This window comes from Desertivirga brevis (assembly GCF_017355835.1).
The window spans coordinates 57,672-173,014 of the sequence record NZ_JAFEWF010000011.1; the positions used below are offsets into that span (position 1 = coordinate 57,672).

Genomic DNA, 115,343 nt, shown 5'->3' on the forward strand with positions numbered 1-115,343 from the left:
CTCTGGGCTTTCACGTCCCTCTACGCTTTGACAAGATCCTTAATGTTGAGACTTGTTATCTTCAAAGTAACCCATCCAATGAAATAAGGAATAACATCCGCAACTTTGCACTTGAAAACAGTATTTCTTTTTACGATCTAAGAGCTCATGAAGGAGCCCTTAGAAACCTTATTATCAGAACAGCCACAACGGGGGAATTAATGGTAATTGTAGTGTTTGCCTATGCAAGCGAAGAGGAGGTTGAAAAAGTGATGGGCTTTGTAAAAGAACGTTTTCCTAAAATTACTTCCCTCCTATATATTCTGAATCAAAAGAAAAACGATACTATTTTTGATCAGGAGATCAATGTGTACTCGGGACGAGATTATATTTTTGAAGAGATGGAGGGTCTAACTTTTAAAATTGGTCCTAAATCTTTTTATCAAACCAATTCCCTTCAGGCATATGAGCTATATGCAATAACAAGGGCCTTTGCAGGCTTTAAAGGCGATGAGCTGGTATATGACTTATACACAGGAGCGGGAACAATAGCAAACTTTGTAGCCCGGGGGGTAAAAGAAGTGGTGGGAATTGAATACGTTCCAACGGCTATCGAAGATGCAAAGATTAATTCTGGAATTAATAACATCACAAATACAACCTTTTATGCCGGGGACATGAAAGACATCCTGACAGCAGAGTTCGTTGAAAAACACGGAAAACCGGATGTAATCATCACAGATCCGCCAAGAGCAGGAATGCATGCGGATGTTGTTTCACGCTTGCTAGAGATAGAATCTCCAAAGATTGTTTATGTAAGTTGCAATGCAGCTACCCAAGCTCGTGATATTGCATTACTTAAGGAAAAATATTCGGTCACAAAGATTAGACCTGTAGATATGTTCCCCCACACACAACATGTGGAGAACGTTGTTCTATTGGAGTTAAGCCATTAAGGGAATGTGTAAGGGTAGAAGTGTTTAGAAAGGATAAAGTTTTTATGGAACTAAATGAATTATTAAACCAGCCAGGAGACGGAGAAGCTCCAAAAAAGGAGAGCCCTTTAAAAAGTCTGGAAAAAGATTTGAAGCTATACAGTGAATCAATAAAGGAAGTTTCAACTGAAATTATGGTGGAAGGACTTTCAGCTTACCCTATTTTTATTGCGCATCAGCACGAGGTAAAGGTAGGAGAACCTATCCTGGACCATAAAGAGTTAAATACTATCTGGTCAATAAACGCCTCTTATCTTGAGGAATTTATTGAAAAAGGAATAATTCATCCAGAAAAAAAAGATCGTTTTATTAAACAATTCAAAAGCGCAGAAGACTTTATGTGCCTCTTTGTTATAGTACCGGAAGGTGCAAACTTCGTATTTTTCCCGTATCAATAAATGATTTTGTAATTCATTTCAATTATCTATTTTTCAGAAATTTTTAGAGGATGCCTGATAAGAAAATTTTAATTCTTGATAATACTCAAATTCAACAGAAGATCACCCGTATGGCCTATCAGATATGGGAAGACAATTTGGAAGAAACGTCAATAGTTATTTCGGGTATTGCTGATTATGGATATATTCTTGCTGAAAGATTAAAGAAATCCATTGAGGAGATATCAGGAATTGAGGTGATTCTTATGAGAATTGAACTAAATAAGTCAAGTTCTCACTTACAGGCAGAAACAGACATTTCAATAGAAGGTTGTGCAAATAAGGTAGTAGTTTTGGTGGACGACGTTTTGAATAGCGGTCGGACTTTGGCTTATGGCCTGGGTATCTTCCTTGATATTCCGTTAAAAAAGCTTCGCACAGCTGTTTTAGTAAATAGAAGCCACCGAATTTTTCCAGTGACTCCAGATTTTACTGGTCTTGAGTTGGCTACCGTTATCAAAGAGCACGTAGATGTCCTGCTTAACGGCAACCAGGAAGACGCGGTTTACCTGCGTTGATACTCCTCTAATTTAGGAATAAAATTTTCGGGACTAATGTTGATACCTTCCACAATTATTGAAGCTTTTTTATAGAAAACTTCTCTTTCTTCAAGCTTAGAGGCTATGAACCGTTCCAGTTCTTCTCCCTTTAATCCCTGTAGAACTGGCCTTTCATCTGTTGCACTTTCTAAGCGAGTAGCCAGCGCTTTGGGTGTGAGGCAAATATAAACGGTAGCCCCCTGTTCGTTCATCCACTCCATATTATCAAAGAAACATGGTGCTCCTCCTCCAGTAGCAATTACGGAATTATCAGGGACAGTAGTTTTTTGAAGAACCTCTCTTTCTTTTACTCGGAAAGCGGTCTCACCGTACTCCTTGAAATATTCAGGAATGGTTATGCCTGCACTTTGTTCAATAGATTTATCAAGATCAATAAATCTAAAGCCGAGCTTTGAAGCTAGTTTTTTTCCAAAGGTTGTCTTGCCGCAACCCATAAATCCAATTAAAAATATTTTCAAAACTTATCGTGTCTTTTTTAAATTAACTTATGTTACCTCAACCCAGTAAAACCAATAGCTTTTAGGTGAAACGCAGCTATATTGTGCCTCTGAGGGGAATAGCCTACCACGTGGAACAATATCATTAATCCTTTTGTCGGAAATACTTCTCTTCCAATTCCTGGTAGGTTGGCATTGTGTGATAGTGCCACTTGTTGACTACCACTCCATCTTTTAGAAGCAGTAATCCTGGATTAGCTCTCACCATACTTTTTAATGGAACAGCATCAGCATAAAAGATCTCCATCGCTAACTTATTCTCTTTTTTAAAGGCTTCTGCGGTTTCAACAGAATTGGAGGTTAGTAGAACTGTTCTTACATTATAGTTCTCCCCGGCATTCATTGCCAATGCATTGAGGTCCCCTATGGCCCTTTCATTTGCAGCACTCAAATTGTAAGCTACAATGACAAGATTATAATAAGGGTTCTCCATTAATTCACTCGTATAATCAGTACCCTGACTGTCGGATATTTTCAAGTCTTTTATTGGTGGTTCAAACCCCCTTTTGATCAACTTTCTTCCGGGCTCTCCTTTAATTTCCCAATTTGCGTCCTTCCAGACTTCAGTCTTCATATACTCCTTATCGGTCATTTGCTTAGCCTCCTTCGTTTTCTTGTTCACAAGACTGTAAGTAATCTCAAATTCATCTACCGGAGCTCCTTCAGGAATTTTCATTGATTCGGGAATATTAGCACCTATATGATAAGGAAGAAAGTCCTTTACCGGGAGGTAATTATAGGTGTATAACCCCATCACAAAGGCGATAACTGTTATTATCCAAAGCGCTATACTTTGAACTTTTTCTGATTTTAGGAGTGGCTGGATTTTATGCCGGTTCAGAAAGATAAAAAGAATAAGGACTAACAGAACTACATCCTTGCCAAAAGATTGCCAGGGGGTAAGCTTGATAGCATCTCCAAAGCAACCGCAGGTTCTTACAACGTCGAAAAAAGCAGCATAGAAAGTTAAAAAGGTAAAGAATATAATAGTAATTAACAGTCCCAATGCAACCTGAGCTCCTCTAATTCCTAGTAGTAGCGCCGCTCCGAGTATCACTTCAATAGAACATAAGGTGATTGAAATTGTAACGGCAAGCGGATTCAGGAAAGTGATATGGAATACTTCAAAAAATTCTTCAAGCTTATAACTAAAGCCGAGGGGATCATTTATTTTTATAAGGCCTGAAAAAATAAAGAGCAGTCCTACAAGAAGGCAAGCCACTCGAAGTAATATTGGAGCAGACTTTCGTTGCCCGGCAACATTTGGATAAGCCATTTTATTTTTAAGATTTTAAAGATCCAGGGTAATTCAGTTTGATTAATGCGAAAACAGAATAATTGAGCATGTCCTGGTAGTTCGCTTTTACTCCTTCTGACACAATAGTTTCTCCATGATTATCCTCAATCTGTTTAACTCTAAAGATTTTCATAAGAATAAGGTCAGTTAAGGAGCTTATGCGCATATCGCGCCACGCTTCCCCATAGTCATGATTTTTAGCAAACATCAGATCCCTTGTTTCTTTAGCCTTAAAATCGTAAAGCCTCTCAACCTCCTCAACTGGTATTTCCATTGGAGCAGCCACCTCTAATTCCAGTTGGATCATTGCAATGATAGAATAATTAACAATTCCCACGTACTCCGGAATAATTCCCTCCCCCACTTTCGATACTTTTTTTTCCTCGAGCGTACGAATACGTTGGGCCTTAATAAAGATCTGATCAGTTATTGAACTTGGTCTGAGAATACGCCAGGCTGTTCCGTAGTCCTGAGTCTTTCTTATAAAAAGATCTCTACATGCATTTATTACCGCGTCGTATTCCTCTGATGTGTTAGTAGCCAAAACGTGTTTATTATTTGATTAAACGAGGGATAAACCTCTATTTTGCATTTAATGAGCGATAAAAATACGATTATTCGGAAAAAGAAAACTATTAATGCAGGAGGAACTCTAATTGATTTTGCCAGTCCTAAAGTAATGGGTATTCTTAATATAACTCCTGATTCTTTTTACTCTGGCAGCAGGTTTACCTCAATTGATACAGCAGTACGAAGAACCGAAAAAATGCTCGAAGACGGAGCTGACATAATTGATATAGGAGGATATTCATCACGACCTGGCGCAACGGATATATCGGCAGAAGATGAAAAGAGCAGGCTCATTCCCGTTATTAGAGAAATTTCCAAACGTTTTCCGTCTGCAATTCTTTCGATAGATACATTCCGAGCTGAAGTGGCACGAGCAGCTATTAACGAAGGAGGTCATATTATAAACGATATATCCGGTGGTGAATTGGACAGTGAGATGTTTAGAACGATTTCCGAGTTAGAAACACCGTATGTACTTATGCATATGCGAGGTACGCCACAAGACATGAAACAGCACACAAATTATGAAGACATTGTTCGTGAGATACTTCAGTATTTTATGATCAAAGCTACGAAGCTTAAAGAAATGGGAGTAAAAGACATTATTCTGGATCCCGGATTTGGTTTCGCTAAAACCATTGAACAAAATTTCCGGTTAGTGAATAACTTCGAACATTTTTCTATTCTGGGCATCCCTGTACTTGCTGGAATTTCCAGAAAATCAATGATTTGGAAAACCTTGGGGATCAAAAGTGATGAAGCTTTAAATGGCACTACTGTACTTAATACAATTGCGTTGCAAAAAGGCGCTGATATTGTTCGTGTTCACGACGTAAAAGAAGCTATTGAAGCGGCGAAATTAATTGAAGCTTTAAAACACACCCAGTAAAACTATCTGCTGGTTCCGCACATGCATCATTTTTCATTTCAATAAAAAATCCTATTTTACGCTTATGGAGGGATTTGACTTTAGTTTCCTGCACCTACGTTTTTTAGATATTATTGATATCGTTGTAGTAGCATTTATCATTTATTATATCTATAATTTAATAAGGGGAACTATTGCCCTGAACATCCTTCTTGGTTTAATTATAATTTACCTTGTTTACCTTGTTACGATCCAACTGAAAATGCAACTTCTTAGTCACTTTCTGGGTGGCTTTGTAGGTGTGGGCGTCCTGGCTGTAGTAGTTGTTTTCCAGCAGGAAATACGCCGTTTTCTGCTTCTTATCGGCAAAAATGCTTTTATTCATCGAAACCGTCTTTGGAAGACATTTTTTGCTAGCAAACAAGAAGTAGCAAAAGACAATGTGATATCGCTGAAACCTATAGTTGATGCTTGTAAGTATATGCAGGCGACTCGAACAGGTGCTCTTATTGTATTCGCGAAATACTTCGATGAGCAGTATTACCAAAATAGTGGAGAGCAAATGGATGCAATTATTTCTAAACGTTTGCTGGAGAGTATTTTTCAAAAGAACAGCCCTTTACACGATGGAGCGGTAGTTATATCTGATGGAAAAATAAGATGTGCAAGTTGTATTTTGCCTCTTACTGACAATGAAAAACTACCCGCCCATTTTGGATTAAGACACAGGGCCGGGATTGGAATATCTGAGATGAGTGATGCTGTAGCTGTAATAGTATCTGAGGAGACTGGAACTATCTCCTATGCCAGGCAGGGAAGGGTAAAAATGAACCTCAACGCAGAAGATTTAGAGAAGCTTTTACTGGGAGACCTTTAAGCTAGGATTTCACCGATTAATTGTGATTACACCGATTGTTATAATCAAAGCTCGGTGTAATCACTAATTAAGTGGATTCTTATATTAACAATACTGCTCAAAAGCACCGATCAAATTATCGGCAATCATCTGAGCAGGACGACCTTCAATTTGATGACGCTCAATCATATGAACTAATTTTCCATCTTTAAACAAGGCCATAGATGGTGAAGACGGAGGATAAGGTAACATAAAACCACGTGCAGCGTGCACAGCATCCTTTTCCATGCCAGCAAAAACAGTAACAAACTTATCTGGATGCTTGTCATTTTGAACAGCAGCACGGGCAGCAGGACGAGCGTTTGCCGCCGCACAGCCACATACTGAATTCACGACTACAAACACGGTTCCTTGTGTGTTGATTGCCGCCTCAACATCTTCAGGAGTCTTTAATTCCTCGAAACCAACTTTAGTAAGTTCTTCCCGCATAGGGGCAACTAAATATTCTGGATACATATTCTTTTATTTACTACTATATTAAAATGCAAAATTAGTGCTATTGTGCTATTAGTGGAAGTATAAGGTATCAAGGCTCTGTCACATTATTGGGTGATATTAACACTGACTAGGGTGTCTTTCCCGTTTATCCTTGTACAATATATGTATTTTCGAGAACCTTCAAACTTAGTGGAATACTTGTCTTCCCACCCTTCAAGCTCTTCATCCGCCCCACACTCTTCCTCCTTGTTCGCTGGTGCGCCGATACCAAGGTTAAGATTCATATCCTCGATATAGTAGGCTATACACGACACGCAAACGCTATTAGAATTTTTTTTACATGACAGAAAAAGGAACATAATTATGAGAAGAACGAGGTTTTTATTCATATTCATAAATTTCAACAAAAGTATAAATATCAGGTAATTTAGAGGTTGTAATCTATCCCTTTTAATTACCTGGTATTGTTGCTTTTAAAAAACAATAAATCCTTATTTAATTGATAAATTTGTAGCTTCAAATAATCACAGACGGTATTGATTATTTGAGACATTAATAAAATAAACAACACAACTATGTCATCAGTAGAGACAACTTATGTTCCTTACAAAGTTAAGGATATCTCACTTGCAGAGTGGGGACGCAAAGAGATTGAATTGGCGGAAGCGGAAATGCCAGGATTAATGGCCCTACGTGCGGAATTCGGAGCGTCACAACCATTGAAGGGAGCTCGAATTGCAGGATGCCTGCACATGACCATTCAAACCGCGGTACTTATTGAAACATTAAAAGCCCTTGGTGCAGAAGTTACCTGGTCTTCATGTAACATCTTCTCCACGCAAGACCATGCTGCCGCTGCGATTGCTGCTGCAGGAATTCAGGTTTATGCATGGAAAGGCATGAATGCCGAGGAGTTTGACTGGTGCATTGAACAGACTCTATATTTCGGTGAAGGCCGCGAACCATTAAACATGATCCTTGATGATGGTGGGGATTTAACAAATATGGTATTTGATAAATACCCTGAACTGATTTCAGGAATTAAAGGTCTTTCCGAAGAAACCACTACAGGTGTTCACCGCCTGTACGAGCGTATGAAGAATGGCACTCTTCACCTTCCGGCCATTAATGTAAACGACTCTGTTACCAAGTCAAAATTTGACAATAAATACGGTTGTCGTGAATCATTGGTAGATGCAATTCGTCGCGCTACTGATGTGATGATGGCAGGTAAAGTTGCTGTGGTTGCTGGCTACGGAGATGTAGGTAAAGGTTCTGCTGATTCATTACGTAACGCAGGTGTTCGCGTTATTGTTACTGAAATCGATCCTATTTGCGCTCTTCAGGCTGCAATGGAAGGATATGAAGTAAAGAAATTTGCAAATGCAGTAAAGGAAGCAGACATCATCGTTACTGCTACAGGTAACTGTGATATCGTTCGTGCAGAACACTTCCATTCTATGAAAGATAAGGCAATTGTTTGTAACATCGGTCACTTTGACAATGAGATCGACATGGCCTGGTTAAATACAAACTACGGGAATTCTAAGATTGAGATCAAGCCTCAGGTTGATAAATATACTATTGAAGGCAAAGATATTATTGTCTTGGCTGAAGGCCGTTTAGTTAATCTTGGTTGTGCCACCGGACACCCTTCCTTTGTAATGTCAAATTCATTTACTAACCAAACTCTTGCGCAGTTAGAGCTTTGGATGAATACAGAAAAGTACGAAAATAAGGTTTACACTCTTCCAAAACATTTGGATGAGAAAGTTGCCCGTCTTCACCTTGCTAAGATCGGTGTAGAATTAGATGTTCTTGATCAGCATCAGGCCGAATACATTGGTGTTGAAGTTCAGGGACCATTTAAACCGGAGCACTACAGATATTAATATTAGTGTCAATAAAGAGAAAACCTCGACCAAAAGTCGGGGTTTTATTATTTTTATCCCATGACTAAGCTATCAGTAAACATAAATAAAATTGCTACCCTACGTAATTCCCGGGGCGGAAATAATCCTGATGTGGTAAAAGCTGCCCTTGCGTGCGAGAGATTCGGAGCGCAGGGGATTACAGTTCACCCTCGCCCGGATGAGCGACATATACGCTACCAGGATGTATATGACTTAAAAGCTGTGGTTACTACAGAATTTAACATTGAGGGAAATTGTCAGGAGCAGAAGTTTGTTGATCTTGTTTTAGCTAACAAACCAACTCAGGTAACCTTGGTTCCTGACGCCTTAAATCAAATTACTTCCAACCATGGCTGGGACACTATTTCCAATCAGGAATATTTGAAAGAAATGATTTCTCAGTTTAAGGAAGCGGGAATACGTGTATCTATCTTTGTTGATCCTGATCCAAAGATGGTGGAAGCAGCAGCAACAACAGGGACAGACCGGGTTGAGCTGTATACTGAAGCCTATGCTCATGGATACCTTGCAAATAAAGAACAAGCGATTGCCCCATATATTGAAGCCGCGAAAGTTGCTCAACAAGCGGGACTAGGACTAAACGCAGGGCACGACCTTGATTTACACAACTTAAAATATTTCGCTATTAATATCCCAGGATTACTTGAAGTCAGTATAGGTCATGCCTTAATAGCAGACGCCCTTTACCTTGGCCTTGAAAACGTTATTCCTATGTATCAAAGACGTTTGGGCAACTTATAAGCTCTGTTGAAAACTTTACAAGATATCAACTATTTAAAGCATTCTTGAAATTGATACTGGAGCCGCAAATTTGTATTTTTGCGGCTTCTTTTATACCTCATATTCATGAACTTAAACATTGATTTCCAGGAGAGATTTGAAGAACGACATATCGCTCCAAGTTCGAAAGAGTCAGCAGCGATGCTGAAAGTTGTAGGAGCAGAATCTCTGGATCAGCTGATAGATGAAACGGTGCCATCTAGAATAAGATTAAAGACGCCACTTAATCTTCCAGCACCTAAAAGTGAGTATGATTACCTGAAACATCTCAAACAAGTATCTCTAAAAAATAAAATTTTCAAATCCTTCATCGGTCAAGGCTACTACGATACTGTTACTCCGCCTGTAATACTTAGAAATATTTTCGAAAACCCAGGTTGGTATACCCAGTATACTCCATATCAGGCAGAAATTTCACAGGGAAGACTTCAGGCGCTTTTGAATTTTCAAACGATGGTTATTGATTTAACCGGAATGGAAATTGCCAATGCATCTTTATTGGATGAAGGTACTGCTGCCGCAGAAGCAATGTTCATGCAGTATAGTCTTCGAAAAAACAAGCAGGCTAATACCTTCTTCGTCTCAGAAGAACTTTTCCCTCAGACCATCGACATACTAAAAACCCGTTCTACCCCATACGGTATCAATCTAGTTATTGGTGATCATCAAACAGTTGATCTAACGGAGGATATGTTTGGTGCCATTGTTCAATATCCGGCCGGAAACGGAGCTGTTTACAACTATAAAGGATTCGCTGAAAAAGCACATGAAAAAGGCATTAAGCTAACTGTTGTTGCTGATATCCTTAGCCTAACTTTACTAACTCCTCCGGGAGAATGGGGAGCTGATATTGTTGTAGGAAATACTCAACGCTTTGGTGTTCCTATTGGCTTTGGAGGCCCGCATGCTGCTTATTTCGCTACAAAAGAAGAATACAAACGTTCTATGCCGGGAAGGATCATTGGTGTCACTATTGACTCCTCTGGCAATTACGCATTGAGGATGGCACTGCAAACCCGTGAGCAACACATTCGCCGGGATAAAGCCACTTCTAATATTTGTACAGCTCAGGCATTACTAGCCATTATGGCCGGAATGTATGCTGCTTATCACGGACAAGAAGGTTTAAAACTGATTGCTCAACGGGTACATGGATTATCCGTGCTTCTTTCTGATACGTTAGAAGAACTAGGTTATAAACAAAGCAATGAGAGTTTCTTTGATACACTTAGCTTCGATGTGGGTGATCTTGCTGGTGCTATTCATGCAGAAGCATTAAACAAGGAAATGAATTTTCATTACGCAAGTTCCGTTATTACGATATCTTTGGATGAAACTACGCGTTTTGAAGATATTCAGAATATCATTGGACTCTTTGCAAAAGTAAAAGGCAAGAACTTAAATAATGTTGAGCTCGACACAATAAAAAGATCCGTCGCAGCACGAATACCAGCTGATTTAATCCGCACCTCTGATTTTCTAACCCATCAGGTTTTCAACACTCATCATTCTGAGCATGAAATGCTTCGGTATATAAAATCATTGGAGGCTAAAGATCTATCCCTTTGCCACTCAATGATTCCTTTGGGTTCATGTACCATGAAGTTAAATGCAACTTCAGAAATGATCCCGGTAACCTGGACCCACTTTAGCAAAATCCATCCATTTGCTCCAATTGATCAGGTGGGAGGATACATCCAGGTGATCACAGAATTGAATGATTGGTTAAGCGAAATTACAGGTTTCGCCTCAATGAGTTTCCAACCCAATTCCGGAGCACAGGGAGAATATGCGGGACTAATGGTTATTCGTGCATACCATATAGATAGAGGTGAAGGACATCGTAACGTCGCTTTAATTCCTGCTTCGGCACACGGAACGAACCCAGCTTCAGCGGCAATGGCCGGAATGAAAATTGTGGTAGTGAAATGTGACGAAAACGGAAATATAGATATAGAAGATCTGAAAGCACGAGCAGAAGAGCATAAAGATCAACTATCTTGTTTAATGGTTACCTATCCCTCTACTCACGGAGTCTTCGAAGAGTCGATCATTGAAGTGTGTGAGATTATTCACCAGAATGGCGGACAGGTTTACATGGATGGTGCAAATATGAATGCTCAAGTAGGCTTAACAAGTCCGGCAACTATTGGTGCAGATGTTTGCCATTTGAACCTTCACAAAACTTTCTGTATACCTCATGGTGGTGGAGGTCCGGGTATGGGTCCTATCGGGGTAGCGAAACACCTTGTCCCTTATCTTCCAGGACATCCAGTGGTAGATATAGAGAGAGGAAAATCTATTCATGCAGTTTCTGCAGCACCTTGGGGTTCCGCTTCAATCCTTCTAATCTCTCATGCTTATATTGCCATGATGGGTTCCGAGGGCTTAACTAATGCTACGAGGTATGCAATCTTAAATGCAAATTACATCAAGTCCCGCCTGGAACAACATTATCCAGTTCTGTATACTGGTAGTAATGGACGTTGCGCACATGAGATGATCTTGGACTGCCGTACTTTTAAGACTGTAGGTATTGAAGTTGTTGATATTGCAAAAAGACTAATGGACTATGGCTTCCATGCGCCAACTGTATCTTTCCCAGTACCAGGAACGCTAATGGTCGAGCCCACCGAATCAGAACCAAAACATGAACTGGATAGATTCTGTGATGCTCTGATTGCAATTCGTAAAGAAATAAGTAAGATCGAAAGTGGAGAGGCAGATAAGGTTCAAAACCCGCTAAAAAATGCTCCCCATACCTTTGGGGTAGCTACTTCTGACAATTGGGACAAGCCTTATTCAAGACAACAAGCAGCTTTCCCTCTTCCTTACGTTAAGGATAACAAGTTCTGGCCATCAGTCGGAAGAGTCAATGACACTCATGGTGATCGCACCCTCATTTGTTCTTGCCCTCCATTGGAAGCCTACGCAGAAGAAGCCTTCGTTTAGAGACAAAAGATTAAATCAAAAAAACGCAGGTAGAATCCTCTATCTGCGTTTTTTGTTGCGCCCTAATTATATGAAGCTAAAACCAGACTAGCTTAGCATTAGATGTGTACCAATTTAACATTTTTATTTCCGCCAATGAACGGAGCAAAATTCGTGTAACTCGTATAAAGAAAAATCCCGTCAGGAAAACCTGACGGGATCTATTTCTGTGAATTTAAAATCTCCAGCTACTTAAACTTTGATCTCTACCTCAACTCCACTTGGCAATTCAAGTTTCATAAGCGCATCAACAGTCTTTGAGTTAGAACTGTAGATATCCAATAATCTCTTGTAAGAGCATAACTGGAACTGCTCACGAGCTTTCTTGTTTACGTGCGGAGAACGTAATACAGTAAAGATTTTTTTCTCAGTTGGAAGAGGAATAGGTCCGCTAACAACAGCACCTGTAGGTTTTACAGTCTTTACGATTTTATCAGCTGACTTATCAACCAAGTTGTAATCGTAAGATTTTAATTTGATTCTGATTCTTTGGCTCATTTTTATTTTAGTTAAACTGGAGGTAAGAGCTATTTATTACGACCAGCTATTTATTATTTTTATTAAAATTTCACCGATTTATTAAGACAATTACACTGATTATCATTCAACAATCAGTGTAATCAAATATCATCGGTGTAATCTTCACGCGAATCTGGGTAATCCTAGTTATGCGTTTACAGACTTACCTTTAGCTTTCGCTACAACTTCGTCCTGTACGTTTTTAGGAGCTGGTTCGTAGTGATCGAACTCCATCGTTGAAGTAGCACGACCTGAAGTGATAGTACGTAATTGAGTTACATAACCAAACATTTCAGAAAGTGGAACTAACGCTTTAATTACTTGTGCACCGTTACGAGTGTCCATACCTTGAAGCTGGCCACGACGACGGTTCAAGTCGCCCATTACATCCCCCATGTTTTCTTCTGGTGTAAGAACCTCAATTTTCATGATCGGCTCCATTAACACAGGTTTACATTTTGGTAATGCTTCGCGGAACGCAGAACGAGCTGCAATTTCAAAAGATAATGAGTCTGAATCGACAGCGTGGAATGAACCATCAATTAAACGAACTTTCATGTCGGTAACAGGGAATCCTGCTAACACACCATTCGCCATTGAAGAAGCAAAACCTTTTTCAACAGAAGGAATGTATTCACGTGGAATAGATCCACCCACGATTTCATTTACAAACTGAAGACCAGTTTTACCTTCGTCAACAGGAGATATAACAACCTGGATGTCGGCAAACTTACCACGACCACCTGTTTGTTTCTTATAAGTTTCACGGTGTTGAACTGTACCAGTGATAGCCTCTTTGTAAGCTACCTGAGGAGCACCTTGATTAACTTCAACTTTAAACTCACGTTTCAAACGGTCCATGATGATATCCAAGTGAAGCTCACCCATACCAGAGATAACTGTCTGACCAGTATCCTCGTCAGTTTTTACCTGGAATGTAGGATCCTCTTCAGCTAATTTACCAAGCGCAAGACCTAATTTATCCATATCTGCCTGAGTTTTTGGCTCAATCGCTAAACCGATAACTGGCTCAGGGAAATTCATCGACTCTAGTACAATAGGATTTTTTTCCTCACAAAGAGTATCTCCGGTTTTGATATCTTTAAATCCAACTACTGCAGCAATATCACCAGCACCAACATTAGGAATTGGGTTTTGCTTATTAGCATGCATTTGGAAGATACGAGAAATACGCTCCTTATTTTCAGAACGTGCATTGTATACATAAGAACCTGCTTCCAGATTTCCCGAGTAAACGCGAATAAAGCAAAGACGACCTACGAATGGGTCAGTTGCGATCTTAAACGCAAGAGCAGCAAAAGGCTCACTTGCATCAGGCTTACGAGATACTTCTTCTCCAGTGTTAGGGTTTGTTCCTGTAATTGCTTCCTGATCCAATGGTGAAGGAAGTAGTTCCATCACGTAATCAAGCATAGTTTGAACACCTTTATTTTTGAAAGATGAACCACAAGTCATTGGAACAATTTTACCGGCAAGAGTTGCCTGACGTAATGCATCTAAAACTTCACGCTCAGTAATTGTAGATGGATCATCAAAGAATTTCTCCATTAATGTCTCATCGTATTCAGCAACTGCTTCAAGAAGTTTCTCTCTCCACTCGTTTGCCTCATCGACCAAATCATCAGGAATTGGCACTTCTGTAAAGGTCATTCCTTTATCATGCTCATTCCAAACGATACCACGGAAGTTAATCAGGTCAACCACTCCTTTAAACTGATCTTCAGCACCGATAGGGATTTGAAGAGGCACAGCATGGCTACCTAACATTTCACGAACTTGTTTAACAACTTTTAAGAAGTCAGCACCTGAACGGTCCATCTTATTAACGAAACCGATACGAGGTACATTATAGTTGTTAGCAAGACGCCAGTTGGTCTCTGATTGAGGCTCAACTCCATCAACAGCAGAAAATAAAAACACCAAACCGTCCAATACTCGAAGAGAGCGGTTTACCTCTACGGTAAAATCCACGTGTCCAGGAGTATCGATAACGTTAACCTGATATTTATTATTTCTGTAGTTCCAGAATACAGTTGTTGCAGCAGAAGTAATTGTTATTCCACGCTCTGCTTCCTGAACCATCCAGTCCATTGTTGAAGCACCTTCGTGAACTTCACCAATTTTATGGTTTACACCTGCATAATATAAGATCCGCTCAGTAGTGGTAGTTTTACCAGCATCAATGTGAGCAGCGATACCTATATTTCTTGTATATTTTAAATCTCTTGCCATCTTTTTATGATTTCTCTGATTTTAAACGGTTACACCGATCATGCAAAACGTACAATCGGTGTAATCATTATTAATCTGTGTAATCTTCTTTTATTAGAAGCGGAAGTGTGAAAACGCCTTGTTGGCCTCAGCCATTTTGTGAGTATCCTCTTTTTTCTTCACTGCAGCACCTTCGCCTTTTGAAGCAGAGATAATTTCACCAGCTAATTTTTCTTTCATCGTTTTCTCACCACGACGACGAGCATAAAGGATCAACCATTTCATACCTAAAGCGATCTTACGCTCAGGACGAACCTCAGTTGGAACCTGGAAGTTAGCACCACCTACACGACGAGATTTAACCTCAACAGCAGGCATTACATTATTTAATGCTTTCTTCCATGCATCTAAACCACTTTCGTTAATTTTTTTCTCTACAAGTTCAACCGCATCGTAAAAAATAGCGTAAGCAGTAGACTTTTTCCCGTCGTACATCATGTTGTTCACGAAACGGGTTACCAGAACCTCGTTAAACTTCGGGTCAGGCAGGATAATGCGTTTTTTTGGTTTTGACTTTCTCATTTCTATTATCCTCCTTTATTATTTCTTTTTACCTTTTGCAGGTGCCGCTGCCGGTTGACCTGGTTTAGGGCGTTTAGTACCATATTTAGAACGACGCTGATTTCTTCCGTTTACACCAGAAGTATCTAAAGCACCACGAATGATGTGATAACGCACACCTGGTAAGTCTTTAACACGACCACCACGGATTAACACAATAGAGTGCTCCTGTAGGTTGTGTCCTTCTCCTGGGATATATGCGTTCACCTCTTTTCCGTTTGTTAAACGTACACGGGCAACTTTACGCATCGCTGAGTTTGGTTTCTTAGGGGTAGTGGTGTATACACGGGTACACACGCCTCTTCGCTGTGGACAGCTGTCCAACGCTGGGGATTTACTCTTATCCTCCAGAGCTACTCTACCTTTCCTAACTAATTGTTGAATAGTAGGCATTTACTGCTGTTGTTTTGTTTATAAATTTAACTAATCCTTTTATCCCAAAAATTGGGAACGCAAAAGTAGGGAACTTAAATTTGATTATCAAGCGGTTAATAGAAATTTAATGGAATGTTTTTATTATAGACAGGACCAGGCGCAAAGAAACAATCAAAAACTCTGCCTCAGCTTAATCAACAGAAGAAGCTATCCTTAATGAATTAGGGGTTATACCAAACCGTGTTTTAAGTAGCCTTCCGAAAGAACTTGGACAATCGAAACCAGACCGATAGGTTATTTCATTGAAAGTAAGATTGGTTGATAATAACTGCTCCCTGGCAAACTCGAGTCGTTTATTAATAATATACTGATGTACACTTATGCCAAAAACGGCTTTAAAATACCGCATCACAAGATTTTCTGAAAGAAAGCAAGCCCTTGATACGTCGCCAACAGATATATTTTCAGTATAAAAAGACTCAACAAAGTCTCTGGCAATATAAACTCTTCTTAGAATTTCAAGTTTTGTAGATCTTTTTATTGCATCCACTTTATGAAATTTACCAGTCAGCTCTGCCTGGTGCAACCAAACGATCCTATGAAAAACCTTCCTTAACGCTTCATCTATCAGCAATCTTTCGCGCCCCCCGGTTTCCTCCAAATAGTTCTTAAACGCGCCGACTTCATAAACAATCTTCTCATTTAGCGGAATTAAAGTTTGAAAAAAAATAAGCTGCCCACTATCCGAGAAAACATTGAAGGGATTATCCAGCAATTTTTCATCCTTCAGGATCACATCGTCGACAGTCGACGCTACAAAAGTCGGATTAAAATAAATAGCGAAAGAGTTCACCCAACCCTCCGACTCTATCCAGCTGGCGTGTTCCTGTCCTTCGTTGACAATTAAAAAATTAGACCTGCTTACAGCGAGTTGCCTTTTGTCCAACTCGTAAAACTCGTTGCCCGAAAACGCAAATTTTAGCGATAAGTTCTCAACATGGTAGGGGAAATAACATTGCTTAAAGCGGGTATTTAAAATAATGTTATCTTTTTTATTCTCTTCATGCAACCTGTCAATAATCTCAACAGAGGCATTATGAAACTGCTCGGCTATCGCTTGTATATACATATCAATTACCCAAAGGAATAGGCTTTTGATAAATATTGCAATGAGGTAAGTCAATTGGGATGTTGACGAAAATCAACTTACAACATCTTTAAATTTAGTGCTTTTCGCATATCCCAAAAATCCCTTCCTGCAGATCTTTGGAATATAAAACTAGCAATTATGAAACGGATAATCTATTTAATGACCTTATTATTTGTAATAGGCATTAGAGCCTTTGGACAATCAACTACAACTAAAGAAGACCCAAGTCTACACGAAAAAATCCAAAGCTTCGTGCGTGCATAGCTTAATAATGAAGTAGCTCAGTTACGAAAAATATTGGATAAAGATGCAGTGATATTTACCCCGGGGAAACTCGGAGAAATTCAAATTTCGAAAGGAGAATATGTGCATTTTTTGCAGCAAGTCGGCAATCTAGATCAGGATTGCTATCCTCAGTACGAGATTATAAGGTATACTGCAAATACTGCCGAGGTAAATGTTAACTTCGCTTATCCTGACTTTGTAGCGAAACATTTTTTGAGCATGGTGAAAAAAGGCGAGGATTGGAAAATAATACAATTAAAAAAGTATATTGAAACAGAACCCGCTCCCGTTACTGTTATGCAACAATAAGCGGCAATTATTTAGCATTGAGGGTATAATACTAGTAACCCCAATGCTAATACCTTTAACTTAGCAAATCTGATCCTTAACTTTAGATCCTTTGAAAATTTCCTTCTCTCAAAGCCTTACCTGTCTTATCCATACTTACTCCAAAAAAATTAAAGTAACTACCAGCTTCATCTCTAGAAATTGCTCTTTCAATAACATTTATAGTTTTAATAGACGCAGGAACACGTTCAAAATAAATTTTGAAGACAAACTTGCCCTCATCGCCCTTCAAAGTTTTCTTTTGAGGAGTCAAGGGAATACCCTCAGCTTTAATAAACTTATATATCTGGTCTCCCTCTGCATTTTGCAGATAAATTGACTTACTCAATGCTATCCAGCCTTCCGCTGTTTGCGCATGTTCGAATGTGATGATAGTAAATTTAGAGACCTGCTCTATCCGGGTAATTGTTGTTGTAGGATCGTCACTCGTTCTATAATATGGATTCTCAAAAACCTGAGAATAAACACTTCCCCAAATCAGAAAAACAGTAAAAACCGTTATAAATAATGCTTTCATGCGTTTTAATTGTAAAACAGCAAAATTATTTTTCCAAAGTATATCTCACAAGGCCTACATCTCGTAACTTTATCGCAGAGCCTTTTACCTTTTATCGAATATAGAAGCCAAGCCTTTTTATATCTCAGTATGGAAAAAAATCACCAACTCGAAATCGCCAGAAACTTCGTGCTTTACACTGATAAAAATATCTTTTTAACAGGCAAAGCAGGAACAGGAAAAACCACCTTCCTCCGCAACCTGAAAGAAGAATGCCCAAAACGCATGGCAATTGTGGCGCCAACTGGAGTGGCTGCAATCAATGCAGGCGGAGTTACCATACATTCCCTTTTTCAAATGCCTTTTGGACCTTACCTAGCTGAAGCTGTTTCTGGCAATAGAGATCCCTTAACCAAGAATAGAAAGTTCAACAAAGAAAAGATTAACCTTATTCAAAGTCTTGACCTTCTAGTGATAGATGAAATAAGTATGGTAAGGGCTGATCTTCTTGACGGAATAGACGAGGTTCTACGCAGATATAAAAACAAATTGAAACCCTTCGGTGGAGTACAATTATTGATGATAGGTGACCTCCACCAGCTGTCGCCGGTAATAAAGGAAGAGGACTGGAGAATATTAAAGCCCTACTATCCGAACCTCTATTTCTTCAGTAGTAAAGCCCTGCTTCAAAGTGCTCCTGCTTGTATTGAACTGAAGCACATATACAGGCAGTCAGACACTTATTTTATAGATATTCTCAATAAAGTAAGGGAAAACAAAATCGATCAGCAGCTTCTAATGCAGCTAAATCAGCGCCATATCACCGACTTCAAGCCAGACGAGGATGAAGGATACATCACCCTCACCACCCATAATAATTCAGCCCTTGATATCAATAACTCAAAGTTAAAAGAGCTCGATACCAAAACCTCAATATTTAAGGCTGTAGTTACAGGCGAGTTTCCTGAATTCAGCTATCCTACAGAATCAGAGCTTGAGCTTAAAGTTGGAGCACAAGTTATGTTTGTAAAAAATGATGTATCAAGAGACAAACTATTTTACAACGGAAAAATAGGAAAAATCACAAGGATCGAAAGTGAACGGATTTTTGTCCGCTGCCCTAAAGAATTTCATGACATCGAAGTAACAGCAACACAATGGGATAACCTTAATTATGAACTAAACCCAGAAACCAAGGAAGTTTCAGAAAAAATAATCGGAACGTTTACTCAGGTACCACTCAAACTTGCTTGGGCAATAACCATCCATAAAAGTCAGGGCTTGACATTTGACAAAGCTATTATTGACGCAGCTTCTTCCTTCGCCCACGGCCAGGTATACGTCGCACTTAGTCGCTGTAAAACTTTTGAGGGGATGGTGCTAAGTTCTCCTATAAAATTAAATAGTGTTAAAACAGATGGCACAATTGCAACTTACACTCGACAGGCAGAACAAAATGCACCAGGTGAGGAGCAACTAATTGCTGCTAAAGCTTCATTTCAGCGTAACATCCTTTCCGAGCTTTTCGACTTTAAAGCTCTGCAGTCGCGGTTATTTTACTGCCGGAAGCAAGCTCAGGAACACTACAACCTGTTACCTCAGACTTCTCTTGAAATTATTGACAGCATTAAGTCCCAAGCTGAAAAGGAAATATACACAGTTGCAGAAACATTCAAAAGAGAAATTGCAAGACTCGATTCAACAATTATCCCACCCGAAGAGAACGATGCTCTACAGCACCGGATTAAAAAAGCGTCGACCTATTTTTTTGAAAAGCTTCACCAAACTTTTTTTGAGCAATTAAAAGCATTATCGCTCGAAACGGACAATAGAGCGGTAAATAAAATACTTAGTGAAGCGAAAGACAATCTAAGGAAAGAGGTAATCGTAAAACTTGCTACCTTAAATATAGCTGTATCGGGACTAAACACCATAGCCTATTTAAGAGCAAAAGCTGACGCAGAAATAGACTTTCAGGCAACGGAAAAAACATCTGAAGCCCGGACTACGACAGCTCCTGCAAGTATTTCGAATGGGGAGCTTTATCAGCTTCTAAAGAAATGGCGAGACGACCTGGCAAAACAAAGAAACACTGCTGTCTATCTTATCCTTCCTTCGAAAGTATTACTAGAGCTTGTTTCCTCTTTGCCCTCATCTTTATATGAGTTGGAGAAGATCAAGGGAGTCGGAAAGCAAAAAGTAAAACAATACGGCCAACAAATCTTGCAGATCATTAATGACTACTGTGGTGAGAATGATATTAAAAGATCTTCATCCCGAAATTCGGTAGATAAAGAAAAAAGCAATCCTGATACAAAAAGACAAAGTCTGGAACTATTTAAAGCTGGAAAGCAGATTAGCGAAATAGCAAAAGAAAGAAATTTAACAGCAGGAACTGTAGAGGGACACCTAATCAGTTATATAGGGACCGCGGAATTAGACTTCTATGAATTAGTACCTAAAAAGAAAGCTCAACAGATAATAGAAACTATTGAAACGCAAAGACTAAGATCTTTGAACGAAATAAAATCAATATTGGGAGACGACTTCTCCTTCGGTGAAATAAAGGCTGTATTAAAGCATTTAGGAGCAATTGAAGCAGCAGAAACAAGCTCGGGGGAGTTATTTTAGAAAAGCATCTTCTTCATACAAGAAGTTTCTGCCCTCACTCTCCCATTCAAACTTCAATTTCCATTGTCCTACAGACAACCCAGAGAGGGGAATATTAACATCTTTGGACCTACCACTATTAATAGGATAGCTCCTATTCTGATTTGCATCTTCTATATTGACGAGGGTCAGTTTACCTTTTGCTGGCTGCACAAAATCCATACTAATACCGTCTGCATCAAATTTAACATTAGGCTCTGACTTATCTACATTGATGTGATTGGAAGTGAAATCCTGCTCGTACAAAAAAGGCCCGGAGCCGACGAAGTCAGCATCAGTTAAACCAGTGCTGTTAACAATAATAATGCGAGCGGTATAAGCTAAAACAACTGCCATACACAGCCCTGATAGTAATACCACCAAAGAAGCGCGTTTCATAAAATGAACATTGTCGCAACTCAATTACACAGGAACAGGGACACTGTTGCAGGCTGTTTTACGCAATAAAAGCAGTAAGGTTACGCAGGGATTTATTATTTGTTGACTTTATTTATCAATACGGGCAAACATTTCCCCCATACTTCCGTATCTCAAGAATGGATAGGATCAGGATAGAAGTTCAAAAAAGCACAGAGGTAATCAATTTCGAAATAGTAGATTATATTCATCATAGACATCATCACTGCAAGTTTGACGTATTTAAAGGCGAAGAACTTGTAGCTAGCTTTGAACCGGATCAATACGGATACCTTCACATTTGCAAAAATCCCGGCAAGTTAGACTCCGAGCTATTGCATCAATTGGCAGAAAAAATTGAATCATACAACCTTTCGGGGAATTAAAAATTTTAGTTCCAAAGGGGATTTGCTTCCGTTAATATCAATGGCTCGCCCTCTGTAACCAGAATAGTATGCTCATGCTGTGCCACAAAACTTCCGTCTCTAGTTTCCATTATCCATCCATCTGCATTTTCATGGGCATAAGTAGCCCTGGTAGAAATAAAAGTCTCAATAGCAACGACAGAATTTTTACGGAAACGAGTTTTATTTGAAGGATCAGAATAGCATAAAATATCATGAGGATCCTCGTGCAAGCTCCTCCCTATTACATGTCCTGCCAGGCTCTTAATAACAGTCAGGCCTTTTTTCTTGGCCTCTGTTTCAATTAATCTTCCAATATCCGAAATCTTCACACCTCCTTTGATTTGATGAATTGCTTTATACAAAATATCTTTTGAAGCATTCACTACCGGCGAAAGATAATTCACATCTTGCCCCAGAATGAAAGATGCGCCATTATCAGAAAAAAAACCATCAACTTCCGCCGACACATCAATATTAACAAGATCCTCATCTTTAAGTACCTTCGAGTCAGAAGGAATACCATGTGCTACCTCATTATTTATGCTAATACAGGTGTAACCTGGAAAACCGTAGGTAACGTTAGGAGCTGATTTCGCACCGTATTCTTCAAGTAGCTTGCTACCATACTACGTATCACCAGTGCTTCCTTCCTCGCCAATCCAGATTATTAATAGCAATATAACCTGCAAGCTAAAAACAGCATGACCCAAGGCTGATATTTTCGGTTAACTTATTTTTGTAGTTTTGCTGCCCAGCAAATTTAAGCAGCAGTTGATATTTTATGTGGGAGAAACTTTCAAAACTCGTTCTTTCAAATCGTTTAACAGTACTCGTCATCTTCCTTCTGATTTCTTTATTTATGGGATGGCAAGCGAGCAAAGTTCAACTATCTTTTTCCGGAAGTAAAGTTCTACCACTTACCGATAGTGCTTTTAGCACTTATAATCAATTTAAGAACAGATTTGGAGAGGATGGAAGTATTCTGGTGCTTGGTGTCCAGTCTCCAAAAATGGATGACTTCCAAACATTTAATGACTGGCGAGCCCTGACCAATGAGATTCAGAAACTACATGGAATTCAGCAAACCCTGTCTATTGGAAATTTATTTGAGTTAAAGAAAGATACTCTTGCGCAAAAATTCCGTTTTGAGCCTTTGGTAAAAGAACCATTGAGATCGCAGAACGAGTTGATCGCCTTTAAAAAGAAACTCTATAACCAAAGGTTCTATGATGGACTTATATTCAACAGCAGGAAAAACGCATCCTTAATGGCGATCACCTTCGACAGGAAGGTTCTAAATTCAAAGGAGCGCATTCCGGTGATAAACTCAATCCTGACCAAGAGTAAAGCTTTCAGTAAAAAACATAACATTAGCCTCCATTACTCGGGCCTTCCTTACATCAGGACGGTAATTAGTAAGAAAGTTTCGCAAGAGTTTGCATTATTCCTAGGTCTTTCCATACTGGTAGCAGCTCTGATCCTATTTGTATTCTTCAGGTCCTTTTACGCGGTCATATTTCCTGTGATAGTGGTAATTGCCGGAGTTGTATGGAGCTTGGGAATTTTAGTCCTATTTGAATACGAGATAACATTGCTTACGGGATTAATTCCACCACTTATTGTAATTATTGGTATTCCCAATAGCATCCTTTTGTTAAATAAATTTCACAATGAATATGGCAAACATAGGCATAAACAACAAGCACTTCAAACTGTAATTTCTCGTGTTGCAATCACAACATTTATTGCCAACCTTACAACCGCCATTGGTTTTGGCGTTCTATATATTACTCAAAGCGAACTACTCATGCAATTTGGTATTGTTGCTTCAATAAGCATCCTCGCTACTTGGTTAATGTGCTTATGTTTAATACCAATTATCTTCAGCTATCTCCCTGCTCCTGATCTTAAGCACATTAAACACCTGGAGACTCCGTTCCTGAGAAGACTGCTTGCTACAATCGATAATCTTGTTCATAACAAAAGGAATTGGGTATACATTACTACATTTTTCCTTTTGATTATATCCGGATACGGGATTACTAAGATTAATATTAACGGTTACATTGTTGATGATCTACCTAAAAATGACCCTGTATATCGTGACCTCAAGTTTTTCGACAGTAATTTTGAAGGAGTGATGCCATTCGAATTAAGCATCGACACGAGAAAAAAAAACGGGGTAATGAAAATGCCGGTAATAAACAAAATAGAGAGACTTCAGGAAATGATATCCTCTTATTCGGAGTTTTCGCGGCCTATATCTCTCATCGAAGTGCTCAAATTTTCATCCCAGGCTTTTTATGAGGGTAATACAGATTTCTACAGAGTTCCTTCAGATTTCGAAATGAACTTTATCCTCGCCTACGCTGCCCATTCGGGAGGCAATGGGAATCTTTTAAAAAGCTTTGTAGATAAAAACCGGCAAGTAACAAGGGTTAGCTTTCAGATGGCAGATGTGGGTTCTAAACGAATGAATCAGCTAATTGATGAAATTAAGCCACGAATAGATTCTATAATGAATCCAGAGCGATACACTGTAGATGTAACAGGAACAAGTATTATTTATGTTAAGGGCACAAATTATTTAGTAGAAAACCTGCGGGATAGTCTTTTAATTGCGGTAGCTTTAATTGCCTTACTAATGTGGATTTTATTCCGCGGTTTAAAAATGATCCTTATTTCTCTTATTCCAAACATCATCCCACTAATTATTACCGCTGGAATCATGGGCTTTACAGGAATTCCATTAAAACCTTCCACTATTCTCATTTACAGTATTGCTTTTGGAATAGCCTCCGATCAAACAATTTATTTCCTTACCCGATACCGCTATGAGATGAAAGTGACAAATCACAGTATCTCAAAACTTGTTTCAGATACAATTGCTGAAACTGGTATCAGTATGATCTATGTTGCACTAATCCTCTTTTTTGGTTTCGGCATTTTCATAGCCTCTACATTCGGAGGTACCGTTGCTCTGGGAATACTTCTATCAATAACACTATTGGTCGCTCTTGTTTCGAACCTTACGCTTCTACCGGCTTTACTGTTGAGCTTGGAAAGTGGGTTGTCTAAGAAGAAGGTCCAAGCTTTTATTGAGAAGGAATAGAATAAATAAGCGCAAAAGCAAGGAACATTAAGAGGCCGGAGAAACTTTCTTCGGCTTTTTTAATTCCAGTCGAAAACGTTTCTTTTTCTCTTTGTCCTCTGCGCGTTCTTCTCTAAGCCCCTGAGCCTCCACTTTTCTCATAAAGCTATACAGCACTAAAATAAATCCGAGCCCAAAAAGGATTACCCCCGGGACCATCAACCATCCATAATGGTTTTGATTGTCCTCCATCATTAGGTAGCCGCCAATATTGAGAGCAATTCCGACAAACAGCGAAATTAAGCCTCTTTTTAAAAATCTATTCATAAACGCATTTACAGTTAAGGAAATTTACAGCTATAAATTTATGTGCTAAAATCACGCCATCCATAACATTGCTTAATTAAGTATAAACACCTAAGGCTTTTGTACACTAAACCATACAAAAGGTATTTTTAATACTCCTGTTGACCCAAATACGGGAAACCGAAAAGGCAGCTAATTCTCAATTCAAATCCCTAAATTTGCAGCCTTAAAATTTGTTTAAAATCCTGATGTACAAAGAATATAAACAACTTAACTTATCTGAAACCGGAAAGGAAATCCTGGAGTATTGGAAGAATAATAGCATATTCGAAAAAAGTGTTACAAACCGTCCGGCTTCTAAACCATATACATTTTACGAAGGACCTCCCTCCGCTAATGGAATGCCTGGTATCCACCATGTTATGGCCAGAACTATCAAAGATATTTTTTGCCGTTATAAAACCTTAAAAGGGTTCCGTGTAGAACGTAAAGGAGGTTGGGATACCCATGGTCTACCGATCGAACTTGCCGTAGAAAAGACCCTAGGTATAGTTAAAGAAGACATCGGAAAGAAAATATCTGTTGAAGAATATAACGCTGCCTGCCGTAGGGAAGTAATGAAATTTACTGACGTCTGGAATGACCTGACGGAGAAAATGGGCTATTGGGTGGATTTAGAGAATCCATACATTACCTACGAAAACGAGTATATCGAGACATTGTGGTGGATATTAAAAGAGCTATATCAGAAAGGCTATTTATATAAAGGTTATACCATTCAGCCTTTTTCTCCGGCTGCCGGAACTGGCCTAAGTTCTCATGAGCTTAACCAGCCGGGAACTTACAGGAACGTAAAAGATACCACAATCGTTGCCCAGTTCCGGGTTAAGAAAGATCAGGTACACCCCTTAATGTCTGTTCTTTTTCAGAACGAATTGGAGGATACTTCTATATTGGCATGGACAACTACCCCATGGACTCTTCCTTCAAACAGCGCTCTAGCTGTAGGAAATAACATCCCGTACGTAAAAGTCAGAACTTTTAACCAATATACGTATTCGCCCGTGAGCGTCATACTCGCCAAAGATTTGATAGCTAAACATTTCAAAGCAGATGCACAAAATGCTTCTTTTCAGGAGTATAAAGCAGGTGACAAATTGATTCCTTGGGAAATTGCAGCTGAATTTACAGGTACGGAGCTTGTGGGACTTCGCTACCATCAGCTTCTGCCTTACGTGACTAATGAAGAACTTGAGGCAAATGGTTTCCGGGTAATACCTGGAGACTTTGTTACTACAGAAGATGGAACAGGGATCGTTCATATTGCTCCTACTTTCGGTGCTGACGACTTCAGAGCAGCGAAGGCTGCAGGAGTTCCAGCAGTGGTAGTAACTGATGCCGAGGGCAGGCAACATCCATTGGTTAATCGTCAGGGAAAGTTCGTAGATGAAGTTACGGATTTTGCAGGTCGTTACGTAAAAGAAGAATATTACGCCACTGACCATACAGGAGAAAAAGATTTCAAGCCTACAGATGTTCTGATCGCGATTAAGCTTAAAGAAGAAAATAAAGCATTCGACGTAAAGAAATACGAACACAGTTACCCTCATTGCTGGAGAACAGACAAGCCCGTCCTTTACTATCCGCTCGACAGCTGGTTCATCAAGACAACAGCAGTTAAAGACCGTCTGGTTGAATTAAACAAATCTATAAACTGGAAACCAGAGGCAACTGGCACAGGCCGCTTTGGTAATTGGCTGGAGAACCTGGTGGATTGGAACCTTTCGCGTTCGAGATATTGGGGAACACCCCTCCCTATCTGGAGGACAGAAGACAGTACTGAAGAGATCTGTATCGGGTCTATACAGGAATTAAAGGAAAAAATTATTGAAGCTGTAGACAGTGGGTTACTGGATCAGGAAGAATTAGATAAAGCACAAGCTCAAATACTTCAAATTACTGAAGGCAACTTTGATCTGCACAGACCGTATGTCGATGATGTTATTATCATATCTTCTACCGGAAAGAAGATGCTGCGTGAGCCAGACCTAATCGATGTTTGGTTCGATTCAGGCGCAATGCCTTACGCTCAATGGCACTTCCCTTTCGAAAATCAGGATAAATTCGAGAACGCCTATCCTGCAGACTTTATCGCAGAAGGTGTAGATCAAACCCGTGGATGGTTCTTCACGCTCCATGCCATTGCAGTAATGCTTAATGATTCGGTAGCATTTAAAAACGTGGTATCAAACGGACTTGTGCTAGATAAAAATGGCAATAAGATGTCAAAAAGGCTGGGCAATGCTGTTGATCCCTTTGAAACGATCGAAAAATACAGCGCAGATGCAACTCGCTGGTATATGATCAGTAATGCCTCGCCCTGGGATAACTTGAAGTTCAACATAGAAGGCCTGGATGAGGTTCGCCGCAAGTTCTTCGGCACCCTTTATAACACTTATGCTTTCTTCGCCCTCTACGCCAATATTGACAACTTTAAGTATAAAGAGGCAGAGATTCCACTTGCTGAAAGGCCAGAGATAGACCGTTGGATCATTTCATTGCTAAATACACTTTCACAGGAAGTAGACAGCTTTTACGCAGAATTTGAGCCAACTCGTGCTGCCCGTGCTATTCAGGACTTTGTGGATGAACATTTAAGTAACTGGTACGTCCGCCTTTGCCGCCGTCGCTTCTGGAAGGGTGACTATAGCAGTGATAAAATATCAGCTTACCAAACGCTTTATACCTGTCTGTCAACAATAGCTAAATTAATGTCGCCCGTCGCGCCTTTCTTTAGCGAGCGTTTATTCCTTGATTTAAATACAATTACTCAAAAAGATCAAGCTGAATCAATCCACCTGTCAGATTTCCCAACTTATCAGGAAGAATTAGTTGATAAAGATCTTGAAGAACGCATGTCATTAGCTCAGGATATTTCGTCCATGATCCTATCCCTGCGTAAAAAGGTTGGCATCAATGTTCGCCAACCATTAAACAAGATTTTAATGCCGGTTTTAGACAGCAGTTTCCAGGAAAAAGTTGAGAAAGTAAAGGACTTAATCCTTTCCGAAACCAATATTAAAAACATTGAGTATATTAACGATACTTCTGGTATCATCAAAAAGAAGGTTAAACCTAATTTTAAAGCATTAGGCGCGAAAGCTGGCAAAAACATGAAAGATGTTGCTGCTTTTATAAATAACCTATCACAGCAAGAGCTTGCCGACTTTGAGAAAGAAGGTACTGTAAGTTTCAGTAGAGATGAGTTTAGTTTAACGATTTCAGTTGATGACGTAGAGATTATTGCGGAAGATGTTCCTGGATGGCAGGTAACAAATATGGGAAAACTAACCGTTGCTTTAGATGTTACGGTAACTAACGAATTGAAGCAGGAAGGTATTTCCCGTGAGTTGATCAATCGCATTCAGAATCTTAGAAAAGATAAAGGCTTTGAAGTAACAGATAAGATCAATGTGAGGATAATTGAGCATCCCTATATAACTGAAGCTGTACAAGCGAATTTATCATATATTAGCGCCGAAATTCTGGCAGCTTCATTCAATTTAGATAAAAATCTATCAGAAGGTGATAGTATAGAAATCGACGAGCAGGAATTTTTAGTAACTCTTACAAAAGCTTAATATGGAAAATAACGAGAAAACAAGGTACTCAGACGTAGAACTACAAGAATTTAAGGAACTTATTTTAGAGAAAATTCGCATAGCTAAGGAAGAGTTAAATGCATTAACCCAATCATTGAGTAATCCTAATTTAAACGGCACTGATGATACAGCAGGAACATATAAAACACTCGAGGATGGATCGGCAACACTCGAAAAGGAGCAGACTAATCAATTAGCTGCACGCCAGAAAAAGTTTATCGAGAACCTAGAAGCAGCCTTAGTACGTATTGAGAACAAAACTTACGGACTGTGCCGGGAAACAGGCAAGCTGATCCCGAAAGAACGTCTAAGGGCCGTACCTCATACTACCTTGAGTATGGAAGCAAAATTGAAGCAATCTTAAATGAAAGCATATACCAAGCCTGTATTGGCTATTATTTTAATACTACTTGCAGACCAGGTTCTGAAAATCTGGATAAAGCTAAACATGACCCTTGGCCAGGAATTTAGATTTCTTGGAGATAGGGGTATGATACATTTCACAGAAAACAACGGCATGGCATTCGGTATGGAGTTTGGAGGTGTAGCTGGAAAGCTTGCCCTAACGCTATTTCGCATTGTAGCTGTTTCCCTTATAGGATATGGAGTTGTATACCTTATTAAGAAAAAGTACCATCGCGGCCTCATCTTAAATGTCGCATTAATTTTTGCCGGCGCGTTGGGAAATATTATCGATTCCACTTTCTATGGAATGCTTTTTAGTGAGAGCACATACTTCCAGCCAGCGCAGTTCCTTCCTGGAAATGGGGGATATGCAGGGATTTTTCAAGGTAAAGTGGTAGACATGTTCTATTTTCCATTAATACAAGGTACTTTCCCTTCTTGGTTCCCTATATGGCAGAATGAAGAATTCGTTTTCTTTAGACCAGTTTTCAACATTGCAGATGCTGCAATCTCCATAGGTGTAATTGCCATTCTTATATGGCAGAAACGATATTTTAAAGAAGAAAAAATAGAGGAAAGCTATCCACATAGCGAGATCATTGAAGAATAAATAATAAAGCCCCGTCCCGGGCTTTATTATTTTAACGGCCTTCCTTCTTTAACTCAACACACCTGCAAATCCTCAAATCTTATTTTAATGTTAACTTAACATTTAGTTTACAATAAATATTAAGTTTTCACCCTTTTGAAACTCCTTCATTTTTTTTACGTTTAATTTATATTAAGTTTATGTAAATTCCGATTGCCATGAGGAGGCTTGTAAAACTGATTTGCTTTGCTTTCCTGATATTTGAAATGGTGCAACTGAAAGCCCAGGAACAGTATCGGGGGTATAGCTTTGAGTTTTACGAAGGCACGGTGAATTTTCAAGTGCCTCAAGCTGCTATTATCAATACAGACAGTATTCCGCATCAGAATGAAGTCCATAAATTCTATGATCAGATAAACAAAACTGATTATAAAATTATTCTAGCCTCCCTGTTGCATTATAAAGAATCACATAAATTGAACGACTGGCTATACTACCAGTTAGTTAGAAAAACAGCCCAGCAACTGGCACCCAAAAAAGAAAACTATTTCAGATATACTCTTTATAAGTGGTTCCTTCTTTCCCAATCTGGTTTTGATGCGCGACTGGCAATTGCTAATCGTAAGATAATTTTTTACGTTAGGAACGAGGAAGACATTATGGACATACCTTTTTTCAAAGTGGAGGGAAACAAGTACATGTGTTTGAATTATCATGACTATGGGAAGATCGATTTTGCGAGGGAAGTTGCAATTCCAGTAGAAATAAATATCCCAGGCGCAACGAAGGAGTTCTCCTATAAAGTCACCAGGATGCCTGAATTTAAACCAGAGAATTACTCAGAAAAGGATCTTAAGTTCAGCTATAAACAAAGGGTGTATCACTTTAAAGTTAAAGTGAATTCTGAGGTTCAGAACATTTTCGCTAATTATCCAGTTGTAGACTTTGCCACCTACTTTAATATTCCTTTAAGTCATGAAACTTATGGATCTTTAATTCCTGTTTTAAAAAAAGCAGTAGAGGGCAAAAGTCAGAAAAGAGGTATTGAATATCTTATGAATTTCACCCGTTATGCCTTCCTCTACCAGGATGATAGCCAGCTTTTTGGAAAGGAAAAACGGTTTGCACCCGAACAGACCCTATTCGCGGAGTATAGTGATTGTGATGACCGCGCAGCTCTATTCTTCTACCTGGTAAAGGAAATATATAATCTTCCAATGATTGCGCTTCTATATCCAACTCACATAACTGTAGCTGTAGCATTTGATAAACCTATTGGAAACCCCATCATTTACCAGGGAAAACATTATTCTATCTGTGAGCCAACTCCTCAAGGTAATAACCTTAAGATCGGTCAAGTTGCGTTAAAACAGCAGCATACTGCTTATACTGTTGTTTACCACTACGACCCCAAAAACAGCAATTAAATACTGCTGCGTTTCTTGCCCTGTATGTTACGTTTGCTACGTTTTTGTCGTCCTTATTATAAAGCAATTCTATTTTAAAGATGTTTATGGAATTAAGTTTCCACAAGCATCATAAGTACACACACAGTAGACAAATTTATGAAAAGAATATTCTTCATCGCGTTAATTAGTGGTATCACGATTACCACATCAGCTCAGACAGTTGATCTTCGTAGAAAAATTGAAGTTTCAGGATCAGCAGAAACCGAAGTAACCCCTGATATCATTCATGTTGGTATTTCCCTCAAAGAACACTATCGGGACAATGCCAACAAGAAAAAAGTTGATATTGAGGACCTGGAAAAGCAACTTTACTCTGCTGTAATAAGTGCTGGAATACCTAAGGAAAACTTCACTATCAATAACATTTCCAGTTATAACTACTCTTGGGAAAAGAAGAAAAACCCGGATTTCCTGGCAAGGAAACAATACCGGATCAAAGTAACCGATCTGAATAAGTTTAATCAGATACTAAATGGAATTGACTCCAAGGCCATCGAGTACACGAACATTGAATCTTATGATTATTCTAAAATAGAATCGTTGAAAAGAGACCTAAAAATAAAAGCACTTCAAGCCGCAAAGGACAAAGCAAGTTTTTTGGCAGAAGCCGTTAATGACAAAGTGGGAGATGCGATAGAAATACAGGAGATCAACAATGAAGTTTACCCACAGCCATATTATCGGGCAAATGTAATGATGATGGATAAGGCGTCAGTGGCAGAATCCGCACCAGTGCCAGATATCGATTTTAAAAAGATTAAGCTAAACTACCAGATGAGAGCAATTTTTGAGCTTAAATAAAATAGTTAAGGGATTAGACCAAAGGTACGATTAATACTGAAGGTCCAATCCCTTCTATAAATCTTAAGAAAGCGCAAATTGATTGACGATCTTCTCCAATTCGTCTAAATCAAAAGGCTTAGCAATATAAGCGTCAGCACCAGCCTTCTGTGAAAGAATTTCAACATCATTATTAGCAGAAAAGTAAATAACCGGGATATTGGAAAGCTCCGGATCTGCTTTTAGCAATTGAGTAGCCTTTATTCCTCCTGTGTCTGGAATCCAGTTGTCCATCAAGATAACATCGGGCCTTTTTTCAGAAATAATTTGTAAAATATTATTACAAGTTGTTCGCGTATGGACTTCCCACCCCTTCTCCGTCAGTAAATATGTGAGAATTTCTAAAATATCCACATCGTCATCAAAAATTACTATACGCTTCATTCAAGCATAAAGCTATAACAAATAAATGAACCTGCAAAAATTTAATTATTAATATATTTTGAAAGCAGAAATCTATTCTGTCAATTTGCAATAGGTAAATCAAACCAAAATGTAGATCCCTTACCTTCTTCACTATAAACTCCTACATCGCCTTCATGGCGTTTAACAATTTCGGCGGAAATGAATAACCCTAAACCTAGTCCGGAAAACTTCTGTGAAGACTCCTGAACCCTGAAGAATCTGTCGAAGACAAAATTTATCTTATCTTCCGGAATACCAATCCCAAAATCGGTAACATAAACTCTCACTTTATCCTCTTCTTTCCTGATATTTACCAGTACCTTCTCTGAATCGGGCGAGTACTTGATAGCGTTTGATAAGAAGTTAACAATAACTTGTTCCAGGCGATGCATGTCTCCCCAAACCGGAATCTCTTTTTCCCCCTCTACAAGAATTGTATGCCTGATTGAGTCGTTCTGCATTTGATCAACTGAGCTTTGTACAACCTCATCGATGTAGAACCTGTCTTTCTCAAACTGTAATTTCCCAGCTTGGATCTTTGTTACATCCAATAAGTCCTCAACTAAGGCAGTAAGGCGATTTACTTGCTTGTTCGCTTTCTCAATGAAAGACTGGATCTTTTCCACCTCTACTTTCCGCGTACTTAAGCGTTCAGCAATTTGCAAAGATGCTTTCATACTGGTAATAGGTGTTTTAAGCTCATGACTTGCAATACTCATAAACTCGTCCTTCTTCTGCATCAACAGCTTGGTAGCCTGCTGGGCAAGTTCTTGTTCCGTTATGTCCGTTAAACTGCCTATATATCCTTCAAATGAGCCTCCAAACACAGGATTTGCCTGTGCAAGAACCCAGTGATACTCCCCTTTTATACTTCTAAGACGGAACTTGGAATAGAATATTTCTCTCGCCTCAAAGGCCTTCAAAAACTTATTATACTCCTTGTCTGCATCATCCTGATGAAAAGCTTTGCTCCACCCTAAACCCATACTGTCGTTAAAGCTAAGACCAGTGAATGAAATCCACTTTTTATTGACGTAGTTACAATCCCCTTTTTCATCAACTTTCCAGATCATGAAAGGAGATTGGTCTGCCAGTTGACGAAAATAGTCCTCACTTTCCTTCAAGGCTTCAGAAGCGGTCTTCTGATCATGAATGTCGGTACTCGTACCCACCCATATTACAATTTCCCCGTTATCATCCCTCTGGGGTATGCTTCTACTTAAATGCCAGCGATACTCTCCATCAGCGCCTAAGATCCTTCTCTCCATCTCGAAATCCAGTCCAGATTTGACAGACTGGAGCCATAGCTCTCTATTCTTTTCGCGATCTTCAGGATGTATAACATTAAGCCATTGCCAGCCTTCAAGCTCATGCATATCCTTGCCTGTATAATCCAGCCAAACCTTGTTGAAATACTCCCCCAGTCCGTCGGGCTTTGCAGTCCATACCTTTTGTGGTACTGATTCGGCGAGGAACCTAAACCTGCCTTCATTTTTCTTAATCTCCTGATTAGCCCTGATCATATCAGATACATCAAAAGCAAAGGTGGCAACTCCATCTACTATCCCCTCATTACTATACACGGGCTGATAGACGAAATCAAACCAGGCATCTTCTAAAATACCTGTTCTGTTCTTATCAAATCGGATATGGAATGCTTTTCCAAAGAATGGAATTCCGGTTTTGTATACTTGTTGAATCAACTCGTGTGACTCAGTACTCGCAGGCTTGTACTCTCCTATCAGATCTCTATTATTTTTACCAACAAGGTCAGACCTTTCGAAATAATCCATTGCCGTTTGATTTACGAATTCAACCCTTAGGTCCTCTCCTCGGCGAATGGAAATAAGCGCAGGGGCATTCATAAAAATACCTTTAAACTCATCCTGCTGTTTCTGAATAATTCTTTGAAGTTCCTGTTCTTTTTTCTCCGCTTCCTTTTTTGCTGTAATATCGATGATATAGGTAACGGCAACAGCATCATCTTCGCTTACTGAGGCAGCCCCTAATAACACGCAAATCCGCGAACCGTCTTTGCGAAGATATTCTCCCTCGAAGGGTGGACATACACCACTAGTCCAAATTTGCTCTGCGGCGAGCCTGTTTTTTTCCAGGAATTCAGGCGGAGTAATTCTGCTCCAGGCAATGAGGCCATTCTTCAAATCTTCCTTGCTGTAGCCGATCATCTGCAAAAAAGCATCATTTGCATTTATAATTACAGAATCTTTATTGGTAAAAAGCATCCCTATCATGTTTGATTCGAATACTTTACGGAATCGGCTTTCACTTTTGATAATTTGATACTGGGCCTCTTTTAGTTCAGAAATATCTAACCTTGAACCGAGCATTCTATACGGCGTACCGTATTCATCCTGCAATAAATAACCCCTGTCTAGAATACAAGCATAAGACCCATCGTTCTTTTCGAATCGATACTCCTCCGTCCATTGATCACTACCTTTGTTAATAACCGAATTAATACTTTTCCTTACACGATCCCTGTCTTCAGGATGGATTTTACTAATCCAAAAGTTACTACTATGGACCTCTTCAGAATCATCGTACCCGAATAGTTTAAAGAAGCTATCACTCCACCATAAACTATTATTAACCAAATCCCAATCCCAAATAGCGTCGTTTGTTGCCTTGGAAACAAGTCTGAACCTTTCTTCAGAAATGCTAAGTTCCCGAGTTCTTTCAATTACTTTGTCTTCAAGTTCAAGATTCAGCTGCTTGAGGTTTTCCCGCACCGAGATCAGTTCATTATAATTCTGTCTTAATTTCTGCTCTCCATCCCGCTTGTCAGTAATGTCAGTGAAGGTTGCCACAAAGCCGTCCATCATTTTAACTGCCACAACCTCGTACCAGCGATCACCGATACTAAGCTCTGTGTGAAGAGGGTTGCCTTTATCAACCACCTCCACACAACTCTTCGAAAAATCTGTGCCCGACAAGCTGGCTATCTCATTCAAGTGCTTACCTGCCTGATTTATACTTCCCCCTAATATGGTGTCAGAAGCATAATTACAAGTAAGGATAACAAAGTCCTCTATCTGGCTATTATAGTTCCTTACCGCTTTAAATGCGATAATAGAACTTAAACTAGAGTTAAAGACCCCATTTATAATATTATTAAGATTTGCAATGGCCGAAATATCTACGAAGGTGATAATTGCACCGTCTGTCCGTTTATCCTGCCGGACATACGGCATGATCCTCATCAGATAGCGTCTATCATTTGTAAGGATAATTTCCTTCTCTACGATTTCATCTGTGTCTATTACGTGAGCAATATCTCTTAGTAGATTTTCGTATCGGATATTCGTTGATATATGACTGATGGGCCGTCCAATGTCACTCTCTATCAGATTAACCAGTCTTAAAGCCGAGGCGTTAAACTTCCTTATATTCTGATTTCTATCGATAAATATCTGGCCTATATCAGTGCTTCTGAAATAGTTATTCAGATCATCATTCAGCTCGATCAGCTCTTTGATTTTAAGCTGATGCTCTGTGTTTAAAGTATGTAATTCCTCATTAAGCGACTGCAACTCCTCATTACTCGACTGCAATTCCTCATTGGCTGAAAGCAACTCTTCGTTGCTTGACTGCAATTCTTCGTTTGTGGTTTCCAGCCCCTCGACTGCCATCTGCAAATTGGAGCGGGTTTCATTTAACTCAGCCTCCAATTCAGCGATATATTCGTTATGCTCGGCGCTAGGTATCGGATGACTTTCTTCTCTTACATGTATCTGGCTCAAGCTGTTTTCTCCCAGAACAACAAGAGTGTATGGCTTTCCCCGTAAAGGCTCTGCTGGCCTAACAGAGATACTCAAGAACAGGTCCGCTTGATCCTGCTTTACACGTACACTTTTAAGAAAAACTTTAGTCTCCTCTTTCCAACTTTTACGAATTGCGGTATTAAGAGCTACAGACAGTTCCTGAGGAACCATCTTGAGAATATTCAGGTTCAGCTTTTTCTCGGGAAGAGATAAGAATCGGCTGAAATTGCCTACTGATTCTTTAATTTCGTAATTCTTATCTATATAAAAACATACATAGCCAAAGTCATCTATAATAGCTTCGGTGAGATCTTCAGCCAACGGATTACTCTTTTTTTGTATACTCTTTGTTAAAGTTTGAGAAATTCTTGGTTGCTCGCCCTTATTATCCAGCTGCCTGTAAACTTCATATGGGGAGATCCGGTTTTTTCCGATCTTACGGTAAATCTTCCACTTACTATTAACCTCATCCACCGAATCTTTAATGGATGAAGCTGTTTCACTTGTACCCAGGAAAAGATAGCCGCCGGTATTAATAGAAAAATGAAGGGTATTCATAACTTTCTGCTGCAGCACGCTATTCATATAAATGAGCATATTCCTACAACTTACCAGATCATTTTTAATAAAGGGAGGATCTTTAATTACATTATGTCTTGCGAAAACTATTTGTTTGCGAATACGCGGGATGATGGAATAGGATTTACCCTCCTTAACAAAATATTTTTTAAGTGTATCCTCATCTATGTCTTTCTCAATAGACTGAGGATATAGATTTTTAGCTGCAAAGCCAATACTGCTTTCGTCAATATCTGTTGCAAAAATTTTAACTTCCAGCAAACGGCGGAAACGTTGAATGTACTGGTCTATAAGAATAGCCAAAGAATAAGCCTCTTCTCCTGTACTACAGGCACAGATCCAAACTTTTAGAATCTCTCCATCCTGCTTATCATTCACAATATCGGGCAGAACTTGCTGGAATAAGGCTTCAAAAGCTTGCTTATCGCGAAAAAATCGTGTTACACCAATTAAAAAGTCTTTGCTAAGACTCTTGACCTCTTCAGGACTTTGTCTCAGCACTGCAACATAATCATCCAGCTTTTTGATGTTATGTTGACCCATTCTCTTTCCTATCCTCCTAATAATCGTAGGGGTTTTATAGTAATGGAAATCGTACCCGTGCGCCTTATGTATGAGGTTAAAAATATCATCCAGTAAACGATCGTCTATCTTGCCCTTATTTAAAACAAGGATAGGACTCTCATTTACATGATTATAGATTTCTTCAGGGATCATCTCCGGAGGCAAAATCAAATCCGCATTGCCAGATGCTATTGCACTATTTGGCATACCATCAAATTTGGCGGTAACGGGATCCTGAACAATAACCATCCCTCCACAACTTTTGATCACTTCAATCCCTCGGGTTCCGTCAGAGCCTGTTCCTGATAAGATAATCGCGATAGCTTTATCCTTCTTCTCCTGAGCTAATGAATAAAGAAAACGGTCAATTGCTGTGTTAGGCTGCTTGTCAGGAACTTTCTCTACCAGATGTAACTTCCCGTTATAAATAGTCATTAACTTATTATTGGGAATTACATAGATACATTCCTTTTGTACCGTCATTTTATCTTCCGCTTCGAAGACCTTCATGTGGGTGTGTTTCGACACCAGCTCTACAAGCAGGCTTTTATAATCCGGTGAAAGGTGCTGTATAACTATGAAAGAAAAGTTGGCATTGGTGGGCATATTGTCGAAGAATTCGTGAATAGCTTCCAGGCCACCGGCAGACGCACCAATAGCAACTACATAATGATCTAGCTTCGTAGAATTCCTTTTTATTAAACCTTCATTCACCGTCTTTTCCATAGATGTAAAGCCGCCCTAACTATATATGTATTTAGTAGAATATTCAAATATAAAGCTTCTAAGGCTTTCTGCAACCCTTACTTCTTCTCCTGACCATGGCAACGAGGTCCCTTTAACTGTTTCCTGCCATATTGAAAACGAATTTCTAGGGTGATACTTTTTTCCATCTGGCTCAAACCTAATGGCTTCGCTTGGATTTCCACCCCAGCTGACCGTTGTTTGTACTTCCGGCCGAAAAAGCAAAAGAAAATCTTCATTTCGGCCACCGATTGGGATGGCAAGCAATCCACTGACCTCTTCTATAAAATTTTGCGCGGGCTCGAAAGTGCTGGAAAGATTGCTTTCCACAAAGGCCTCTGAAATCATTTTATGCTGGAGCCAAAACACGAGATGCTTTACATCTTCAACTTGTGGCGTTTTTCCCTGCAAATGAACTTTCCCCTTATAAACCAGAGCGAGACCACCTGCACTAAATAATTCTAGGAGTTCGTTATCTTTTTTAACCAGCCCCGAAAATAGCTCATTCACACTGTAAATACCATCTAGAACCAACCTCTTTTTCTCCCATAGCGTACTCTTATACTCAAACTGCTCCTGATATAACATAGAGGTAATCTTAGATGAGATCAACTCAGACAAAAGTTCAAAGACAGAACAGACCTCGTAATTGAGATACTTTGCTTCCCTGTGATGGCAGGATATTAATGCCCACAACTGGCCGTTGCGAATTATACGGATGGACATAGATGCTTTTATTCCCATGTTCTCCATATATTCCAAATGTACCCCTGCAACACTCCGAAGATTACAATCGGTAAGATCAATAAAAGAATTGGTGAGCGGATTAATCACCGGATATACCTTCACGGGCTTGTCCTCTCGATTTGGTATTAAGCGATAAGTATTCTTATGGTATAATGCACGAGCTTGCTTTGGGATATCAGATGCAGGGAACTTAAGCCCAATGTAAGGTTCCATATCCAACTCCCTTTCCTCGGCAATCACTGTTCCGTTCCAATCTGAATCGAATTGATACATCAAAACACGGTCAAAACCAGCGAGTTTCCTTAGGGCAGAAACAGAAATCTGGCAAATGGTTTCAATTGAGCTTGCTGAATTAACTTCCGCCATTACATATTTCATCTCCTGATAAACCTCAAGAAACGACTTTCGGGTATCCGCCTTTTCCAATTCAGCCACCAGCAAGGTTTCCTTCATGTGAACAAGAGCAATATACTCAACCTCAATGTCTCCTATGCTGATATTCAAATTAAGAGGTATCTTGTCAGAAATGCCTTTAGCAAAGCTTGCCTCAAGCATTTTTATTTGCTCCTTACTTACAAAATCAGAAAGATTTGAATCAACAACATCGGCTACATCCTTTCCGAACACTTCCGAGACGTTTTCGCTTGCCTGAACAATCTTTAAATCTTCCTTACTTAACACAACTAAGTATCCATAAGGTTGAATTTGATTAATGTGATGAAGCGGCAAACTACCACAAAACTCCGAGTCATAATTTTTTTTGCTCATGCTAGCCAATCTTTAAATTTTATAAAGGTCTCATCCGCACTCTCTATTACGATTTTCCAGACTTCTTCTGGTAAAGCATCCAACACACCTTTAAATTTGTCCCACATCTCTCTCGTTCTGTCTCCATAGGAATAGAAAAAAGAAACACCTTCGGATGCAGGTATTCCTAGTCTCTCTGTTACCATTTTAGTAATGATTGTTCCACCAAGCGTAGAACCTTCAAGTACATATAACGCCCCAAGTGCCTCGTACGTGTTCTTTATCTCAGGTAAGTCTTCACACAAAACAACCCTGGGATCTGCCCTAAATTGCCGTAAATCTACCATCAGGTCGTCAGATTTACGTCTTTCAGCATAATCAGGTACAATGTTTATATCAAGATTTTTACTTATTTTCTCTTCAAGCGGCTTAATGTAGCCATAAAACTTCCTTAAAATCTCAACGTAGTCGCCTTCAACAGATAGTGACTTTAACTTGCCAATGAGCAGCTTTTCCAGTTGTTGATGTGATTCAATAGTTTTATCTTTAAGGACTAAACTCAATTTCATTAGAGGACAAAATGTAAAAAGCGGCAATGATAAGCATTAGTAATTTCTAATACTCATCTTTGCTAAAGTTTCGTAATTAATTAATCTCAAAATAAGATTGGAGTGAAATTCACTCATCATCACTAATAATAAAAACAGGATGGGTATGAAAACCTTATATTCTATATCTTAAAGATAAGGAGTTACCAATGGCCCGAACTAACTCATCTACTATAGGTAAAGTGTTCTCTTTCTGCTTCCACCCCCGATCATCCTTATAAAGCGTAACTGTATTACCTTGTAGTAAAATTTCAGACTCCACAACTCTGTTGTTCTGATTTAATTTTAATAACTGATAATGAAATTTAGCGCCCTCCAGGCTTATAGTAAAAACCTGCCCCATATTTTATTTTCCTTTTTAATTCATAAACAACAACTTACGCTAAGTTGTTTGTAGCTCCCGCAAGTATTGTTTCTGAACTAATTGAGTTTAAAATTGGTTAAAAATCCATGCAGTAATTTGCCATAAAAGATAGATCATTAAAATAAAGATTACAAGAAGGACTAATCCTACCCCAATAAGCACTCCCTTTCCACTACCCTGATGCTTGCCTTCCACGTAGTGCTCATTAAGCAACCTAATATTACGCTTATTAGCCTTGAAGAAGAAATCGAAAACATGGCCAATGATAGGTATTGCACCAATGGTAGCGTCGAGAACAATATTTAGCACCATTAATGTGACAATTTTACTACTGGCACCGTTCTTAGCTAAAGTTAGAACCAGAGCTGCAGAGATTAAAAGCCCGCTCATATCTCCAGCAAAAGGAATAAGATTTAAAATGGGATCCAAGCCAAAGCGAAACTTTGTTCCAGGCAATCTAAACTGCTCATCTAAAAGATATGACAACTTTTCTACCCAACGTAACTTGTTATTCTCACTTGGATAATTGCGGCGATCGTTAAATTCCATATTTCTGTAAAGCAAATTCAGTTCCGAAAGTTTTGCGTCACCATCAAACCATAAATTCCTCCGTCAAGTACTCCTATCCCCACCCTTCCAAAGGATCTATTAAGAATATTTGCACGATGTCCAGGAGAGTTCATAAGACCTTCGTGGGCGATATTTAAAGTCTGAGCCAAAGCCAGATTTTCTCCCGCTGTTAAAAATCTCACCCTCGCAGCACGCATACGATCAAAAGGAGTTTTGTCTTCGGGAGTATAGTGCGAAAAATATCCCCTTGCAAACATATCAGCCGAATGCGCTCTTGCCACCACTGCGATCTCACGATCTTCCTTAAGTGGCCGAAGATTAGCTTTAGCCCTCTCCGCATTTATCAATACCAACATCCTGGCTTCCAAATCCCGACGCACCCTCGAACGCTCTACCGTAAAATTTAATTTAATGAATTTATCGTCTTTCTTGTTAAGTGTTAGCAGGGGCCCGGCTTCCTTCTCTAACTCTTCAATATAAGGAGAGATCGAAAGGTGAATCTTTTCAAGTCCCGGTGTTAGTTGAGACATCATCCAGCTTTTTTCAGCAGCAGACTTTAGCGAGGGACTAAAAGGAAACAAGATCAATAAAGACGTTATCAATAGCAAATAAACTAATCCCGTAAAACCTCCAGGAACACTTCCGAGTATCTTATTAAATTTTGATGTATGATAAATTGAAGGAACTTTTGAAAGGCCGAAGTTAGCGATTGCTGAAAGGGCTAGGCGGGCAATGACAATGGCAAGAATAAAAGAAACAGGTAAAACCCAAAAACCTGAGGCGATAAACTTCTGGATAAAACTTGATATATAAGGATAGCAAAGGAAAGCAATTACCAGGCCCGCACCCCACATGAACACTTCAACTATCCCAATCAAAAAGCCTTTTAAAATCCCTTGCCAAACAGAAAAGACAAGTATCAGCACTAAAATGAGATCCAAATAATTCATAGCAATATCCTTTCCTTATAAGGCTCAAGTAAGAATACTGTTTTAAGCAAACCATCCTTTAATTTTTTGCTAAAGCCACTTCCTTTCCGCTAGCAAAAGTTTAAGGCCATCTTCAACACTAACTTGTGGATTATTTGAAAGCATAGAACTAGCCTTAGAAATGTCAGCCAAACTATTTCGTACATCTCCTTTTCTTTCTGCATTATATACCGCGGGAATGTTACTGCCATTATGCCTATTTAGAACAGTCCAAAGCCCGTTTAGGGAAATACTTTCACCAACCGCAATATTATAAACCTGATTTAGAGCACTTTCTTTTTCTGAAAAGAAGGCCTTTACATTTGCCTGAACCGCGTTTTCAACAAAGGTAAAATCTCTCGTTTGTTCACCATCTCCATTTATTACAGCGGGCTCCCCTGCTCTTAAAGCTTTAATAAACTTAGGGATAACTGCTGCATACTCTCCTTCAGGATTCTGTCTTGGTCCAAAAACATTAAAATATCTCAAACCAATTAAATTCATACCGTAGGTATTTGCAAATACGTTTGCATATAGCTCGTTTACATACTTAGTTACAGCATAAGGAGACAAGGGCCTACCGATTCTCTCTTCAACCTTCGGCAGCTCTGCACTATCGCCGTAGGTTGAAGATGAAGCTGCGTAAACAAACCGCTTTACCCTCGCATTGGCTTTTGTAGCCCAAAGCATATTAACGAAGCCGGATACATTGACTTCATTGGTAGTTACCGGGTCATTAATAGATCTTGGAACTGAACCAAGGGCTGCTTGGTGACTTAAATAATCTATTCCTTCAACCGCGTTGCTGCAGGTTTCAATATCCCTGATATCTCCCTCTATTAATTCAAAAGCAGGATGAGAGAGGAACGGAGTAATATTATCATGGGATCCGGTGGAAAAATTATCTAATACCCGAACCTTACCTGCCCCATATTTCAACAGATATTCTACCAAGTTAGAACCTATAAATCCGGCCCCTCCTGTTATCAGGAAGCTAAACCGGCTTAAGTTGACTGAGTGATATTCAATTTCATACATAGCTGGATAGATAGATTATAACCTGGCGTCTACGAGATCGATGTCTAGCACTCCCTTTACATCATACAATACCGCAGACTTTTTAAGCAGGGCACCGTATTCCAGGTCGCAAAACTCACTGTGGCAAACCGCAAGGATTACCGCGTCGTATTGCTTATCCTTGGGCAATTCATCAATACACTTTATACCATACTCTTCCTCTACCTGCATACAACTTGCCAAGGGGTCATATACAGTAATATTAGCTTTATATAAGCTAAGCTCCTTAATAATATCTACCACCTTCGTATTTCGTACATCAGGACAATTCTCCTTAAAAGTGATTCCTAAAATCAATATATCTGCCCCCCAAACCACAATTTCCTTTTTAACCATTAGCTTAACTACCGCATCCGCTATATATGGCCCCATGCTATCATTAATCCGCCTTCCTGACAAAATGATTTCTGGATAATAACCTGCAGAAGTAGCTTTTTGAGCCAAATAATAAGGATCTACTCCAATACAATGCCCTCCAACCAAACCTGGTTTAAAATCAAGGAAATTCCATTTGGTGGCTGCTGCTTCAAGAACATGTTGAGTATTGATATGCAGGAGAGAGAATATTTTCGACAACTCATTTACGAAGGCTATATTGATATCCCTTTGCGCGTTTTCGATAACCTTTGCAGCCTCGGCCACCTTTATAGATTGAGCAAGATGCGTCCCTGCAGGAATAATAGAAGCATATAACGAATTCACAATGTGTGCAACCTCGGGTGTAGACCCTGAAGTTACCTTTTTAATGTTAGGCAATTTTCTGGCATTGTCTCCCGGATTAATTCTCTCGGGCGAATATCCACAGAAGAAATCAACATTGAACTTTAGTCCGGAAAACATTTCAAGTACAGGGACACATTCTTCTTCAGTGCAGCCTGGGAATACCGTCGACTCATAAACTACAATATCGCCCTTCTTCAATGCCCCTGCCACCATCTCAGTAGCCTTTTTTAAAGGAGTAAGGTCGGGGTTATTGTATCTATCTACCGGCGTTGGAACCGTTACTATATAAACATTACAATCCTTCAAACTTTCCTTGTCGCCGGAAAAAAATATACCCTTATCTGAATCAATATCACGTATTACTGCTTGCAAATCTGACGGATCTACTTCCAGCGTATGATCTCTTCCATGATTAAGCTCGTCTATCCGGCCCCGGCTAATATCGAATCCAGTTACTTTATATTTCTTTCCAAATTCAACAGCCAGAGGAAGACCTACATAGCCAAGTCCGATCACTGCAATTGAGTAAGAAGACGGATTATATAATGTACTTATCATTTTTTCTTTAGGAGCTGAGCCACTATTATGAATGCAACAATATCAATTCCTGAAACATACTGATTAGGGAAGCTAAGATAAAGATTCAGATTACTCTGTGACTAAAAATCACACAGGTTGTTCTTCTTATGTGCATAACCCGCCCACTACCGCTAAATAAAGAAAAATGAGCTTCAAAAAGAAATCCCCACCTTTTGGGTGGGGATTTGCTCCTGAGGCTGGGCTCGAACCAGCGACCCTCTGATTAACAGTCAGATGCTCTAACCGGCTGAGCTACTCAGGAGTATTTACCGGTTTTACAGCGTTTGTTTTTTTAAACCCTCGCTGTGTTTTGGGACTGCAATATTCGGGATTTAAATTTATTTCTGCAATATTTGCGGAAACTTTTTTTTGAAAAAAACATGAGCTTAGTCATTATAGGAACCGTAGCGTTTGATGCAATAGAAACTCCTTTCGGAAAAACAGACAAAATTGTGGGTGGAGCAGCCACATATGCCAGTCTCGCCGCATCGTACTTCTACGATAAAACAAAGATAATTGCCGTGGTGGGCGATGACTTTCATCAGGAAGATATTAACGACTTTCAAAAACACGGTATTGACGTGGAGGGCCTGCAAGTCAAGGAAGGCGAGAAATCCTTCTTCTGGGCAGGCAAATACCATAACGACATGAACTCAAGGGATACGCTAATAACAGAATTAAATGTTCTGGCAGATTTCGATCCTGTAGTTCCAACTTCATACCAGGGTTGCGAATACTTGCTATTAGGAAATCTCACTCCGCAAATTCAGAGAACAACTATCGAAAGATTGGAAAAACGCCCCAAGTTGATTGTTCTAGATACTATGAACTTTTGGATGGACGTAGCATTAAACGATCTGTTGGAAACACTAAAACTTGTTGATGTACTTACCATTAATGACGCTGAAGCACGCCAGCTTTCCGGCGAGTACTCCTTGGTTAAAGCAGCCAGAAAGATCCTTCAAATGGGTCCTAAATATCTTATCATCAAAAAGGGCGAGCATGGTGCTCTGCTCTTCCATGAAGATAAGGTATTTTCTGCACCGGCACTTCCTTTAGCCGAAGTTTTCGATCCAACCGGTGCTGGCGACTCATTTGCAGGAGGTTTCGTCGGGTATCTGGCGAAAGTGGGCACCATCAACTTTAACAACATGAAGAATGCAATCATCTTCGGATCAGCACTTGCTTCTTTCTGTGTGGAGAAATTTGGGACAGAAAGAATTAAAGATCTCTCTCAGGAAGAGATAGCAGATCGCGTTAAGCAATTTGTGAATCTGAGTAGTTTCGAGATAGCTTAAATTTGCCTATACAGATTGAAGTTATGTGCTTCAATCTGTACTATACTTTTATTTTACCAATAACCTTGAATTTAGAGAACACCGATTCTGTATGGGGTGCATCTCTAAGTTCTTCAGTCAGATCCTGTCCAGCCCAGTGTTCATAATGCTTCCCATTCTTCCACAACCGGCTCTCGGTTACATCGTAAATAAGACCATTAAAACAAACCCAGATCTCAGGTTTATCCTGACCGTTTCTTAAAGCTAACTGATTTTTTGTATATGTAGGAGTATTACTCATTCCTCGATTTTTTATCCCGGAAATATTCAAAGAACAACATATTCATCAGCAACATTGCCAGTGAATAAAAATGATCTTCAAAAGGAATTGTCCCTACCCTAACCCCCATGTTTTCAGCGTTATTGTAAAGAACAACGGGTATTGAGGTAAGCAAGCCGTTTACCACATAAAAAGGAATAAGCGAAATAAAATAGGCCAGATAAAAGCGTCCTGCCTTCTTCTCGCCCTTTACTATAATATAAACCGACATAAGGGCCAGAAGTCCAAAGGTTATTAAAGTATAGACGCGATCGAAAAAGAAGACTAAAAACACCAGGGACAGAGCCAGAAACCCAACAGTAATTGCCCTGGCATACCTTGCAAGAATATCTTTTTTTATATAGGCATTAAGACACTCGTAAATAAATAAGCAGGCAAACGGAACCGTAATAAAAAAAAGGATCTCCTCAAGTGGCAGGTTCAGGAACCACACACCGATCACGTAATCGCCATTGAACGACCATACGTCGTAAAGGGTAAAAATATAATCCCAGATAAGGAATACGATCCCTGAGATGAACAACCCTGGAAAAATGTGCTTCCATTTCGTATAAAACCTGACCTTTTTGTCGAATGATAAAATCAGTGGAAAAAAAATGGTAAGGAAATTTATAAGCAAGTAGGTATAATGCTTATCCATTCTATAACGCCTTGTTTAAAACCGTTAACTCTGAAGAAGAGCATCGTTTCGTTTCCTTCATAAACGCAATGATATTTTTTAGCAGCGCTTTATCTACAGAGCCAAATTTTTCAGCTCCAATTAATTTTACTATTTGTTTTCTATCTTCATCCAGATGCTTTGACGCCCCTAAAAAAGCTGGCAGATAATGTTCCAGGCTGAATCTCAGAAATCTGATCTCAAGGCTAGCTGGCTCTTCTCCCACAGCCTGTTCCAGTTTTTTCGATCCGGATTTTAACAAAGATAACTTATTGTATGGATTGAAGGCGTGTTTCGCTTTCACTGCTTCGGTCGACCCCAGATAGGCCAGCAAAAGAGCGTCCTTCTTCTCAATCCCCTTTAACTTTTTATAAAGGGAATTGGCTGTGCTGGCATCGTTCACCGCCTTATAAAATTCAACTCGAATTCCCTGAAGGTCATATGCGCCTGCAGATCCAGCAAAAATTAGAGATAGTAAAAGCAAGACTACTCGCATTTTGGGAAATATTAATGTCAAATTACAAAACTACAAAACCCTTAACTTGTTTTCTCTGCCTTAAGTGGTACAGGTTTACTAGATTTACTCCCATGACAAAGCCCAAAGTTGCCGTAATAGGTTCAGGTTTTGCCGGACTCACTGCTGCGTCCCTACTGGCAAAACAAGGTTACGAAGTATCTATTTTTGAAAAAAATGACCAGTTAGGTGGAAGGGCCAGAACCTGGCAGAAAGATGGGTTTACCTTCGACATGGGACCAAGCTGGTATTGGATGCCAGAGGTCTTCGAAAATTATTATAAACTCTTCGGGAAGAAATCCTCCGATTTCTATCAACTGGACCGGCTGAACCCTTCCTACCGTGTGTATTGGGGACCCGGTGATTTTACAGATATCCCCGCAGATATTGGCCAGTTAAAAGAACTGTTTGAATCCATGGAAGAAGGAGCTGGTGAGAAATTAGACAAATTTCTTAAACAGGCAGAATACAAATATTCTAAAGGAATGAACGAATATGTATTTCGCCCCTCCCATTCTGTAGTAGAATATATGGACCTGAAGCTTTTGATAGAAAGCTTTAAAATTCAAATGTTCACCTCTGTCGGTTCTCATATACGCCAATATTTCTCTCATCCGAAAATTATTAAGATCCTTGAATTCCCGGTATTGTTTCTGGGGGGTACTGCACAAAACACACCCGCTCTTTATAGTATGATGAACTATGCTGACTTAAGCCTTGGTACCTGGTACCCAAAAGGAGGTATGAATCAGATTGTTAAAGCTATGGTGAGCATTGCAGAAGAGCAAGGAGTCAAGTTTTACCTCAATCAGGAGGTTAAGAAGATTGTGATCGAAAACAAGAATGCAAAAGGTATTGAAACAACATCAGGATTCTTCGGTGCAGATATCATTATCTCCAGTGCTGATTACCAGCATACAGATCAATCATTGACCGACAAAAAATATCAGAACTACAATCAGCAATATTGGGATAAACGAACTCTTTCGCCGTCCTCTCTTCTGTTCTATATAGGTCTCAACAAAACAGTTCCGGGAATAAAACATCACAATTTGTTTTTTGACGAAGATTTTAATGCTCACGCAGACGAAATTTACAAAACTCCAAAATGGCCAAGCAAACCCCTGTTTTATGTTTCATGCACTTCCAAGTCAGATACAAGCGTTGCTCCAGCCCATTCCGAGAACCTTTTCTTCCTTGTTCCTATTGCTCCGGGACTTGAAGATTCAGAAAGCACGAGGGAAAAGTATTTCGATCTTCTGATGCAAAGATTCGCTGATATCACAGGAATAGATATAAGAGATTCCATCGTAGTGAAAAGAAGCTATGCAGTAGAAGATTTCAAGAAAGACTACCATTCTTTTAAAGGAAACGCGTACGGTCTGGCCAATACCTTGCTTCAAACTGCATTCTTAAAACCAAAAATGAAATCTAAAAAAGTTGAAAATCTACTATTTGCCGGGCAGCTTACCGTTCCAGGACCTGGAGTTCCTCCAGCTATAATATCGGGACAGATAGCTGCGATTGAAGCCGATAAAATTTTGCAGGGCAATAAGTAAAAATCCTTTTCAAATTTTTACCGTTTTTCATTTTCTCTTCATGTTGCCAAAATAATTTCGTTTCGTCAAGATAACAGTAATTGAAAGGATATTTAAATTATAGCATCATGAAAAGAAACACACTTATTAAAAGATTATTTTTAGCGGTAACAGCCCTTACATTCACTTTTGCTTCCTGCGAAAAGGAAACACAAGATTCCTCGGATGACGTTGCTTCAACTCAGGCCATCCTTGTTGAGAGCGCAAGCGTTTCCGGAGAAGCGGTATACATCATTAACACAACCCCTGAAGGAGCTAGTCGTGATTCTATCACTGCGACAGAATTACCAGCTTCTGTAGCTACCTACTTAATTGCAAACTATAATGGTTATACGCTTAAAAAAACCTTTAAAGTTTCTATAAGCAGTGCAGTTGACAGCTATATTGTTGTTATTCTTTATAATGGCAAACCAGTAGGGTTGAAATTTGATTCGACAGGCGCTTTTGTAAAAGCTTTTGAACAACGCGAACGAGGTGATCTTAAAGGAAAAGGTTGGAAACGTGGAGGACGCTTCGACGGAAGAGAAGGACGTCATCATGACACTATTGCGGTGACCTCACTTTCTACTGTCATTAAAGCTTATTTCCTGGTTAACCATCCAACAGATACTCTGGTTTCAGCATTTAGAGGTAAAGACAGTAGCACTGTCGTAATCAGTTCAAATAACGGATTATATGCAACAGCATTTAACTCTGCTAACTTGTTCCAAAAACGCGCTCAGATTATTGCTCACAAAGGTAAAAAAACCGCAGTTGCACAAACAGAATTACCAGCAAAGACACTTTCATACTTGACTACTACTTATCCGGGTTACGTATTTGACAAGGCATTCGCGGTAAAAATCAACAGCAATGTACAAGCCTACGTTGTCATCATTAACTCCAACAATACCCGTCATGGACTTCACTTTAACGCAGCCGGGGACTTTGTTAAAACAGTTGTAATCCGATAAATTTTTTCTGCTCATATTTTAAAAACAGTATGCCTGGTTTGGTATACTGTTTTTTTATACCTTTAATTTTGATTGGAATAGTATTTGACACTATCAGGTATGGCAACATTTAATGAGATTATCAATTCCGACAAACCTGTACTAGTGGACTTTTCGGCAGAATGGTGCGGCCCTTGTAAAATGATGGCACCTATTCTTGATCAGACGAAAAACATGCTGGGAGATAAAGCTGTAATCCTCAAAGTTGACGTTGATAAAAACCCTGCTGCTGCTAAGGCATACAACATTCAAGGCGTTCCTACACTGATCTTGTTTAAGAACGGACAGACAAAATGGCGACAGTCTGGAGTAATACAGGCAGGTCAGCTAAAACAAGTGATTGAACAATTCGTGTAAAGCCTTTCTACCTCCTCGAAGAACAACACGCATTTGCCCAAATAGTGATTTAATAAATCCCTTCTGTAAACCTTCTGGTCATAGTCCCCGCAAGAGAGACTTAGGATCCGTCTATGCCTATGTTGGAGTCAACTTGTCCACAACACGGACTTATTTAACTATCAGTTTAGATTCAGGCACCATTAAAATACCTTTAAATAACGGGATTTACACGTACTTGAATCGTATTTGAATCGTACCTAAATCGTTTCTGTTCATAAGCATGTATTAACCATGGGTTAAATACAATTGGTTATATCAAGATCATTATGAGAAATTAAAAAGGGCTTTTTATGAAGAATTTGAGAGGGCCTTGGCTATTGACTTATTCAAAAAAGAAAAGTCTGCAATCTTCTATCAGATCACAGACTTTTCGTCAATATTATTAAAAGCAGAGAGAGCGGGATTCGAACCTACCCTTAAAAACCTGCTTTTTATCAATATTTCAACGGTTTTCATTCTGGTAGTCCCGAATTAGTCACCTGTTTTTTCTAGCTGCAAATGCTTGTATAAAAATAGGAAAATTCCCTTGACCGAACAAGGCAAAAATCTAATTTGGCTCAGATTTACATGAAGTCATTCTCTTACCACTAATTCATCAGCGATTTTACTCCTAGTTAAATACCAAGTTTTCTTATCTGTGGGGGCCGCTTACTTTCTGTTAGTGAGTCTCCTTCCCGCGTTCAAATTTCGGAGCGACAAATTCCCATTCCTTCACGTGAGCAGGCTGATGTTCCTTTTTAACAATCTCAGATAATTTGGCTACGATGCCTGGATGCTGAACAGCTACATCACTGGTTTCATTTCTATCCGTTTTCAGATTGAAGAGCAGCTAGGGGCTGTTTGGTCGTTTGCCATCGTTATTGTCAACCAAGAAGCGGATGAACTTGAGCTTATTGTTCCAGGATCTAATGGTTATTGTAAACCAAGAATCAGATGTACGCCGACCTACTGTTCCAGAATGTAATCGTTTTTTGAGATTAGTTCTCTCTCTACAACTTCTTTATACTCGACCAATTGGTAGATAAGGCGTAAGATGATGAAAATAGATATGCTGGTCCCAGGGGAATAACTCTTGGGAAAGTCTTTCGTCTTCCAAAAGTTCTTCCAGGGATATGGAATCGTTATAACCATAATTTCCATTCATATCAATTACATGGTCTATATCACCTTCTTCATTATAAAAGAAAACTAAACGATCATCAGGTTCATCATCATTAGAATCACCATAAAACTGTTTCTTGCCGCCTGCTTTAAGCTTTCCGGTTAAAAGATCAAATTGGCAGTCACAGATTAGTTGATGATTTTCATCATAGACATCAATCCCTTTGTATTTTAATCCTATCTTCGATTTGTAATCTTCTCTATCCCATTGATTAAAGGATCCAGAGGATATTTTATTAAAGAAAAGCGAGCAGAATGTTTTTTCAGGATATCTATCAAAGTGGGAATTTAGTATCACCTGCTTATCGTCTTCTAGAGAAAGAAAGTAATGTACGCTTCCTATGCGGTGCTGAGACAGAACAAGCTCGACTTTCATTACCGCCGTATTTTCAACTGTTATCTTTCTGTAGAAGTCAGAGGCCAAAGCTTGATCTGGAGAAATTTCCTTCCCAAAACTATTTATAAACTTGATGTGTGTTGTCATAGGTTCTGATTTCTAAGCAGCATATGAAGATATGGTTATTGTAAACCAAGAATCTGATGTACGCCGACCTACTGTTCCAGAATGTAATCGTTTTCTGAGATAACCTTAATTTGTTTAAGCGCTTTAATTTAATCATATAAGTAAAACACCCGATTCCCATTCAAGATAGCAGAGTTACAAATGTCTTTTATAACGTTATATGCATTTAAAGCAACAGAGGGGATAGCCGCTTCTACCTCTACTAGCTGGTCGTAAAATTCTTGTAATCGTGGACACTCCTTTATTGTATCCTCAAAAGGAGTAGTATGATATTTATAGATAAAGCTATCTGGGTGGGATGTCGGATTGAAAGGAATTAATTCCATTATCGAGTCAAAGTACCCGTTCCACATCTCCACCTCACAAATTACCTCATCAGTCACTGTTTTCTCCCACCAAAAAACTTCTCTTTCCCCCTCAAAACCACTGTATAAATCTATTCTTTTCATCGTTGATTCCTATCGTTTTTTGAGTCATTGAGTGAGGTTCTAATGGTTGTCCAATATGTGTAATAAGTCCTGTTTATAATCATAGCTTCTAATGGCTATTTACCCAGTAGTAGTAATCAAACGAAGTTCGCTCAATATCTTCTTTAAGTCGCTCAATAAAGTGGGGAGAAATTATATTCAATTCAAAAACTTGTCGTTCATCGAAATACCCGGTGTCAAAATACTCTTTAGCTTTTGATAAAAGTGGATGATTCATTTGTTTTGCTTTTGAAACTTGAGCATCCTTATCTTCGTCGAAAAAATAACTAACTAACAAAATCCAATTCACTACATCTAGCAACTCAGATCGCGTAAAAATATAGCTCTCTCCATCCTCTGAAATTGGAATTTTAGGTTCATTATCATAGTCAAAATTGCGATTTAAATCATCGGCCAGTAGACCAACTACCTGTCCCAAGTACCTATGACTGAAATGAAAGACTTCAGCATCAGTAAATTCTAAGGTAAATTTCTCCCAGTCGTATACATAATTATTGTCGATAAGATAACTTGCCAGGTTTTCCAGATCACCAATAGAGATTCCTTTTTTGAACCGTCGACAAAGAGTTGAATGTTTTGCATGATCTACCCATAACTTAATAAGTTGATTTCTCAGCTTAGTTTTAAAACTTGAATGGTCTATACCATAAATAGTGAAATGATGTGACATGCTGGGGGGGAAGTGCTATTAGCGTTTTACGAAGAAAAGATCAGTGGCGTTATTTTCTTCCATCCCCCTCAAAATCTTTAAGTTTTATCTTACACATTTCGCCTGTATGCACATGGTGCCAGACTATTCCTTCAATGCCAGTGCCATTTCCAAACTTAGTCTTCTGTTCTGGTAACCACTTTTTTAAAGCTTCAAATTCAGTTGGTACGTTCTCATATTTGACCTTTTCGCGCCATTCTGGTAAAGAGAAAATAAATAAAGTATGCCCGATAAGATTCAACGAATTCCCTTGAATTTTTTCTCCTAGTGCTTCTGCGCTCCATTCCCCATCGGGAACACCAGAAAAATCTGTGTTTTTTACAGCTTCAAAAATATAAGCATCTGCTCTGTCTCTCTCATCAGCATCAACGTACCAAGGATCTACAATTCCTTTTGCCTTTTGGATCTTGTCAGGATTTCTACGTTTCTCAACTCGGACAACAGTATGATTCCTAACGGTGACACGTACGTTCGTTCCATCCAGTTTTTCGGTGGCTATAGCATTGTTAAAATCGAAATGTTCAACAACTAATTTTTCATTTACCTTTCGGTCTGTCTCCCAATTCCTATCGAAGATTGTAGGTATTTTTTCCATCTTAAAATAATGTGATATCGTTCCGGTTACTTCTCTTTATCAAATCAAATATAGTTTAAGTACTGTATTCGAGGAACTTCTAATAAAGTTTTAAATTTTAGATTCTCTTTTTGCAAGCGCACCTTTTCATTTATCTTTCCTATCACCTGCACCATTCTTCACCCAACCATTTACCTCCACGCCAGCATACCTTAAGTATCGGTACAAGGTTGTCTTACTTCCAATATTCAACATCTTACAGATTTCGGCAGTAGAAAGGTTTGTGGTGTTATAAAGAGTGGCAGCTGTGCCAGCTAATTTCTTTGCATCTTCTGTCAGACCTTTAGGTCGGCCACCAACTCTGCCTCTGGCTTTTGCAGAAGCCAGGCCTGCCTTCGTCCGTTCCCTAATAATCTCTCTTTCGTTTTCGGCAAAAATGGAACTTAACATATACCAGATTCTGCCCATAGAGGTGGAAGTATCAATACCTTCAACGATACTTTTAAATTCTATACCCTTTTCCCGGAACTCCACCATCAATTTTATCAATTCCAGAGTAGTTCTTCCTAGCCGGTCAATTCTCCAAACGGTAACAGTATCACCTTTGCGTAGACCCTCAATCATTTTTAAATATTGAGGTCGCTCTTTTTCAGCTCCGGAAATCTTCTCTTTAAAGATCTGTTCGCATCCTGCTTTCTTCAAAGCTTCCACCTGGAGATCTAAATTCTGCTCGTTCTTCGATACCCTTACATATCCTATTTGCATTGTACACTTTAACGTTTCTATTGCAATATAATGGAATTTGTTTTTGTATACGATATTAATGAACTAGTAATAAAATTAAAAGAGACGGAAAAGGACGGCAGTCAAAGAGTCCATTTTATCGTTCGTTTTGGTGGACAGGCTACTTTCCAATTCGATATTAGGGGAAAGCATCTAAGCACTTAGAAAAGTAACTTATTATAGACCACTTATTATTCTGTAAATTCTAGGATATCACCGGGTTGGCAATCCAATGCCTTACATATACCTGCTAACGTATCAAATCGTACACCCTTTGCTTTGCCTGTTTTTAAAATTGAAAGATTGACGGTTGTTACACCTACTTTTTTAGACAGGTCATTTAATGACATTTTTTTTTTAGCCATTATAACATCTAAATTAACTACAATCCCCATCTTAAATAATTGAGTCGTTTTCTATTTTCAACTCCAACGCTTCGATGACAAACTGTTTAACCGCCCATATAACTACTGCCAAAAGTATTAACAGTGATTGTGGTTCCTGAAAGACAAGTAATTTGGTAACAGTGCGAAACGCGAGATTAAGAGCTCCCTCCATGGTATTCCAGTGATTTAGGTGTACTTCCTTAAAATTGCTGCTTACGGAAAGGATAGATTGTAGAACTGCAAATAAAATACATGCACCAATTATCAAGTTAAAAACCCTCAAAGCTGAAGTGTCAAAAAATCTCACCTTTTGATAACGAATAAAAAGACCAATCAAATTATACCCAACAACAAGGAATATTATGTTTGATGCAATTTGAACAGGGAACCAGATGACGGGTAATTGATGATCGGGAACTGTACCTACTGATCCCGACATTATAAATGGCACAAACCATCTAATATGAAAAATTAAAGCTAAAAGTGAGTAGCCAATAATACTAGCAAGGCTTAGTTTTACAAGCAACAATGTAGATGACTTTTTCATGTTTTCTGCGATTTTGATATACAATACTCTGAATAAATTTAAAATAAAACAAGTAAAATTTATCGTTTTATTTTAAATAATAGCAGTCTACGTTCGTTTCTTCATTGCATTTGTTTACTAGCCGTTAGGTTCACTTTCAAAAAGATGTCTTATTAATCCTCACTTAAAGTCCATTTTAACGGTCATTTTTCGGTACCACCTCCTCCTTCCTGTACCTTTTGATTCAAAATGAACCATACGATCGTTTTAATTCTCTGGTTTATTTGCTTCAAAGGGATTCGTATTTGTCTCGTAGGTCTTGTTTGATCATTTTAGCTATAGCAGATGGTCTTTCTGCCTGTATGCGTAATTAGTACTCTTTGTAACATCTGCGATTAAAATTGGTTGAACAAGCGGAGTTAGTTCTGCTCAATGAGTTTTATATCGTTGAATGATCTTCTGAAACCAATACATCATTAGAACGTATGCTAATTTGAGGAATTAGCAAGCTCACAGATCTTCATGCCAGTAGTTGAAATATGTAATGGCCAAAATATAATTGATATCATTTTTGATGATTTTGCAAGTTGCCTTGTAGTTAAGAGGGCACTCGTTGTAAACTGGCCCGATTGCCGGGGAAGCATTGGAGAATATTATGCGATTTCTTCTTTTAGTACCCAAGAGCGGAATAATTTTACAGGAACGCTTAACGAAGCATTGATTGAGGGTACTGATCAGGAGCAGATCGAAGCCGTGAAAAGCTTTTTAGAACTCTTTGCTAATGGGAAGTATTCGGTGGATAAGCTTACTCTTCAAATTGATAAGACGAGCTTTCTGGCAAACAACTCTACTACTTACGCGGAAGGCACACCACGGAACGAAAGGTTCTCCAATGCCTTTTTTCCTTGTCATTGGATCGATAACTCAAAGCATTATATATTCAGCATCACCAATGAAAAAATTGACAGGAATCGGGTGAATTTTTATTGTGATCTTATTGCCAAAGGAAAAAAACCCTCTATCCTTACATCTATGGTATATAATGAGTTGACAGGGAATTATAGTTGTTCTTACGTCTTGGATGGTCACCATAAAATAGAAGCATACCTTCGAATGAAGGAGAATATTCCTGCGATCTCTATTATAAAGTCGGAGGAGTGCACCAAGAAAACGGGCACTCTGTTACAACTTGTAAAGCCGATTTTACAAGACTTTGAATATAAGCATCTTTTTGAAAATAGCGATGAGAACTTGATGGACGTCGACTTCGTCAATAATTTAGAGTTAACTATATACCTGGACGAGCTACTCCTAAGGTCTGAAAAGATCGATCTAGCTGTCATTGGAATATTGAAGAAGTTTTCTGATTCGAAAAACAACAATGACCTTGAGTGGCTAGATGCCAGAATAGGTACATTAAAGGAAAACGACCATTTAAATACATTTGAAGGCTTAGGGATTTATGAACAATCTAAGGATATGAAGCGTGGCAACTTTTGGCTTGGAAAAAGACTTAAATCAAAATTTGAATTGGATCTTTGGATTAAAAAAACGCTATATGGGCATTGAAGCCGGAAGAATCCTGATTTATGACTATCCCCAAAATTGAAGAAAAATTATTGTGAAGATCTTAGGGTAGTACCTTATTTAATATAAATGATTTTGATTTTTTATAAGCTAAAGTATTATTAAAATACTTAAAAAAAAATTGAAACTGAAGGAATCTATGGAGATCTTTGAAGTTTAGATGCGCTTATATAGAATCGTATTCAGAGTTGTCGAGTCCATTTTAACGGTCGTTATTTAATAAGGATTTTGATACGGATGATATCAGTGCCTAGTTTCATCTGAGGTACTGGTTTTATTACACTAAGAAGCACACTTGGCAACTTTTTTTCGACTACGCCGTACACTAATCCATGCATTTAGAAAGGGTAAAGGAGCATCCAAAATATAAAAGCATTCCTGAAAAGTATAAAAATTTGTTTGTAGAGATCCTTGAGGATTATAACGATTTCTACGTCCAGAGTTCAGGATTAGCAGATCCGGATGTTATAGAGAGAAGGCTTGCAGCAATTCTAGGTAGTCTTAGACCTGACATTATAAAACCTAATGATTCCGGTACAGAAAATTTGAATAACGCTCCGGAACTCTTAACGCTGTTAGAACGAGAGGTCAATTCCATTAAACTTCAATTGAATGAGCTTGAAAAAGAGGCGAAGCACCGGGATGCGATGCTTTCTATCGCCAAGGCTGGAAGTTGGGAAGTAATGTTATCAGGCGACGTTTATAGCAATCAAAATTATTGGTCCGAGGAGCTTTTTCGAATATTAGGAATAGAACCAGGAAGCGTCGACCTAAATTATGATACTTATCTTAGTTTCATTCACCCCGAAGATATTTTATATTTTGAAACGGAAGTTCACCGCGCAATAGAGCTAAGAGGCCGTTATGATATTGAGTATCGGATTGTCTTGAAAAATGGATCACTGAAGTATGTAAGAGATATTGGAGAGGTAGTTGTAGATAGCGTTTCCGGCAGGGCTCCCAAGTTTGTTGGAATAACTTTCGATATTACTGAATTTAAGACAGCTCAATTTGAGGTTAAGAGAAGTGAGATCAAGTATAAATCTCTATTCGAAAACAACCCTGATATGGTTTACTATCAAAACAGGGATGGATATATCACTGATATCAACAATTCTGTCAAAACTCTATATGGTCTTCCCCCGGAAGCTGTTATTAATAAGCATTATTCATTCTTTGTTGAACCAGATAAAGTAGAAGCGTCTGAAAAACAATTACAAATTACCCTAAGGGGGCAACCGGTAACTTTTGAACAAGAACTCTTTATTCCTTCTTTAAGTAAAAGATGCTTCATTCATGTATCTAAAATTCCTGTTATTGTTGATGGAGAGGTCATTGGGATCCATAACATATCTAAAGACATTACAGATCTAAAATTAAGTTTGGAAAGGGTACAGGTGCAAACAGAAGAGCTTCAGGCAATTAATGAGGAACTGCAGGCACAATCCGAGGAGTTGACTGTTCAAACAGAGAATTTAAACGAACTAAACAGAGCCCTTTACGAAGAAAGGGCAAAGGCAGATAAAGCAAATCAGGCAAAAAGCTCGTTCCTGGCAACGATGAGTCATGAAATTCGTACGCCAATGAATGGGGTAATTGGTATGGCTAAGCTTTTAACCTCAACGTCTTTAAATAGCGAGCAGGAGGAATATGTAGATATAATAAGCAAAAGCGGAGATGCATTACTATCATTAATTAACGATATTCTGGATTATTCTAAGATAGAAGCTGGTCATCTCGAGTTAGAGCACCACGATTTTAATCTGACTGAATGCATTGAATCAGTAATGGATGTCTTTGCTGTCAAAGCTGCAGATAAAGGTCTAGACTTGATTTATACCACTGATCCCGCAATCAATTCCAATATCATGGGAGACAGTCATCGTTTGCGCCAGGTCTTGATTAATTTAATAAATAACGCAATTAAGTTTACTGTTTCGGGAGAGGTGTTGGTGAAAGTAGGCCTGGAACAATCTAAAGGGAAAGGGCTTTTTCTTAATTTCAACGTGATTGATACAGGGATTGGAATCCCCGAAAATAAAATTTCCCGTCTTTTCAAAGCATTTTCCCAGGTAGATTCATCAACAACCAGAAAATATGGAGGGACAGGTCTTGGCCTAGTTATATCAGAACGGCTTGTTAATCTAATGGGAGGAAAAATAGAAGTAAACAGCATTGTGGGTGCTGGAAGTACTTTTTCATTCGATATTCCATATCAGCCGTCAGAAAGCATAAAAAGTAATATGCGGATCCTTTCAGAGGATATTAAGAACAAAAGAATACTTATTGTTAATGATAATCGGAACTATCTTGATATTTTAAAAGCCCAGCTAGAGCATTGGGGATTGGTTGCAATATGCAAAGAAACACCTAAAGAAGCGCTTGAAATCGTCTCGCAAAACACCCGTTTCGACCTTATTTTTACAGATAAAGTGCTTCCGGAAATGGATGGAGTGGAACTGGCAGAAGCGATTAAGAAGATCCAGCCGTATGTTCCTATCGTTCTTTTTAGCACCGTAGGAGATGTGACCCGAACGAAGTTTTCGCATTTATTTTCCTCCGTACTAACGAAGCCGGTCAAGGAAAATTTGCTGTACAATACTATTCAGACTGAACTTAATAAAAGCAAAACTGGTTTAAAGGGACCAGATATACCAAATATTTCAAATGTTCCTACCCCTTTCTCCGAAGATTTTGCTGAAATCTATCCTCAGAGAATATTGGTAGCAGAGGATAACCTGATTAATCAGAAGCTAATATCAAGAGTTCTAAATAAGTTAGGCTATTCCCTTGATATGGCAAATAACGGAGTCGAAGCAGTTAACATTCTTAAGCTAAAAGAATATGATCTAGTTTTGATGGATGTATTGATGCCTGATATGGACGGATTGGAGGCAACTAAAGTGATCCGGTCAATGAAACTTGAACAACCACGGATTGTAGCTATGACTGCTAATGCCTCGGCTGAGGACCGGGAAGAATGTTTAAATGCTGGAATGGACGATTTTGCAACAAAACCTTTAAAACTCGAAGACCTTAAAGCGATATTGAAGCAGACCTTACTGCATAAAGTCTAATAAGAAATTTTTATCCTAAAAAACAAGTCATTGATCAAGCTTTTTTTTCGATTATTATTCTGCCCCCTGGGCTTCCATAAATGGAAATACCGATACGATGGCGAGAGAAAAAAATGTAGCTTCTGTAGAAAACGGATCGATATAATTCCTCTGAAACAAATTAACAAGAGTTCTGGTGCTATCGATTGAAGAAAGTAAAACTATCTTATTATATGAATAATGGTATTTATAAGCCTGTTTTTGGTTATTTGCTATTTGGAATACTCTGGATTATTCTAAGCGACCGGATAGTACATGTTTTTAATGAGAAGATAGATGAAGCGTTTTTTCAAACGGCTAAGGGAGCTTTGTTCGTTTTGACGAGTAGCGCACTGCTTTTTGTATTGCTAGCCATTCACAAGAAGAAGCTTTGCATTTCAGAGGAACAGTATAGGTACTTATTTTTCTCCAATCCAAATCCTATGTGGATTTATGACCTTGGTACTCTTAATTTTTTAGAATGCAACGATGCCGCAGTTCGGCAGTATGGATATAGTCAGGAGGAATTTAAAAAGATGACCATTTTAGACATCCGACCAGCCGAAGACTGGGAAAAAGTGCGTGAAACAACTAAGAGGATGCCCGAAACTTTCCATGTCTCAGGAGATTGGTGTCACATAAAGAAAAATGGGAAAAGAATTATTGTTTCTATTAAGTCACATAAAATTAAGTTTAATGGAATTGAAGCTGTTATGGTTATGGCACAAGATATTACTGTTCGGGCTAAGTATGAAGAAACAATAAAAGAAGCATATCAAATAGAAAAAAAGCTAAAAGAGGAACTCCAGCAACATATCTTACTGATTAAACAGGCTGGTTTAGAGAATCAGAAATTAGCAGAAATAGTAGATAGGATAAATAATATTGTCATAATAACGGACCCCTATGGGGTTGTTACTTGGGTAAACAAAGCGTTTGTGAAAATCACAGGTTACACCTATGAAGAGGCCATTGGCAATACACTTCATTTTCTACAAGGACCGAAAACGGAACTTGGAATCCAAAAAAAAATAATGGAATCGCTTGAAAAGAACCGCTTTGAAGATTTTGAGGTCCTGAATTACACTAAAGATGGACACGAATATTGGGTTAGCCTCAACATCTCCCCGGTACTTGACGAGCACAGCAGGTTGGAAAGGTACATTTCTGTTCAAAGTGTTATCACTGAAAGAAAAAAGCGAGAAGAACAAATAAGAGATTATAATGAAGCGATAAAAAAATTAGCTTGGACGAATTCTCATGAAGTTAGACGGCCTGTAGCTTCTATACTAAGCCTGGTAGATATTGCTAATTCAACGGATGAACTACAGGAGATAAAGGAATTACAATCCCTCATTGGAAAATGCACTGCTGATTTGGACGAACTAATAAAGGAAATGGCTTTAGAAATTTCAAGATATGAAGTTCGCTTGTCTGAATCTACTATAACAGACCCTTAATACTTCTGCTGAATTAGTAGAAGTTATCGATACTATTACATATTAGAACAGCTTTAATAGTAAAGTAGCATGTATTTTCTTCCCCATATTGGGTAAAAGGCAAAATAGGAGTTCTCAACTCTAAAGATGGATGAGTTGTAGCTGCTAATAGAGAAGCTTTCATTTTGCGAGTTGTTATACCAAGCAAGTTAGATTTATGGAAAAGCTGATTCCTTTTGGTATAATTTTGGCATTCGTATATACATTCTACATTTTACCTATGAAAAAGAAGGAACTGGTCTTAATCGGTTCCTTTTAATTTTCCATTTAAATCATCTGCACACTTCAAATACTAAGACCACTTATTCTAGTCCTGTTATCATTACCGAAAAGGATCATTTAAATAGCGGAGAGCTTACAGCTTCTAATCCCGACAGACAATTAAGGTAAAGTCAGAAGAATGAAAGAGTCTGATACATTAGGCATACCTGCATTATTGAACTTATCATTAGTTTAAAAATGGGCTGGAATACTCCAGCCCTACATCTACCTAAAAACAATATTGCCTGGAAAGCAATGCTGCTAGTACTTCAAATCAACTTTTAAGGTTACATTTTTCCTGCTTATTTGTAAGAAAAGAATTGATTCTGCATAATTCTGGAAATCAAATAGTAAGGATGTACAATAACGATTGTATCAGGGGAGAATATCAAAATGGATATATTTCCTAAAGCCCGGTCTTTAAGTAGCTTCTGAACTTGGACCTACTCCAAATTTTTGGCAATTAAAAACTTTCTTAATAAAACCATAACACCAAACTTATCTATTCCTGGAAATCATATTTATAAAATTAGGGAATTATTAAAAACAATATAAAACACCACCGCTTTAATAATCAATTTTCTAAGGGTAAAGTAAATAGAAAAAGGGAGTTGTTCCCATAACACTCCCTTTTTGATATAACCAGCAAGGGAGGTTTGGGATTTTATATTCCTTTTGCTATTCTCAATTATCCTTACAGCACTTAATCAAATCTCCTTTTCTCTTAATGCATTATTCAGTTATACGAGGTTCAAACAAGTTTTGGCTTAAATGATGATTTCTAAACTAACAAAGCTACTTTTACCCCTACTGGATAAGGATTGAGTACAATAGAAATGGATTCGAGGTTAAATAGGATAAGACAATTGGAAGACGAGCACGGATTTGGACTAGTTGGGACATACCTACTGGACTATAAGAAAAAAATAGTATATGCGGATAAAACACTAAGTACGATGTACGGATTGGCGTTTGATGAAGCAGGTATTCCACTAGCCGACTTCTTAAAAAACATCGATGAAGAGGACCTTCAACGTGCCAATCAGTTAAGAGAGGCTCAAATAAATAAAAGTGAGCCCTACCAAATTGAATACAGGGTTAGAATTTCACCTGAGAAAACGAAGTGGGTTTTAGCAAGAGCAAAGGCGAAGATGGTGGATGGTGAACTTTTTTATGAGGGTATAGTAGTTGACGTAACTTCAGGCAAAGAGGCTGACATTGCACTTCAAACGCAAAATAAACTGATTAAGACAATCACCGACAATGCGACCTCTGCTTTGTTTATGATGAACGACAAAGGATATTGTACTTTTATGAATCCAGCTGCCGAAACTATGTTTGGGTATTCCTTAACGGAGATTAAAAGTAAACCTCTGCACTATTTAATTCACCATCATTATCCGGATGGCCGGGAGTTTCCAATGGAAGAATGCCCCCTTGATAGGGCTTTACCTCAAAACTTTGAAATGCGTGCGCACGAAGATCTTTTTTTTCGTAAAGACGGAACTTCTCTCCCTGTGCTCTGCGCTGCCAGCCCGATCTTCGAAGATGGAATTCCAGTAGCAACAGTGATCGAAGTCCGGGATATTTCAGAGCAGAAGAAAGCAAATATGCTCCTTCAGGCTCATGCAGAACGCCTTGAAATCTTAAACTCGATAGGTTTATCAATTTCAGGTAGTTTAGAATTGCAGGAAATACTACAAAAGGTTACCGATGCAGTAACTAAGCTGACAGGTGCCAATTTTGGGGCTTTCTTCTATAATACGATTAATGCATCTGGCGAGGCTTTTTTGCTATATACATTGTCGGGAGCCCCGAGAGAGGCCTTTGAAAAGTTTGGCACACCGCGCAATACTGCTGTTTTTCATCCCACTTTTGCCGGCGACGGCGTAGTCAGGGTAGCTGATATCACTAAGGATCCACGCTATGGCAAAAATGCGCCGAATAATGGAATGCCTAAAGGGCATCTTCCGGTTGTTAGCTATCTGGCTGTACCGGTAATTTCTAAGTCCGGTAAAGTTATTGGAGGACTATTTTTGGGCCATAAGGATGCAGATGTATTTACCGCAGAACACGAGAATTTAGTCCTGGGGCTTGCTTCGCAAGCGGCAATAGCCCTGGATAATGCAAAATTATACGAAGAGGTAAAAGAACTTAGTTTAAAAAAAGATGAGTTTTTGTCTATCGCCAGTCATGAACTTAAAACTCCCCTTACGAGTATAAAAGCCTTCAACCAGTTGATGCAGCGCACGAAAGACTCCACAAAGTTGCCGGATTTTGTTCAAAAGTCTGCCGAGCATATTTGCAGATTGGAGAAGCTTATTAATGACCTTTTGGATGTTAGTAAGATCAATGCCGGAAAGATGCAATATAGTATGGAGCAATTCAACTTTAGGCAGATTATTACAGATTGTGTGGAGAGTGTTCAGCACCTTGCTCCCTCTCATAAAATTTCTGTTGAAAATGTTGTTGACGTTCTATATACGGGCGATCGTTTGAGGCTGGAACAGGTATTAAATAACTTTTTGACCAATGCGATTAAATACTCTCCTGGTGGGGAAAGGGTATTAGTTAACAGCACATTACAAGGTAATAATCTCATAGTTTCGGTACAGGATTTTGGTATCGGAATTCCTCAGGACCATCTGGATAAATTATTTGACAGATACTACAGGGTAGATAACACCTCAATGCGGTTTGAAGGCTTGGGATTAGGTTTATTTATATCATCTGAAATATTGAAGCGCCATGGTGGCGACTTTTGGATTGAAAGTGAACAGGGGAAAGGCTCAACCTTCTTTTTCAGGCTGCCACTTGAAAGGCAGGGGGAAGCGGAGGTAACAGAGACAGAGATCTCTTATAAAGATTCTTCTATTACCATTCTATATAACCAGCAGGACGATCGAATTGAAGTGGATTGGAAAGGCTTTCAAAATTTTTCTTCGGTCCAGAACGGCTGTATGAAAATGTTGGAAATATTAAAAAAGAATAAGTGTTATAAAGTAATTAATGATAACAGAAATGTTCAGGGAACCTGGTCAGAAGCAGCAGAATGGGTAGGTCGGGAATGGTTTCCTATGATGGAAGAGGCTGGTCTCCGTTACTTTGCATGGATCTTCTCTCCCAGCACTTTCAGCCAATTATCCGCTAAAAAGAGCGTAGATATAAAAGAGGGTAGGGTGATCACCGAATTTTTTACAGATATCAGTTTGGCTGAGAAATGGTTGGACGGGAAATGAGCATATTCCACTTTGACCTAAAAGAGAAAAACCTTTGTTTTTCTCTTTTAGTAAACATACAAATTTTAGATGCGAGCTAGTCGGTTAGAGGGAAATATGTCCCTGGCTATATTTGTGCTTTTTCGTATGATTCAATTTCCTCTATTCGTCGTTCAAGCTCTCTTGTAACATTACTGGCAAGCCATTCCAATCTCTTATACTCGTCACCCCGAAACTTACGAGGCCTTGTATCGATTACACAAAATGCTCCAATCTTATATCCTTCTTTTGACAATATAGGTGCAGCAGCATAAAACCGCAGTCCGAATGCCCCGGTTACGAAAGGGTGAGCAAGCAAGCACTGGGCCTGACTCGCATCTTCAAAAATTGTAGTATCATCGTTTAATATGGCAAGGGAGCAAACACTCAACTCGCGTGGGACTTCCGCTCCAGCCTGGCCTCTCTTATCTGCTTTGGTCCATACCCGGTTGCTATCAACAAAATTTATCAGGGCAATGGGAGTATTGAATATGGTTGCTGCAAGAGCAGCCATATTACCAAATACCTGATCGTGCCCGGTATCAAGGATTTTATACTTATAAAGGCTTTCAAGACGCTTGCTTTCATTAGGCGGGATAATATCCAAGTCAAAAAACTTCATCATTACTTATGTGTGTGTAGGTGGTTTATAAAATGGTCCTTTACTACTTAAAAACGTTAATTGTTGGCAAATTGTTCTACTAAATACGCTCTGGAAAATATCATGACGATTAACCATAAGAATATCAGAGATCTTTACCCATGTAGCAAAATCCTCAATAGCTTCGTAAGGGTATCTAACATTCGGTAAGAGAAAAAAGTACTATTAAGAATAAAACATCATAATATGGAAAGGGGGATTTCAAAGTTTTTGAAACCAGCACTAATTTTAATTGATATTCAAAAAGCGTTTGACAATTTAAACTATTGGGGAGGACAAAGAAACAACCCCAATGCCGAAAATAATGCTAGTAAACTTTTGAAGTTCTGGAGGGACAGCAATCTTCCAATTTTTCACATCAAGCACTGTTCTTCAAATCCAGTGTCATTGCTTCATGAGTCTAACGAAGGAAATGAATTTAAAGAAATTGTCGAGCCAATTAAAGGCGAAAGAATAATTAAAAAAAGTGTTAATAGTGCTTTTATTAATACGGACTTAAAAGAACTACTGGACTGGGAGAAAATCACTCAGCTTGTAATCGTAGGACTAACCACAGACCATTGTGTATCCACAACTGTTAGAATGGCGGGCAATTACGGCTATGAAACGTACTTAGTTTCGGATGCAACTGCAACATTTAACAAAAAAGGCTTGGGTGGTCAGAACTTTTCTGCAGAATTGATACATGAAACAGCCCTGGCCAGTTTAAAGGATGAATTTGCGACTGTTATTTCCACTGACTTAATAACCAGCCAATATACTAAGGGTGAGGGCACTCTGAATTCTATATATCTAAAATGAAAGTCACGCATTAACATTATTTATTTGAAAAACAGGGAATGAATCAAACCAAACATCAATAATTAAATAACAATATATCTTTAATGATGATAGCAAACACACCACAACCTCCTTACTGTGCTGTAATATTTAGCTCAATTAGAACAGAAGTAAATGATGGTTATTCTGAAATGGCTGATTTAATGGTAGAATTAGCCCGTGAGCAAGAAGGGTTTATCGGGGTTGAAAGCGCAAGAAATGAACTTGAATTACTGTTTCTTACTGGAAAGATTTGGATTCGATTAGAAAATGGAAACAGAATTCGGGCCATCTGATTGCGCAAAATAAAGGAAGATCTGATTGGTATAAACATTATAAAACGAGAATAGCCAAAGTTGAAAGGGACTATGGTTTTGATAAATAAATCAGAAATGCATGGTATGTAAGATGAATGTTAATAGAGCATCCCCTTTTGAAGTCTTGTGTACTAATTCAATTACCTGAAATTAAGGTAGTTTTGTAGCTGTTAGCTGACTTGCAGGTATTTTCTCTGTAAGCTTTCTTATTTTTGCGAGTGACCCATTCAAACACCGATTCATTTTATACCAGTAAAGAATTTCATACTTTTTTTGAAAATTCACCGCGTTCGTTGGTACTCAAAGGCCGATGCGCCTCGTTTTACCATTTTGGCGGTCAGTGATACTTACTTAAACCTCGTACACAATCAACGCCGAGAAATATTGGGTAAAGGCCTTTTTGAGGCGTTCCCTGGAAGCGAGGGTGATCCGTCGGAGCAGAATAGCGTTCAAAGTTCATTTATGCGAGTCATCACAACAAGGGAGCCCGACGAGCTACCCATATTCAAATATGAAATAGTTGTCGACAATACCGGTAAGAAAGAAACACACTACTGGACAAACTTAAATGAACCGATTTTAGATGAGGAAGGTAACGTGGCCTACCTCATTAACACCACTACAAACATCACGGGCCGTATCAGGTTGGAGCAGGCTGTGGAAGAGAGCGAAGCCCGCTTTCGTATCATGGCCGAAGGAACCAATATCTTTATAGCCATGGTCGACCAGGAAAGCAATGCTATTTATTTCAACCGGGCATGGAGCAGATTAACCGGCCGGTCCGTTGAAGATTTGATGGCTTACGGTTGGGTAGACCTGCTACACCCTGAAGATAAAGAGCGGTACCTTAAAATTTACCTGGATGCATTCAAGGTAAAAGGTCCGTTTCATGGCGACTTTCGCATATTGAATAAAGATGGAGAGTACCGGTGTTTATTAGCTGATGGTTCAGCACGCTGGCATACCGACGGTTCATTTGCGGGATACGTCGGTGCATCTATTGATATTACCGAGCAAAAGCAAAGCGAGCAGCGCAAAAATGACTTTATCTCGATGGTTAGCCATGAGCTGAAAACGCCACTAACTTCCATGAAGAGCTTTGTTCAGGTATTACAGAGAAAAGCTCAAAAAGACGGGGATGAGCTAACGGTATCGATGCTGGATAAAGCTGACAAACAAGTTAGCCGAATGACCAGGCTAATCAACGGCTTCCTAAACCTATCACGACTGGAATCAGCCGGGATCTTTATTGATTGCAAACATGTGGATCTGGCTGAATTGATTAAAGAAGCGAAGGAAGATGCCTTAGCTCATATCAGTAGCCACCAGGTAGTTTTTGCGCCTGTTGAACCCACTATAGTAAATGCTGACCCAGATAAGATCGCCCAGGTGATACAAAACTTAATTAGTAATGCGGCCAAATACTCTACACCGGGTAGCACTATACAGGTTGCATGTGTAGCGCAGGACGGAAAGGCGGTTATCAGTGTGAAGGATGAAGGTCAGGGTATCTGCAAAGAGGACTTACCTAAACTGTTTGAGCGCTATTACCGGGTTGAAAATAACGAAAACAGGCACATTGCAGGCTTCGGTATAGGCCTTTACTTATGTTGTGAAATTATCAAGCGACACGAAGGGAATATATGGGCGGAAAGTGAGTTAGGCAATGGAAGCACATTTTATTTTTCCATTCCTATAGTGTATTAATGGGTAGGCTGGGACTGCATTTAAGTGGATTCATACTTTTTCTTTCATAAAAACTGCAGCCACTTTAATAATTATAAATTCTGCTAAAAATTTAAAAGTCCATTTTAACGGTCGTTAAAGAGTAATGCATTAGCGAAATGGACGCAAAAATGGTTTAGTTCCTTAGGCGCGACAAAAAAATAAAGCCCTGTAGCTATGAGAGCAGCAGGGCAACCTAAACCTTATCACAATTATTTGTGGAGACTAATATCAGAAAATATTAATTGAAAAGGAAGTGCTTCACCTCTATTTATCTAAACGAAACCTTTCTCTAATCAAACTAAAACTTCTTTCACTTCAACTCGTACAACTAACCTTAACTACCAATAGCAGTTGGGTGGTCGTCTACTACCTCCAATTAAAGCGTGGAAAATTTTACTTACATTTATCACTTCAAGAATGGCAGAACTAATCCTTATAGATGATGATCCTACTCATCATTATTTAGCAGAAGTATTGATAAAACATCATAAGACATTTAGAAAATTTAAGAGCTATATCGATCCTAAGACAGCTCTACTTGATTTAGTGGATGCTTACTACGAAGCTAAGAATCTGCCTGATATAATTTTACTGGATTTGAATATGCCAGGGGTAAGTGGATGGGATTTTTTAGAGATGTTTGAAAACCTAAGAGCATTAGTTAATAAAGACATCAGAGTTTTTATCATTACCTCCTCTATTGACCCAAACGATCAGGCTAAATCACAACGTTATTCGGCAGTAAAAGGATTTTATTCGAAACCTCTATCTAACGAAATATTAAAGGCTGTTGTAAACAAGACATGATTCATTACATTAGTTCTGTCTAATTAAATAACTCTACCAATAGGTTTCTGGGAATCAACTACTTGGAAGAGAAATTCTATTGAGAAGTTCTTCCTCATAAAGTAATACAGCTTTTTCTAAAAAGTTAAGGGTCATTTCCAGATAATTGAAGTCAAAGGTGAATACATGTTTATGCGGAAATGCATTAAACCACCCTATTAAAAACTCTCGGTTAGACTCAAAGAAGTTGATGGCATAAGGTAACTTAAAGACAGACTTTTCATATTTTGCTAGCATAAATGGCTCTTTGTCATCATACTCGCCACGCTCAGAACGAGCTATAAGTATTATTAGTTTTAAATACACAAAAGCGAGTTCCTCGTAATAAAATAAATATGTACTTGTGCCAATATCATCAATAAGTAGATGATGGGAAACTTGCAATCGCGTAGTAAGGCTAATCCCTTTCCGGCATTGGTTCAAGTACTGATGATAGATTTCATTGCTCTGCATTACTCTTTTTATTATTTGCCGTCTCAGACATCTTACGAGAACAACAAGGAAAAGTTAGTTAATTGCAGTAAACATACTTATGGTATGATTACACCAGGTCGTCTATAAGCGTTATATTATACTTTTCATTTAATTGTACTCCTCACAAGAAAAAGTAATACTGTCTCCTCAATATCATTTACTTCGTACCTTAGAGGCGATCGATTTATGGATACTATTCTTGCCGACCCGCTTTTTCAAGCTCTTTTTAATTCACCAGTTCCGCGTATTATCGTCGAAGCTAATGCCCCAGCTTTTACCATAGTTACTAATAATAATGCCCATGCTATAGCAACTAACCTGGTTGGAAAGAATATCAGGGGAAAATCTGTATGGGAAATATTTGATCCGGCCGAAGCTGGCGGAGACGGAGGGGACCTATTACTAAATGCTTTACAAGAGGCTCAAAAAAGTAATAAAACGGTCTTAATGCCCCCTTTTAGGTACGACATGTTGGCCCTGGGAGAGGAAGGAATGGAGGAGAAATGGTGGCAACTTGAAATAATGCCGGTAGGGGGAGATAAAAATAAACCGCGCTTTCTGCTAACAACAACGCATGAGATTACCACTCAGGTTCTAAAAGAGCGTGAAATTGAAAATGGACGCATTAGGGAGCGGGAGTTATTCGAGCAACTTGCCTTGCAGAATGAGGAGTTAGTAAAATCCCGGGCAGATCTGCAGCAACTTTACTATAAGCTTGAGGAGTATGTAAATGAACGCACAGAAGAATTAGCTGCAAGTGAAGCGAAGTTTCGTGCAGTTATAGAGCAAGCGCCAGTAGCGATCACACTTTTAGAAGGAGAGGATTTGATGGTAGAGGCTGCCAATTCAGAAATTCTCCGAATATGGGGTAAAGGCGAAGAGGTGGTAGGATTACCTATTATTTATGCGCTTCCTGAAATGGAAGGCCAGCCTTATCCTGAGATCCTCCGTGATGTTTTCAAGTCGGGTGTTCCCTTTTATGGAAATGAACAAGAAGTACAGCTGTTTAGAAATGGTCAAATGGAGACCGGTTACTTCAATTTTATCAATTATCCCTTCAAAGATAAAAACGGCTCTACCCAGGCAATCATAGTAGTTGCCAGTGAAGTGACGGAGTTGGTTCAGGCAAGAAAACGCCTCCACTCACTTATCATGAATGCTCATTATCCCTTAATGATACTTCAAGGAAGGGAGTACCTGGTAGAAGTAGCAAATCAGGAAATTGCTAATTTATGGGACAAACCATTATCAAAAATTATAGGGCGAGAACTATTGGACATCCTTCCCGAAATCAAGGACCAACCCTTTCCAGCTTTATTAAATAAGGTCTTTGATACAGGTACAACCTATAGCCAGGAAGAAGAGCTCTTTTATTTAAATACTCCAGAGGGAAGGGTGTTAAAATATGTGAGCTTTTTCTACGACCCTGTTTTCGATGAAAATAATAAGGTTACGGCAATCATTGTTTCAGCAAATGATATTACAGCAAATGTAGTTGCTCGCAGGGAACTTGAAAGTGCTTATGCACAGTTACGTCTCTCGAAAAACGCTGCCGAATTAGGGACATTTGATATGGACCTGGTAAAAGGTACCATGGAATGGGATTTCCGTTGTAGGGAATTATTTGGTATTAGTCATACGAGTGAAGTAAGCTATGAAAAAGATTTCTTAGCGGGCTTACATCCAGACGATAAGGACATGATTAGAACGCTAATATCAGACTTATTAAACAAAAGGATCAATGACGGGAACTACGATGCTGAGTACCGTACCATTGGTTTTGAAGATCAAAAGATAAGGTGGGTTCGTGCGAAGGGAAAGGTGTTTTTTGATCATCATAATACCCCAATCAGGCTTATCGGATCGGTTCTTGAAATAACTGACAAGAAACAGGATGAGCAACGCAAAAGCGATTTTATAGCAATGGTCAGCCATGAGTTAAAAACCCCGTTAACCTCTTTAAAAGCTAATATTCAGCTGTTAAGTCGCCAGGCCGAACAAATTCAGAATACATTTTTTTCGAAGTCACTTAGCAATTCAGAAAAGCAAATCAACAAGATGTCAGAATTGATCTCGGGATTTCTTAACCTATCGCGTCTTGAATCCGGGAAGTTGTCGCTGGAGCTTCAGGATATTGAACTTAATGACCTTATTTATCAAGAAATGGAAGAGTGGAACACGAACTACTCTACTAGAAGGATATTTTTTAAACGTACTAAGCCTATTTGTTGCAAGGCTGATGCAAACAAAATTGGTATGGTTATTACCAATCTATTAAGTAATGCTATAAAGTATTCTCCTGATCAGACTGCTATATCCATTGAACTTAAAACTAATAACGGCTTTGCCATTATTAGTATACAAGACAAGGGGATTGGAATTGCTGAAAGTGAATTACAAAAATTATTCAATCGCTATTTCCGATCTGCCCGTGCCGATACGAAATATATATCAGGCTTTGGAATTGGGCTTTATTTATGCTATGAGATTGTCCAGTTACATGAAGGAAAAATCTGGGCTGAGAGTGAACTAGGAAAAGGATCCACTTTTTTCTTTAGTTTACCCTTAGGCCAGGTTTAGGAAAGGCCTGATCTCTCGTAAAGCGTTTGGAACTCGTAGCTGCCACTTCAAGTCCTTTCGAATATTCCTCCTATCCGTCTAAAAACCTTATTTTTTTAGATCTTTGTTCCTAACTATTTGCATTAAGAATATAATTGATATTAACATCTGAGAACCTCTTCCTCCATTTATAAAAAAAGCGAGACCAGCCCGCTTTTTTAGCAAATACTCAAGAGATACTAGTGTGCATGGCTTATATTGCCATCAATATGGTGTTTATGGGAATATTCTGAAGTTCTCTCTGTAAATAGACCTGCTCCAATTTCTAAAATACCAACAATTAAATGAGGCAAGTAAACATATTCATCAAAGTTGAAAAGCCATGGAGAAGCAGCAAGGAAGATACCCAAAATAACGTCCATTGTAAGGTGTCCGCTCATAAAAATTGCTTTTTTTCCACCCCCTTCGTAATCGGTCATAAAGGAAAGTACCAATAAGATAATACCTGATGCAATGGCTACCCGCGTCCATAAATCCTTCATTGTTGCGCTAAAAGCCATCAAACTTGTTGAAGGAAATCAGATTTTCTTAGCACAAAAAGTAATTCCGATTGGAAGATTTTATCGTGAAGCATTGCTCAAAAAACTTTTGTAGGAAGAAGGTGCTGGAACTTATAGTAGAAACATCGTAGCATTTTCTATAAGCCGTGTGCTTTCTGAGCAGCAATAAGTGAGTGGCTTAAAATATATAGCATTGTAATATGGTTCGTATAAAAATACAAAGTTTTTGAACCTACTTTTCAGTCTCTAATTCTAATGTTTTTTGTTATAGCCCAGAAAGCCGTGACTTTTTGGACTTACTCTTTCTGTCATAAAAACTGCAGCGAATTCAATAAATGATAAAATCCTGTTAAAATTTGAAAGTCCACTTTAACGGTGGTTTGTATGAACTGTTACTCAAAGATACTTAGATAGCTAAAGTGATTGTTTTTGATAGGAAACATTGTTTTATTTTGAATAAAATTATGATTAGGTAAGCTTTGGTCGTGTAGTGTTCATAATGGAAATGAAAAAAGGAACATTTAGCATCTTAAATCTCAGCATTAATCCTATTTCTCCCAATCAAATTCCTGAGGTACTCTTTTTAAAAGCTCGTCGATCTTATAGTGGACCCCATTTTTAAAAACATTCTCGATATTCCAAACCTCATCAAGGTTACTTAATGGATCGCCATTTACAACCACCAGATCAGCAACCTTTCCTTCCTCAAGACTTCCGAGATCATCCTCAATTCCTAAAGCCTGTGCTGACCACCATGTGGCAGAACGGAGAACTTCAAAAGGGGAAAACCCCGCCTCTTCCAAACTCTTCAATTCCGACTTATAGCTTATCCCATAAGGGATTATTGGAGAGTCTGTTCCCGGAGTAATTCTAACACCGGCATTGGCCAACACTCTGATAAGTTTAAGTGTATTAGTATGCAGTGAACGGATCTCCGGATTTGATTTTAGTCTTGCCTCGTTTGCTTTACGAACGTCCTTGATGAAATCCTTGCTAAATAATGTGTTAAGCACCCTGTCGTTTGCCAGAAGGCTGTCTTTCTCGAACTGCAGATAAAACCCTCCAAATAAAGCTGCTGTAGGCGTTAAGTTTATTCCCGATTTTGACAGCAGTCGAACAACATCATCATATGCCTTGTTCAGGTTAGACTGTTTAGTGGAAAAACCTCTGCGACTTGTAGCTTTGATGTGTTCTACCCCATCCACCCCGTAAGATGTTGCCGGATAAATTTCATGAGAAGTTACAGGGATTCCCTCACGATGAGCAATTTCTGTAATGTGCTTTTGAAGATCGTCTGGTAGCCGGACATAAGTTTTCACCAGATCGTATTCTAATTTCCCAACTCTTTGCAGCTCCAGTTCCAGGTGCTGATCAGTAGAGATGCTATTAGCCATACCATAGAAAACACGCTTCCCGTCAAGCATTGCACCTGTGAAAAACTCTCTTGGCCCTGGTCGCTTTCCACTAGCCCAGGCCTCTTTGCGCTCGAGCGCGTCGTAGGGGTCCGTACCTGTTTCCCGCACAGAAGTAATTCCGTAAGCAAGCCAGTTCCTTCCATGAACCTCTCCTACTCCTGCAGTTTGATGCGTGTGCATTTCTATTAATCCCGGAATCACTGTCTTCTTTGATGCATCAATTACCTTCCCCGATGGATGAGCCGAATGGGGCTTAATACTTTCTATCCTGTTGCCATTTAAAGTAATATCGACATCCTTAAGGTAAATGGAAGATTTCCCGTCAAACACCTTTCCTGCATGGATCACAACTCTAGCTTCAGGCTTTTGATTGGTATAGGAAAGATTCAAAGGGATATCTTCAATATGACCGCTTTCGACATTCACCTTTTTCAACACCCCGGTGGCTAGGAAAACGATTGTTTTTGAATCTCCCGTCCAGCTTGGTGAATCGGCAAGAACGGAGGTTAACCGCCTAGGTTTTCCCGTAACTCTGAAAGGATCTTCAATCTCTGCTAGCTGTAATACTCCATCCTGGATAAAGGCTAGTTTCTTTCCATTAGGAGAGCATACGGGTCCGTCTTTTCCTCTTACGGCAAGAGCCCTACTTTCAAGCGGAGAAATGTATCTATCAGCACTTCCGTCCAGAGGGATCAACAACATCTTATTTATACCCTCCCTGAACCTTCCGGAAAAACTTTCGAGGGCAGACAGGACTATGTACTTCCCGTCCGCGGACCAGCTTGGCTTACCTGGTCCAAACAGAGAACGGTGTACCTGTCTTATTTTTCCAGCTTCCAGATTAACAACCTGTACGGTAGCGGTAGCAATCCCATTAAAATTATCATTCAGCAAAAAGGCAAGTTCTTTACTATCGGGCGACCAGGACGGGGAGAGCGCATCTTTATAATAAAATGTGACTTGCCGCGAGGAGGCATCCTTTAGATTGTACACCCAAATGTTCATACTACCTGAGCGGTCTGTTACAAACGCTAAGCTATTTCCGTCAGGAGACCAGCTTACATCAATATCAGCTGCCGGGTCATCTGTAATTTTAATAGGTTTTGAACTACCCGCTCTAAGCAACCAAAGGTCACCAAGAGCTCCAAAAGCAACTGTTTGCCCATCCGGAGAAACAGCGGGACTCAAAATCCCCTTAACCTTCAAGGCTGTATTGCTATCGAAATCGCGTTTTTTTTTCACATAGCTAGTGTGTGTTTTCACTAACAGATCTGCCTTAAAGGGAATAAGGGCTGCTGGTGAAGCTTCGAGTGATCTTCTTTTGATCTTTCCATCAGAAGTATATAGATAGGCGCTTGAATCAAAAAACGACGCCCTGAAAGGAAAAACATCTTCGCTCTCCTCACTTAGCGTTTGTAATTCCCCGCTCTGTAAGTCGACTTTCTTTAGTAAGCTTTGACTGATACTGAGGAGATTAAACAGAACAGAGCTGCCGTCCGGAGAAAAAACAGGTGCAGCGTAAAATCCCTTCGACGCCGTGAGCGGCCGCTCTTCTCCATCCTCCCAAATATAAAGCCCCTTTTCCTTTCGGTCTGATACAAATACGAAATGGCAACCATTTGGAGATAAAGCGGGACTGTAATCGTCTGCCTTATCACTGGTTAACTGCTTCAACTTCGACCCTGATACTTCCAGCTCCCAGATGTCATAATTTCCAGCTCTGTCTGAAGAGAAAATAATTCGTTCTCCGTTTGCCGACCATTGGGGTTCTCGATCATCGAAATCTCCAAAAGTTAGTTGTTTAAGCCCCGAACCATCAGCGTTTATCGTCCATAAATGGTAAGTGCCATCCCGGTAAGACTGAAAAACTATTTGTTTTCCGTTAGGCGCCCATGATGGTTGCCGGTCGTCTCCTAATCCATCTGTTATAGCCTTTGCCTCCCCTCCAATTGCCGGTAAAATAAATAAGGTTCCCTGGAGGTCAATAACCATTTGTTTTTTATCAGGTGAGAGATCGAGAGAAAAGTTCGTGCCTTGGGTAACACTTACTGTGCTAAAGTTGGTTTTTCGTGTTTGAGCGGATACAAGATTAAAGGCCAGCGAAAAAACCAGGGTATAAAGTGTTTTCAATATCCAACTATAGTTGTTACCTCCGCGCTGCTGCATATTCTCCTTTCGTTTTAAGTTCCCCCTCGTAAATTTTTTCCAGAACGGAAACCAAATAGTCGATTTCTACTACAGTGTTGTATTTCGAGAACGAAATTCTAAAGGTTTTTCCTGAACTGACTCCTAGTTCGGCAAGGACATAGGACGTTGCCGAACCGCTTGTACAGGCACTTCCTGCAGAAATAAAAATGCCACGATTGTCAAGGGCAGCTAGTATGTCGAATGAGGAATGTGGTAAACTGAAATTCAGGATGGAGTCTAAACTTGACTGTTCATCTGCAGAGTTGCCGTTGAATCTCACCTTTGGAAATGCTCTGCTTAATTCTTTGATTGTATAATCCTTTAATATCCGAAAATGAGCTGCACTTTTTCCTCTTTCACGATAAGAGATCTCCAGTGCTTTTGCCAAACCAACAATGCCTGCTGTGTTTTCAGTACCCGCCCGTTGCCTGCTTTCCTGCGCTCCTCCATATACAAAAGGATCAATACCTAAGCGCTTATTTTTGTAAAGGAAGCCTGCCCCTTTCGGCCCATGAAATTTGTGTGCCGAGGCGACCAGAAAATTGCAGTTGAGTTCTTTCACATCAAGTATTTTATGGCCGATCGTTTGTACCGTATCAGAATGAAAAATGGCATCGAAATCATGGCAAAGAGATGCTATTTCCTGTATAGGATTAAGATTCCCGATCTCATTATTGCCATGCATAATTGAAACGAATGCTGGCTCTGACCCCATCAGCAAACTTTGCAGGTGCTCCAGACTTATACTTCCTTGTTTATCATGATCAACGAAGTCGAGCTTTATTCTCCCTTGCTGCTCCAACGCCTTTAGTGGGTTCAAAACGGCATGGTGTTCAAGACGACTTGTGATGGCGTGCCGGATCTTATGACTTCGGATTGAAGAAAAGATAGCAGTATTATCGCCCTCCGTTCCTCCCGAAGTAAAAACAATTTCTGAAGGTTCAGCATTGATCAGTTCGGCAATTTTTCTGCGCGATTCTTCTACCGCCCTCCGGGCTTCCCTTCCCAAGTGGTGTGAAGAGGAAGCGTTACCGTAATTATTACGAAAATATGGAAGCATTGCATCCAGCACTTCCTGATCTATTATTGTAGTTGCAGCATTATCCAGGTAAATTCTCATATGTGTTTATTTTTCTTCTATACTCAGCTCAGCAATCTCTTTACTGCGAAAAGCTCCAATTTCTCCTTTTCGCCCAGCAAATTTTCGGCAGCTAATTCCCCTAAAGCTGCTCCATGCTTATAACCATGTCCGGACCCACCTCCTAAAAGCCATAGATTGGCGGCTTCGGGATGAGTATCAAGAATGAAGTTCTTATCAGGAGTTTCGGTATACTGGCAAATGCGTTGTTCGATAAGGGGTCGGTGAGCGAGTTTGGGGAAGCGCTTCAGCAGAATTTTTTGTGCATGCAAAAGCTCCTCTGGCTTAAGAAAGCGGTTATAAGTGTCAAACTTCGAAGTAATATCGTCATTTATCGTTATTGCAACCTTAAAACCCCGGTTGGCATTGCCTGGGATCCCATAGCTCAGATCGTTATCCAGGGGCAAGTCCACCCAGTTGGGAAAGCAGTTTTCCCACAGATCCGATGCCTCCGGAGGAGTGGCAAAATAGAAGTAGCCTTGCCGGGTTATTTTTACAAGTCTGGTAATATCCGGGAAAAGCCTGGTTAGCCAGGGCCCTCCGGCAAATACAAATGCATCTGCTTCTAATATAGTTCCATTCGATAAAGTGACACTGTTAAGCCGGCCACCCTTTAACAAAGGCCTCAGTACCTGCTGATGCAGGTACTTACCTCCTTCTTCCTGGAATCGTTCAGCTACGACGCTGCAACCTTCCCGTGCCTCAAGATATCCGGAATTCGGATCGTATATGACATGATCAAGATCGTTAGTATTGATCTGTGGCCAGCGCTTTGCTGCCTCTGCTGGACTTATTCTTTGGATTTCAAGGCCTGCTTTCCTATACATGTTCAAAGCGGTTTCCTCGTGCGGCACATTAGTATTCTGATGCAGCAAAAGCAGACCGTTTTGGTGCAATACTTTCTTTCGGAAAAGAGGTTCATTATCTTTCCATAGCTGAATAGACCTGAGCACGAGGTCAAAATAGACCTGCTGATTATCGTAGTAGGGTCTTATCAAACGAGTTTCACCTCCGGAACTCGATTGGTTATTGCCTGCCCCAAACTGGTCTACCAAAGTCACCTCGTAGCCTTTTCGTTGTAGGTGTAAAGCTGTCCATCCGCCAAAGGCGCCAGCACCAACCACTACAATTTTACCATTCTTAGCTGTTTGTCTAATAAAAGCAGGAGCCTGTGCTTTCCCATCCGCCGGTATTAAGCTTTCTAAGGCGGTCATTGCAGAAGCACCAAGCCCAAACTTTAAAAGCTTACGGCGAGTAATTTTTGAGTTCATCTAAGTACTGTATTTTAATGGATTGTACTTGAGTTCCTGATCCTTCCTTAAAAGAGACCGGGTTTTCGATCCCGATCCATTCGATTAAAATATTCCTGAAACCTGCCGGAGAATTACACTCCTGCTTCGGATGCAGGTAAGGGAAGCTTTTCCCATATATCATCAGCAGGACGATCTTTTGGCAGGGTATTTAATTTGTCGTACCGGCGAACATCTATCCAGCGGTGACCTTCAAAGAACAAGGAGTAGCGGCGCTGCTTCAGCAATTCATTAGTTAAGGCATCTTTAGTTAATGCTCCTGCGTAAGGCTGCAGGTTGTGGCTGCTGCGAATCTTGTCTAGCGCCTTTACTGCTTCTGAAAAATCAGAGCTCTGGATCTTTGCTTCGGCATATAGAAGGATCAATTCTTCGTTACGGATAATTGGTAAAGGAGCTGTGCTGGAAGTATATACCCAAACGTCACGATTTCCAGTAAGGCCATTTATTGAAATAGCAGAGGTGCGTATAGGAGCCTTAGCAATTCTATCATCATTGGCCTCGATGTCTGCAGCATATGACGGATGAGCTGTTCTTGTTTCTGAAGCTTTATTCTGAGCAGCATAAGCGCTGTTCAGCTGATCGCCCGCACCGGTGCAGAAAACATGATAAACGCCGGTAGAAAAATTGCCGTTCAAATCAAGAAAGGATTCATTTAAGGCATTAATTGCATCGCTCCAGTTCTTCTGGTAAACTGCAACCCGTGCAGCGAGTGCCCGGTTGAATTTTATTAAACCTGCTGCATTACTGAAACCCGTAAAACCAGTAGATAGAGGAAATACCACACTTGAGCCTGAAAGATCTGTTCTAGCTTCATCAAGAAGTTTAGAGATTTCAGCCAGCCCTGCGTTATAATCTACAATCGGCCCAAGTTTATCAGGATCCAATACGTCAACTCTGATTCCGTTAGTATAAGTAAGGTTCAAATTCAAGAGCAACTGATAAGCCTTTATTGTCTTGGCAAATCCCAGGTAAGCTTTACGTTGTTCCTCGCTTACAGAACCTGACCGTTGCGCTGATTCTATCAACACATTTGTATTTTTTACCACCCTGTACCGCGCCGCCCAGTTGTCGGTGATATAGAAGTTACTATTCAGAAGCGTATTCGTTTTATCACCAAGCAGTTCAAGATCATAACGCGGGTCTCCAAATCGATAAATCTCCCGGCCGATCACCCCTACCACATCGAGATAGCGATCAGTTGAATTGCGCAAGCCTGATTCTGTTCCTGTTACCAGGCTGTTCAGTTGGCTTAAGGTTGCGTTTTCTATATAGCTGTCAACCGTGGGACTGTTCAAGTCGCCATAATTCTGCTCGCAGGAAGCAATGGTCAATAGCGCTAATAAAAGGAGATAATTTATTTTAGATTTCATATTTGTTCATGTATAAATAGCCGGGAAAGCAGATTAAAAATTAACTGATAGATGAGCTTGCGCACGTTTAGAAGCAGGATAGGGAACCATGTCAGCATTGCTGGAGAACCCGTTTCCAAAGTTTGAAACTTCGGGATCGTAAGACCGGTAATTTGTTTTGGTGAAATAATTATTGAGAGAGATCCCAAATTTGACATTCCTGGCAATGCTACGCGGAAGCTTATTGAAGGAATAATACACCCCTAGCTCTCTTACCCGGAAGTAGCTGGAATTTTCAACGAATGCAGCAGAGGTAGAGCCTATCTTTGAGCCCCTGGTTGGGCCATTAGGTAAAGTGTGTCCCTCTTCGATCACGTCATAATCTGCGGAAGTACCGAAACGGTCAAAAGAAATGTTTGTAAGGTTAATGTTCTGGCCCCCGTTTTTCCAGTGCAGCAATACCAGGAAGCTTAGGTTTTTACCTATCTGTACCTCGTTGTTGGAGCTTAACTGAAATCGTGGTTCTATATCACCAAAATAGCCCAATCCAGTTGGACTTGTAGCATCAACCCCGACAATCTGAGTTGGCGATCTTCCTTCCTCTAATTTGAACGAGCCGGCCAGATAGCCGAAAACGCCTTGAGGCACCGGTGGTGTAGTTAAGCGCGTTACTTTAGCCCTGTTTAACCAGTAATTAAAAGAGGTATTCCATTTTATAAGCTTAGCATCAACAGGCCTTGCCGTTAAACCTAACTCCAGACCGTGGTTTTTCAAATCGCCTGCATTAACCCATGATGTTGCAAAACCTGATGAAGCCGGAGGATTACTTAATAGAAGGAAGTCTTCTATAGTTTTTTTGTAGTAAGTAGCTTGTAAGCCTACACGACCTTTAAGCACTGAAAAGTCAAGGCCCGTTTCAAACTCGGTCTGTCTTTCAGGTTTGATTTTAGCTTGGCCTTGCTGTGTGTTCACCAATGAACCCAGGAAACCAATAATGTTTGAGATACCGAGGGATGTGAACTTACTTCCGTACGCCGGAGTATTGGTAGCTTGCCCGTAAGCTGCACGAACTTTAAGGTCTTCAACAAAGCCCTGCCTGATAAGGCCGCTCTGGGTAAAGTTGAAAGAGGCTCCGCCTTTAGGATAGATGTAGAATTTACCAGGATCTCCGTTATTAGTAGAACGGTCAAAACGGATACCCGCTGTTAAACTTAACGCGTTAGCAATCAAAGCTTCTTCCTGAACGAAAACTCCGTCGTTCTGAAACTTACGCCTGTCCTGGTAAGCACTTAGGGCACCTGCCTGATTGATATTAGACTGGCCGGTAGTAAGCTGGGTAGCTACGTTTATGGCGTTATTGAATTCCCCGCGTTCCTGTGTAATCCCAGCAGAGCTGGTTAAGGTAAATGCGCTTCCTGGGGCATATGTGTTCACCAGTGAAATTATGTAGTTAGTATTAAGGTTACGGGTAAAGCCCTGAACCGAAGAGCCCTTAGCTACATCCTGGGTTTGAAGCGTAGCTGGAAAAAGAACATCAGTAGACAGGTTATAGAAATCAATACCTCCCCTGGTTACCAGTTTTGTATTACTTTTATTAGTTCTTAGGAGTCCTGCTTCAATATTCAACCCAGTTATAAAACGGTTCACTCCTTCATTGTTGCGAACCTGAGCGATGGTTTGCAGGAAGTTGGAACCGCCCACAGTATTTGCCGGATACACACCGTACTGGTTGGCATGCAGCTCAACAAAGCCTGGGGTTTGAGCCAATGCCCAACCCAGTGAATTACCTGAATTATCGTTATTAGTGATCCCTCTGTCGGCCGATGAGTTAATATAATTTGTATTAATACTCACCTTAATATTTTCGTTTACCTTGTGGTTAACATTCAGGCGAAGGCTGTTATTACGGTAACCGGTATTCTTAATTATTCCATCTTCATCTTTAGTACCGGCAGAAAAGTACAATCCTGTTCTTTCGTTACCTCCACTGATGCTCAATACAGAATTCCTTGTTACTCCGGTATTGCCATAAATTTCCTTCTCATAATCATAAATCCTGCCCTTAGCCTGTGCATCCAAAAACTGCTGACGCAGCTCAGCACTTTTTACAGGATCATTTGAAAGACTTGCAGCTGTTTCGGCAGTGAAATTACGAACACCTAATAGCTTCCTCACTTTCACATTACCGTAATCCTGAGAGAAAGAAACCTGAGTTTTACCGGCCCTCCCTTTTTTGGTAGTGATCAAGATAACTCCAGCGGCAGCTCTTGACCCGTAAATAGCAGCAGCTGAAGCCCCTTTAAGGATCTCAATGTTTTCTACATCTTCTGGTCGTATATCTGCAATCCTGCTGGACGGATTATCCTGGTTAGAAACAACAGAACCATCCCTGACTGCCTTTGTTACCGCCGTTAGGCCTGATGATACAGAAGAATTGTCAACAATAACTCCGTCTAAAACAAATAAGGGTTGAGAGTTACCGTAAATAGAGGTCAAACCACGTAAACGGATAGACAGACCTCCACCTGGTGCCCCCGAATTTGCGTTGATATAAGCTCCCGGAACCTTTCCATTTAATGCAGCGTCGAAGGTTTGAGCAGGAGCCACACCTGAAAGTTCTTTTGAAGATATACTTACTACAGTATTGGCAAGGTTTCGTCGCTGAACATTAGTTGCCAAGCCGGTGACTACAACTTCGTCCAGCTTTGCGATATCATCTTCAAGTTTAAGTTCGAGCGTCTCGCCAATACTTTGGATAGCCCTGGTCTGGGTTTTAAAACCGGTAAAACTGATTACCAGTTGTCCGTTGCCTGGAAGGGCTAACCTGAACCGACCCTCGGCATCTGTACTTGTACCGATAGTAGTATTTAGTACCTGGACGTTCGCCCCCGGTAAGGGTTGATTGTCTGCATCCCGGACAATACCAGTAATAAATTTGCTTTGTGCAAAAAGACAATTTCCTAATGCTAGCAGGCATAATAGAACAGTAATTAAGTAGCGTTTGTGCATTGATATTTAATTAAGATTTGTATTTAGATATGATATTGAAGGTGAGAATGAAATATGTGATGACTGATTTGACCAAAGCAGTAGCAGGGATACGATATTTTCGCATCCGGAAGGGTACTCTAAGAGATCGCAGCAGCTAAGTGATAAGTCCTATTTTTTTGTCAGCAGCTCTTCTACTTCCTTATTAAACTCTGTTTTGAATTCTTCGTAGTATTTGCCGGTAGCAGGACCGTTATATCCTGTGTGGATCTTTGCAACGTTTCCATTCCTATCTATAAAAATGGTTGTAGGAAAAGCGAGGAACTTTTCCAAAGCAGGCAGTGACTCTGCTACAAACTTCTTGTCGGCCAATCCTCCAACCAGTTGTTCATACTCAATCCCATACTTCTCCTTTACCCGGCCAAGAACTTTCTTTACGTATTCAGGATCGTCTTTTCGCTCATAATAGATAGAGACAACTTCGATGCCCCGATCTTTATTCTGCTTGTACCAGGGAGCAAGGAAGGCTGCTTCGTCCATACAATTAGGGCACCAGGTACCTGTGATGGTCAGGATAATCGGTTTATTTTTAAACCTCTCATCCCTAATAGAAACCTTTTTCCCATCAGCATCCGGAAGGTTGAAGCTAAATTCCTTATACCCTTGTTTCAATTGAGTTAAGGAATAGGCATCAGGTAATTTTGCATTGGGATTTCGCGTCCCCCGAATCTTAAACTTGCCAGAGGGTGCCTTTGATTCACCTTCGAATGTATTTTCATCTACAAAACATCCGGTAATCAGATTAGGACCAGTGCCAATAAAAGATGATAAGCTAAATTCTTTTCCTGAAACATCTCCCTGAAGAAAACGTGCGTCGCCGGTAGTCTTGAGAAAAGTTCCTGTTAACCGGCTTCCCTCCTGCTTAAAAAGTCCTACTGTTTTGGTTTCTGCTCCGTCATCATTGATATAAGTAACATCCCACTTACCATTTAGGTCAGCCTGGGGTTTGGCCGGTGAAGAGGTAAAGCGATAAGTTTTTCCGAACTCGGCCACGGCTTTTAATGGAAGACCCGTACGATCTACAGAGATAGGTAGACCTTTAGTGTCTACAGGCGGTGGCGTTCTTTCATCTTGTCTCCTCAATACGCCAGACAACTTTTTTTCACCCTCAACCCTGAAAGCCAGCTCATTGTCAAACTGGTCTATAGGGATGATAATAGAGTCCTTTTCGAAAACCACCCTATCGGCAGGAAGCCGTTCCGCACCGTTCAGCAGGTAAACTTTTGGATTAGAGAGACTGCCACTCACTTCAAAATTGAAAGGCACCTCTGATCCATCTCTGTAAAAGAAAACACCTCGCCACTTTCCCAATGGCAAAGAAGTTTGAGCATAAGAGATCCTTGCTGTCAGGGCCAGAGAAAAACAGATGATATATTTAAGTGTTGATTTCATAATAAGTTTAATTCCTTTAATATCTGCAATCTTAGTGCTTGTCATTGATCAATAATTCCCGCAGAAGTAGATCCTGGGCGACCAAACCATTTGCAACTTCCAGGGCCGGGGTTAACACTTCTTCTTTATTTCCGGCAAATAATTCAGTAGAAAGATATCTGTCCCCCCGATCGCATACTATAAATACGATTCTTCCCTCATCAATTTCCTCTGCCAGCCTGGTAACCGCAGCTAATGCGCCCCCGGTGCTCGGGCCTGAAAAAAGAGCCTCCTTACGAACTAATTCCCTGGTCCAGAAGATGGCTTCCTCCTGGCTTACATCCATAAGCCGGTCAACACTCTGCGGGTTGTATATTCGGGGAACATATTCTCCCTCCCAACGCCTTATCCCTGGAATTTGCGATTCTGCATCCGGTTGTACTCCAATTATCTGAACTCCCGGATTTTTTTCTTTGAGGTAATTTGAGACACCCACAAGGGTTCCGGTAGTACCCATAGCCGAAACGAAATGAGTAATTGTACCACTCGTTGCATCCCATATCTCCGGACCTGTGGTTTTATAATGGGCAGAAACATTATCGGGATTAGAAAATTGATCCAGCATATAAAGCCCTTTCTTTCTTGCCTTCTCCCGGGCATATTCAATTACTGCCTCAAGAGGTTGTTCCTTCGGGATAAGTGTTACCCTTGCACCAAAAGCCTGCATAGTCCAAATACGTTCTTTCGATGCCATTTCTGGCATTACCAGCTCTATTTCATATCCATATAGTGAGGCTATCAGTGCCAGAGCAATTCCTGTATTCCCGCTCGTAGGTTCTATCAGCTTCATTCCCGGCTTAAGTTCTCCCCGCTCAATCGCCCCCTCAATCATCGCTACTGCTGCCCGGTCCTTTACGCTACCTCCAGGATTTTGCCCTTCCAATTTTGCATAAATTTTCACCCCGGGTTTAGGAAATATTTTGCTTAACTCAGCCAGTGGTGTATTGCCAACAAGGTTTAAAATAGAAGCCATCGTTAAAATACAATTAATTGTGCTGAGGGAGATTTATGTTCCGCAAGTTTCAAACCTTTTATCGAATGCACGAAGTCATGAATATCTTTATCATAATTCTTTGATTGCTCAAGCAGTCTTATAAAGGCAGTTCCGATAATGGCGCCTGGAGCATACCGTAGAGCGTCACGATAGGAGGCCTTATCCTTTATGTTAAAACCGATAAGTCTTGGATTATTTAATGGAGCCTGTTTTATGTTCTCAAGGAACTGATCATTCTGTTTTCCAGCCTTTTCGGAGTTTCCGGTTGTGCTATTGGTAGAAACAACATAAATAAATCCATTGCTGATGCTATCAATCTTGAAAAGTCGTTCGGGTGTAGTTTGTGGGGTGACCAGAAAAACATTTGAAAGATTATACTTCTCAAATAAATGCCTGTATTTGGTTTCGTATTCTTTCAAAGGAAGATCAGGGATAATAATCCCATCAATGCCGAGCTCTGAGGCCTTTCTAATAAAAGCTTCAACTCCGTACTGAATAACCGGATTATAATAGCCCATCAACAAAACCGGAATGTTAATTTCTTTCCGGAAGCCTTCCAACTGCTGGAACAATAGTTCGATAGACATTCCATTGTTTATTGCTACCATATTGCTTTCCTGGATCACTGGTCCGTCTGCCAGGGGATCAGAATACGGCATTCCGATCTCAACAAGGTCTACCCCTGCATTCTCCAGATGCTTTAACACCGTTCGTGTATCATTTAAATGAGGAAATCCTGCGGTAAAAAAGATATTGAGGATATCGCTTTTCTTATCCTTAAATAGTTGATTTATTCTGTTCATTTTAATACCCTCCTCTTTCAATATATGTCTGTAAGTCCTTATCACCTCTTCCAGAGAGCGTTACCACAATAACGTCGTCCGCCCGGAACTTCAGAAGATCAAGCGCAGCAAGTGCGTGAGAAGATTCCAGGGCGGGAATAATACCTTCCAGGCGGCTTAACTGAACACCCGCCAGGTAAGCTTGCTCATCAGTAGCGCTGTGATAGAGGCCTCTTCCTGAATCGAACAAATAGGCATGAATAGGTCCGATACCAGGGTAATCCAAACCTGCAGAGATAGAGTGTGGCTCCACAATTTGCCCGTCACGAGTCTGCATCAGGATAGTTTTACTTCCGTGAATGATTCCCCTGGTTCCAACCTGTGTAGTCGCTGCTGTTTTTCCACTGTCTACTCCTAAACCTGCCGCTTCCACAGCGATTAGTTTCACATCTTCGTTATCCAGATAATGATAAAATGTACCGGCTGCATTACTTCCGCCGCCAACGCAGGCAATTAGATAATCTGGATTTTCACTGCCTGTCTCCGTCTTCAGTTGCTTCTTAATCTCTTCACTTATTACTGACTGAAAACGCGCCACCATATCAGGGTAAGGATGGGGGCCAACCACTGAGCCAATGATATAATAAGTATCAACTGGATTGTTTATCCAGTCCCGGATGGCTTCATTAGTGGCGTCTTTCAGGGTCCTGCTGCCACTTAAAGCCGGCCGCACCTCCGCACCCAGCAGCTTCATTCGCTCTACGTTGGGCTTTTGTCGATGTATATCCACCTCGCCCATGTACACCACACATTGCATACCCATTAGGGCGCACATCGTAGCTGTAGCAACACCATGCTGACCAGCTCCCGTTTCGGCAATGATCCTTGTTTTGCCAAGACGGCGTGCCAGCAGGATCTGCCCAAGGGTATTATTCACCTTATGAGCTCCCGTGTGGTTCAGGTCTTCACGCTTCAGGTAAATCGTTGTATTATACTTCTTTGATAAACGGGTGGCGAGATATAGTGGGGTAGGCCTTCCGACATAAGTGTGCAGCAAGCGCTGAAACTCTGCCTGGAAACTTTCCTCCTGAATGATCTTCAGGTAATTTTCACGAAGTTCTTCCACATTCGGATACAGCATTTCAGGAATGTAAGCGCCGCCGAATTCACCATAAAAGCCCTCCTGGTCTATTTGATGTTTACCCATAAGTTTCCATTGATTTTTAAATCCCTTAAGATGCCAGAAGGGCATTCAGTCTTTCCTTGCGTGATATCTGTTGAATATAGGTCTCCAGCGCTGCAGCCGGGTCTGCATGTTTCATAAATGATTCCCCTATAAGGAAACCCTCGTAACCGGCGGATTTCAGTTCTGAAATGACCAGGGGATCGCTTAAACCGCTTTCGGAAACTTTCACAAAATCCATGGGAATGTGAGGAGCGAGATCAAGAGAGCGACCTATAGAAACATCAAAAGTTTTAAGGTTACGGTTATTGACGCCAACAAGATCAATGTAAGGATTCAAACTGCGTTTCAACTCTCGCAGATCATGCACTTCCAGCAACACGCTTAAGCCGAGACTTTTTGCAAAACGCGCCAGGTTTTCTATTTCATTCGGAGCTAGAACAGATGCAATAAGCAGCACTATATCTGCCCCAATAGCTTTGGCTTCCACCACCTGATATTCGTCTATTATAAAGTCTTTCCGCAATACCGGAATGTTAACCGCACATTTTACAGCTATCAGATCCTCTATCTGTCCTCCGAAATATTTGTTCTCAGTAAGCACTGATATGGCCGAAGCTCCCGCACGCTCATATCCTTTCGCTACTTCAACAACATTTACGCTATTGTTAATTACCCCTTTTGAAGGACTCTGTTTTTTGATTTCAGAGATAATTCCATGGCGCTTTCTGTCGAAGATAAAATCTATTGCAGGCAGGGGATTTCTATCGTATAAAGGATAAAATTCAAGGGCTTTATATGGTGTTTGAGCTTTCCTCCTTGCCAGCTCTATTCTGGTGTTCGTTACAATTACACTTAAGATATTCATTGCTTTTACTGTTTATGATTAATAATTATTACTGCTAATAAACTTATTGAGTGATTGATAGGCTCTTCCTGATTCTACAGACTCTTTTGCTTCAGAAAGAGAATCCTCAAGACTGAAAGAGGGATTAAGGGTCTTTATAGCCAGGGCAGCATTAGCTAACACGGCATTTGTTTGTGCTTCTGTAGACTCACCTTTCAAAACCGCTACTAAAATGGAAGCAGCCTCGCTCACTGTTTTACCTCCGTCAAGCTCATGCTGACCTATACGCTTAAATCCAAAGTTGCGGGGGTGCAAAAGAATCTCGCCCTGGTTGCTTATCACTTTAACAGGAGAAGTAAGAGACACCTCATCATAAGCATCGATAGAATGAACAATGCTGTAAGTAAGGGTCGATTGCTGATATAGGTGCCCGTAAAGTCTGGCAAGTTCCAGGTTATACACCCCCAGAAGCTGTTTCTTCGGCTGGGCAGGGTTGATTAACGGTCCCAGAATATTAAAAAAAGTACGCACCCCTAATTCCCGTCGTACAGGGGCTACGTATTTCATTGCTGGATGAAAAAGTGGTGCATGAAGAATTGTAAAACCCGACTTTTCCAATTGGCGCTTCAACTGATTTGCGTTACGGGTAAAGCTTACCCCCAGATATTCCAGCACATTGCTTGATCCGCTGGTGGAAGAGACCCCATAATTACCGTGCTTGGCTATTTTGTACCCTGCTCCCGCTACAACAAAAGATGCCGTGGTTGAAATATTAAAAGTGTTCTTGCCATCTCCTCCTGTGCCTACAATATCTACTGCGTCAAACTCCCCAAGGTCAATCTTTACCGCCAGGTCGAGCATGGCGTCCCTGAAACCCCTTAGCTCTTCAGTAGTAAGACTTCGCATATTGAAGACGGTAAGGAAAGAGGCAATCTGCAGATAATTGTGCTTTCCTTCACCGATCTCCAACAGGATATTCTTTGCCTCCTGGTAAGGTAGTGTCTGAAGTTTGTATAAACGGGTTAATAAATCTTTCATATCTCTGTTTCAGCTATACCCTTTAAACCAGTTCCAATTCCTCCTCAAGAAGAAGGGGATCCTTCTCCTGTCGCACTGCTGCTTCGACCCAGTTAAGGATAAGCTGCTTGCCGTGCTGTGTAAGGATGGATTCAGGGTGAAACTGCACTCCCCTTACGTCAAAAACTTTATGCTTTACCGCCATTACATAGTCGTCCTCACTAAGGGCAATAACTTCCAGGGGAGCTGCTATGGTAGAAACATCAGCCACCCAGCTATGATATCTTCCGGTTATGAATTTTTCAGGGAGCTTTTTGAAGAGATAATCAGTGTTGTCTGTCACTTGAGTTTGTAATCCAACGCCGTGTAGCACTTCTTTCATGTTGGTTAAGGAAGCTCCGAACACCTCGCATATCCCCTGGTGCCCTAAGCAAATGCCTAAAATGCTTTTGCTTTCGGCATACGTCCGGATAATATCTAACATTATTCCTGCCTCCTCAGGAATACCTGGTCCTGGTGATAAAAGGATCTTGTCGTACTGGTTAACTTCGGCGAGACTAATCTTGTCATTTCTTATTACCGTTGTTTGCCCACCGTACCCAAACTCACGCAGTATATGAACCAGATTATAGGTGAACGAGTCGTAATTGTCTAATACTAAAATCTTCATAAGTTTCTGATTTAAATAGTTTCTGCCAACTGAATAGCCCTTTTAAGAGCAGCCAGTTTGTTATTTACCTCTTGTAATTCGTTTTCAATTTTAGATTTGGCTACAACTCCTGCGCCTGCCTGGTAAAAGAGTTTATTACCTTTACTGAGGATGGTACGGATCATAATAGCATGATCAATCCGGCCGTCGAAGCCGATATAGCCAATTGCTCCACCGTAGTAACCTCTGCACTGTTTCTCATATCTGTTGATCAGTTGCAAAGCTTTATGCTTCGGCGCCCCCGATAAAGTACCTGCGGGAAATGTCCTTGCTAGGATATGAAGGGCATTTTCCCGGTCGTCTAATCTGCCTGTAACTTTAGATACAAGATGGATCACGTGCGAATAGTACTGCACTTCCTTGTAGGTCTCTACTTCAACGTCAGTACCGTAACTGCTGAGGTCGTTCCGTGCCAGGTCCACCAGCATCACATGTTCGGCGTTTTCCTTTGGATCATCGATAAGCAGTTGGGTAAGCGCCTCGTCCTGCTCCTCATCACCTGTGCGCTTAACGGTACCTGCAATAGGGAAAATTGTAGCACTTCCATCCTTCACTACTATCTGAGCCTCGGGGGATGATCCGAAAATCCGGTAATCACCAAGGTCAAAGAAGAAAAGGTATGGCGATGGATTGATGTGTCGAAGCGCGCGGTAGACCGTGAAATCATCGCCAGTAAAGGCCCTGCTAAAGCGCCGCGAAAGCACAATTTGGAAAACATCGCCACGGAAGCAATGGTCCTTTCCTTTTTGCACGATGTCGAGGAATTCCTGATCTGTGAAATTTGAAGTCTCCTTATCAACCGCTTTGAATGAATATCCAGCGTATTTCTTTCGCTGGATCAGGCTGGAAATCTCTTCCAGCCTACTTTCCTTGTTGTTTAGTTTGTGCTCAAATAACCAAACTTCTTCGTTATGGTGACTGTATACCACAACGTATTTAAAAACCTGGTATAACAAGTCAGGAATCTTCCTTGCTTCATTTTCGAAGCTGTTAATCTCTACCTCTTCAAAATATCTTACGGCGTTGTAACTGGTAAAACCAAAAAGGCCATTGGTGGTAAAGGGAGTTTTAGGAGCCGAATAAGTGAAAGACTTTATATACTTATTCAGCTCTTCTAAAACTTGCTTAGCCTCAATTATAGGTGTAGTTATTGAATCTTCGCCGGGGTAGGTAACATGTATTTCCTCATCAATTACTTCGAATCTGGATATCGGATCAAAGCAGATGTAAGAATAACTGTTATGATTATTATGGTAGTTGGAACTTTCAAGAATAATGCTGTTTGCAAATTCATCCCTTACCCGCAGGTACAGGTCGACCGGCGTGAGGGTATCACCTAGTATTTTCAAGGAATCTGACTGAAACTCTAATTCTCTCATATTCTATAGATCTTATATAGTATAACTGTAAATAAAAAGAGTTATGTGTTCTGATTATTGAAATATTGTTCTTGCACAGTACTGATCTTAGTCCCAAACTTACTTTTGAGTGCGGTGTAAGAATCCAAGTATTCTATGAATAGTTCCAGGATATAATTCATGTTTTTATTGAAGAGCGGCTTCAGGTCGGCCTCATAACTTTCAAAATACTTTAGTCCCGCCCAGAACAGGTTCCTGATATTTACAATAAGCTCTTTATCGGCCTTCTCAACAGACAGCAGTAGCCCTCGTAACTCTTCATCTTCAGCAAGGGTGTCGGTGTTGAAGGTGCCTTTCAGGCTTTCAGCTTCCTGTATGCTTACATCCTTGAACTGACGGAGGATCTTATGATAATCTTCCTCCTCATTAAACTGATGTATCAGGCTCTCTATCAGCAGCGGGATATATTCGATGTGGAATCTTTTATGGTTCTCGATTATTAAAGCAGCCTTAAACGGTGTAAAACGGGATGATGTATCCACTCTTGTCGTCTTTTTATAAGTAAAAGTATAATCTGTATACAGGGTGTTCTGCATTTCGGTAGTAAGATGCATGGCCTCCAGCCAGCTCTGGTATTTATTAGCTACTTCTACTGATTCAAACTGAGGCTCGATACTTTCACCCACATAATACATACTCAGCAGCGACAAGATTTCGGGGTTAAGGTGGTGTTCCGCCCTTTGAAATTCCTTCGTCCCGTCACGGCCAGCGTTGTCCAGCACGATCTTTTCACCGCCAGGATGAATATCCTTAAACTCTGTAAGATCATAAACCTTTTTATTCACTAGTATCCAGTATCCGTTCTTCTCGTTATTCCTTTTTACAATTTCAGATATTGCATACCTCCGTGGCAGTTCCGCGACTTCCTCTTTGCTGGTAAAAATGTCCTGCATGTAACGGTCCTCCGAAAATAACTCGTAGAATAATTCCTTCGGATCTATTTCCTCCGCGATTGCATAGATCTTTATAATATTCTGAATAGCATCCATTATCGATTTTGCAAATCCAGATTTTCCGCAAACGTAGATGTAAGCTCCCTTTCCCCCTATCCGCTCTGGTTTAATCAGTTCGTAAAGTTTCTTTTGATACTCCTTTTGAGCTAACAATCTCTCCATCCGGCCTCTTTGGCCAGGTTCAAAGGCAAAGGTTTTATCTTCCCTGCTGATCTCTTTATTGATTTGAATATCCTGACGTGAAAACACAACGTTAAGGTTGAGGTCTTTCTCGAGCGACAAATGTTGCAGTTCATCCTGGTAAGGAAAGCTCTTAATGTCCTGAACACTTAAAAAAAGCCATCCCAGATGGAGCTTGTCTTTAGATTCAAGATGTTCCCAGAATGCCTTGAAAGGAGAGATCCCAGTACCTCCCGCAAACATTAATATCGGTTTGTCCAGGTTTTCGGGAAGTTTAAATCGTAGTGGGCGAACAATTCGAAACGGTATTTTATTGCTGCTACTGATATAGGAGTCATGGAGGAATCCTGAAGCCACACCCTGCTTCACCTTCCCGACAGTTAACTCTACCGTCTCCTTTTTATCAGATCGATCTTCCGAAGAAATACTGTATAGACGTTCGCTTTCTATGGTCAGAAGATCAGTGAGCAGGTAGCCCGAAGCAAGCAGATTAACAGGTAGTCCATGTCCTACCAGCACTTCAATGAACTCTTTCAAACCAAGAGTTATTTTGGCTCGTTTTATTCCTTCCAGACATGCCTGAATTGCTTTAGGAACTTCCTTCAAATCAGCCAATTCAACTTTAGATAATTTCGCCAGCTGCAATACTTCCCTCAGGCTTAGCTCCTCAGTTTTGATATGATAATACCTGCCTATATGCTGCTGCCATTGCTCATTCAACCTGATAGTAGTCTGAGCGGCAAGGCCTGTATGAAGTAAAATTTCATTTACCAGCTCTTCGTTATTAGATGGAAGGATTGCGATCCTGTCACCCGGCCTGTAGTTAACACCTTTGTTTTCGATGTTGAGTTCAATATTTTTGATATCGGCGATGCTTACCTGCTTGCGGTTAGAAATAGTGGCAAAAGGGCATTTAAGCTGTTTGTCTGCAAAACGTTCAAGACGGGTTTTCTCAAGCTCGTCATCAACGTCTTCCCAGGTTCGTTCTTTGAATAGGCCGCTAAAACCTCCGATAGTTACAGAACGGCCCACTTTGAAGGCCATTTGAAGGTAGCCGTACACCTTACGTTTGTGTACACCTAAAAATCCCTGTTTTCCGGCATAGGCTTCAATTAACGAGTAATAGGCCCCATTCAGCTCATCGTTGTTCTTCTTTTCAATATACCCGCTTAATGATACCTGCTCTACAGCATTGAGGAACTCCCTCCAGTTAGTGGGATACCAGCGGCGGATAAATAAGGCCTCCTCTCCCAGGATCGTATCGTATTTTGCCCTCTCAATAAATGTGTCGATCAGGTGAAAAACGGGGGAAGAGGTTCCGCTCGGCCCTTGTACTCCTTCTTTCAGGGGTACGGCAAATGGTGCTACTGTCTTCGCCCAGACAATAGGATCAACATAGGTTTTACTACGGGGATTAGGATTTATTTTAAGGAATGAGTCTTCAGTAAGGTCTTCAATAACTCTTTGAATTTTTTGTAAACCACTGATCACCCTGGCTTCATTATCTTGGAGGATAGCAGTCTGTACTTCAGCCACTTCCTTTACAATGGGGTGCGATTTGTACAGGATTTCTGTTTGAGTAAGATAAAAGATCCGTTCCTCGTTATTGTCAACCGTAGGCACCAGGAGGCTCAGGTTCTCCACTTCAAAATCTTCTCCCTGGTTTTTAAGTTTCCAGTTGTAAACGATCAGATCGATGTACGAAAGAAAAGGTACTGGTCGGTTAAGGCGTTGAGTTATCTGCTGCCATGGAAGTAAAATAGTATTAGGGATATCCAGGTCTTCTTCACGCTCGCAGCGAACATAAGCATGAGCGAACATACTTGCGAGAACAGAAGCGCGGCATAAGTATTTATCCCCGAGGTTTTGCTTACTGAAATCAAGGACCGGCAATTCCCTAAAAGCTCTACGCAGGGTTTGATTTTTATAATGAACCGGTAGGTTACTGGCCAGGTTATCCCAGGCCGAGAACTCCGGCGGAAGATTTTGCAAAGGTTGATTAACAGGCATGAAACCTTTATCAAAGGAAAGAAATCCCAGGTTCTCATGTCCGAGTTCGGTATTCCTACGGGCCGCGTTAAGTACCGACAGGTAAGAAGGAGCCCAAATTTGATCTTTAATAGGTTGATTCATGTGTTGATAGATAATTTATTTCCTCCAGTTTCCTCTTAATCCTTTTGATGATAATATCTGCAGGCTCGAAGCCCGCACTTAAAAATTCTTCACCGTCAGGGTGCTGCATCAGCAGCGAAGGGTAAGACAAGTTATATCTGGCGGCCTTTGAAAACTCCTTCAGCGTTTTGGCTTTGTATTCTAAAGAGTTTAATTTTTGCAGGTATATCTCCTTTTCAATCTGATAAGGAGATATAAGTTCAACAAAAGTGTAATCGTCGTTTAAATCCTTACCCTGCCTAAAAAATGCATTCTGAATTGATGCAGCGAAACTGAAAACATGTTCAGGCAGCAATTCCCTGAAAACAGTAAGAGCTACAGAGCTCTTTTCCGAGTCGTAGGAATAATCGCCTTTTTGCAGAAGATTTAAGAAATCATTGCCGAATTCAGCCCCGGTTAAACTGGTGACATTGGGCATATTCCGTTGAATATGTTCGCTGATACTTCTCATCGGAACCTTTCTCTGACCGGAAAAGATGCCCCCATTTATCAGACTAAAGGTGATTTCTCTACCGAATTCCTTGCGTATCCTTTCCAGGTGCGATGAGAAGCCGAAGCACCAGCCACAAAGGGGATCGTATCCATAAATGATCTCAATGTATGGTGATGTTCTATCTGTTCTCGAATTAGTGTTGTCCTCCGAACAAGATTTATGATTGCAGATAAGATTTACAGTGTGCATAGATGTAGATTGGTGGTGTAAGGCAAAATTATTTAGGATCAGGGAAGGAAATATGTCTCATCCTATTCCTTCCCCTTCCTAAGAAAAATACAGAGCAGAAAAATTGATCATCCTATTCGGCCGTAACTACGGCAGAGCTGGCGTACTGTTTATTTAGCTCCTGCCATGGAACATTTGAAACCCACTGGCCAAGCGAAACAGGCTGTACTCCGAGAACGGGGTTAACCGTAGTGTTTACAATATAATCCTGGGGATTTTCAAGAACATGACGGTAAATGTTGGCAATTGCCTTAGCATTATCCTCGCCAAAGGGAGCACGTAAAGCACTTTCAAATTCGTCTGGTGTTACAAAAACATAACTCACATTTTTATTCAAAGCATGAGATAACTCGCGTGCTATATCCCTTCCGCTTACTGGTGATGCACCAACCTCAAATGTACTTCCTGCAAGTTCGGGACGTTGAAGCAAGGCTACGGTAAAACGGGCAAGGTCATAGGTACTGATCCATGAGAGTTGTTGTTCTTCCGCAACCGCCACAGGTACTACCCCCTGATCAATGATTGCGGGAACTGACCAAGGAGCAGCCAGGTTGTCAAGATATAAGCGGGGATGAAGGTATACAACCGGCAAGCCAGACTGCTTTAGTAAGTTCTCGGCCTCCAGTTTAACATCAAAAGCGATATAACCAGTAGGCTTCTGAGGAACAAATATGCTGCTGTTAAAAACAACGAGTTTAGGTTGCGCTACTTTAGCTGCCTGAATAAAGTTACGCGTATATTGAAGCAGCAATTCCCTATCAAAGATCAAAGGCAACTTGAAATAAACGGCGTCTACTCCCTGTAGCGCCTGCGTTAAGCTTTCCACATCATCAAAGCTACCTAGTACTACCTGGTATTGTGAGCTATCTACCTTCTGGCTGTCGCGAGTTAAAGCTCTGACTTTAAAATTTGCTTTTACCAGTTCCTCTGCAACTGCCTTCCCCTGAAGGCCCGATGCGTTTGTTACTAAAATTGTTGCCATGTTTTCTTAGATATAAGATTTTCAATGTGAAGCTCAACTCTACTGAATGTGAAATTTTGATTTCCGCTATCCGTTTAAGCTGCTACTTTAACTTTTTACTTTTAAATTTTAACTTTTTAACTACTTTGCATCAGCTTTTACCAGCTTCAACGACGTAAAAGTACAACCATAACAACATCACTGTCAAGTACTTACTTTTTTGTCAGGTACTTACCTTTTAGTTAAACTCTACTAAATCAGTAGATTAAATATGAAAAAAAATTATACTGTTGATTGCCCGATCCGAAAAACACTTGAAATTCTTGGTGGGAAGTGGAAATTACTCATCATCTTTCAGTTCCGCGCTGACCAGCCTGTTCGATATGGAGAACTTAAAAAGAAAATTCCAGACATAAGCGAAAAGATGCTTATTCAAGAACTGAAAGTCCTTGTTGAAAATGGATTACTACTAAAGCATTCCTATCCGGAAATTCCTCCACGTGTTGAGTATACAATAACAAAAAGGGGAAAGGAAGTGCTACCGATAATAGACACGCTGGCTGAATTTGGTATGCAGTATGTAAAAACAGTCTAAAGCTAAGGTGACAAAATTACTGAGTTAGAATATAGCTTATCATATCCACTCAAGACCTAAGAGAACGCGGCAGGAAGTGCTATAACTCAATTAATTTATGTAGAAGTTGCGACCACTACCGAAGATAATCGGCTATAGAGTTGTCTTAAAGGATAATCTGACGAAGGAAGATTGTACGTACAAAGACACAACTTGCAGATTACAAAACAAGCAGCTTTCTTCCGATAATAATTCCGTTTTTCATCCGTCCTTTTATATATCTATCTCTATGCAGGTTTATTTGTGGGCTTGAATAACATTATAAACAGATATTCCAATAGTTTAAGAATGTAGGAATACACAAATTGTCCAATAGACATATACCTGATTATTCATCTATAAACGGTGCTATTTATAGAGCTTTTTGAATATGTATTTATCAAGCAGCAAGGATAGACAAACCTCTTTAGATATCTATATTCAAATATCTGAATCAACATGAATTGATATATTTATATATACCTACAGCTAACAGCAAGATAAAGGGGTCACATTACCCCTTCATCTGCAAATGAATAATAGCTGTCAGTAGTTAAGATAAGATGATCTAATACCGGAATTTCCAATATATCACCTCCTGACTTAATTTTTCTGGTTAAATTAACATCAGCTTGACTTGGCTTAAGGCTTCCTGATGGATGATTATGAGCCAGGATAATAGAGGCAGCAGCTCCTTTTAATGCCACTGCAAAAATAACTTTAGGATCAGCTATTGTACCAGCCCTCCCACCTGTTGATACTTCATAAATCCCTAACACCTTATTGCCCCTGTTTAATAGAATAATCTTAAATTGCTCAATGAATTCCATCTTTTTCATATCCCAGGTCTGATTTAAGATATTATAAATGTCTTTTGAGCAGCTTATTGAGGGCCTTTCAGAAGCTTTAAACTTAGGACGATAGATTGTATAATTCGGAGAAACTGACCATGTGATTCCGTGGCAAACTGACCACCTAAACTGCTGGCGAAAGATCGCAGCCATGGCTGTAGAAGTGATGTCAAAAATAGTTATTTAAAAGTTATTTTCCAGATCCTTGATTTCTGGGGTTTTGGGTCTTTTTCTTCTCATTGATTCTCCAGTCAGTTCCATTCTGTGGGCATCATGTACAATCCGGTCGAGGATAGCGTCGGCGATCGTTTTCTCGCCAATCACTTCATACCATTTACTTACCGGCAATTGAGAGGTAATAATCAGAGATGTCTTGCCATGCCTGTCTTCAATAATCTCCATCAGGGCAGCCCGGCTTTGTGCGTCAAACGGTTGTATGCCGAAGTCGTCCAGTATGAGTAATTGCTGCCGTTCAAGCCTTGCCACATCCTTTAGGTAAGAGCCGTCCGCTTTGGCCATTTTAAGTTTGGCAAATAACTTAGGGGTATTAGCATAGAACACCCGGTAGCCTTGAATACAGGCCTGGTGGCCGATTGCCGAAGCTATATAACTTTTACCAATACCGGTACTTCCGGTGATCAGTACATTCTCATATCGGTCAATAAAAGTACAGTCAGCCAGTCGCATTACCTGGTTGCGGTCAATACTTCGATCGGCTTGGTAGTGAACGTTCTCTATAGAGGCTTTATAGCGGAATTTAGCAGACATAATAGAACGCTCAATACGCCTGTTTGACCTGTCATCCCATTCTGCTTCGACTAAATGAGCAAGTAGTTCATCTGCGGTGTACTGAGAAGTTTGCCCCGTTTCAATGCAGCTTTTAAAAGCATGGTACATGCCGTAGAACTTCAGTTTTCGAAGTCTGTCTAATGTGTTGGTATTCATATCAATATTACTTTTAATGATTATTTATAATAGTTTTCGCCCCGGATATTATCATGGCTGGGCATAGGCAGTTCTTCAGCAAAAAGGCTTTCTTCGTAGTTGTCCATCTTGTTTTCCAGGATTTGCTGAATGGTCTTATAGTTATAAATACCATAGCCCAATGCCCGTCTGCAGGCACTGGCTAGGCGCTCATTTCCAGCCTTACGGGCAAAGCTTAGGATGCCGATACAGGAGCGGTAAGCTTGTTCAGGATACTGCTTACGGTCAAGTATTTTCAGGATATATAGCCGTACATCCTCATGGATAGAAGCCGCCCAGTCCAGGAACTTATCAGGTGTCCACTCGGTCATAAAGCGGTGGGTAGTTGCCAGGTGATCTTTATCGGTAGTGTAACTGTAAGGGCTTTTAATGCGCCGGTGGATGGCAATACGTTCGTAATGGTAATAAACCTCAACAGTACTGCGGGAAAACAGCAACTTGACTTTCTTGCCGATAAAGCGGTAGGGAACACTATAATAATGCTTATCCATACCCAGGCAAACATGCCCGTTCTTCATCACCGTAGCCAGATGCTGACGCTTAAACTCATACCGAAGGACAGGCAGTGGGGCAAGGGCAATCCGCTCCACTTCCTCAAACTGAAGCCTCCGGCTATAATTACGGCCTTTTAGTGGTTGACTATTATGGGCTTCCAGGGAAAGGGCAATAGCTGCGTTAAGTTCAGCAAGGTTATGGTACACCTGTTTGCGTAAGGGCGCATAAATACGGCTATAAATGATCTTAACAGCTCCTTCTACTAAGGCCTTATCTCTGGGACGATAAGCTCGTGCCGGAAGTATGGTAGTGCCATAATGATCTGCAAAGTCAGCAAAAGTCTCGTTCACAGTGGGTTCATACCGATTGCTTTTGGTGACGGCAGCTTTGAGGTTATCGGGTACAATAGCAGCCGGAATACCTCCGTAGTAATGCAGGGCGTTTTCACAGGCGGCAATAAAGTCTTCTTTCTGCTGACTCAAAACCGCCTCCACGTAGGTCAGTTGGCTGGCTCCCAGGATAGCTACAAACACTTCTACATCAGTAACCTCCCCGCTTTCCTTGTCTACAATACTTAGCTTTTCACCAGCGAAGTCCACATACATCTTATCCCCGGCCTTGTGGTCCAAATGCATTGTAGGGTTTACACGAGCTTTCCATTGATTGTAATAGAAGCAGAACTGAGTATACTTGAAACCCTGGGGAAACTCCTTGATATAGGCTTCCCATAAAATACGGCGGGTGACGCCCGTCCGCTTTAACTCTTTGTCTACATGGGGAAAACAACGCTGCAGGGCTAGCAGCCGACTGTCTGGAGCCCGTTCATGGCTTTTGCCGAAGAAATCTTCGAGCTCTTTATCATTAAGGGTATTGATCTCTTTGAAGGTAAAGCCGCTGGCCTCAAAAGCGGCAAGGTACTTTTTAGCTGTGTTACGGGAAACACCGGTTTGGGCAGCTATGGATTGCTTGCTCCTGCCTTGGCTATACATCCTTAGGATCTGTCGAATCTTACTCATGCTAATTGTAGAATTGGCCATAAATAGAAGAGGTAAAACCTCCAAAAATATGGCAACTCCTGCAGCATGGCTGACTAATTAGGGGTGGTCAATTTGCCCCGAATTAGGGTGGTCAATTTCCCGCGGAATGGGTGGTCAGTTTAAACCGAATTCAGGTGGTCAGTTTCACCGAATTTTCCACGATAGATCACTTCAATTTCTGCAACCTGAAACATCGAGATTTGTTGATTAAGCTTTTCCATAATTAGATGATTTAAGATGAATGAATTAATTATGGCGCTCATCAAGCGAAGGGCAATCAAGTCCAAAAGGAAAAGGAATAAATGGGTAAGAGCAAGAGCCAGGAGCGTTTATGCCGGAAGCTTTTCGACACTTCAGCAGCCCGTAGCTTAACTTCGTGCAAAAATTAATGATTTAAATTCCCCTTGGGTAGCAACAGACCTCATACTATCTGTGAAGTTAGTTACACTTAAAATTTGGTAGAACGGTTGAATTAAAGCCTGAAACCTAGCTTAAATTAGAGGTAAAATAACCAGTCTTGAGATTTCCCAACTAGGTCATCTCTGGACGCTAGGAAAGTTATGCAACCTTCCTAGCGTCCTCTTCCTCGTTTAGTCTGAGGTTCCTCGGGATCTTGTTCCCAAGGGAGAGGCTTCGGAGTTACAACTTTAAGAATATACTCATCACCCTCGTGGAATGCGTTACTTTGGCTCAGAATGTTCTGCATATAATCCATATTAGGACCTTTAATAGTAGCACTAAAAAGCTGAGCTCGCTGCAGCATCCTTATATAAGTGTCCGGCTCATTTCTTCGGGTTAATTGCCTGAGTGCTCCAAGATAATCCTCCCGAAAAACTGTTGGAATAATGATTCTTGCCTGGGTAGCTTTGACTAGCTCTGCATTCATCATTATACGAGCTATCCTCCCATTTCCATCCAAAAACGGATGCACTTCACTAACCATAAACATCATATAAGCAGCTTTAGAAAATGGATGACGAAGTGCCTGATAGAAATCGAAACCTCTTGTTAAAGTTCCTCTTACCAGGGTATAGTCTACAAACTCAGTATCACCAGCCCTGTTGTTTACAGACTTAAATTCTCCTGGCTTCTTATACGGACGAGATCCAAGAATAATCCGGTGCCGATATTGTAAGATACGAAGGAGGTCATTTGCATCTATAGGAGTTATTCCCATTTCTGTCTGGTTGCTTACTACCTGATAAGTGCCTAACACGTCGTGAGAATCTTCATCTCTCGCAGGAAGCGGCTTCCCTGTTTCAATAATAAGTTTGGCCTCCTCTATTTTAAACTTCGTACCCTCTATAAAATTAGAAAAGTACGACTCGTAAAAAGCAAAATTTCGGAAAGCCTGAATAGAAGTATTAGGATCACTTATGTCAGCAAACTCGCGTTGCTGCAATTCAACAAAAAGCTTTTCGAATAACTCAATCCGCTTCGGATCGTATGGCAGGCCAAAAGTTCTGGCGATTGCCAGAGGAGAGGTGAGTAGTTCAGACGGTTTGGTATTTAATAGGGCTCCGATCATCCGATTTAATTTATTAAACTCTTTCTCCATTCCGAGCTCTTGACCCAGCTCACGTGCACGATCACGTACGGCATTGAGGCCTTCTTCTCCTTTTACCCTAATTATTTGGTCCAATCTTTCCTCTATTTCCGGTAATGTTAATGATTTAGAATCAGGCCCAACATTTTTACTCGACTGAAGAGACTCGAGTATAGCCCTCTCCTGCTGGGAAACACGCAGCTTACCTGAAAAGAAATAGTCACCCTCTACAGCTTCCGGGCCTTTCATGAAATTTAAGATAATTCCAGGTAGCTCGATCCTTCTGTTATGCGATGATGTAAAGAACAAATTACCAGAGGAGGTAGGCTTAAATTCAAGAGCCGAGCGATGACTTAATATTGAGTTAGGATAAAGGTGTCCTACAATCTTAAAAATGTTTCTCCGGATTATCGCTGCTGGATCCTCTGCTAAATTTGATGTAAAAATCCTGGGAGCAATTTTCTTCAAGCTTCCCGCCTTTGCAAGCGCATTAATCTCCCGACTTACCTCGGGGAGGCTCGAAGAAAAAATTATTTCTTGTAAATGGAGAGGTACATTCTTATCCATAAATAACCACAAATTTTTAAGTGTAAAACCGGCGATGTTTAGATTTCACACAAATTTTTCATAACAAATAATGAAAATACACAAATTTTTCATGAAACAGAAGAATTATTAGATGTTCAGTAAGACAAAAACCAGTAAGACTGGAACGAACGGCGCTAGAATTGAACCAGCGCCATTTTAAGCAATAGAAGTACAGACTGCATCTTTCACTTGTATTTACTTCTTAATTTTTCCATATCGGCCCCCACCTTCATATCTAAAATTTTTGCATAATGCTGAGTCGTTTTAATACTTGTATGACCTAACATTTTACTTACACTTTCTATTGGAACACCATTAGTCAAAGTAACAGTAGTTGCAAATGTATGTCGGGCAATATGGTAAGTTAGTGTCTTAGTGATCCCGCATACCGCTGCTATCTCCTTTAGGTACGCATTCATTTTTTGATTACTTGAGACAGGAAATACCTTGCCTGAATTTACGCAAGGAGGAAAACTCTTGTACTTATTAATTAACTCTAAAGCTGCAGGTAATAATGGTACTCGTGTTGAGGTATCCGTTTTCTTCCTTTTAGTATTAATCCAACTTTCTCCATCGTGCCCTTTAACCACCTCCGATTTCTTTAGCTTTTGAACATCCGCATAAGCTAAACCAGTATAACAACTAAACAGAAAAACGTCCTTCACATAGTTCAATCGCTCAACTTCAAAAACTTGTTCAGCTATTGTTTTCAACTCCTCTTCTGTTAGAAATGCCCGATCTACGCTCTTAACCTTCGCCTTATAATTAATAAATGGGTCCTTATCCAGCCAACCGCTGGCAATACATATTCTAATTATCTTCTTAAAGTTCTTAACATATTTTACTGCAGAATTATTACCACATTTCCTAACCGAACGTAGATAAAACTCGAATTCGGTAATGAAATAATAATCTACCCGGGTAATATCAATATCAGCAAGTTTGTATTTCTCTTTTATAAAATCCCGCGTGTGCTTAAGAGTCGTTTCGTATCGTTGAAGAGTTCCCGATGCATACTCACCTCCTACTAAAGCCTCAATTTTCCTATTATGTTCACAGAAGACTTCAAGCAGCATCTTGGCAGACGAATCCTTACCCAAAAATTTACTTCTAACTACTTCTGCCGAAACAAACTCTTCAGCTTCGTTTAGTTCCCTGATAATTTCATAAATCCTTATTTCTATACTGCTTAGCCAGGAATTCAGACTCCTAATTTCTTCTTTAGTCCCGTTGGCCCTACCAGCTGCAGAGTTCCATCTGGAGGGATCACATTTTCGACCTGTGGCCAGTTCGACACGTCCCCCATCAATAGTGATCCTTAAATAGATCGAGATGGGACCACTTTTGTAACTACTTCTTTTTTTGAGATAAAAAAGTAAACTGCAATTCGTTTTCATACACTTGTTAAGATTAATAAATGTCGCATCGCAGCTCGAATAAAACAAGATGTCCAATTATAGAACATGTTGAAGAACAGAATCTTATGATGATTCTGGTGAGCACTTTTTTAATTTTGAAAGTGCTCACCGAAATGCTCACCTTTTTATTGAGAAATATTGAACAATTTGGCTAGTACCAGAAATGAAAAAAGCCCGTAAACTTCTCATTTACAGGCTTTTTTGATTTTTTGATATTACTATCAGCAGAGAGAGCGGGATTCGAACCCGCGATACCCTTGCGAGTATACAAACTTTCCAGGCTTGCTCCTTCAACCACTCGGACACCTCTCTGTTTGGGACTGCAAAAATAACATTTTGCAGCGAATTCTATAGTCTAAAATAACATCAATGGATAAATCTAGAAAACCGACTTTGCAGGTGCTGCAAAAGGCGTTTTACTTAATTCTCCCCTTAAATTTGTCTCCAATAAGGTTGTAATCCGGTTATAAGTATATCCTCTTGATAACAGGAACATCAACTTTGTAACCGCAGCTTCGTAAGTCATGTCGTAACCGCTGACAACTCCCATATTCTTCAAAGGACGACTTGTTTCGTATCTTCCAAGCTCCACACTGCCAACTTTACACTGGGATATGTCTAGGATGACCTTCTCTTGCTTTATTGCGCTCTCGAGACATTCGAGAAACCATTTTTCCGTTGTAGTATTTCCGGCACCAAAAGTTTCCAGTATAATAGCCCTTGTTTTTGAGTTAACAATAGCTGCCACTGTCTCTTTACTGATTCCTGGATAAAGCTTCAGTACAGAAATAGAGTTGTTCAACTTCTTATGTGCTCTGAAAACACAGTCCTCACATTTACGAATACTTGCATCGTTGTACCGCAAATGAACACCGGCTTCAGCAAGTACCGGATAGTTCGGAGAACGAAACGCCTCAAATTTGGCCGAGTTGTATTTAAATGCCCTGTTTCCTCTGAACAATTGAAAATCAAAATAGATACATACCTCTGGAACTCTTGCTGAGCCGTTTAACTTGGCAGAAGCGATCTCAAGAGCGGTGATCAAATTTTCTTTTGCGTCTGTTCTGATCTCCCCTATAGGTAACTGTGATCCTGTAAAGATCACTGGTTTGTTTAAGCCCTCAAGCAAAAAGCTTAGGGCAGAAGCTGTAAAAGCCATTGTATCCGAGCCATGGAGGATCACAAACCCATCGTACAGATCATAATTCTGCTCTACCAATTCCGCCAATTCAATCCATATCTCCGGACTCATATTAGAGGAATCAATGATTTCAGAAAAAGAATGGACTGTTATTTCGTAAGGGAGGCGCTGTAATTCAGGAACGTTTTCGTTAATGTGTTTAAAGTCTAAAGGCTTCAGCACACCCGTCACTTTATCGAAAACCATTCCAATAGTTCCACCAGTGTAAATAATTAAAACCTTTGTCATCTAAACTCTGCTCCTTAAAATTTCTTAAATATAAAAAAGGAAACTCGTTCCTACGTGTTAAAAATAATTTTTGAATTTTCTGTGGTAATAGCTGCAACTTCTTCGATACTTATTTGCTTAATATCTGCTATTTTTTGAGCGACATAAATCAAATAACTGCTCTCATTAGGCTTACCTCTATAAGGTACAGGAGTTAAATACGGAGTATCTGTTTCTAAAACTATATTATTTAAGGAAATTTCCTCAACCACTTTATCTAATCCTGACTTTTTGTAGGTTACCACCCCTCCAATACCCAAATAAAAGCCTAAGTCTACGATTTTTTTTGCTTGTTCAATAGTTCCTGAAAAACAGTGGAAAATCCCCCGTAACTTTTCATCCTTTTCAGCTAAAAGAATTTCATAAACTTCATCGAATGCTTCTCTGCAATGGATCACAATTGGTAGATCCAGATCTTTCGCCCAGCCAATTTGTTCATAAAAGGCTTTCTTTTGAAATTCAAGTGTGGTCGTGTCCCAATACAGGTCTATACCGATCTCTCCAATTGCATAAATCTTTGTAGAGGCGATCGCTGCAGATATGGTATCCAACTCCTCCCGGTAATTCACTTTTACATCGCAGGGATGCAAACCCAGCATAGCAAAACAATTTTCTGGATACTCTTTTACAAGATTTTGAATTAAAGAGATAGACTCTGAATCAACATTAGGGAGGAACAAACGCTCGACCTTGTTATCCAAACAACGCTGCATTAACTCCTTCAGCTTTTCAGCATCCTTTTCATAATATTGGTGCGTATGCGTGTCTGTTAAAATCATTTCTGCAAAAGTAGGAATCTAGTATTAACAAAAAAGCCGTTCCGAAAAATCAGAACGGCTTTTTTGCCTATATATTTTTTGAAGATTATTTAACTTCTTCGAAATCTACATCAGTAACAGCGTCTCCGGCATTGCCACCAGCATTACCTGTTCCAGCACCAGCACCCGGGCCCCCAGCCTGAGCACCTGCAGCTCCTGGATCACCTGCTGCTTTGTACATGTCTTCAGAGGCCGCAGTCCATGCATTTTGAAGTTCAGCCTGAGCAGTGTCGATGCCAGCGAAATCCTTAGCAGCATAAGCTGATTTTAATTTCTCCAAGCCACTTTCGATAGGCGCCTTTTTCTCTGCAGGGATCTTATCGCCATACTCTTTCAACTGTTTTTCTGTTGAGAAAATCAGAGCATCGGCTGCATTTAGCTTGTCAATCTCCTCTTTAGCCTTTTTATCTGCTTCAGCATTAGCCTCAGCTTCCGCCTTCATTTTCTGGATCTCTTCGTCAGACAGACCTGAAGAAGCTTCGATACGGATCTTTTGCTCTTTACCTGTTGCTTTATCTTTAGCTCCTACATGCAGGATACCGTTAGCATCGATATCGAAAGTTACTTCGATTTGAGGCACACCGCGAGGTGCTGGTGGAATTCCGTCTAAGTGGAAACGACCGATAGTACGGTTTTGGTTTGCCATTGGACGCTCACCCTGCAAGATGTGTATCTCTACAGACGGTTGATTGTCAGACGCAGTAGAGAAAGTCTCTGATTTTTTACTCGGAATAGTTGTGTTTGCTTCGATCAATTTGGTCATTACACCACCCATAGTTTCAATACCTAATGAAAGAGGAGTAACGTCAAGAAGCAATACATCTTTAACTTCACCAGTTAATACACCACCCTGGATTGCTGCACCGATAGCCACAACTTCATCCGGGTTAACACCTTTTGAAGGCTCTTTACCGAAGAAAGCTTTAACGGCTTCCTGGATAGCAGGGATACGTGTAGAACCACCTACAAGGATAACCTCATCAATATCAGATGGAGATAAACCGGCATTTTTCAAAGCAGAACGACAAGGTTCAATTGTACGTTTGATTAAGCTATCGGCAAGTTGCTCAAATTTAGCACGGCTCAAAGTGCGAACTAAGTGCTTAGGTCCAGTTGCGTCAGCTGTGATATATGGCAAGTTAACTTCTGTCTGTGTAGAACTTGAAAGCTCGATCTTTGCTTTTTCAGCAGCTTCTTTCAAACGCTGTAAAGCCATAGGATCTTTCTTAAGGTCCATTCCGTTTTCAGACTGGAACTCAGTAGCTAACCAATCAATAATTACCTGGTCGAAGTCATCTCCACCTAAGTGAGTATCACCGTCAGTAGATTTAACTTCAAATACGCCATCACCTAATTCAAGAACAGAAACGTCGTGAGTACCACCACCGCAATCGAACACCGCGATCTTCATATCCTTGTGAGCTTTATCTAAACCGTAAGCTAAGGCAGCTGCAGTAGGCTCGTTGATAATACGCTTAACATTTAAACCTGCAATTTCGCCCGCTTCTTTAGTTGCCTGACGTTGGGCATCGTTGAAATAAGCAGGAACAGTAATAACTGCTTCAGTTACTTCCTGACCTAAAAAGTCCTCTGCTGTTTTCTTCATTTTCTGAAGGATCATAGCAGAAATCTCTTGAGGAGTATATTTACGGTCGTCGATTTCAACGCGAGGAGTGTTATTATCACCCTTAACTACAGCATATGGTACGCGTTCAGTTTCTTTGGTAACCTCATTGAAGCTGTTACCCATGAAGCGCTTTATAGAGTAGATCGTTTTTCTAGGGTTAGTAATTGCCTGGCGTTTTGCAGGATCCCCAACTTTACGCTCACCGTTCTCAACAAACGCTACAATAGAAGGAGTAGTACGTTTGCCCTCACTGTTCGAAATAACAACAGGCTCATTACCTTCCATTACGGCTACGCAGGAGTTAGTTGTTCCTAAGTCGATACCAATAATTTTTGACATGATATATTTTACTTTAGATTGTTCAACAATTAATTCTGCTTCTCCTTATCAATGCTTATGCCAATACAAGGTACTGCCCCGGCTGACAGTATTTTGACAAGAAAAAAGAAAAAACAGTCATGCAGAAAAATGACAAGGTGACAGAATTGCAGGGGATTTACGATTTTAAGAATTACGATTTACGATTGTAGCAAACGTATTAATAGGGAGACGAGCGATTAGATGAGAAGAGTTCGAACATATGACTAGTTTGACTGGAGGCAAAAAGAAAATCGTAAGTCAATGATTGAAACTACAGTTTAAGACTAAGTGAAGCAAATAAGTCAGTAACGAAAAAAGCCCCCGAACGGAGGCTTTCTAATTATTTTGTTTTTGGTTTTGTAGTGGCTGCCGGCTTCTTGGCTGGCGCTACTGGCTTTTTAGCCGGAGTTGTTGTCTTTTTAGTTGTAGTTGCCTTTTTGGTTGTGGATACCGGCTTTTTAGCTGGCGCTGCTGCAACCTTTTTAGGTTTCTTTACTTTAACCAACTCTAAGTCGAAACGTAAAGTGCTGAATGGCATGATTGCCGGGGGACTTCCCTGTGGGCCATAAGCTAACTCAGAAGGAATAATAAAGGTTGCCTTAGCTCCATCATTTAATAATAATAGACCTTCTTCCCATCCAGGTATTACCTGCCCTTGTCCTAAAACTAGTTTTATGGGCTCATAAGTTCTTCCCGGTTGCTCTAAACCTGCTTTTTTAGCTTCAGCTTCGATACTAGAGTCGAAAACCTTTCCATCAAGCGTACTTCCAACATAGTTTACCCATACAGAATCTCCTTTGACCGCTTTAGGTTTAACAGAAGATTTTGTAATAACATAATGTAATCCTGAAGCGGTCTTTACAGTATTAAGCTTTTGATCCGCTAAATATCTTGTTAAAGTCTCTGTTTCAGCAGACTTCATTTTCTCCATCTCAGTTTTATACTCTGCCATTGCCTCGTCCATTGATTGAACTTTCTCAACTTTTACTGTTACCGAGAGATAGCTACCCTTTTTAAGGAAAGGAGGCCTTTCTGAATCAGGGGCGCCCTTAAAGATCGAATCTGCAGGAACTCTAAATAAGGCACTGTCTCTGGCTGTAAGCAATGGAAGGAAAGCCATTAGATCCAGATTGTTCTGGGAAGCCTGAACCTGAAGTTTACCTGGGCGGCCGGCAGTATAACTGCTGTAAAGAACAGAATCTTTATCGGTTCTTTGGATCATATTGAAGGTGATCACATCGTTCACCTTTATTTTAGGGGTAGTATTTGCAGTAAAGATCCTGTACTGAACTCCTCCCGGCAGAGTTTCGAGACCCGCAGTTTGCTGAGCCATCGCCTGCGACGAAGCAACAACCAATAGAGCGGATAGTATTTTCTTAAAATTCATATGGATATAAACTAAACAGCCCACCTGATAGTATAAACAGGCGGGCTTATTTCTTATTATTTATTTATTCCTTCAATCATTATTTCGCTGCAGGAGCTGCAGGAGGCATAACAGGAGCTGGTGCCGGACTACCAGGAGCAGCTTTCTTGATATTAACGATCTCCAGTTCGAACAACAGCGGAGTATATGGGCCAATGATCTGGCTTCCCTGAGGACCATATCCAAGTTTGGAAGGGATGATCACAGAAGCTTTTGCACCCTTATTTAATAAAAGCAATGCTTCATCGAAACCAGGAATAGTAGCATTCATTCCTGCGGGAACCTTGATCGGCTGGTAAGGACGCATAGGATCAAGCTTACCTTCTTTTTGAGCAACTTCCTTTACGCTGGTATCAAAAACCTTATTATCACCAGTAAGGTAGCGGCCGGTATAGTTTAATTCTACAGTATCACCAGGAGCAGGTTTAACACCGCTACCTTCTTTAGTGATCACATATTTTAAACCAGAAACGGTTGTTGTTGGCTTAAGATCTTTAGCAGATACGTAGCTATTGATAATTCCCGACTCACGATTCTTCGCTTTTTCAGCTTCAGCTTTGAAGAATTGCTCCACTTTAGCTTGCATTTGTGCTTCAGTTTGCTTACCACGTGGAATAACTTTATCTACCTTGATATTTAATACAATGTATTTTCCTTTTGTATTCGTTGGTTTAGGCATGTTCATTTTTGCCTGTAGAGAATCAAGATTGATTTTGAAAGAAGCACTGTCACCTTCGCTTAACATGCTGAAGGCAGTTGCGAAGTCGCCTTTGAACATAGACTTTTGCTGAGCAGTGTATGCGGGACGTCCCATATCGAAAGAATTGAACATTACTGAATCCTCTTCAGTTTTCTGAATTACATTGAATGCAATAAAATCCCCCTCTTTGATCGTTGGCCCTTCTTTATCTTCATGAATAATGTAGTGGAGATCACCTTCACCTTTTTTGAATTGCTTACAGCTCGTGAAAGCAAGAGCAGCCAATCCTAAAACAATTAAGTTTCGTTTCATTTGGTTTTAAAATTATACTAATAATAGACTTTTATATTCTGGTAAAATAGATTTAAACTTTTCTATAACCTCTGCAATTGGCTGATCAGACTGACCACCTGCTGCATTCCTATGACCTCCACCCTGGAAGTATTTTTTACATATTTCGTTAGCTGGAAATTCACCGGTAGAGCGAAGAGAAAGTTTCACTTTATCCGCACGCTCAATAATTAAAGCTGCCAACCTCACACCGTTTATGGTTAAAGCGTAATTAACCAAGCCTTCAGTATCCCCTGTCTCAATATTATATCGTTGTAATTCTGCCTGTGTTACCGATATCATGGCCGTATTGTACTCCCTGAACACCTGAAGATTGTTCAGTAAACAGTGTCCAAGAAAACGTAAACGGTCTTCGGAGAAGTTATCGTATACCAGTTGATGAATCTTCCAGTTCTCTGCTCCTTTTGTAATGAGGTTTGCAACAATATGATGAACTTCAGGTGTTGTGTTGGGAAATCGGAACGAACCCGAATCTGTCATGATGCCTGTGTACAAACAACTGGCCACGTCTTTATTGACCAAATGTTCTTCCTGCATCACATTTACGATAAAATCGTAAACTAATTGAGCTGTCGCACAGGCATTAATATTCCAGTGCCGATAATCATCGAAATCTTCAGGCTCGAGGTGATGGTCGATCATCACTTTAGTGGCTGATGACACCCTGACCAGCTCCCCTAATTCATTTATCCTGGAAAGCGTATTGAAATCAAGGCAGAAAATAAGATCCGAACTCTCCACCAGCCTTGCACTTTCTTCCTTTTGTTCTGTGTAAATAACAACGTCTGAGTTACTAGGTAACCAATGAAGGAAAACAGGATAATCTGTTGGAGAAATCACCTTTACATGATGTCCCTTTTGGACCAAATAATTATACATTCCCAATGACGAACCCATAGCATCACCATCTGGTTTGTGATGAGTTGTTATTACAATATGCTTTGGGTCAGCTAATATTTCCTTAAGCGCGGTTATTTCCAGCATTCTTCGTGTTAAGAAATGCAAAGCTATTAAAAAGCCTGATGTTACAAAATTAGTTTATACTCGGTAGTGACGCCCTAAAACTCCGGTTTCCGCCTGCCTTTTTCCTTTAACCTTTTGCCTTTCACCTCAAAAACTTACCTTTGGGGCAATTTAAAACAACAATGGCTACAAACAGAACATTTACAATGATTAAACCAGATGCTGTAAGAAACGGACATACTGGTGCAATTTTAGATGATATCATCAAAGGCGGGTTCAAAATCGTTGCGATGAAATATATCCAATTAAGCAAAGAAGCTGCAGGAGCATTTTACGCAGTGCACAAAGAGCGTCCTTTTTATGGCGACTTGGTATCCTTCATGACGTCAGGCCCTATTGTTGCTGCTATTCTTGAAAAAGAAAATGCAGTTGCTGATTTCCGTACTTTGATCGGAGCAACTGATCCTAAAAAAGCTGACGAAGGAACTATCCGTCAAAAATATGCTGAATCGATTGAGGCTAACGCTGTTCACGGATCAGACTCGGACGAAAACGCTGAAATCGAAGGAAACTTCTATTTTTCAGCTTTTGAAAGATTCTAAGCTACAATGATAGAATGAATGAGTGAATGAGTGAATGAGTGAATGATAGAATAACAGGCATTCATTCCTTCTCTCATTCATTTCTACAAAAAAACGATCTCGTCAAGGACCTTTTTACCAGCTCTCTCATTCATTTTATCCAGTATCTGAGAGCGTATCATTACTAACTCATTTTTCACTACTGAAGAATCTACCCTTATAAACATCCTTCTTTCGCGAATATACATTTGAGTTGTGCGTGAGGCAATTGCTTTCCCCATCATTTCAGGCCAAGCGGCTATCAAAGAGGTTTCGTCAAACTTACGTCTCAACTTGTATACATTGAGCAATTGCTCAACTGCTTCTTTAATCGTTTTATCGTTTGTCCGCTTGATCATTTTACTACACCTCGTTCAACCTCAAAGATATTAACTTCCACTCCAATACCTGCAAATATTGTTCTAATACGTTCCTTACTGGTGTCGGTAATGAATATTTGCCCGAAATCATGGTGTGATACCATTGTCATAAGCTTTTTGACGCGCTTGTCATCCAGTTTATCGAAGATATCATCTAACAGCAGTAAAGGTTTAAAACCCTTCCTCTGGTGCAGGAATGAATATTGAGCCAATTTAAGTGCTATAAGAAAAGATTTTTGCTGCCCCTGCGACCCGAACTTCTTCATCGGCATGTCGTGAATAGAGAAGCTCAAATCATCCTTATGAATTCCGCAGGTGGTCCTTTCAAGTACCCTGTCCCTCTCTACCGAACTTTTTAACAAAGCCGCGTAATCGCTACTCAAAAGTTGCGATTCGTAGACTAGCTCCACCTGCTCCGCATCTTCACTAACGTACTGGTAATGTCTGTTAAACACCGGTAAAAACTCGGCCATAAAAGCCTGCCGCTTGCTGAAAATGCGCGTCCCTGAAGCAATAAGTTGTTCGTCGTAAACTTCGAGCAACAGGGGGTCGTACCGCCCTGTTTCGGCAATTTTCTTTAACAACATGTTCCTGCTGGTCAGACTCTTATTATAGGCGATCAACTCATCAAGATATTGATTATCGGTCTGAGAAATTACGCTATCAATAAAACGTCTTCGCTCCTCACTACCTTCAATAATAATGCTGATATCATACGGAGAAATCATCACCAAAGGGAAGAGCCCTATATGATCAGCCAGGCGCTGATAATCCTTCTTATTCCTTTTGAACTGCTTTTTCTGGTTCTTTTTTAGAGAACATGCCACTACATCCTCACTCTCATTCTTTCCAAACACACCCTGTACCATGAAAAATTCGGCACCTTGCCTTATCTGCTGGGAATCGATTGGATTAAAATAGCTCTTGCATAATGAGAGATAATGTATAGCATCAAGGAGATTAGTCTTCCCTGCCCCATTGTCGCCAGTAAAGGCATTTACTGTTGGAGAAAAGCGTAATCCTGCTTCCTGATAGTTTTTGAAATTTAGTAGGGATAACTTCTGCAGCCACATAAACTCTTACAAACTTAGATAAAATTATTCCTTAATGAAGATCAGCTTTGGGATTAACACCACCTAATGCCAGCATAGCTTGTTCCCCAGTCTAACATTAGTCATTCAATTGCAAAAAAGACTGTTGACAGAATGTCTTAAAAGAGTATTTTTGCATCCTTTAAATAAACGAAATGTCTAAAGAACAAATAAATACCCCTACTGAGCATAATCAGTTAGGCAACACAGGTAGCTTTGTGCAGGAAAACAGAAAAAGCTTAACAGTTATCGGAGGTGCTATTGTAGCCCTGGTATTATTATATTTTGGATATCAGAAATTTTACCTGGCGCCACGTGCAGAAAAAGCGGTGAACGAAATGTTCAAGGCTGAAGAGTATGTAGCTGCCGATTCACTTACAGATAAAGCAATCACAGGTGACGGTTCTTACCCAGGTTTTGAAAAAATTGCAGAAGAATACTCCAACACTAAGTCGGCTAATTTAGCTAACGTATATCTTGGCGGCCTGTACCTTCAAAAAGGAGAGTACAAAAAAGCTATCGAAGCATTAGAAAATTATTCAGCAACAGGCAGCGCAGTTATCGATCCACTTGTGCTTGGAATGATCGGCGATGCCAACAGTGAATTAAAGAATTACGACGAAGCGATCAGCTATTACAAAAAGGCTGCAGACAAAGGCTCTGATTCTTTCAATTCTCCGATGTTTCTTAAAAAGTTAGGATTGGTATACGAAGAGCAAAAGAAATATGATGATGCTTTGGATGCTTACAAAAAGATCAAATCTGAGTATCCTGAAAGTCAGGAAGCATCTTTAGTAGACGCTTATATCGCGAGAGCAGAAGCCCGCTTGTAAGATTGCTGTAATAAAAACTTTAAATACCCTTGCTCGAGAATGGTTACCAATATTTTAGGTAACCATTTATTATTTTCGCCCCATGGCAACTCACTTAAAAAACCTGTCAGATTTCTCGCACACTACTATTCCCTCAGCCAAAGGCTACCGTTTTGGAATTGTAACAGCCCAATGGAATGCAGATGTAA

Annotated in this window: 99 protein-coding genes, 2 tRNA genes and 2 pseudogenes (2 of these 103 cut by a window edge); 37 read left to right on the plus strand and 66 right to left on the minus strand. The window is 40.1% G+C overall.

Translation table 11 applies throughout. The features are described 5' to 3' along the window. The 3 genes in view from rlmD to J4N25_RS22575 are tightly spaced (at most 50 nt apart) and all read left to right on the plus strand, a layout consistent with a single transcriptional unit that may run on beyond the window. A protein-coding gene (gene rlmD, locus J4N25_RS22565) for a 23S rRNA (uracil(1939)-C(5))-methyltransferase RlmD (protein ID WP_207424079.1) crosses the window boundary here: on the plus strand, positions 1–935 show its 3' portion. Its footprint begins 475 nt before the window's first position; only the last 935 of its 1,410 coding nucleotides appear in the window; the start codon falls outside the window, past its left edge; the stop codon is at positions 933–935. A 44-nt stretch (positions 936–979) separates the two neighbouring features. After that, on the plus strand, positions 980–1,372 hold the full coding sequence (locus J4N25_RS22570) for a hypothetical protein (RefSeq protein ID WP_207424080.1): 393 nt from the start codon (positions 980–982) through the stop codon (positions 1,370–1,372). Positions 1,373–1,422: 50 nt separating this feature from the next. After that, positions 1,423–1,929 (plus strand): phosphoribosyltransferase family protein, encoded by a 507-nt coding sequence (locus J4N25_RS22575; RefSeq protein WP_207424081.1) that lies wholly within the window; start codon positions 1,423–1,425, stop codon positions 1,927–1,929. Here J4N25_RS22575 and J4N25_RS22580 read toward each other — a convergent pair. The 3 genes from J4N25_RS22580 to J4N25_RS22590 form a co-directional block, all read right to left on the minus strand. Then, positions 1,917–2,429 carry a shikimate kinase gene (locus tag J4N25_RS22580; protein ID WP_207424082.1) on the minus strand — a complete coding sequence of 171 codons (513 nt, stop codon included), beginning with the start codon at positions 2,427–2,429 and terminating at the stop codon, positions 1,917–1,919. The two genes, J4N25_RS22575 and J4N25_RS22580, sit on opposite strands and share 13 nt — an antisense overlap. 124 nt (positions 2,430–2,553) lie before the next feature. Further along, a complete protein-coding gene (locus J4N25_RS22585) occupies positions 2,554–3,744 on the minus strand; it encodes a BT_3928 family protein (protein WP_207424083.1) in 1,191 nt (396 codons plus the stop codon). A 7-nt stretch (positions 3,745–3,751) separates the two neighbouring features. Next, positions 3,752–4,309, minus strand: coding sequence for a DUF1599 domain-containing protein (locus J4N25_RS22590; protein WP_207424084.1), 558 nt, complete (start codon positions 4,307–4,309; stop codon positions 3,752–3,754). Positions 4,310–4,360: 51 nt separating this feature from the next. Here J4N25_RS22590 and folP point away from each other — a divergent pair, with 51 nt between their 5' ends. Next, positions 4,361–5,224, plus strand: coding sequence for a dihydropteroate synthase (gene folP, locus J4N25_RS22595; RefSeq protein WP_207424085.1), 864 nt, complete (start codon positions 4,361–4,363; stop codon positions 5,222–5,224). Positions 5,225–5,288: 64 nt separating this feature from the next. After that, positions 5,289–6,080, plus strand: coding sequence for a diadenylate cyclase CdaA (gene cdaA / locus J4N25_RS22600; RefSeq protein WP_207424086.1), 792 nt, complete (start codon positions 5,289–5,291; stop codon positions 6,078–6,080). Between the two features lie 84 nt (positions 6,081–6,164). On the opposite strand, the gene J4N25_RS22605 is transcribed toward cdaA, so the two are convergent. Both J4N25_RS22605 and J4N25_RS22610 read right to left on the minus strand, forming a co-directional pair. Next, entirely contained in the window at positions 6,165–6,575 is a 411-nt protein-coding gene (locus J4N25_RS22605; protein ID WP_207424087.1) for a BrxA/BrxB family bacilliredoxin, read from the minus strand. 86 nt (positions 6,576–6,661) lie between these two features. After that, entirely contained in the window at positions 6,662–6,841 is a 180-nt protein-coding gene (locus J4N25_RS22610) for a hypothetical protein (RefSeq protein ID WP_207424088.1), read from the minus strand. A gap of 291 nt (positions 6,842–7,132) precedes the next feature. On the opposite strand from J4N25_RS22610, the gene ahcY reads away from it, so the two are divergent. From ahcY to gcvP, 3 genes are all read left to right on the plus strand, one after another. Continuing rightward, a complete protein-coding gene (ahcY, locus tag J4N25_RS22615) occupies positions 7,133–8,449 on the plus strand; it encodes an adenosylhomocysteinase (protein WP_207424089.1) in 1,317 nt (438 codons plus the stop codon). A gap of 60 nt (positions 8,450–8,509) precedes the next feature. Further along, a complete protein-coding gene (locus J4N25_RS22620; protein WP_207424090.1) occupies positions 8,510–9,232 on the plus strand; it encodes a pyridoxine 5'-phosphate synthase in 723 nt (240 codons plus the stop codon). Between the two features lie 105 nt (positions 9,233–9,337). Next, positions 9,338–12,223, plus strand: a complete 2,886-nt coding sequence (gene gcvP, locus J4N25_RS22625) for an aminomethyl-transferring glycine dehydrogenase (RefSeq protein WP_207424091.1) — start codon at positions 9,338–9,340, stop codon at positions 12,221–12,223. A 231-nt stretch (positions 12,224–12,454) separates the two neighbouring features. On the opposite strand, the gene rpsJ is transcribed toward gcvP, so the two are convergent. The 5 genes from rpsJ to J4N25_RS22650 form a co-directional block, all read right to left on the minus strand. Then, entirely contained in the window at positions 12,455–12,760 is a 306-nt protein-coding gene (gene rpsJ, locus J4N25_RS22630) for a 30S ribosomal protein S10 (RefSeq protein WP_207424092.1), read from the minus strand. Between the two features lie 168 nt (positions 12,761–12,928). Next, the gene (gene fusA, locus J4N25_RS22635; RefSeq protein WP_207424093.1) at positions 12,929–15,034 is read right to left on the minus strand and encodes an elongation factor G; all 2,106 of its coding nucleotides are present in this window, start codon (positions 15,032–15,034) and stop codon (positions 12,929–12,931) included. A gap of 93 nt (positions 15,035–15,127) precedes the next feature. Beyond that, on the minus strand, positions 15,128–15,595 hold the full coding sequence (rpsG, locus tag J4N25_RS22640; protein WP_207424094.1) for a 30S ribosomal protein S7: 468 nt from the start codon (positions 15,593–15,595) through the stop codon (positions 15,128–15,130). A gap of 18 nt (positions 15,596–15,613) precedes the next feature. Next, complete coding sequence (rpsL, locus tag J4N25_RS22645) at positions 15,614–16,027, minus strand: 30S ribosomal protein S12 (RefSeq protein ID WP_207424095.1); 414 nt, start codon at positions 16,025–16,027, stop codon at positions 15,614–15,616. A gap of 172 nt (positions 16,028–16,199) precedes the next feature. Further along, complete coding sequence (locus tag J4N25_RS22650; protein WP_207424096.1) at positions 16,200–17,138, minus strand: helix-turn-helix transcriptional regulator; 939 nt, start codon at positions 17,136–17,138, stop codon at positions 16,200–16,202. A 306-nt stretch (positions 17,139–17,444) separates the two neighbouring features. Between J4N25_RS22650 and J4N25_RS22655 the strand changes: the two are divergent. Next, positions 17,445–17,753: pseudogene (locus tag J4N25_RS22655) on the plus strand (nuclear transport factor 2 family protein); the annotation flags it as partial. A gap of 82 nt (positions 17,754–17,835) precedes the next feature. Here J4N25_RS22655 and J4N25_RS22660 read toward each other — a convergent pair. Continuing rightward, a complete protein-coding gene (locus J4N25_RS22660) occupies positions 17,836–18,309 on the minus strand; it encodes a hypothetical protein (RefSeq protein WP_207424098.1) in 474 nt (157 codons plus the stop codon). A 129-nt stretch (positions 18,310–18,438) separates the two neighbouring features. Here J4N25_RS22660 and J4N25_RS22665 point away from each other — a divergent pair, with 129 nt between their 5' ends. Beyond that, positions 18,439–20,919, plus strand: coding sequence for a helix-turn-helix domain-containing protein (locus J4N25_RS22665; protein WP_207424099.1), 2,481 nt, complete (start codon positions 18,439–18,441; stop codon positions 20,917–20,919). On the opposite strand, the gene J4N25_RS22670 is transcribed toward J4N25_RS22665, so the two are convergent. Next, positions 20,911–21,294: a hypothetical protein gene (locus J4N25_RS22670; RefSeq protein WP_207424100.1), complete on the minus strand. Its 384-nt coding sequence runs from the start codon at positions 21,292–21,294 to the stop codon at positions 20,911–20,913. The genes J4N25_RS22665 and J4N25_RS22670 overlap by 9 nt on opposite strands. A 200-nt stretch (positions 21,295–21,494) precedes the next feature. Here J4N25_RS22670 and J4N25_RS22675 point away from each other — a divergent pair, with 200 nt between their 5' ends. Continuing rightward, a complete protein-coding gene (locus J4N25_RS22675; RefSeq protein ID WP_207424101.1) occupies positions 21,495–21,740 on the plus strand; it encodes a hypothetical protein in 246 nt (81 codons plus the stop codon). 5 nt (positions 21,741–21,745) lie between these two features. Here the strand turns inward: J4N25_RS22675 and map are convergent. Further along, a pseudogene (gene map / locus J4N25_RS22680) lies at positions 21,746–22,366 on the minus strand (type I methionyl aminopeptidase); the annotation flags it as partial. A 176-nt stretch (positions 22,367–22,542) separates the two neighbouring features. Here map and J4N25_RS22685 point away from each other — a divergent pair. Then, positions 22,543–24,873 (plus strand): efflux RND transporter permease subunit, encoded by a 2,331-nt coding sequence (locus J4N25_RS22685; RefSeq protein WP_242695996.1) that lies wholly within the window; start codon positions 22,543–22,545, stop codon positions 24,871–24,873. 27 nt (positions 24,874–24,900) lie between these two features. Here the strand turns inward: J4N25_RS22685 and J4N25_RS22690 are convergent, their stop codons facing one another. Continuing rightward, entirely contained in the window at positions 24,901–25,179 is a 279-nt protein-coding gene (locus tag J4N25_RS22690) for a signal peptidase (protein ID WP_207424102.1), read from the minus strand. A 227-nt stretch (positions 25,180–25,406) separates the two neighbouring features. Between J4N25_RS22690 and ileS the strand changes: the two genes are divergently transcribed. The 5 genes from ileS (at position 25,407) to J4N25_RS22715 (ending at position 32,084) form a co-directional block, all read left to right on the plus strand. Next, on the plus strand, positions 25,407–28,799 hold the full coding sequence (gene ileS / locus J4N25_RS22695; protein WP_207424103.1) for an isoleucine--tRNA ligase: 3,393 nt from the start codon (positions 25,407–25,409) through the stop codon (positions 28,797–28,799). A gap of 1 nt (position 28,800) precedes the next feature. Continuing rightward, positions 28,801–29,184, plus strand: coding sequence for a TraR/DksA family transcriptional regulator (locus J4N25_RS22700; RefSeq protein WP_207424104.1), 384 nt, complete (start codon positions 28,801–28,803; stop codon positions 29,182–29,184). Continuing rightward, a complete protein-coding gene (locus J4N25_RS22705) occupies positions 29,185–29,835 on the plus strand; it encodes a lipoprotein signal peptidase (RefSeq protein ID WP_207424105.1) in 651 nt (216 codons plus the stop codon). It begins immediately after the preceding gene. 197 nt (positions 29,836–30,032) lie between these two features. Next, positions 30,033–31,241 (plus strand): hypothetical protein, encoded by a 1,209-nt coding sequence (locus tag J4N25_RS22710; protein ID WP_242695997.1) that lies wholly within the window; start codon positions 30,033–30,035, stop codon positions 31,239–31,241. 138 nt (positions 31,242–31,379) lie between these two features. Then, a complete protein-coding gene (locus J4N25_RS22715; protein ID WP_207424106.1) occupies positions 31,380–32,084 on the plus strand; it encodes an SIMPL domain-containing protein in 705 nt (234 codons plus the stop codon). Positions 32,085–32,147: 63 nt separating this feature from the next. Here the strand turns inward: J4N25_RS22715 and J4N25_RS22720 are convergent, their stop codons facing one another. The 9 genes from J4N25_RS22720 to J4N25_RS22760 form a co-directional block, all read right to left on the minus strand. Beyond that, positions 32,148–32,507 carry a response regulator gene (locus J4N25_RS22720; protein WP_207424107.1) on the minus strand — a complete coding sequence of 120 codons (360 nt, stop codon included), beginning with the start codon at positions 32,505–32,507 and terminating at the stop codon, positions 32,148–32,150. 80 nt (positions 32,508–32,587) lie between these two features. Continuing rightward, the gene (locus tag J4N25_RS22725) at positions 32,588–38,179 is read right to left on the minus strand and encodes a PAS domain S-box protein (RefSeq protein ID WP_207424108.1); all 5,592 of its coding nucleotides are present in this window, start codon (positions 38,177–38,179) and stop codon (positions 32,588–32,590) included. Between the two features lie 15 nt (positions 38,180–38,194). Beyond that, positions 38,195–39,712, minus strand: coding sequence for a GAF domain-containing protein (locus J4N25_RS22730; RefSeq protein ID WP_207424109.1), 1,518 nt, complete (start codon positions 39,710–39,712; stop codon positions 38,195–38,197). Beyond that, positions 39,709–40,260, minus strand: a complete 552-nt coding sequence (locus J4N25_RS22735; protein ID WP_207424110.1) for a biliverdin-producing heme oxygenase — start codon at positions 40,258–40,260, stop codon at positions 39,709–39,711. Before J4N25_RS22735 ends, J4N25_RS22730 begins: the two co-directional genes overlap by 4 nt. A 469-nt stretch (positions 40,261–40,729) precedes the next feature. Continuing rightward, the gene (locus J4N25_RS22740) at positions 40,730–41,212 is read right to left on the minus strand and encodes a DUF4112 domain-containing protein (protein ID WP_207424111.1); all 483 of its coding nucleotides are present in this window, start codon (positions 41,210–41,212) and stop codon (positions 40,730–40,732) included. 17 nt (positions 41,213–41,229) lie between these two features. Beyond that, positions 41,230–42,183, minus strand: a complete 954-nt coding sequence (locus tag J4N25_RS22745) for a CvpA family protein (protein ID WP_207424112.1) — start codon at positions 42,181–42,183, stop codon at positions 41,230–41,232. Between the two features lie 69 nt (positions 42,184–42,252). After that, a complete protein-coding gene (locus tag J4N25_RS22750) occupies positions 42,253–43,239 on the minus strand; it encodes an SDR family oxidoreductase (protein WP_207424113.1) in 987 nt (328 codons plus the stop codon). Between the two features lie 15 nt (positions 43,240–43,254). Next, positions 43,255–44,559 (minus strand): nucleotide sugar dehydrogenase, encoded by a 1,305-nt coding sequence (locus J4N25_RS22755; RefSeq protein WP_207424114.1) that lies wholly within the window; start codon positions 44,557–44,559, stop codon positions 43,255–43,257. Between the two features lie 209 nt (positions 44,560–44,768). After that, a tRNA-Asn gene (locus J4N25_RS22760) sits at positions 44,769–44,842 on the minus strand. Positions 44,843–44,960: 118 nt separating this feature from the next. Here J4N25_RS22760 and J4N25_RS22765 point away from each other — a divergent pair. Continuing rightward, positions 44,961–45,878: a PfkB family carbohydrate kinase gene (locus J4N25_RS22765; RefSeq protein WP_207424115.1), complete on the plus strand. Its 918-nt coding sequence runs from the start codon at positions 44,961–44,963 to the stop codon at positions 45,876–45,878. A gap of 40 nt (positions 45,879–45,918) precedes the next feature. Here the strand turns inward: J4N25_RS22765 and J4N25_RS22770 are convergent, their stop codons facing one another. The 3 genes from J4N25_RS22770 to J4N25_RS22780 are packed head-to-tail and all read right to left on the minus strand — an operon-like array spanning position 45,919 to position 47,351. Further along, on the minus strand, positions 45,919–46,158 hold the full coding sequence (locus tag J4N25_RS22770) for a cytochrome b5 domain-containing protein (RefSeq protein ID WP_207424116.1): 240 nt from the start codon (positions 46,156–46,158) through the stop codon (positions 45,919–45,921). Continuing rightward, positions 46,151–46,837: a lycopene cyclase domain-containing protein gene (locus tag J4N25_RS22775; RefSeq protein WP_207424117.1), complete on the minus strand. Its 687-nt coding sequence runs from the start codon at positions 46,835–46,837 to the stop codon at positions 46,151–46,153. Before J4N25_RS22775 ends, J4N25_RS22770 begins: the two co-directional genes overlap by 8 nt. A gap of 1 nt (position 46,838) precedes the next feature. Then, positions 46,839–47,351, minus strand: coding sequence for a hypothetical protein (locus J4N25_RS22780; RefSeq protein WP_207424118.1), 513 nt, complete (start codon positions 47,349–47,351; stop codon positions 46,839–46,841). Positions 47,352–47,443: 92 nt separating this feature from the next. On the opposite strand from J4N25_RS22780, the gene crtID reads away from it, so the two are divergent. The 3 genes from crtID to trxA all read left to right on the plus strand — a co-directional run bounded on the left by crtID (position 47,444) and on the right by trxA (position 50,316). Further along, a complete protein-coding gene (gene crtID, locus J4N25_RS22785) occupies positions 47,444–48,928 on the plus strand; it encodes a bifunctional phytoene desaturase/3,4-desaturase (protein ID WP_207424119.1) in 1,485 nt (494 codons plus the stop codon). Positions 48,929–49,035: 107 nt separating this feature from the next. Further along, on the plus strand, positions 49,036–49,920 hold the full coding sequence (locus tag J4N25_RS22790) for a PepSY-like domain-containing protein (protein WP_207424120.1): 885 nt from the start codon (positions 49,036–49,038) through the stop codon (positions 49,918–49,920). 99 nt (positions 49,921–50,019) lie between these two features. Continuing rightward, entirely contained in the window at positions 50,020–50,316 is a 297-nt protein-coding gene (gene trxA, locus J4N25_RS22795) for a thioredoxin (RefSeq protein ID WP_207424121.1), read from the plus strand. 1,042 nt (positions 50,317–51,358) lie between these two features. Here the strand turns inward: trxA and J4N25_RS22800 are convergent. The 5 genes from J4N25_RS22800 to J4N25_RS22820 form a co-directional block, all read right to left on the minus strand. Next, entirely contained in the window at positions 51,359–52,003 is a 645-nt protein-coding gene (locus J4N25_RS22800; protein ID WP_207424122.1) for a hypothetical protein, read from the minus strand. Positions 52,004–52,131: 128 nt separating this feature from the next. Further along, positions 52,132–52,491, minus strand: coding sequence for a hypothetical protein (locus tag J4N25_RS22805; RefSeq protein ID WP_207424123.1), 360 nt, complete (start codon positions 52,489–52,491; stop codon positions 52,132–52,134). 88 nt (positions 52,492–52,579) lie between these two features. Beyond that, positions 52,580–53,200 (minus strand): hypothetical protein, encoded by a 621-nt coding sequence (locus tag J4N25_RS22810; RefSeq protein ID WP_207424124.1) that lies wholly within the window; start codon positions 53,198–53,200, stop codon positions 52,580–52,582. A 49-nt stretch (positions 53,201–53,249) separates the two neighbouring features. Next, a complete protein-coding gene (locus J4N25_RS22815; protein WP_207424125.1) occupies positions 53,250–53,834 on the minus strand; it encodes a hypothetical protein in 585 nt (194 codons plus the stop codon). A gap of 126 nt (positions 53,835–53,960) precedes the next feature. Continuing rightward, entirely contained in the window at positions 53,961–54,578 is a 618-nt protein-coding gene (locus tag J4N25_RS22820; protein ID WP_207424126.1) for a recombinase family protein, read from the minus strand. Between the two features lie 30 nt (positions 54,579–54,608). On the opposite strand from J4N25_RS22820, the gene J4N25_RS22825 reads away from it, so the two are divergent. Next, positions 54,609–54,761, plus strand: a complete 153-nt coding sequence (locus J4N25_RS22825; RefSeq protein WP_207424127.1) for a hypothetical protein — start codon at positions 54,609–54,611, stop codon at positions 54,759–54,761. Positions 54,762–54,787: 26 nt separating this feature from the next. Here the strand turns inward: J4N25_RS22825 and J4N25_RS22830 are convergent, their stop codons facing one another. Both J4N25_RS22830 and J4N25_RS22835 read right to left on the minus strand, forming a co-directional pair. Continuing rightward, the gene (locus J4N25_RS22830) at positions 54,788–54,991 is read right to left on the minus strand and encodes a helix-turn-helix domain-containing protein (RefSeq protein WP_207424128.1); all 204 of its coding nucleotides are present in this window, start codon (positions 54,989–54,991) and stop codon (positions 54,788–54,790) included. Between the two features lies 1 nt (position 54,992). Next, positions 54,993–55,529, minus strand: coding sequence for a hypothetical protein (locus J4N25_RS22835; RefSeq protein ID WP_207424129.1), 537 nt, complete (start codon positions 55,527–55,529; stop codon positions 54,993–54,995). Positions 55,530–56,030: 501 nt separating this feature from the next. Here J4N25_RS22835 and J4N25_RS22840 point away from each other — a divergent pair. From J4N25_RS22840 to J4N25_RS22855, 4 genes are all read left to right on the plus strand, one after another. Then, a complete protein-coding gene (locus J4N25_RS22840) occupies positions 56,031–57,077 on the plus strand; it encodes a hypothetical protein (RefSeq protein WP_207424130.1) in 1,047 nt (348 codons plus the stop codon). A 350-nt stretch (positions 57,078–57,427) separates the two neighbouring features. Continuing rightward, positions 57,428–60,172, plus strand: a complete 2,745-nt coding sequence (locus J4N25_RS22845; protein WP_207424131.1) for a response regulator — start codon at positions 57,428–57,430, stop codon at positions 60,170–60,172. Between the two features lie 212 nt (positions 60,173–60,384). Next, positions 60,385–61,650, plus strand: coding sequence for a PAS domain S-box protein (locus J4N25_RS22850; RefSeq protein WP_207424132.1), 1,266 nt, complete (start codon positions 60,385–60,387; stop codon positions 61,648–61,650). Between the two features lie 1,121 nt (positions 61,651–62,771). Continuing rightward, complete coding sequence (locus J4N25_RS22855) at positions 62,772–65,189, plus strand: ATP-binding protein (protein ID WP_207424133.1); 2,418 nt, start codon at positions 62,772–62,774, stop codon at positions 65,187–65,189. A gap of 106 nt (positions 65,190–65,295) precedes the next feature. Here J4N25_RS22855 and J4N25_RS22860 read toward each other — a convergent pair whose 3' ends face one another. Continuing rightward, on the minus strand, positions 65,296–65,832 hold the full coding sequence (locus tag J4N25_RS22860) for a GAF domain-containing protein (protein WP_207424134.1): 537 nt from the start codon (positions 65,830–65,832) through the stop codon (positions 65,296–65,298). 222 nt (positions 65,833–66,054) lie between these two features. Between J4N25_RS22860 and J4N25_RS22865 the strand changes: the two genes are divergently transcribed. The 4 genes from J4N25_RS22865 to J4N25_RS22880 all read left to right on the plus strand — a co-directional run bounded on the left by J4N25_RS22865 (position 66,055) and on the right by J4N25_RS22880 (position 69,539). Then, positions 66,055–66,669, plus strand: a complete 615-nt coding sequence (locus tag J4N25_RS22865) for a cysteine hydrolase family protein (protein WP_207424135.1) — start codon at positions 66,055–66,057, stop codon at positions 66,667–66,669. A gap of 83 nt (positions 66,670–66,752) precedes the next feature. Next, positions 66,753–66,983, plus strand: a complete 231-nt coding sequence (locus J4N25_RS22870; protein ID WP_207424136.1) for a hypothetical protein — start codon at positions 66,753–66,755, stop codon at positions 66,981–66,983. Between the two features lie 294 nt (positions 66,984–67,277). Then, positions 67,278–68,711 carry a sensor histidine kinase gene (locus tag J4N25_RS22875; protein WP_207424138.1) on the plus strand — a complete coding sequence of 478 codons (1,434 nt, stop codon included), beginning with the start codon at positions 67,278–67,280 and terminating at the stop codon, positions 68,709–68,711. 438 nt (positions 68,712–69,149) lie between these two features. Further along, positions 69,150–69,539, plus strand: a complete 390-nt coding sequence (locus J4N25_RS22880) for a response regulator (RefSeq protein WP_207424140.1) — start codon at positions 69,150–69,152, stop codon at positions 69,537–69,539. Positions 69,540–69,593: 54 nt separating this feature from the next. On the opposite strand, the gene J4N25_RS22885 is transcribed toward J4N25_RS22880, so the two are convergent. After that, positions 69,594–70,031 carry a hypothetical protein gene (locus J4N25_RS22885; protein WP_207424142.1) on the minus strand — a complete coding sequence of 146 codons (438 nt, stop codon included), beginning with the start codon at positions 70,029–70,031 and terminating at the stop codon, positions 69,594–69,596. 207 nt (positions 70,032–70,238) lie between these two features. Here J4N25_RS22885 and J4N25_RS22890 point away from each other — a divergent pair, with 207 nt between their 5' ends. Next, positions 70,239–72,632 carry a PAS domain-containing sensor histidine kinase gene (locus J4N25_RS22890; RefSeq protein ID WP_207424144.1) on the plus strand — a complete coding sequence of 798 codons (2,394 nt, stop codon included), beginning with the start codon at positions 70,239–70,241 and terminating at the stop codon, positions 72,630–72,632. A gap of 218 nt (positions 72,633–72,850) precedes the next feature. Here the strand turns inward: J4N25_RS22890 and J4N25_RS22895 are convergent, their stop codons facing one another. Beyond that, positions 72,851–73,171, minus strand: coding sequence for an SPW repeat domain-containing protein (locus J4N25_RS22895; protein WP_207424288.1), 321 nt, complete (start codon positions 73,169–73,171; stop codon positions 72,851–72,853). Between J4N25_RS22895 and J4N25_RS27205 the strand changes: the two genes are divergently transcribed. Next, the gene (locus J4N25_RS27205) at positions 73,125–73,265 is read left to right on the plus strand and encodes a hypothetical protein (protein ID WP_207424146.1); all 141 of its coding nucleotides are present in this window, start codon (positions 73,125–73,127) and stop codon (positions 73,263–73,265) included. The genes J4N25_RS22895 and J4N25_RS27205 overlap by 47 nt on opposite strands. A gap of 454 nt (positions 73,266–73,719) precedes the next feature. On the opposite strand, the gene J4N25_RS22905 is transcribed toward J4N25_RS27205, so the two are convergent. The 16 genes from J4N25_RS22905 to J4N25_RS22980 form a co-directional block, all read right to left on the minus strand. Continuing rightward, positions 73,720–76,752: an amidohydrolase family protein gene (locus tag J4N25_RS22905; protein ID WP_207424148.1), complete on the minus strand. Its 3,033-nt coding sequence runs from the start codon at positions 76,750–76,752 to the stop codon at positions 73,720–73,722. Further along, positions 76,733–77,893, minus strand: a complete 1,161-nt coding sequence (locus J4N25_RS22910; RefSeq protein ID WP_207424150.1) for a cysteine desulfurase family protein — start codon at positions 77,891–77,893, stop codon at positions 76,733–76,735. Before J4N25_RS22910 ends, J4N25_RS22905 begins: the two co-directional genes overlap by 20 nt. Before the next feature lie 23 nt (positions 77,894–77,916). Continuing rightward, positions 77,917–79,182, minus strand: coding sequence for an NAD(P)/FAD-dependent oxidoreductase (locus J4N25_RS22915; protein ID WP_207424152.1), 1,266 nt, complete (start codon positions 79,180–79,182; stop codon positions 77,917–77,919). A gap of 113 nt (positions 79,183–79,295) precedes the next feature. Then, positions 79,296–80,591, minus strand: a complete 1,296-nt coding sequence (locus tag J4N25_RS22920; RefSeq protein ID WP_207424154.1) for a RagB/SusD family nutrient uptake outer membrane protein — start codon at positions 80,589–80,591, stop codon at positions 79,296–79,298. 33 nt (positions 80,592–80,624) lie between these two features. Further along, the gene (locus tag J4N25_RS22925) at positions 80,625–83,579 is read right to left on the minus strand and encodes a SusC/RagA family TonB-linked outer membrane protein (protein ID WP_207424156.1); all 2,955 of its coding nucleotides are present in this window, start codon (positions 83,577–83,579) and stop codon (positions 80,625–80,627) included. Between the two features lie 150 nt (positions 83,580–83,729). Next, positions 83,730–85,010: a peroxiredoxin family protein gene (locus tag J4N25_RS22930; protein ID WP_207424159.1), complete on the minus strand. Its 1,281-nt coding sequence runs from the start codon at positions 85,008–85,010 to the stop codon at positions 83,730–83,732. Between the two features lie 31 nt (positions 85,011–85,041). After that, positions 85,042–86,022 carry a cysteine synthase CysM gene (gene cysM / locus J4N25_RS22935; protein WP_207424161.1) on the minus strand — a complete coding sequence of 327 codons (981 nt, stop codon included), beginning with the start codon at positions 86,020–86,022 and terminating at the stop codon, positions 85,042–85,044. Between the two features lie 2 nt (positions 86,023–86,024). Next, positions 86,025–86,846 carry a tryptophan synthase subunit alpha gene (trpA, locus tag J4N25_RS22940; protein ID WP_207424163.1) on the minus strand — a complete coding sequence of 274 codons (822 nt, stop codon included), beginning with the start codon at positions 86,844–86,846 and terminating at the stop codon, positions 86,025–86,027. Position 86,847: 1 nt separating this feature from the next. Beyond that, on the minus strand, positions 86,848–88,032 hold the full coding sequence (gene trpB, locus J4N25_RS22945) for a tryptophan synthase subunit beta (RefSeq protein ID WP_207424165.1): 1,185 nt from the start codon (positions 88,030–88,032) through the stop codon (positions 86,848–86,850). 25 nt (positions 88,033–88,057) lie between these two features. Next, the gene (trpC, locus tag J4N25_RS22950; RefSeq protein ID WP_207424167.1) at positions 88,058–88,876 is read right to left on the minus strand and encodes an indole-3-glycerol phosphate synthase TrpC; all 819 of its coding nucleotides are present in this window, start codon (positions 88,874–88,876) and stop codon (positions 88,058–88,060) included. An 18-nt stretch (positions 88,877–88,894) separates the two neighbouring features. Continuing rightward, on the minus strand, positions 88,895–89,893 hold the full coding sequence (gene trpD / locus J4N25_RS22955) for an anthranilate phosphoribosyltransferase (RefSeq protein WP_207424169.1): 999 nt from the start codon (positions 89,891–89,893) through the stop codon (positions 88,895–88,897). Between the two features lie 22 nt (positions 89,894–89,915). Further along, the gene (locus J4N25_RS22960; RefSeq protein WP_207424171.1) at positions 89,916–90,542 is read right to left on the minus strand and encodes an anthranilate synthase component II; all 627 of its coding nucleotides are present in this window, start codon (positions 90,540–90,542) and stop codon (positions 89,916–89,918) included. 11 nt (positions 90,543–90,553) lie between these two features. Continuing rightward, a complete protein-coding gene (locus tag J4N25_RS22965) occupies positions 90,554–91,960 on the minus strand; it encodes an anthranilate synthase component I family protein (protein WP_207424173.1) in 1,407 nt (468 codons plus the stop codon). 41 nt (positions 91,961–92,001) lie between these two features. Beyond that, on the minus strand, positions 92,002–95,265 hold the full coding sequence (locus J4N25_RS22970; protein WP_207424174.1) for a cytochrome b5 domain-containing protein: 3,264 nt from the start codon (positions 95,263–95,265) through the stop codon (positions 92,002–92,004). Further along, positions 95,249–95,986, minus strand: a complete 738-nt coding sequence (locus tag J4N25_RS22975) for a DsbA family protein (protein WP_207424175.1) — start codon at positions 95,984–95,986, stop codon at positions 95,249–95,251. The genes J4N25_RS22970 and J4N25_RS22975 overlap by 17 nt, the downstream gene beginning before the upstream one ends. Before the next feature lie 112 nt (positions 95,987–96,098). Beyond that, positions 96,099–97,007, minus strand: coding sequence for an NmrA family NAD(P)-binding protein (locus J4N25_RS22980; RefSeq protein WP_207424176.1), 909 nt, complete (start codon positions 97,005–97,007; stop codon positions 96,099–96,101). A gap of 250 nt (positions 97,008–97,257) precedes the next feature. Between J4N25_RS22980 and J4N25_RS22985 the strand changes: the two genes are divergently transcribed. Further along, positions 97,258–97,581 carry a winged helix-turn-helix transcriptional regulator gene (locus J4N25_RS22985; RefSeq protein WP_207424177.1) on the plus strand — a complete coding sequence of 108 codons (324 nt, stop codon included), beginning with the start codon at positions 97,258–97,260 and terminating at the stop codon, positions 97,579–97,581. Between the two features lie 527 nt (positions 97,582–98,108). Here J4N25_RS22985 and J4N25_RS22990 read toward each other — a convergent pair. The 3 genes from J4N25_RS22990 to istA are packed head-to-tail and all read right to left on the minus strand — an operon-like array spanning position 98,109 to position 100,945. Next, positions 98,109–98,603: a JAB domain-containing protein gene (locus J4N25_RS22990; RefSeq protein WP_207424178.1), complete on the minus strand. Its 495-nt coding sequence runs from the start codon at positions 98,601–98,603 to the stop codon at positions 98,109–98,111. A 30-nt stretch (positions 98,604–98,633) separates the two neighbouring features. Further along, a complete protein-coding gene (gene istB, locus J4N25_RS22995) occupies positions 98,634–99,395 on the minus strand; it encodes an IS21-like element helper ATPase IstB (protein ID WP_207424179.1) in 762 nt (253 codons plus the stop codon). A gap of 20 nt (positions 99,396–99,415) precedes the next feature. Beyond that, a complete protein-coding gene (gene istA, locus J4N25_RS23000) occupies positions 99,416–100,945 on the minus strand; it encodes an IS21 family transposase (protein ID WP_242695998.1) in 1,530 nt (509 codons plus the stop codon). Between the two features lie 258 nt (positions 100,946–101,203). Between istA and J4N25_RS26995 the strand changes: the two genes are divergently transcribed. Beyond that, positions 101,204–101,338, plus strand: a complete 135-nt coding sequence (locus tag J4N25_RS26995; protein WP_255537143.1) for a hypothetical protein — start codon at positions 101,204–101,206, stop codon at positions 101,336–101,338. A 199-nt stretch (positions 101,339–101,537) separates the two neighbouring features. Here J4N25_RS26995 and J4N25_RS23005 read toward each other — a convergent pair whose 3' ends face one another. From J4N25_RS23005 to J4N25_RS23045, 9 genes are all read right to left on the minus strand, one after another. Beyond that, entirely contained in the window at positions 101,538–103,079 is a 1,542-nt protein-coding gene (locus tag J4N25_RS23005) for a Fic family protein (RefSeq protein WP_207424181.1), read from the minus strand. A gap of 206 nt (positions 103,080–103,285) precedes the next feature. After that, positions 103,286–104,497: a site-specific integrase gene (locus tag J4N25_RS23010; protein ID WP_207424183.1), complete on the minus strand. Its 1,212-nt coding sequence runs from the start codon at positions 104,495–104,497 to the stop codon at positions 103,286–103,288. Positions 104,498–104,743: 246 nt separating this feature from the next. Beyond that, positions 104,744–104,830 (minus strand) — tRNA-Ser (locus tag J4N25_RS23015). A 67-nt stretch (positions 104,831–104,897) separates the two neighbouring features. Further along, a complete protein-coding gene (locus J4N25_RS23020) occupies positions 104,898–105,947 on the minus strand; it encodes an asparaginase (RefSeq protein WP_207424185.1) in 1,050 nt (349 codons plus the stop codon). A 50-nt stretch (positions 105,948–105,997) separates the two neighbouring features. After that, positions 105,998–106,765 carry a TatD family hydrolase gene (locus J4N25_RS23025; protein ID WP_207424187.1) on the minus strand — a complete coding sequence of 256 codons (768 nt, stop codon included), beginning with the start codon at positions 106,763–106,765 and terminating at the stop codon, positions 105,998–106,000. 85 nt (positions 106,766–106,850) lie between these two features. Beyond that, positions 106,851–108,770 carry a molecular chaperone DnaK gene (gene dnaK / locus J4N25_RS23030; RefSeq protein ID WP_207424189.1) on the minus strand — a complete coding sequence of 640 codons (1,920 nt, stop codon included), beginning with the start codon at positions 108,768–108,770 and terminating at the stop codon, positions 106,851–106,853. A gap of 361 nt (positions 108,771–109,131) precedes the next feature. Then, a complete protein-coding gene (locus J4N25_RS23035) occupies positions 109,132–110,178 on the minus strand; it encodes an FKBP-type peptidyl-prolyl cis-trans isomerase (protein ID WP_207424191.1) in 1,047 nt (348 codons plus the stop codon). A gap of 79 nt (positions 110,179–110,257) precedes the next feature. Further along, on the minus strand, positions 110,258–111,229 hold the full coding sequence (locus tag J4N25_RS23040) for an FKBP-type peptidyl-prolyl cis-trans isomerase (RefSeq protein ID WP_207424193.1): 972 nt from the start codon (positions 111,227–111,229) through the stop codon (positions 110,258–110,260). 12 nt (positions 111,230–111,241) lie between these two features. Then, positions 111,242–112,252, minus strand: coding sequence for a DHH family phosphoesterase (locus tag J4N25_RS23045; protein ID WP_207424195.1), 1,011 nt, complete (start codon positions 112,250–112,252; stop codon positions 111,242–111,244). A 161-nt stretch (positions 112,253–112,413) separates the two neighbouring features. Here J4N25_RS23045 and J4N25_RS23050 point away from each other — a divergent pair, with 161 nt between their 5' ends. Continuing rightward, positions 112,414–112,833: a nucleoside-diphosphate kinase gene (locus J4N25_RS23050; RefSeq protein ID WP_207424197.1), complete on the plus strand. Its 420-nt coding sequence runs from the start codon at positions 112,414–112,416 to the stop codon at positions 112,831–112,833. An 83-nt stretch (positions 112,834–112,916) separates the two neighbouring features. On the opposite strand, the gene J4N25_RS23055 is transcribed toward J4N25_RS23050, so the two are convergent. Then, positions 112,917–113,210 (minus strand): DciA family protein, encoded by a 294-nt coding sequence (locus J4N25_RS23055; protein WP_242695999.1) that lies wholly within the window; start codon positions 113,208–113,210, stop codon positions 112,917–112,919. Continuing rightward, entirely contained in the window at positions 113,207–114,304 is a 1,098-nt protein-coding gene (gene recF, locus J4N25_RS23060; RefSeq protein WP_207424198.1) for a DNA replication/repair protein RecF, read from the minus strand. The genes J4N25_RS23055 and recF overlap by 4 nt, the downstream gene beginning before the upstream one ends. 173 nt (positions 114,305–114,477) lie before the next feature. Here recF and J4N25_RS23065 point away from each other — a divergent pair, with 173 nt between their 5' ends. Then, positions 114,478–115,155, plus strand: a complete 678-nt coding sequence (locus tag J4N25_RS23065; protein WP_207424199.1) for a tetratricopeptide repeat protein — start codon at positions 114,478–114,480, stop codon at positions 115,153–115,155. Between the two features lie 82 nt (positions 115,156–115,237). Further along, positions 115,238–115,343 carry the beginning of a 6,7-dimethyl-8-ribityllumazine synthase gene (gene ribH / locus J4N25_RS23070; protein WP_207424201.1) on the plus strand. The gene runs 383 nt beyond the window's last position, so 106 of the gene's 489 nt are visible here — the first part of the coding sequence; it begins with the start codon at positions 115,238–115,240; the stop codon falls past the right edge of the window.

Bases quoted from the DNA above. Each gene is read 5' to 3' on its own strand.
- J4N25_RS22980 (WP_207424176.1), bottom strand. From the start codon at position 97,007: ATGGCAACAATTTTAGTAACAAACGCATCGGGCCTTCAGGGGAAGGCA.
- crtID (WP_207424119.1), top strand. From the start codon at position 47,444: ATGACAAAGCCCAAAGTTGCCGTAATAGGTTCAGGTTTTGCCGGACTC.
- J4N25_RS22920 (WP_207424154.1), bottom strand. From the start codon at position 80,591: ATGAAATCTAAAATAAATTATCTCCTTTTATTAGCGCTATTGACCATT.
- J4N25_RS22870 (WP_207424136.1), top strand. From the start codon at position 66,753: ATGATGATAGCAAACACACCACAACCTCCTTACTGTGCTGTAATATTT.
- J4N25_RS22960 (WP_207424171.1), bottom strand. From the start codon at position 90,542: ATGAAGATTTTAGTATTAGACAATTACGACTCGTTCACCTATAATCTG.
- J4N25_RS22970 (WP_207424174.1), bottom strand. From the start codon at position 95,265: ATGAATCAACCTATTAAAGATCAAATTTGGGCTCCTTCTTACCTGTCG.
- J4N25_RS22725 (WP_207424108.1), bottom strand. From the start codon at position 38,179: ATGGAAAAGACGGTGAATGAAGGTTTAATAAAAAGGAATTCTACGAAG.
- J4N25_RS22705 (WP_207424105.1), top strand. From the start codon at position 29,185: ATGAAAGCATATACCAAGCCTGTATTGGCTATTATTTTAATACTACTT.
- J4N25_RS22890 (WP_207424144.1), top strand. From the start codon at position 70,239: ATGGATACTATTCTTGCCGACCCGCTTTTTCAAGCTCTTTTTAATTCA.
- J4N25_RS22745 (WP_207424112.1), bottom strand. From the start codon at position 42,183: ATGAATTATTTGGATCTCATTTTAGTGCTGATACTTGTCTTTTCTGTT.
- J4N25_RS22620 (WP_207424090.1), top strand. From the start codon at position 8,510: ATGACTAAGCTATCAGTAAACATAAATAAAATTGCTACCCTACGTAAT.
- J4N25_RS22885 (WP_207424142.1), bottom strand. From the start codon at position 70,031: ATGCAGAGCAATGAAATCTATCATCAGTACTTGAACCAATGCCGGAAA.
- J4N25_RS22985 (WP_207424177.1), top strand. From the start codon at position 97,258: ATGAAAAAAAATTATACTGTTGATTGCCCGATCCGAAAAACACTTGAA.
- J4N25_RS27205 (WP_207424146.1), top strand. From the start codon at position 73,125: ATGGCTACCCGCGTCCATAAATCCTTCATTGTTGCGCTAAAAGCCATC.
- J4N25_RS23065 (WP_207424199.1), top strand. From the start codon at position 114,478: ATGTCTAAAGAACAAATAAATACCCCTACTGAGCATAATCAGTTAGGC.
- J4N25_RS22675 (WP_207424101.1), top strand. From the start codon at position 21,495: ATGGATAGGATCAGGATAGAAGTTCAAAAAAGCACAGAGGTAATCAAT.
- J4N25_RS22775 (WP_207424117.1), bottom strand. From the start codon at position 46,837: ATGGATAAGCATTATACCTACTTGCTTATAAATTTCCTTACCATTTTT.
- J4N25_RS22710 (WP_242695997.1), top strand. From the start codon at position 30,033: ATGAGGAGGCTTGTAAAACTGATTTGCTTTGCTTTCCTGATATTTGAA.
- J4N25_RS22880 (WP_207424140.1), top strand. From the start codon at position 69,150: ATGGCAGAACTAATCCTTATAGATGATGATCCTACTCATCATTATTTA.
- J4N25_RS23055 (WP_242695999.1), bottom strand. From the start codon at position 113,210: ATGATCAAGCGGACAAACGATAAAACGATTAAAGAAGCAGTTGAGCAA.
- J4N25_RS22925 (WP_207424156.1), bottom strand. From the start codon at position 83,579: ATGCACAAACGCTACTTAATTACTGTTCTATTATGCCTGCTAGCATTA.
- J4N25_RS22915 (WP_207424152.1), bottom strand. From the start codon at position 79,182: ATGAACTCAAAAATTACTCGCCGTAAGCTTTTAAAGTTTGGGCTTGGT.
- J4N25_RS22965 (WP_207424173.1), bottom strand. From the start codon at position 91,960: ATGAGAGAATTAGAGTTTCAGTCAGATTCCTTGAAAATACTAGGTGAT.
- ileS (WP_207424103.1), top strand. From the start codon at position 25,407: ATGTACAAAGAATATAAACAACTTAACTTATCTGAAACCGGAAAGGAA.
- J4N25_RS22840 (WP_207424130.1), top strand. From the start codon at position 56,031: ATGCCAGTAGTTGAAATATGTAATGGCCAAAATATAATTGATATCATT.
- rpsL (WP_207424095.1), bottom strand. From the start codon at position 16,027: ATGCCTACTATTCAACAATTAGTTAGGAAAGGTAGAGTAGCTCTGGAG.
- J4N25_RS22975 (WP_207424175.1), bottom strand. From the start codon at position 95,986: ATGCACACTGTAAATCTTATCTGCAATCATAAATCTTGTTCGGAGGAC.
- J4N25_RS22805 (WP_207424123.1), bottom strand. From the start codon at position 52,491: ATGAAAAGAATAGATTTATACAGTGGTTTTGAGGGGGAAAGAGAAGTT.
- J4N25_RS22730 (WP_207424109.1), bottom strand. From the start codon at position 39,712: ATGAGCAAAAAAAATTATGACTCGGAGTTTTGTGGTAGTTTGCCGCTT.
- J4N25_RS22930 (WP_207424159.1), bottom strand. From the start codon at position 85,010: ATGAAATCAACACTTAAATATATCATCTGTTTTTCTCTGGCCCTGACA.
- J4N25_RS22660 (WP_207424098.1), bottom strand. From the start codon at position 18,309: ATGAAAGCATTATTTATAACGGTTTTTACTGTTTTTCTGATTTGGGGA.
- J4N25_RS23010 (WP_207424183.1), bottom strand. From the start codon at position 104,497: ATGAAAACGAATTGCAGTTTACTTTTTTATCTCAAAAAAAGAAGTAGT.
- J4N25_RS22860 (WP_207424134.1), bottom strand. From the start codon at position 65,832: ATGATGAAGTTTTTTGACTTGGATATTATCCCGCCTAATGAAAGCAAG.
- J4N25_RS22685 (WP_242695996.1), top strand. From the start codon at position 22,543: ATGTGGGAGAAACTTTCAAAACTCGTTCTTTCAAATCGTTTAACAGTA.
- J4N25_RS23025 (WP_207424187.1), bottom strand. From the start codon at position 106,765: ATGATTTTAACAGACACGCATACGCACCAATATTATGAAAAGGATGCT.
- dnaK (WP_207424189.1), bottom strand. From the start codon at position 108,770: ATGTCAAAAATTATTGGTATCGACTTAGGAACAACTAACTCCTGCGTA.
- J4N25_RS22575 (WP_207424081.1), top strand. From the start codon at position 1,423: ATGCCTGATAAGAAAATTTTAATTCTTGATAATACTCAAATTCAACAG.
- J4N25_RS23040 (WP_207424193.1), bottom strand. From the start codon at position 111,229: ATGAAACGAAACTTAATTGTTTTAGGATTGGCTGCTCTTGCTTTCACG.
- trpA (WP_207424163.1), bottom strand. From the start codon at position 86,846: ATGAACAGAATAAATCAACTATTTAAGGATAAGAAAAGCGATATCCTC.
- J4N25_RS22835 (WP_207424129.1), bottom strand. From the start codon at position 55,529: ATGAAAAAGTCATCTACATTGTTGCTTGTAAAACTAAGCCTTGCTAGT.
- J4N25_RS22670 (WP_207424100.1), bottom strand. From the start codon at position 21,294: ATGGCAGTTGTTTTAGCTTATACCGCTCGCATTATTATTGTTAACAGC.
- J4N25_RS22740 (WP_207424111.1), bottom strand. From the start codon at position 41,212: ATGGAATTTAACGATCGCCGCAATTATCCAAGTGAGAATAACAAGTTA.
- J4N25_RS23050 (WP_207424197.1), top strand. From the start codon at position 112,414: ATGGCTACAAACAGAACATTTACAATGATTAAACCAGATGCTGTAAGA.
- J4N25_RS22665 (WP_207424099.1), top strand. From the start codon at position 18,439: ATGGAAAAAAATCACCAACTCGAAATCGCCAGAAACTTCGTGCTTTAC.
- J4N25_RS22830 (WP_207424128.1), bottom strand. From the start codon at position 54,991: ATGGGGATTGTAGTTAATTTAGATGTTATAATGGCTAAAAAAAAAATG.
- J4N25_RS26995 (WP_255537143.1), top strand. From the start codon at position 101,204: ATGAATGAATTAATTATGGCGCTCATCAAGCGAAGGGCAATCAAGTCC.
- cdaA (WP_207424086.1), top strand. From the start codon at position 5,289: ATGGAGGGATTTGACTTTAGTTTCCTGCACCTACGTTTTTTAGATATT.
- J4N25_RS22700 (WP_207424104.1), top strand. From the start codon at position 28,801: ATGGAAAATAACGAGAAAACAAGGTACTCAGACGTAGAACTACAAGAA.
- J4N25_RS23005 (WP_207424181.1), bottom strand. From the start codon at position 103,079: ATGGATAAGAATGTACCTCTCCATTTACAAGAAATAATTTTTTCTTCG.
- folP (WP_207424085.1), top strand. From the start codon at position 4,361: ATGAGCGATAAAAATACGATTATTCGGAAAAAGAAAACTATTAATGCA.
- J4N25_RS22585 (WP_207424083.1), bottom strand. From the start codon at position 3,744: ATGGCTTATCCAAATGTTGCCGGGCAACGAAAGTCTGCTCCAATATTA.
- J4N25_RS22910 (WP_207424150.1), bottom strand. From the start codon at position 77,893: ATGAGAATTTACCTGGATAATGCTGCAACTACAATAATAGATCAGGAA.
- J4N25_RS22715 (WP_207424106.1), top strand. From the start codon at position 31,380: ATGAAAAGAATATTCTTCATCGCGTTAATTAGTGGTATCACGATTACC.
- J4N25_RS22770 (WP_207424116.1), bottom strand. From the start codon at position 46,158: ATGAGTAATACTCCTACATATACAAAAAATCAGTTAGCTTTAAGAAAC.
- J4N25_RS22720 (WP_207424107.1), bottom strand. From the start codon at position 32,507: ATGAAGCGTATAGTAATTTTTGATGACGATGTGGATATTTTAGAAATT.
- trxA (WP_207424121.1), top strand. From the start codon at position 50,020: ATGGCAACATTTAATGAGATTATCAATTCCGACAAACCTGTACTAGTG.
- trpB (WP_207424165.1), bottom strand. From the start codon at position 88,032: ATGGGTAAACATCAAATAGACCAGGAGGGCTTTTATGGTGAATTCGGC.
- J4N25_RS22780 (WP_207424118.1), bottom strand. From the start codon at position 47,351: ATGCGAGTAGTCTTGCTTTTACTATCTCTAATTTTTGCTGGATCTGCA.
- J4N25_RS22790 (WP_207424120.1), top strand. From the start codon at position 49,036: ATGAAAAGAAACACACTTATTAAAAGATTATTTTTAGCGGTAACAGCC.
- J4N25_RS22825 (WP_207424127.1), top strand. From the start codon at position 54,609: ATGGAATTTGTTTTTGTATACGATATTAATGAACTAGTAATAAAATTA.
- J4N25_RS22610 (WP_207424088.1), bottom strand. From the start codon at position 6,841: ATGAATCTTAACCTTGGTATCGGCGCACCAGCGAACAAGGAGGAAGAG.
- J4N25_RS22895 (WP_207424288.1), bottom strand. From the start codon at position 73,171: ATGGCTTTTAGCGCAACAATGAAGGATTTATGGACGCGGGTAGCCATT.
- J4N25_RS22800 (WP_207424122.1), bottom strand. From the start codon at position 52,003: ATGACAACACACATCAAGTTTATAAATAGTTTTGGGAAGGAAATTTCT.
- J4N25_RS23045 (WP_207424195.1), bottom strand. From the start codon at position 112,252: ATGCTGGAAATAACCGCGCTTAAGGAAATATTAGCTGACCCAAAGCAT.
- J4N25_RS22605 (WP_207424087.1), bottom strand. From the start codon at position 6,575: ATGTATCCAGAATATTTAGTTGCCCCTATGCGGGAAGAACTTACTAAA.
- J4N25_RS22755 (WP_207424114.1), bottom strand. From the start codon at position 44,559: ATGATAAGTACATTATATAATCCGTCTTCTTACTCAATTGCAGTGATC.
- rpsG (WP_207424094.1), bottom strand. From the start codon at position 15,595: ATGAGAAAGTCAAAACCAAAAAAACGCATTATCCTGCCTGACCCGAAG.
- gcvP (WP_207424091.1), top strand. From the start codon at position 9,338: ATGAACTTAAACATTGATTTCCAGGAGAGATTTGAAGAACGACATATC.
- fusA (WP_207424093.1), bottom strand. From the start codon at position 15,034: ATGGCAAGAGATTTAAAATATACAAGAAATATAGGTATCGCTGCTCAC.
- J4N25_RS22905 (WP_207424148.1), bottom strand. From the start codon at position 76,752: ATGCAGCAGCGCGGAGGTAACAACTATAGTTGGATATTGAAAACACTT.
- J4N25_RS23020 (WP_207424185.1), bottom strand. From the start codon at position 105,947: ATGACAAAGGTTTTAATTATTTACACTGGTGGAACTATTGGAATGGTT.
- J4N25_RS22820 (WP_207424126.1), bottom strand. From the start codon at position 54,578: ATGCAAATAGGATATGTAAGGGTATCGAAGAACGAGCAGAATTTAGAT.
- rpsJ (WP_207424092.1), bottom strand. From the start codon at position 12,760: ATGAGCCAAAGAATCAGAATCAAATTAAAATCTTACGATTACAACTTG.
- J4N25_RS22690 (WP_207424102.1), bottom strand. From the start codon at position 25,179: ATGAATAGATTTTTAAAAAGAGGCTTAATTTCGCTGTTTGTCGGAATT.
- trpD (WP_207424169.1), bottom strand. From the start codon at position 89,893: ATGAAAGATTTATTAACCCGTTTATACAAACTTCAGACACTACCTTAC.
- J4N25_RS22845 (WP_207424131.1), top strand. From the start codon at position 57,428: ATGCATTTAGAAAGGGTAAAGGAGCATCCAAAATATAAAAGCATTCCT.
- trpC (WP_207424167.1), bottom strand. From the start codon at position 88,876: ATGAATATCTTAAGTGTAATTGTAACGAACACCAGAATAGAGCTGGCA.
- ahcY (WP_207424089.1), top strand. From the start codon at position 7,133: ATGTCATCAGTAGAGACAACTTATGTTCCTTACAAAGTTAAGGATATC.
- J4N25_RS22865 (WP_207424135.1), top strand. From the start codon at position 66,055: ATGGAAAGGGGGATTTCAAAGTTTTTGAAACCAGCACTAATTTTAATT.
- J4N25_RS22850 (WP_207424132.1), top strand. From the start codon at position 60,385: ATGAATAATGGTATTTATAAGCCTGTTTTTGGTTATTTGCTATTTGGA.
- J4N25_RS22735 (WP_207424110.1), bottom strand. From the start codon at position 40,260: ATGAAATTGAGTTTAGTCCTTAAAGATAAAACTATTGAATCACATCAA.
- J4N25_RS22765 (WP_207424115.1), top strand. From the start codon at position 44,961: ATGAGCTTAGTCATTATAGGAACCGTAGCGTTTGATGCAATAGAAACT.
- J4N25_RS22990 (WP_207424178.1), bottom strand. From the start codon at position 98,603: ATGGCTGCGATCTTTCGCCAGCAGTTTAGGTGGTCAGTTTGCCACGGA.
- J4N25_RS22570 (WP_207424080.1), top strand. From the start codon at position 980: ATGGAACTAAATGAATTATTAAACCAGCCAGGAGACGGAGAAGCTCCA.
- J4N25_RS22810 (WP_207424124.1), bottom strand. From the start codon at position 53,200: ATGTCACATCATTTCACTATTTATGGTATAGACCATTCAAGTTTTAAA.
- J4N25_RS22815 (WP_207424125.1), bottom strand. From the start codon at position 53,834: ATGGAAAAAATACCTACAATCTTCGATAGGAATTGGGAGACAGACCGA.
- istA (WP_242695998.1), bottom strand. From the start codon at position 100,945: ATGAGTAAGATTCGACAGATCCTAAGGATGTATAGCCAAGGCAGGAGC.
- istB (WP_207424179.1), bottom strand. From the start codon at position 99,395: ATGAATACCAACACATTAGACAGACTTCGAAAACTGAAGTTCTACGGC.
- cysM (WP_207424161.1), bottom strand. From the start codon at position 86,022: ATGGCTTCTATTTTAAACCTTGTTGGCAATACACCACTGGCTGAGTTA.
- J4N25_RS22750 (WP_207424113.1), bottom strand. From the start codon at position 43,239: ATGTATGAAATTGAATATCACTCAGTCAACTTAAGCCGGTTTAGCTTC.
- recF (WP_207424198.1), bottom strand. From the start codon at position 114,304: ATGTGGCTGCAGAAGTTATCCCTACTAAATTTCAAAAACTATCAGGAA.
- J4N25_RS23035 (WP_207424191.1), bottom strand. From the start codon at position 110,178: ATGAATTTTAAGAAAATACTATCCGCTCTATTGGTTGTTGCTTCGTCG.
- J4N25_RS22650 (WP_207424096.1), bottom strand. From the start codon at position 17,138: ATGTATATACAAGCGATAGCCGAGCAGTTTCATAATGCCTCTGTTGAG.